General features: G+C 35.3%; 128 protein-coding genes (2 of these 128 cut by a window edge). 81 read left to right on the top strand and 47 right to left on the bottom strand.

Annotation, left to right across the window (positions count from 1 at the left end; all coding sequences use genetic code 11):
- The 25 genes from secY to rpsL form a co-directional block, all read right to left on the bottom strand.
- Positions 1-90, bottom strand: the 5' portion of a protein-coding gene (secY, locus tag ACJJVI_RS01245; protein WP_036580349.1) for a preprotein translocase subunit SecY. It extends 1248 nt beyond the left edge of the window; 90 of the gene's 1338 nt are visible here — the first part of the coding sequence; its start codon is at positions 88-90; its stop codon lies beyond the left edge, outside the window.
- 9 nt (positions 91-99) lie between these two features.
- Positions 100-552: a 50S ribosomal protein L15 gene (gene rplO / locus ACJJVI_RS01240; RefSeq protein WP_036580347.1), complete on the bottom strand. Its 453-nt coding sequence runs from the start codon at positions 550-552 to the stop codon at positions 100-102.
- An 11-nt stretch (positions 553-563) separates the two neighbouring features.
- Complete coding sequence (gene rpmD / locus ACJJVI_RS01235) at positions 564-743, bottom strand: 50S ribosomal protein L30 (RefSeq protein ID WP_036580343.1); 180 nt, start codon at positions 741-743, stop codon at positions 564-566.
- 10 nt (positions 744-753) lie between these two features.
- Positions 754-1278: a 30S ribosomal protein S5 gene (gene rpsE, locus ACJJVI_RS01230; protein ID WP_006795799.1), complete on the bottom strand. Its 525-nt coding sequence runs from the start codon at positions 1276-1278 to the stop codon at positions 754-756.
- A gap of 17 nt (positions 1279-1295) precedes the next feature.
- Entirely contained in the window at positions 1296-1643 is a 348-nt protein-coding gene (gene rplR / locus ACJJVI_RS01225; RefSeq protein WP_036580341.1) for a 50S ribosomal protein L18, read from the bottom strand.
- A gap of 14 nt (positions 1644-1657) precedes the next feature.
- Positions 1658-2200, bottom strand: coding sequence for a 50S ribosomal protein L6 (rplF, locus tag ACJJVI_RS01220; RefSeq protein ID WP_036580339.1), 543 nt, complete (start codon positions 2198-2200; stop codon positions 1658-1660).
- 10 nt (positions 2201-2210) lie between these two features.
- Positions 2211-2609: a 30S ribosomal protein S8 gene (gene rpsH, locus ACJJVI_RS01215; RefSeq protein ID WP_036580336.1), complete on the bottom strand. Its 399-nt coding sequence runs from the start codon at positions 2607-2609 to the stop codon at positions 2211-2213.
- 19 nt (positions 2610-2628) lie between these two features.
- Positions 2629-2898: a 30S ribosomal protein S14 gene (rpsN, locus tag ACJJVI_RS01210; RefSeq protein ID WP_036580333.1), complete on the bottom strand. Its 270-nt coding sequence runs from the start codon at positions 2896-2898 to the stop codon at positions 2629-2631.
- A 4-nt stretch (positions 2899-2902) separates the two neighbouring features.
- Positions 2903-3454, bottom strand: coding sequence for a 50S ribosomal protein L5 (rplE, locus tag ACJJVI_RS01205; protein ID WP_006795803.1), 552 nt, complete (start codon positions 3452-3454; stop codon positions 2903-2905).
- A gap of 2 nt (positions 3455-3456) precedes the next feature.
- Positions 3457-3768 carry a 50S ribosomal protein L24 gene (gene rplX, locus ACJJVI_RS01200; RefSeq protein WP_036580331.1) on the bottom strand — a complete coding sequence of 104 codons (312 nt, stop codon included), beginning with the start codon at positions 3766-3768 and terminating at the stop codon, positions 3457-3459.
- A 9-nt stretch (positions 3769-3777) separates the two neighbouring features.
- The gene (rplN, locus tag ACJJVI_RS01195) at positions 3778-4146 is read right to left on the bottom strand and encodes a 50S ribosomal protein L14 (RefSeq protein ID WP_006795805.1); all 369 of its coding nucleotides are present in this window, start codon (positions 4144-4146) and stop codon (positions 3778-3780) included.
- The gene (rpsQ, locus tag ACJJVI_RS01190; protein ID WP_036580329.1) at positions 4146-4403 is read right to left on the bottom strand and encodes a 30S ribosomal protein S17; all 258 of its coding nucleotides are present in this window, start codon (positions 4401-4403) and stop codon (positions 4146-4148) included. The genes rplN and rpsQ overlap by 1 nt, the downstream gene beginning before the upstream one ends.
- A 9-nt stretch (positions 4404-4412) precedes the next feature.
- Positions 4413-4595, bottom strand: coding sequence for a 50S ribosomal protein L29 (gene rpmC / locus ACJJVI_RS01185; RefSeq protein ID WP_036580326.1), 183 nt, complete (start codon positions 4593-4595; stop codon positions 4413-4415).
- A gap of 6 nt (positions 4596-4601) precedes the next feature.
- Positions 4602-5024 (bottom strand): 50S ribosomal protein L16, encoded by a 423-nt coding sequence (gene rplP, locus ACJJVI_RS01180; RefSeq protein WP_006795806.1) that lies wholly within the window; start codon positions 5022-5024, stop codon positions 4602-4604.
- Positions 5025-5033: 9 nt separating this feature from the next.
- Positions 5034-5756, bottom strand: a complete 723-nt coding sequence (gene rpsC, locus ACJJVI_RS01175; protein ID WP_006795807.1) for a 30S ribosomal protein S3 — start codon at positions 5754-5756, stop codon at positions 5034-5036.
- 8 nt (positions 5757-5764) lie between these two features.
- On the bottom strand, positions 5765-6175 hold the full coding sequence (rplV, locus tag ACJJVI_RS01170) for a 50S ribosomal protein L22 (protein WP_036580323.1): 411 nt from the start codon (positions 6173-6175) through the stop codon (positions 5765-5767).
- A gap of 8 nt (positions 6176-6183) precedes the next feature.
- A complete protein-coding gene (gene rpsS / locus ACJJVI_RS01165; protein WP_036580320.1) occupies positions 6184-6462 on the bottom strand; it encodes a 30S ribosomal protein S19 in 279 nt (92 codons plus the stop codon).
- A 2-nt stretch (positions 6463-6464) separates the two neighbouring features.
- Positions 6465-7289, bottom strand: a complete 825-nt coding sequence (gene rplB / locus ACJJVI_RS01160; RefSeq protein WP_405349851.1) for a 50S ribosomal protein L2 — start codon at positions 7287-7289, stop codon at positions 6465-6467.
- A gap of 16 nt (positions 7290-7305) precedes the next feature.
- On the bottom strand, positions 7306-7596 hold the full coding sequence (gene rplW / locus ACJJVI_RS01155; protein WP_036580315.1) for a 50S ribosomal protein L23: 291 nt from the start codon (positions 7594-7596) through the stop codon (positions 7306-7308).
- 3 nt (positions 7597-7599) lie between these two features.
- The gene (gene rplD / locus ACJJVI_RS01150; RefSeq protein ID WP_036580313.1) at positions 7600-8229 is read right to left on the bottom strand and encodes a 50S ribosomal protein L4; all 630 of its coding nucleotides are present in this window, start codon (positions 8227-8229) and stop codon (positions 7600-7602) included.
- Positions 8229-8846, bottom strand: coding sequence for a 50S ribosomal protein L3 (rplC, locus tag ACJJVI_RS01145; RefSeq protein WP_042247915.1), 618 nt, complete (start codon positions 8844-8846; stop codon positions 8229-8231). Before rplC ends, rplD begins: the two co-directional genes overlap by 1 nt.
- Positions 8847-8921: 75 nt before the next feature.
- Positions 8922-9227, bottom strand: a complete 306-nt coding sequence (gene rpsJ / locus ACJJVI_RS01140; RefSeq protein WP_006795812.1) for a 30S ribosomal protein S10 — start codon at positions 9225-9227, stop codon at positions 8922-8924.
- Positions 9228-9237: 10 nt separating this feature from the next.
- Positions 9238-11379: an elongation factor G gene (gene fusA, locus ACJJVI_RS01135; protein WP_036580308.1), complete on the bottom strand. Its 2142-nt coding sequence runs from the start codon at positions 11377-11379 to the stop codon at positions 9238-9240.
- Positions 11380-11385: 6 nt separating this feature from the next.
- Positions 11386-11862 (bottom strand): 30S ribosomal protein S7, encoded by a 477-nt coding sequence (gene rpsG, locus ACJJVI_RS01130; RefSeq protein ID WP_006795814.1) that lies wholly within the window; start codon positions 11860-11862, stop codon positions 11386-11388.
- 64 nt (positions 11863-11926) lie between these two features.
- The gene (gene rpsL, locus ACJJVI_RS01125; protein ID WP_006795815.1) at positions 11927-12301 is read right to left on the bottom strand and encodes a 30S ribosomal protein S12; all 375 of its coding nucleotides are present in this window, start codon (positions 12299-12301) and stop codon (positions 11927-11929) included.
- 173 nt (positions 12302-12474) lie between these two features.
- On the opposite strand from rpsL, the gene ACJJVI_RS01120 reads away from it, so the two are divergent.
- The 5 genes from ACJJVI_RS01120 (at position 12475) to rlmB (ending at position 20368) form a co-directional block, all read left to right on the top strand.
- Positions 12475-14139: a ShlB/FhaC/HecB family hemolysin secretion/activation protein gene (locus tag ACJJVI_RS01120; RefSeq protein ID WP_405349847.1), complete on the top strand. Its 1665-nt coding sequence runs from the start codon at positions 12475-12477 to the stop codon at positions 14137-14139.
- A gap of 116 nt (positions 14140-14255) precedes the next feature.
- Entirely contained in the window at positions 14256-17204 is a 2949-nt protein-coding gene (locus ACJJVI_RS01115) for a TonB-dependent receptor (RefSeq protein WP_348021477.1), read from the top strand.
- Between the two features lie 12 nt (positions 17205-17216).
- Positions 17217-18674 carry a RagB/SusD family nutrient uptake outer membrane protein gene (locus ACJJVI_RS01110; RefSeq protein WP_348021476.1) on the top strand — a complete coding sequence of 486 codons (1458 nt, stop codon included), beginning with the start codon at positions 17217-17219 and terminating at the stop codon, positions 18672-18674.
- A gap of 17 nt (positions 18675-18691) precedes the next feature.
- On the top strand, positions 18692-19555 hold the full coding sequence (locus ACJJVI_RS01105; RefSeq protein ID WP_042247896.1) for a hypothetical protein: 864 nt from the start codon (positions 18692-18694) through the stop codon (positions 19553-19555).
- A gap of 78 nt (positions 19556-19633) precedes the next feature.
- A complete protein-coding gene (rlmB, locus tag ACJJVI_RS01100) occupies positions 19634-20368 on the top strand; it encodes a 23S rRNA (guanosine(2251)-2'-O)-methyltransferase RlmB (RefSeq protein ID WP_036580296.1) in 735 nt (244 codons plus the stop codon).
- A gap of 8 nt (positions 20369-20376) precedes the next feature.
- On the opposite strand, the gene ACJJVI_RS01095 is transcribed toward rlmB, so the two are convergent.
- Entirely contained in the window at positions 20377-21051 is a 675-nt protein-coding gene (locus tag ACJJVI_RS01095) for a rhomboid family intramembrane serine protease (RefSeq protein WP_042247890.1), read from the bottom strand.
- 114 nt (positions 21052-21165) lie between these two features.
- Between ACJJVI_RS01095 and ACJJVI_RS01090 the strand changes: the two genes are divergently transcribed.
- Complete coding sequence (locus tag ACJJVI_RS01090) at positions 21166-22461, top strand: replication-associated recombination protein A (protein ID WP_348021473.1); 1296 nt, start codon at positions 21166-21168, stop codon at positions 22459-22461.
- On the opposite strand, the gene ACJJVI_RS01085 is transcribed toward ACJJVI_RS01090, so the two are convergent.
- From ACJJVI_RS01085 to ACJJVI_RS01055, 7 genes are all read right to left on the bottom strand, one after another.
- The gene (locus ACJJVI_RS01085; RefSeq protein WP_042270819.1) at positions 22440-23132 is read right to left on the bottom strand and encodes a YjjG family noncanonical pyrimidine nucleotidase; all 693 of its coding nucleotides are present in this window, start codon (positions 23130-23132) and stop codon (positions 22440-22442) included. The two genes, ACJJVI_RS01090 and ACJJVI_RS01085, sit on opposite strands and share 22 nt — an antisense overlap.
- Positions 23125-24438, bottom strand: a complete 1314-nt coding sequence (locus ACJJVI_RS01080; protein ID WP_405349841.1) for a DUF7033 domain-containing protein — start codon at positions 24436-24438, stop codon at positions 23125-23127. The genes ACJJVI_RS01085 and ACJJVI_RS01080 overlap by 8 nt, the downstream gene beginning before the upstream one ends.
- Positions 24438-25136: a DNA repair protein RadC gene (gene radC / locus ACJJVI_RS01075; protein ID WP_405349838.1), complete on the bottom strand. Its 699-nt coding sequence runs from the start codon at positions 25134-25136 to the stop codon at positions 24438-24440. Before radC ends, ACJJVI_RS01080 begins: the two co-directional genes overlap by 1 nt.
- Before the next feature lie 16 nt (positions 25137-25152).
- Positions 25153-25914 carry a peroxide stress protein YaaA gene (gene yaaA / locus ACJJVI_RS01070; protein WP_036580284.1) on the bottom strand — a complete coding sequence of 254 codons (762 nt, stop codon included), beginning with the start codon at positions 25912-25914 and terminating at the stop codon, positions 25153-25155.
- 142 nt (positions 25915-26056) lie between these two features.
- A complete protein-coding gene (locus ACJJVI_RS01065) occupies positions 26057-27106 on the bottom strand; it encodes an RluA family pseudouridine synthase (protein ID WP_405349836.1) in 1050 nt (349 codons plus the stop codon).
- Positions 27090-27695, bottom strand: coding sequence for a PASTA domain-containing protein (locus ACJJVI_RS01060; protein ID WP_042247874.1), 606 nt, complete (start codon positions 27693-27695; stop codon positions 27090-27092). Before ACJJVI_RS01060 ends, ACJJVI_RS01065 begins: the two co-directional genes overlap by 17 nt.
- Positions 27696-27699: 4 nt before the next feature.
- Positions 27700-28302 carry an N-acetylmuramoyl-L-alanine amidase gene (locus tag ACJJVI_RS01055; RefSeq protein ID WP_405349833.1) on the bottom strand — a complete coding sequence of 201 codons (603 nt, stop codon included), beginning with the start codon at positions 28300-28302 and terminating at the stop codon, positions 27700-27702.
- A 93-nt stretch (positions 28303-28395) separates the two neighbouring features.
- Between ACJJVI_RS01055 and ACJJVI_RS01050 the strand changes: the two genes are divergently transcribed.
- From ACJJVI_RS01050 to ACJJVI_RS01035, 4 genes are read left to right on the top strand one after another with little or no spacing between them, the layout of a single operon-like run.
- Entirely contained in the window at positions 28396-29376 is a 981-nt protein-coding gene (locus tag ACJJVI_RS01050) for a D-alanine--D-alanine ligase (RefSeq protein WP_348021466.1), read from the top strand.
- On the top strand, positions 29373-29825 hold the full coding sequence (coaD, locus tag ACJJVI_RS01045; protein ID WP_036580273.1) for a pantetheine-phosphate adenylyltransferase: 453 nt from the start codon (positions 29373-29375) through the stop codon (positions 29823-29825). The genes ACJJVI_RS01050 and coaD overlap by 4 nt, the downstream gene beginning before the upstream one ends.
- Positions 29822-31576 (top strand): M14 family metallopeptidase, encoded by a 1755-nt coding sequence (locus ACJJVI_RS01040; RefSeq protein ID WP_405349830.1) that lies wholly within the window; start codon positions 29822-29824, stop codon positions 31574-31576. Before coaD ends, ACJJVI_RS01040 begins: the two co-directional genes overlap by 4 nt.
- The gene (locus ACJJVI_RS01035; RefSeq protein WP_405349828.1) at positions 31569-32369 is read left to right on the top strand and encodes a hypothetical protein; all 801 of its coding nucleotides are present in this window, start codon (positions 31569-31571) and stop codon (positions 32367-32369) included. The genes ACJJVI_RS01040 and ACJJVI_RS01035 overlap by 8 nt, the downstream gene beginning before the upstream one ends.
- Here ACJJVI_RS01035 and ACJJVI_RS01030 read toward each other — a convergent pair.
- Positions 32349-32960, bottom strand: coding sequence for an NUDIX hydrolase (locus ACJJVI_RS01030; protein WP_405349826.1), 612 nt, complete (start codon positions 32958-32960; stop codon positions 32349-32351). The two genes, ACJJVI_RS01035 and ACJJVI_RS01030, sit on opposite strands and share 21 nt — an antisense overlap.
- Positions 32961-32967: 7 nt before the next feature.
- Here ACJJVI_RS01030 and pyrE point away from each other — a divergent pair, with 7 nt between their 5' ends.
- Together pyrE and ACJJVI_RS01020 are read left to right on the top strand one after the other, a co-directional pair.
- Positions 32968-33612: an orotate phosphoribosyltransferase gene (pyrE, locus tag ACJJVI_RS01025; RefSeq protein WP_036580265.1), complete on the top strand. Its 645-nt coding sequence runs from the start codon at positions 32968-32970 to the stop codon at positions 33610-33612.
- 6 nt (positions 33613-33618) lie between these two features.
- Entirely contained in the window at positions 33619-34005 is a 387-nt protein-coding gene (locus tag ACJJVI_RS01020; RefSeq protein WP_042295445.1) for a hypothetical protein, read from the top strand.
- Here the strand turns inward: ACJJVI_RS01020 and ACJJVI_RS01015 are convergent.
- Positions 34002-34709, bottom strand: a complete 708-nt coding sequence (locus ACJJVI_RS01015) for a biotin--[acetyl-CoA-carboxylase] ligase (RefSeq protein WP_405349821.1) — start codon at positions 34707-34709, stop codon at positions 34002-34004. The genes ACJJVI_RS01020 and ACJJVI_RS01015 overlap by 4 nt on opposite strands.
- Positions 34710-34793: 84 nt before the next feature.
- Here ACJJVI_RS01015 and rsfS point away from each other — a divergent pair, with 84 nt between their 5' ends.
- The 6 genes from rsfS (at position 34794) to ACJJVI_RS00985 (ending at position 39633) form a co-directional block, all read left to right on the top strand.
- Positions 34794-35165 carry a ribosome silencing factor gene (gene rsfS, locus ACJJVI_RS01010; protein ID WP_036580258.1) on the top strand — a complete coding sequence of 124 codons (372 nt, stop codon included), beginning with the start codon at positions 34794-34796 and terminating at the stop codon, positions 35163-35165.
- Between the two features lie 20 nt (positions 35166-35185).
- Complete coding sequence (ftsH, locus tag ACJJVI_RS01005; protein ID WP_036580255.1) at positions 35186-37207, top strand: ATP-dependent zinc metalloprotease FtsH; 2022 nt, start codon at positions 35186-35188, stop codon at positions 37205-37207.
- A 64-nt stretch (positions 37208-37271) separates the two neighbouring features.
- Positions 37272-37889, top strand: coding sequence for an LUD domain-containing protein (locus ACJJVI_RS01000; RefSeq protein ID WP_405349818.1), 618 nt, complete (start codon positions 37272-37274; stop codon positions 37887-37889).
- A gap of 1 nt (position 37890) precedes the next feature.
- Positions 37891-38715, top strand: a complete 825-nt coding sequence (locus ACJJVI_RS00995) for a phosphatidate cytidylyltransferase (RefSeq protein ID WP_042270795.1) — start codon at positions 37891-37893, stop codon at positions 38713-38715.
- Positions 38705-39355, top strand: a complete 651-nt coding sequence (locus ACJJVI_RS00990) for a phosphatidylserine decarboxylase family protein (RefSeq protein WP_042247850.1) — start codon at positions 38705-38707, stop codon at positions 39353-39355. Before ACJJVI_RS00995 ends, ACJJVI_RS00990 begins: the two co-directional genes overlap by 11 nt.
- Complete coding sequence (locus tag ACJJVI_RS00985; RefSeq protein ID WP_036580245.1) at positions 39355-39633, top strand: acyl-CoA-binding protein; 279 nt, start codon at positions 39355-39357, stop codon at positions 39631-39633. The genes ACJJVI_RS00990 and ACJJVI_RS00985 overlap by 1 nt, the downstream gene beginning before the upstream one ends.
- Positions 39634-39895: 262 nt before the next feature.
- Here the strand turns inward: ACJJVI_RS00985 and ACJJVI_RS00980 are convergent, their stop codons facing one another.
- Positions 39896-42529, bottom strand: coding sequence for a valine--tRNA ligase (locus ACJJVI_RS00980; RefSeq protein WP_405349814.1), 2634 nt, complete (start codon positions 42527-42529; stop codon positions 39896-39898).
- A gap of 119 nt (positions 42530-42648) precedes the next feature.
- Between ACJJVI_RS00980 and ACJJVI_RS00975 the strand changes: the two genes are divergently transcribed.
- On the top strand, positions 42649-43080 hold the full coding sequence (locus tag ACJJVI_RS00975) for a DUF1573 domain-containing protein (protein WP_036580238.1): 432 nt from the start codon (positions 42649-42651) through the stop codon (positions 43078-43080).
- 2 nt (positions 43081-43082) lie between these two features.
- Here ACJJVI_RS00975 and ACJJVI_RS00970 read toward each other — a convergent pair whose 3' ends face one another.
- Entirely contained in the window at positions 43083-44435 is a 1353-nt protein-coding gene (locus tag ACJJVI_RS00970) for an aspartyl protease family protein (RefSeq protein ID WP_348021460.1), read from the bottom strand.
- A gap of 80 nt (positions 44436-44515) precedes the next feature.
- Between ACJJVI_RS00970 and ACJJVI_RS00965 the strand changes: the two genes are divergently transcribed.
- From ACJJVI_RS00965 to ACJJVI_RS00930, 8 genes are all read left to right on the top strand, one after another.
- Entirely contained in the window at positions 44516-45706 is a 1191-nt protein-coding gene (locus tag ACJJVI_RS00965) for a pyridoxal phosphate-dependent aminotransferase (protein ID WP_405349809.1), read from the top strand.
- A complete protein-coding gene (gene murB, locus ACJJVI_RS00960) occupies positions 45706-46734 on the top strand; it encodes a UDP-N-acetylmuramate dehydrogenase (RefSeq protein ID WP_348021513.1) in 1029 nt (342 codons plus the stop codon). Before ACJJVI_RS00965 ends, murB begins: the two co-directional genes overlap by 1 nt.
- Before the next feature lie 33 nt (positions 46735-46767).
- Positions 46768-46971, top strand: coding sequence for a hypothetical protein (locus ACJJVI_RS00955; RefSeq protein ID WP_036580230.1), 204 nt, complete (start codon positions 46768-46770; stop codon positions 46969-46971).
- 7 nt (positions 46972-46978) lie between these two features.
- Positions 46979-48085, top strand: a complete 1107-nt coding sequence (locus ACJJVI_RS00950) for a glycosyltransferase (RefSeq protein ID WP_405349806.1) — start codon at positions 46979-46981, stop codon at positions 48083-48085.
- A 65-nt stretch (positions 48086-48150) separates the two neighbouring features.
- A complete protein-coding gene (lipA, locus tag ACJJVI_RS00945) occupies positions 48151-49026 on the top strand; it encodes a lipoyl synthase (protein WP_036580226.1) in 876 nt (291 codons plus the stop codon).
- Positions 49027-49100: 74 nt separating this feature from the next.
- Positions 49101-49538 carry a hypothetical protein gene (locus ACJJVI_RS00940; protein WP_036580223.1) on the top strand — a complete coding sequence of 146 codons (438 nt, stop codon included), beginning with the start codon at positions 49101-49103 and terminating at the stop codon, positions 49536-49538.
- Positions 49532-50518 (top strand): type I glyceraldehyde-3-phosphate dehydrogenase, encoded by a 987-nt coding sequence (gene gap / locus ACJJVI_RS00935; protein WP_348021456.1) that lies wholly within the window; start codon positions 49532-49534, stop codon positions 50516-50518. The genes ACJJVI_RS00940 and gap overlap by 7 nt, the downstream gene beginning before the upstream one ends.
- Before the next feature lie 239 nt (positions 50519-50757).
- The gene (locus tag ACJJVI_RS00930) at positions 50758-53016 is read left to right on the top strand and encodes an ATP-binding protein (protein WP_405349802.1); all 2259 of its coding nucleotides are present in this window, start codon (positions 50758-50760) and stop codon (positions 53014-53016) included.
- On the opposite strand, the gene lpxK is transcribed toward ACJJVI_RS00930, so the two are convergent.
- A complete protein-coding gene (lpxK, locus tag ACJJVI_RS00925) occupies positions 53011-53979 on the bottom strand; it encodes a tetraacyldisaccharide 4'-kinase (RefSeq protein WP_405349800.1) in 969 nt (322 codons plus the stop codon). The two genes, ACJJVI_RS00930 and lpxK, sit on opposite strands and share 6 nt — an antisense overlap.
- Positions 53980-54026: 47 nt before the next feature.
- On the opposite strand from lpxK, the gene ACJJVI_RS00920 reads away from it, so the two are divergent.
- The 22 genes from ACJJVI_RS00920 (at position 54027) to ACJJVI_RS00815 (ending at position 75371) form a co-directional block, all read left to right on the top strand.
- The gene (locus ACJJVI_RS00920) at positions 54027-55118 is read left to right on the top strand and encodes a Nif3-like dinuclear metal center hexameric protein (protein ID WP_405349798.1); all 1092 of its coding nucleotides are present in this window, start codon (positions 54027-54029) and stop codon (positions 55116-55118) included.
- 4 nt (positions 55119-55122) lie between these two features.
- On the top strand, positions 55123-55902 hold the full coding sequence (locus ACJJVI_RS00915) for a zinc ribbon domain-containing protein (protein WP_036580212.1): 780 nt from the start codon (positions 55123-55125) through the stop codon (positions 55900-55902).
- A 119-nt stretch (positions 55903-56021) separates the two neighbouring features.
- Positions 56022-56660, top strand: coding sequence for a peptide-methionine (S)-S-oxide reductase MsrA (msrA, locus tag ACJJVI_RS00910; RefSeq protein ID WP_405349795.1), 639 nt, complete (start codon positions 56022-56024; stop codon positions 56658-56660).
- 206 nt (positions 56661-56866) lie between these two features.
- Positions 56867-58531, top strand: coding sequence for an asparagine synthase B (gene asnB / locus ACJJVI_RS00905; protein WP_042295457.1), 1665 nt, complete (start codon positions 56867-56869; stop codon positions 58529-58531).
- Between the two features lie 187 nt (positions 58532-58718).
- On the top strand, positions 58719-60131 hold the full coding sequence (locus ACJJVI_RS00900; RefSeq protein WP_405349792.1) for an anthranilate synthase component I family protein: 1413 nt from the start codon (positions 58719-58721) through the stop codon (positions 60129-60131).
- The gene (locus ACJJVI_RS00895; RefSeq protein WP_405349789.1) at positions 60128-60604 is read left to right on the top strand and encodes a hypothetical protein; all 477 of its coding nucleotides are present in this window, start codon (positions 60128-60130) and stop codon (positions 60602-60604) included. The genes ACJJVI_RS00900 and ACJJVI_RS00895 overlap by 4 nt, the downstream gene beginning before the upstream one ends.
- A complete protein-coding gene (locus ACJJVI_RS00890; protein ID WP_405349786.1) occupies positions 60604-61170 on the top strand; it encodes an anthranilate synthase component II in 567 nt (188 codons plus the stop codon). The genes ACJJVI_RS00895 and ACJJVI_RS00890 overlap by 1 nt, the downstream gene beginning before the upstream one ends.
- Before the next feature lies 1 nt (position 61171).
- Positions 61172-62167, top strand: coding sequence for an anthranilate phosphoribosyltransferase (trpD, locus tag ACJJVI_RS00885; protein WP_405349784.1), 996 nt, complete (start codon positions 61172-61174; stop codon positions 62165-62167).
- Between the two features lie 47 nt (positions 62168-62214).
- On the top strand, positions 62215-63018 hold the full coding sequence (trpC, locus tag ACJJVI_RS00880; RefSeq protein ID WP_405349782.1) for an indole-3-glycerol phosphate synthase TrpC: 804 nt from the start codon (positions 62215-62217) through the stop codon (positions 63016-63018).
- A gap of 17 nt (positions 63019-63035) precedes the next feature.
- A complete protein-coding gene (locus ACJJVI_RS00875; protein ID WP_405349780.1) occupies positions 63036-63653 on the top strand; it encodes a phosphoribosylanthranilate isomerase in 618 nt (205 codons plus the stop codon).
- Complete coding sequence (gene trpB, locus ACJJVI_RS00870) at positions 63650-64819, top strand: tryptophan synthase subunit beta (RefSeq protein ID WP_405349778.1); 1170 nt, start codon at positions 63650-63652, stop codon at positions 64817-64819. The genes ACJJVI_RS00875 and trpB overlap by 4 nt, the downstream gene beginning before the upstream one ends.
- Positions 64820-64878: 59 nt before the next feature.
- On the top strand, positions 64879-65643 hold the full coding sequence (gene trpA, locus ACJJVI_RS00865) for a tryptophan synthase subunit alpha (RefSeq protein WP_036580187.1): 765 nt from the start codon (positions 64879-64881) through the stop codon (positions 65641-65643).
- Between the two features lie 295 nt (positions 65644-65938).
- The gene (gene hisG / locus ACJJVI_RS00860) at positions 65939-66805 is read left to right on the top strand and encodes an ATP phosphoribosyltransferase (RefSeq protein ID WP_348021446.1); all 867 of its coding nucleotides are present in this window, start codon (positions 65939-65941) and stop codon (positions 66803-66805) included.
- Positions 66805-68100 carry a histidinol dehydrogenase gene (hisD, locus tag ACJJVI_RS00855; protein ID WP_042295466.1) on the top strand — a complete coding sequence of 432 codons (1296 nt, stop codon included), beginning with the start codon at positions 66805-66807 and terminating at the stop codon, positions 68098-68100. Before hisG ends, hisD begins: the two co-directional genes overlap by 1 nt.
- Positions 68101-68135: 35 nt before the next feature.
- Positions 68136-69293 (top strand): pyridoxal phosphate-dependent aminotransferase, encoded by a 1158-nt coding sequence (locus ACJJVI_RS00850; RefSeq protein ID WP_405349775.1) that lies wholly within the window; start codon positions 68136-68138, stop codon positions 69291-69293.
- A 118-nt stretch (positions 69294-69411) separates the two neighbouring features.
- Positions 69412-70521, top strand: a complete 1110-nt coding sequence (gene hisB / locus ACJJVI_RS00845; protein ID WP_042295468.1) for a bifunctional histidinol-phosphatase/imidazoleglycerol-phosphate dehydratase HisB — start codon at positions 69412-69414, stop codon at positions 70519-70521.
- Positions 70518-71114 (top strand): imidazole glycerol phosphate synthase subunit HisH, encoded by a 597-nt coding sequence (gene hisH / locus ACJJVI_RS00840; protein WP_405349773.1) that lies wholly within the window; start codon positions 70518-70520, stop codon positions 71112-71114. Before hisB ends, hisH begins: the two co-directional genes overlap by 4 nt.
- Position 71115: 1 nt before the next feature.
- Complete coding sequence (gene hisA, locus ACJJVI_RS00835) at positions 71116-71829, top strand: 1-(5-phosphoribosyl)-5-[(5-phosphoribosylamino)methylideneamino]imidazole-4-carboxamide isomerase (RefSeq protein ID WP_036580174.1); 714 nt, start codon at positions 71116-71118, stop codon at positions 71827-71829.
- A 7-nt stretch (positions 71830-71836) separates the two neighbouring features.
- Positions 71837-72355, top strand: coding sequence for a GNAT family N-acetyltransferase (locus tag ACJJVI_RS00830; RefSeq protein WP_405349770.1), 519 nt, complete (start codon positions 71837-71839; stop codon positions 72353-72355).
- 139 nt (positions 72356-72494) lie between these two features.
- Positions 72495-73337 carry an imidazole glycerol phosphate synthase subunit HisF gene (gene hisF, locus ACJJVI_RS00825; protein ID WP_405349934.1) on the top strand — a complete coding sequence of 281 codons (843 nt, stop codon included), beginning with the start codon at positions 72495-72497 and terminating at the stop codon, positions 73335-73337.
- A gap of 114 nt (positions 73338-73451) precedes the next feature.
- Complete coding sequence (gene hisIE / locus ACJJVI_RS00820) at positions 73452-74099, top strand: bifunctional phosphoribosyl-AMP cyclohydrolase/phosphoribosyl-ATP diphosphatase HisIE (protein ID WP_405349768.1); 648 nt, start codon at positions 73452-73454, stop codon at positions 74097-74099.
- A 156-nt stretch (positions 74100-74255) separates the two neighbouring features.
- Positions 74256-75371: an alkene reductase gene (locus ACJJVI_RS00815; RefSeq protein WP_405349767.1), complete on the top strand. Its 1116-nt coding sequence runs from the start codon at positions 74256-74258 to the stop codon at positions 75369-75371.
- Here the strand turns inward: ACJJVI_RS00815 and ACJJVI_RS00810 are convergent.
- Positions 75361-75924, bottom strand: a complete 564-nt coding sequence (locus ACJJVI_RS00810; protein ID WP_036580166.1) for a TetR/AcrR family transcriptional regulator — start codon at positions 75922-75924, stop codon at positions 75361-75363. The two genes, ACJJVI_RS00815 and ACJJVI_RS00810, sit on opposite strands and share 11 nt — an antisense overlap.
- Positions 75925-76031: 107 nt before the next feature.
- On the opposite strand from ACJJVI_RS00810, the gene ACJJVI_RS00805 reads away from it, so the two are divergent.
- Positions 76032-77684 (top strand): aromatic amino acid hydroxylase, encoded by a 1653-nt coding sequence (locus ACJJVI_RS00805; RefSeq protein WP_405349765.1) that lies wholly within the window; start codon positions 76032-76034, stop codon positions 77682-77684.
- On the opposite strand, the gene ACJJVI_RS00800 is transcribed toward ACJJVI_RS00805, so the two are convergent.
- Positions 77685-78338, bottom strand: coding sequence for a histidine kinase (locus tag ACJJVI_RS00800; RefSeq protein ID WP_405349763.1), 654 nt, complete (start codon positions 78336-78338; stop codon positions 77685-77687).
- A 121-nt stretch (positions 78339-78459) separates the two neighbouring features.
- On the opposite strand from ACJJVI_RS00800, the gene ACJJVI_RS00795 reads away from it, so the two are divergent.
- The 3 genes from ACJJVI_RS00795 (at position 78460) to ACJJVI_RS00785 (ending at position 80447) form a co-directional block, all read left to right on the top strand.
- Complete coding sequence (locus tag ACJJVI_RS00795; RefSeq protein WP_042248054.1) at positions 78460-78762, top strand: rhodanese-like domain-containing protein; 303 nt, start codon at positions 78460-78462, stop codon at positions 78760-78762.
- A 34-nt stretch (positions 78763-78796) separates the two neighbouring features.
- The gene (locus tag ACJJVI_RS00790) at positions 78797-79627 is read left to right on the top strand and encodes an AraC family transcriptional regulator (RefSeq protein WP_036580158.1); all 831 of its coding nucleotides are present in this window, start codon (positions 78797-78799) and stop codon (positions 79625-79627) included.
- Positions 79628-79769: 142 nt separating this feature from the next.
- Positions 79770-80447, top strand: coding sequence for a hypothetical protein (locus ACJJVI_RS00785; protein ID WP_405349760.1), 678 nt, complete (start codon positions 79770-79772; stop codon positions 80445-80447).
- A gap of 85 nt (positions 80448-80532) precedes the next feature.
- Here ACJJVI_RS00785 and ACJJVI_RS00780 read toward each other — a convergent pair whose 3' ends face one another.
- On the bottom strand, positions 80533-81072 hold the full coding sequence (locus ACJJVI_RS00780; RefSeq protein WP_036580156.1) for a carboxymuconolactone decarboxylase family protein: 540 nt from the start codon (positions 81070-81072) through the stop codon (positions 80533-80535).
- Between the two features lie 234 nt (positions 81073-81306).
- On the opposite strand from ACJJVI_RS00780, the gene ACJJVI_RS00775 reads away from it, so the two are divergent.
- From ACJJVI_RS00775 to ACJJVI_RS00735, 9 genes are all read left to right on the top strand, one after another.
- Entirely contained in the window at positions 81307-82593 is a 1287-nt protein-coding gene (locus ACJJVI_RS00775) for an APC family permease (RefSeq protein WP_405349757.1), read from the top strand.
- Positions 82594-82649: 56 nt separating this feature from the next.
- A complete protein-coding gene (locus tag ACJJVI_RS00770; RefSeq protein ID WP_405349755.1) occupies positions 82650-85778 on the top strand; it encodes a WD40/YVTN/BNR-like repeat-containing protein in 3129 nt (1042 codons plus the stop codon).
- Positions 85778-86242: a hypothetical protein gene (locus ACJJVI_RS00765; RefSeq protein WP_405349752.1), complete on the top strand. Its 465-nt coding sequence runs from the start codon at positions 85778-85780 to the stop codon at positions 86240-86242. The genes ACJJVI_RS00770 and ACJJVI_RS00765 overlap by 1 nt, the downstream gene beginning before the upstream one ends.
- Positions 86243-86342: 100 nt before the next feature.
- Positions 86343-87176 (top strand): universal stress protein, encoded by an 834-nt coding sequence (locus tag ACJJVI_RS00760; RefSeq protein WP_405349749.1) that lies wholly within the window; start codon positions 86343-86345, stop codon positions 87174-87176.
- Between the two features lie 73 nt (positions 87177-87249).
- Positions 87250-88548, top strand: coding sequence for an acetyl-CoA hydrolase/transferase family protein (locus tag ACJJVI_RS00755; protein ID WP_405349747.1), 1299 nt, complete (start codon positions 87250-87252; stop codon positions 88546-88548).
- Between the two features lie 102 nt (positions 88549-88650).
- A complete protein-coding gene (locus ACJJVI_RS00750) occupies positions 88651-89052 on the top strand; it encodes a DUF983 domain-containing protein (protein ID WP_036580148.1) in 402 nt (133 codons plus the stop codon).
- Positions 89036-89662: a Crp/Fnr family transcriptional regulator gene (locus tag ACJJVI_RS00745; RefSeq protein ID WP_036580146.1), complete on the top strand. Its 627-nt coding sequence runs from the start codon at positions 89036-89038 to the stop codon at positions 89660-89662. The genes ACJJVI_RS00750 and ACJJVI_RS00745 overlap by 17 nt, the downstream gene beginning before the upstream one ends.
- A gap of 59 nt (positions 89663-89721) precedes the next feature.
- Positions 89722-90522 (top strand): sulfite exporter TauE/SafE family protein, encoded by an 801-nt coding sequence (locus ACJJVI_RS00740; RefSeq protein WP_405349744.1) that lies wholly within the window; start codon positions 89722-89724, stop codon positions 90520-90522.
- A 59-nt stretch (positions 90523-90581) separates the two neighbouring features.
- Entirely contained in the window at positions 90582-91988 is a 1407-nt protein-coding gene (locus tag ACJJVI_RS00735) for a rhodanese-like domain-containing protein (RefSeq protein ID WP_405349743.1), read from the top strand.
- A gap of 55 nt (positions 91989-92043) precedes the next feature.
- Here the strand turns inward: ACJJVI_RS00735 and ACJJVI_RS00730 are convergent, their stop codons facing one another.
- Positions 92044-92631: a class I SAM-dependent methyltransferase gene (locus ACJJVI_RS00730; protein ID WP_405349741.1), complete on the bottom strand. Its 588-nt coding sequence runs from the start codon at positions 92629-92631 to the stop codon at positions 92044-92046.
- A 118-nt stretch (positions 92632-92749) separates the two neighbouring features.
- On the opposite strand from ACJJVI_RS00730, the gene ACJJVI_RS00725 reads away from it, so the two are divergent.
- The 11 genes from ACJJVI_RS00725 to ACJJVI_RS00675 all read left to right on the top strand — a co-directional run bounded on the left by ACJJVI_RS00725 (position 92750) and on the right by ACJJVI_RS00675 (position 100344).
- A complete protein-coding gene (locus tag ACJJVI_RS00725; RefSeq protein ID WP_042247792.1) occupies positions 92750-93097 on the top strand; it encodes a rhodanese-like domain-containing protein in 348 nt (115 codons plus the stop codon).
- 125 nt (positions 93098-93222) lie between these two features.
- Complete coding sequence (locus tag ACJJVI_RS00720) at positions 93223-93489, top strand: heavy-metal-associated domain-containing protein (RefSeq protein WP_042248051.1); 267 nt, start codon at positions 93223-93225, stop codon at positions 93487-93489.
- Positions 93489-93749 (top strand): DUF202 domain-containing protein, encoded by a 261-nt coding sequence (locus tag ACJJVI_RS00715; RefSeq protein ID WP_042247789.1) that lies wholly within the window; start codon positions 93489-93491, stop codon positions 93747-93749. Before ACJJVI_RS00720 ends, ACJJVI_RS00715 begins: the two co-directional genes overlap by 1 nt.
- The gene (locus tag ACJJVI_RS00710; protein WP_052403523.1) at positions 93749-94114 is read left to right on the top strand and encodes a cupin domain-containing protein; all 366 of its coding nucleotides are present in this window, start codon (positions 93749-93751) and stop codon (positions 94112-94114) included. Before ACJJVI_RS00715 ends, ACJJVI_RS00710 begins: the two co-directional genes overlap by 1 nt.
- 6 nt (positions 94115-94120) lie before the next feature.
- On the top strand, positions 94121-95128 hold the full coding sequence (locus tag ACJJVI_RS00705) for a DUF3365 domain-containing protein (protein WP_405349738.1): 1008 nt from the start codon (positions 94121-94123) through the stop codon (positions 95126-95128).
- A 193-nt stretch (positions 95129-95321) separates the two neighbouring features.
- Positions 95322-96584: an FAD-dependent oxidoreductase gene (locus ACJJVI_RS00700; RefSeq protein WP_405349737.1), complete on the top strand. Its 1263-nt coding sequence runs from the start codon at positions 95322-95324 to the stop codon at positions 96582-96584.
- Positions 96585-96631: 47 nt separating this feature from the next.
- Positions 96632-97102, top strand: a complete 471-nt coding sequence (locus ACJJVI_RS00695; protein WP_036580128.1) for an isoprenylcysteine carboxylmethyltransferase family protein — start codon at positions 96632-96634, stop codon at positions 97100-97102.
- 90 nt (positions 97103-97192) lie between these two features.
- Complete coding sequence (locus tag ACJJVI_RS00690; RefSeq protein ID WP_405349734.1) at positions 97193-97858, top strand: peroxiredoxin; 666 nt, start codon at positions 97193-97195, stop codon at positions 97856-97858.
- 63 nt (positions 97859-97921) lie between these two features.
- A complete protein-coding gene (locus ACJJVI_RS00685; RefSeq protein WP_405349732.1) occupies positions 97922-99250 on the top strand; it encodes an MBL fold metallo-hydrolase in 1329 nt (442 codons plus the stop codon).
- Positions 99251-99256: 6 nt separating this feature from the next.
- On the top strand, positions 99257-99730 hold the full coding sequence (locus ACJJVI_RS00680) for a Dps family protein (RefSeq protein WP_036580121.1): 474 nt from the start codon (positions 99257-99259) through the stop codon (positions 99728-99730).
- Positions 99731-99738: 8 nt separating this feature from the next.
- A complete protein-coding gene (locus ACJJVI_RS00675) occupies positions 99739-100344 on the top strand; it encodes a bifunctional 2-polyprenyl-6-hydroxyphenol methylase/3-demethylubiquinol 3-O-methyltransferase UbiG (protein ID WP_042270728.1) in 606 nt (201 codons plus the stop codon).
- A 46-nt stretch (positions 100345-100390) separates the two neighbouring features.
- Here ACJJVI_RS00675 and ACJJVI_RS00670 read toward each other — a convergent pair whose 3' ends face one another.
- From ACJJVI_RS00670 to ACJJVI_RS00660, 3 genes are all read right to left on the bottom strand, one after another.
- Entirely contained in the window at positions 100391-100858 is a 468-nt protein-coding gene (locus ACJJVI_RS00670; RefSeq protein WP_053234102.1) for a tyrosine-protein phosphatase, read from the bottom strand.
- A gap of 86 nt (positions 100859-100944) precedes the next feature.
- Entirely contained in the window at positions 100945-103047 is a 2103-nt protein-coding gene (locus ACJJVI_RS00665; RefSeq protein ID WP_405349729.1) for a TonB-dependent receptor domain-containing protein, read from the bottom strand.
- Between the two features lie 89 nt (positions 103048-103136).
- Positions 103137-103505, bottom strand: coding sequence for a hypothetical protein (locus tag ACJJVI_RS00660; protein ID WP_405349727.1), 369 nt, complete (start codon positions 103503-103505; stop codon positions 103137-103139).
- A 177-nt stretch (positions 103506-103682) separates the two neighbouring features.
- Here ACJJVI_RS00660 and ACJJVI_RS00655 point away from each other — a divergent pair, with 177 nt between their 5' ends.
- The 8 genes from ACJJVI_RS00655 (at position 103683) to ACJJVI_RS00620 (ending at position 113955) form a co-directional block, all read left to right on the top strand.
- The gene (locus tag ACJJVI_RS00655) at positions 103683-105038 is read left to right on the top strand and encodes a cytochrome ubiquinol oxidase subunit I (RefSeq protein WP_405349725.1); all 1356 of its coding nucleotides are present in this window, start codon (positions 103683-103685) and stop codon (positions 105036-105038) included.
- Between the two features lie 10 nt (positions 105039-105048).
- Positions 105049-106086, top strand: a complete 1038-nt coding sequence (gene cydB / locus ACJJVI_RS00650; protein ID WP_405349723.1) for a cytochrome d ubiquinol oxidase subunit II — start codon at positions 105049-105051, stop codon at positions 106084-106086.
- A 155-nt stretch (positions 106087-106241) separates the two neighbouring features.
- Positions 106242-107699, top strand: coding sequence for an NAD(P)/FAD-dependent oxidoreductase (locus ACJJVI_RS00645; RefSeq protein ID WP_405349721.1), 1458 nt, complete (start codon positions 106242-106244; stop codon positions 107697-107699).
- A 12-nt stretch (positions 107700-107711) separates the two neighbouring features.
- Positions 107712-107849: a hypothetical protein gene (locus ACJJVI_RS00640; RefSeq protein ID WP_170061696.1), complete on the top strand. Its 138-nt coding sequence runs from the start codon at positions 107712-107714 to the stop codon at positions 107847-107849.
- Between the two features lie 126 nt (positions 107850-107975).
- Positions 107976-109286: a TolC family protein gene (locus ACJJVI_RS00635; protein WP_042270717.1), complete on the top strand. Its 1311-nt coding sequence runs from the start codon at positions 107976-107978 to the stop codon at positions 109284-109286.
- Positions 109287-109337: 51 nt separating this feature from the next.
- The gene (locus ACJJVI_RS00630; protein ID WP_042270715.1) at positions 109338-110414 is read left to right on the top strand and encodes an efflux RND transporter periplasmic adaptor subunit; all 1077 of its coding nucleotides are present in this window, start codon (positions 109338-109340) and stop codon (positions 110412-110414) included.
- Between the two features lie 121 nt (positions 110415-110535).
- Positions 110536-113730: an efflux RND transporter permease subunit gene (locus ACJJVI_RS00625; RefSeq protein ID WP_405349717.1), complete on the top strand. Its 3195-nt coding sequence runs from the start codon at positions 110536-110538 to the stop codon at positions 113728-113730.
- Between the two features lie 12 nt (positions 113731-113742).
- A complete protein-coding gene (locus ACJJVI_RS00620) occupies positions 113743-113955 on the top strand; it encodes a DUF2892 domain-containing protein (RefSeq protein ID WP_036580099.1) in 213 nt (70 codons plus the stop codon).
- Positions 113956-113986: 31 nt separating this feature from the next.
- Here ACJJVI_RS00620 and ACJJVI_RS00615 read toward each other — a convergent pair whose 3' ends face one another.
- Both ACJJVI_RS00615 and ACJJVI_RS00610 read right to left on the bottom strand, forming a co-directional pair.
- Positions 113987-114676, bottom strand: a complete 690-nt coding sequence (locus ACJJVI_RS00615; RefSeq protein WP_042295489.1) for a VIT family protein — start codon at positions 114674-114676, stop codon at positions 113987-113989.
- Between the two features lie 5 nt (positions 114677-114681).
- Positions 114682-115343 carry the 3' portion of an efflux RND transporter periplasmic adaptor subunit gene (locus tag ACJJVI_RS00610; RefSeq protein ID WP_042270713.1) on the bottom strand. 502 nt of this gene lie beyond the right edge of the window, so only the last 662 of its 1164 coding nucleotides appear in the window; its start codon lies beyond the right edge, outside the window — the gene reads right to left on this strand; the stop codon is at positions 114682-114684.

The following is a 115343-nucleotide window of genomic DNA, read 5'->3' as shown; positions in this document are numbered from 1 at the left end:
GTAAACAAGAAGCAAACTGAAAGTCATAATAATACGATCTTTCAGTTCATCAATTTTCCAAATATTTTTTAATGTTTCTATAAATTTCATCGATTAAGATTATAAGGTTTGTGCTTGACCACCAGCTTTTTCAATGGCAGCCTTTGCAGTTGCAGTAAACTTATGAGCACTTATGTTAATAGTAGCTTTCAATTCACCACGACCTAATATCTTAACTAAATCATTTTTATCGACAAGACGCTCCTCTATTAAATTCTCAATAGTAATTACATCACTCAAACGTCCTTCATCTACATAAGCTTGCAAAACATCTATATTGACACCTGCATACTCTTTACGATTGATATTTGTAAAACCAAACTTAGGAACACGTCTTTGTAAAGGCATCTGACCACCCTCAAAACCGATTTTCTTAGAATAACCAGAACGAGATTTAGCCCCTTTGTGACCACGTGTAGCTGTACCACCTTTACCAGAACCCTGACCACGACCAATGATCTTGGCAGATTTTTTAACTGAACCTGCAGCAGGTTTAAGATTATTTAAACTCATTTATTTTCTTTTTAAGCCTTCTCAACAGAGACTAAATGTTCAACTTTAGCAATCATTCCCTGAATAACAGGAGTATCATCATGCTCTACAACCTGATTCATTTTACGTAAACCCAACGCTTCCAGAGTACGTTTTTGTCTTAACGGTCTTTTAATTGCGCTACGCACTTTTTTTATTTTTAACTTTGCCATTATCGTATGATTAACCGTTAAATACTTTATCTAAAGAAACACCTCTTTGTTTCGCCACTGTATGAGCATTACGCAATTGCAACAGAGCATCGAAGGTAGCTTTTACAACATTGTGAGGATTTGAAGAACCTTGATTCTTAGAAAGAACATCATGTACACCCACAGCCTCAAGAACTGCACGAATAGCACCACCGGCAATTACTCCAGTACCTGTTGCAGCAGGAATTAATAAAACTCTTGCTCCACCAAATTTACCCTTTTGCTCATGTGGTATTGAACCTTTAACGAGAGGAATTCTTACCAAGTTTTTCTTAGCATCCTCAACAGCCTTAGAAATAGCCTCAGAAACCTCTTTAGACTTACCTAAACCATGACCTACTACTCCACTTTCATCACCAACAACGACAATCGCTGAAAATCCAAAAGCACGTCCACCTTTTGTTACCTTAGTAACACGTTGAACACCCACTAAACGATCCTTAAGATCAAGCCCACTAGGTTTTACTAATTCTACGTTTTTATATTTTTGGTACATTACTGTAATGTTTGTAATTAAAATTTAAGACCAGCTTCTCTAGCCCCATTAGCCAAAGACAATACGCGACCGTGATAAAGATAACCTCCACGATCAAACGATACCGTTTCAACACCAGCAGCTTTAGCCTTCTCTGCTACAGCCTTTCCTACCTCATTTGCTATAGAAATTTTTTCGCCATTTGACTTTAAATCTCTTGATGAAGCTGACGCTATAGTTACTCCATCTACGTCATTGATAACTTGAGCATAAATCTCTTTATTACTACGGTACACCGATAAACGAGGACGTTCAGCTGTTCCCGAAATATTCTTACGAATTCTTCTGCGGATTTTATTTCTTCTTTCAGACTTTGAAAATGCCATAATATACTTATCTATTATGCTGATTTACCAGCTTTTCTTCTTAATTGTTCACCCACAAATTTAACACCTTTTCCTTTATAAGGCTCAGGTTTTCTGAAAGATCTTATTTTTGCTGCTACTTGACCAACTAACTGCTTGTCAAAAGAAGATAATTTAATCTTCGGGTTCTTACCTTTCTCAGAAATTGTTTCTACCGTTACTTCCTTAGCTATATCCAACACAATATTGTGTGAATAACCTAAAGCTAGATCCAAGACCTGTCCTTGATTAGATGCTCTATAACCAACACCGACGAGTTCAAGCTCTTTAGACCAACCTTCAGAAACACCAGCAATCATATTAAAAACTAAAGACCTATATAATCCATGCTTAGCCTTATGATCTTTGGAATCAGAAGGACGAGTTACTAAAACCTCATCTCCTTCTACCTTAATGGCAACATCCGAGTAAACCTGAGTAAGCTTACCTAACTTACCTTCTACATTTATAACTCCGTTGTCAACCTTTACGGTAACACCAGCTGGAATTGCTACGGGATTATTTCCTATTCTAGACATATCTAATTATTTAATATACGTAACAAAGAACCTCACCACCTACATTCTCCGTACGGGCTTGTTTATCTGTCATTACACCTTTACTAGTTGAAACAATGGCAACACCTAAGCCATTAAGAATTCTAGGTAACTCACCTGCACCAGCATATTTACGTAAACCAGGCTTACTTAACCTTTGGATATCCTTTATAACTGACTCCTTGGTTTCTCTATCATATTTCAAAGCTATCTTAATGTTATCCTGAGCTGAATGCTCTTCAAACTTATAACTTAGAATATAACCTTGATCAAATAAAATCTTAGTAATTTCCTTTTTTAACTTAGAAGCAGGAACATCAACAACACGGTGATTAGCACGTACTGCGTTTCTAATTCTAGTTAAATAATCTGCGATTGGATCTGTATTCATAATGCTATATTTAAGCTAATTACCAACTAGCTTTTTTAACTCCTGGGATTAAACCTTGATTTGCCATCTCTCTAAAAAGAACACGGGAAATACCGAACTGTCTCATATACCCTTTTGGCCTACCAGTAAGCTTACATCTATTGTGTTGTCTTACAGGAGAAGCATTTTTAGGTAACTTCTGAAGAGCTTCATAATCTCCAGCTTCCTTTAAAGCTTTGCGCTTGTCAGCGTACTTTGCAATTAGTGCCTCACGTTTGCGCTCACGCGCTTTCATTGATTCTTTTGCCATTGTATTAATCCTTTTTGAAAGGTAAACCAAGCTCACCAAGAAGAGACTTTGCCTCTTTATCAGTTTGCGCACTAGTAACGAATGTAATATCCATACCAGAGATTTTATTAACCTTATCTATATTTATTTCTGGAAAGATGATTTGCTCAGTAATTCCTAAATTATAATTTCCTCTACCGTCAAAACCACTAGCTTTGATACCTTGAAAATCTCTAACACGCGGTAATGCAACCGTAACTAAACGATCTAGAAATTCGTACATACGCTCACCCCTCAACGTCACCTTAACACCTATAGGCATACCTTTACGTAACTTAAAGGAAGCAACATCTTTCTTAGAAAGCGTAGCAACAGCTTTTTGACCAGTAATTGTTGTCAACTCATCAAGAGCATAATCAATCAATTTTTTATCGGCAACTGCAGCACCAACACCACGGCTTAATACTATCTTTTGCAACTTAGGAATCTCCATTACATTATTGTAACCGAATTCCTCTTTTAAAGAAGCAGCAACGCGCTCCTTATATTCTGTCTTGAGTCTAGGAATATATGCCATGACTAAATTAAATCGTTTGTTGTTTTAGCAAATCGAACCTTCTTATCACCTTCCATACGATAACCAACACGAGTTGTTTTACCATTATTGTCAATCAATGACAAATTAGAAATCTGCATTGGAGCTTCAATTTCTTTAATCCCACCCTGTGGATTGGTAGCGCTTGGCTTCTCATGCTTTGAGACCATATTCACACCTTCCACGATGGCTTTATTTTTGTCTTTAAAAATACGAGTAATAACACCTTCAGAACCTTTATGTTCTCCAGCAAGTACACGTACTTTATCTCCTGTTTTAATTTTTACCTTTACCATGATTGTAAATTATAATACTTCTGGAGCTAATGAAACTATTTTCATAAATTGCTTATCACGCAATTCTCTCGCAACCGGCCCAAATACACGAGTACCTCTCATTTCCGAGTTAGGATTCAATAACACACAAGCATTATCGTCAAATCGTATATAAGATCCATCTGGTCGACGCACCTCTTTTTTAGTTCTTACTACTACTGCGGTAGAAACAGCACCTTTTTTGATATTACCATTAGGTGTAGCTTCTTTAACAGAAACAACAATTTTATCTCCTACTGACGCATACCTTCTTTTAGTACCACCTAACACCCTAATACAAAGCACTTCTTTTGCTCCCGTATTATCAGCCACCTTAAGTCTTGATTCTTGTTGTAACATTACTTAGCTCTTTCTATAATTTCTACTAATCTCCAATTCTTAGATTTACTAAGAGGTCGAGTCTCCATGATACGTACCGTATCACCTTCATTACACTCATTTTTTTCATCATGAGCAACGTATTTCTTAGTCTTTAAAACGAACTTTCCATACATAGGGTGCTTTCTCTTCTTAACTTCCGCAACAACGATACTTTTATCCATCTTGTTACTTCTTACAACACCAATACGTTCTTTTCTTAAATTTCTAGTTTCCATAATGTTCGTCTACTGATTATTTATAGCCGTTTTAAGTCGAGCGATAGTTCTACGCAAATCCTTAATTTGAGAAGGATTATCTAGTGGGGACACTATATGCGTTCTCGTAAGATCTGCATAAACCTTCTGTGATTCTGCTAACTTATCACTAAGTTCAGCAGCAGAATAACCTTTTACCTCTGATTGTTTCATAACTACTTATTGTTCTTGAAAATCGCGAGCGACTATAAATTTTGTTTTAACTGGTAACTTTTGCGCCGCTAACCTTAGAGCCTCCTTTGCTGTTTCAAGTGGAACACCTGAAATTTCAAATAAAATTCTACCTGGCTTAACTACAGCAGCCCAATATTCTACCGCACCTTTTCCTTTACCCATACGAACCTCTAAAGGCTTCTTAGTTATAGGCTTATCTGGAAATATTTTGATCCATAAAGAACCTTCTCTCTTCATGTAGCGAGTCGCAGCAATACGCGCAGCCTCAATTTGACGAGAATTAATAAATTCTGAATCTAATGATTTGATACCAAACGTACCATACGCTAGCTGATTACCGCGTCCGGAATTACCCTTCATGCGACCCTTCTGCTGTTTTCTAAACTTTGTCTTTCTAGGTTGTAACATCTCTAGCTATTATTTTCTGCGACGACGATTTCCACCTCTGTTCCCAGAGCCGCCATCTGATTTACTTTGTTTCTTCGATAAACCTACTAACGGAGATAACTCACGCTTTCCATAAACCTCACCTTTCATAATCCACACCTTAACACCTAAGCGACCATAAGTCGTATGAGCCTCAACTAAAGCATAGTCTATATCAGCACGGAATGTAGATAAAGGAATTCTACCATCTTTGTAAGATTCAGAACGAGCCATTTCAGCACCATTCAACCTACCAGAGATTTGTATTTTAATACCTTCAGCATTCATACGCATTGCAGCAGCGATAGCCATCTTTATTGCACGTCTATATGAAATTCTATTCTCAATTTGGCGAGCTACACTTGCTCCTACCAAAAAGGCATCAAGTTCAGGACGTTTAATTTCGTGAATATTAATCTGCACATCTTTACCAGTAATCTTCTTAAGCTCTTCCTTAAGACGATCCACCTCTTGACCACCTTTACCTATAATAATACCAGGTCTAGCAGTAGTTATTGTTACAGTTACAAGTTTCAAAGTACGCTCTATAATAACTCTTGAAACACTAGCTTTAGATAAACGAGCATGAATATACTTACGTATTTTATCATCCTCTGCAAGCTTGTCACCATAATCATTACCACCGTACCAGTTAGATTCCCATCCTCTGATGATACCTAAACGATTTCCTATCGGATTAGTTTTTTGTCCCATATCCTTTTTTAGTTAACCTCTGTATTATTAGTTTGACCTAACACAACAGTAACGTGATTCGATCTTTTTCTTATTCTATGTGCTCTACCTTGAGGCGCTGGACGCAACCTTTTCAACATAGACCCACCATCAACTCTTATCTCTTTAATAAAAAGACCAGCTTCAGCAACATCAGAATCTTCATTCTTCGCTTGCCAATTAGCTATAGCAGACAAAACTAATTTATCAAGTCTACGAGCAGCTTCTTTAGATGAAAACTTTAAAATATTTAAAGAATCCTCAACCTTTTTACCTCTGATAATGTCTGCCACTAACCTCATTTTACGAGGACTAGTAGGACAGTTGTTAAGCTTAGCAAATGCGACGCTCTTTCTCTCTTCCTTAAGCCTTTCAGCCATTTGTTTTTTACGAACTCCCATAGCTTAGATTACTTTTTTCCTTTGTTCTTAGCTCCTGCATGACCTCTAAAAGATCTTGTTGGAGAGAATTCACCTAACTTGTGACCAACCATATTCTCTGTAACATAAACAGGAATAAATTGCTTCCCATTATGAACACCAATAGTTTGCCCGACAAAATCAGGAGTAATCATTGATGCACGAGACCAAGTTTTAATAACAGTCTTTTTTCCGGACTCAACATTTTGAGCCACCTTAGTTTCCAACTTATGGAATACATAAGGTCCTTTTTTTAATGAACGAGCCATAATTATTTCTTTCTACGTTCTAAAATATATTGAGTACTAGCTTTATTCTTGTCACGAGTACGATAACCCTTAGCAGGTATACCGTTACGAGAACGTGGATGACCACCTGAAGACTTACCTTCACCACCACCCATAGGGTGATCGACAGGATTCATAACAACAGGACGTGTTCGAGGCCTTCTACCTAACCATCGTGATCTACCAGCCTTACCACTAACCACCAATTGGTGATCGCTATTTGAAACAGCGCCAATTGTAGCTAAACACTCTTGCAAAACTAATCTTGTCTCACCAGAAGGCATTTTAACAGTTGCATACTTACCATCCCTTGCCATTAACTGAGCAAATGAACCAGCACTACGAGCAATAACAGCTCCCTGACCAGGATGCAACTCGATACAACTAATAATACTACCCAAAGGAATACTCGATAATTTCATAGCATTACCAACCTCAGGAGACACAGAGTTACCAGAAACTATATTCTGACCAACTTGCAAACCATTCTGAGCTATAACATAACGCTTTTCTCCATCTTGATAATTCACTAAAGCAATAAAAGCAGTCCTATTCGGATCATACTCTATAGACGCGATTGTAGCAGGCACTCCTTGCTTATCTCTTTTAAAGTCTATAATACGGTAGCGCCTCTTATGACCACCACCTTTGTAACGCATAGTCATACGACCACTAGCATTACGACCACCTGAACGTTTTTTCGGAGCGAGTAAACTCTTTTCCGGCTTATCAGTCGTTATGGCATCATAGCCATTAACAACTCTAAATCGCTGTCCAGGAGTAACAGGTTTTAATTTTCTAACTGACATCTTTTGTCTGTATTATTTATATATTACTATAAAGGTCGATGGTATCTCCATCTTGCAATTGTACAAAAGCTTTTTTACTAGCTTTAGTTTTACCAATTTGCATCCCTGATTTTGTAAACTTTGTTTTACGCTCAACACGTACATTCATAGTTCTTACCTTAGTAACAGTAACACCATATGTAGCCTCAACCGCATTTTTAATTTGAATCTTATTAGCGTTAGGCATAACCTCAAACCCATAACGATTCAATAACTCACTATCACTAGTAGCTTTTTCTGTAATGATTGGTTTTATTAAGATATTCATAACCTATTTGCTTAAAGTTTCCTCGATTCCTTCTAATGAGCTCTCCAACACTACAACACTATTAGCATGTAAAATTTTGTAAGTGTTTAATTCTGAGTTAGTTACCACTTCAGAACCCTTGAAATTTCGAGAAGACAAATATACATTATTATTTGAACCACCCAACACAAAAAGAGATTTTTTATTATCTAATCCTAAAGACTTCAAAACATCTATAAAATTCTTAGTTTTTGGAGCCTCAAAATTAAAGTCTTCAACGATATGCAAATTACCTTCAGCCATCTTCTGACTCAAAACAGATTTACGAGCTAATCGCTTCTGACCTTTATTTAATTTAAAAGAATAATCTCTAGGAACAGGACCGAACATACGTCCACCACCTCTAAAAACACCTGACTTTATAGATCCAGCTCTTGCTGTACCAGTTCCTTTTTGCTTCTTAATCTTACGGGTACTACCAGTAATTTCAGCACGTTGCTTAGCCTTGTGAGTTCCTTGACGCTGATTTGCTAGATATTGCTTAACATCTAAATAAATCGCGTGATCATTAGGCTCAATTGCGAAAATGCTATCAGATAATTCAACCTGACGTCCAGTTTCTTTTCCTTTAATGTCTATAACTGATACCTTCATTACTTCTGTAAGATTACATAAGCATTCTTATGTCCAGGTACACATCCTTTAACCACTAAAAGATTTTTTTCCGGAACTACTTTAAGAACTCTTAAATTTTCAACTTTAACTTTTGTATTACCCATCTGTCCAGCCATGCGCATTCCTTTAAATACACGAGCAGGATAAGACGCCGCACCAATAGATCCTGGTGCACGTAAACGGTTATGCTGACCATGAGTGGCTTGACCAACTCCAGCAAATCCATGGCGTTTTACAACACCTTGGAAACCTTTACCCTTCGATGTTCCTGATACATCTATAAACTCACCTTCAGTGAATATATCAACAGAGATTGCATCTCCTAATTTGTAAACCTCATCAAAACCTTGAAATTCTACAACTTTTCTCTTGACACCAGTTCCCGCTTTCTTAAAGTGACCTTGAGCCGCTTTAGATGCGTTTTTGTCTGATTTGTCATCGAAACCAAGTTGAAGGGCAGCATAGCCGTCCACTTCTTCAGTTCTGACTTGGGTAACAACGCAAGGACCTGCCTCTATGATCGTACATGGCATATTCTTACCATTCTCATCATAAATGCTAGTCATTCCGATTTTTCTTCCTATTAACCCAGACATAATTATTATTTATTATATTAATGTTATTCATTAAATCACGCTTTCGCGAAAGCGTGATTTAATAAAACTTTTTTATTACACTTTAATCTCAACTTCAACACCACTTGGTAACTCCAACTTCATTAAAGCATCAATAGTTTTGCTAGATGAACTATAAATATCTAACAACCTCTTGTAAGAGCTTAATTGGAATTGTTCACGTGATTTTTTATTAACGTGAGGAGACCTTAATACTGTAAAGATTTTCTTGTGAGTTGGTAATGGAATTGGACCAGTTACCACAGCACCTGTACTCTTTACTGTTTTAACGATTTTTTCAGCAGACTTATCTACCAGCATGTAATCGTAAGACTTTAACTTTATTCTGATTTTTTGACTCATCTTTTGAAAATTAGTTTGTTGCACCTTTAGCTGCTGCGATTACTTCTTCACTAATGTTAGAAGGAGTTTCAGCATAGTGTGAAAATTCCATTGTTGATGTTGCACGACCTGATGAAAGAGTACGTAATGTAGTTACATAACCAAACATTTCAGATAACGGCACTTCAGCCTTCACAACCTTTGCACCTGCACGATCACCCATATCATTAACCTGTCCACGACGACGGTTTAAGTCACCTACAATATCACCCATATTTTCTTCAGGAGTAATAACTTCAAGTTTCATAATAGGCTCAAGTATAACAGCTCCAGCAGATTTTGCAGAGGCTTTATAACCCATTCTAGCAGCTAATTCAAAGGAAAGAGCATCAGAATCTACTGGGTGAAAAGAACCATCCGTAAGAGTAACACGCATACTATCCATCTCAAAACCTGCAAGAGGTCCTGCCTTCATAGCCTCACGGAAACCTTTCTCAATAGCAGGGATAAATTCCTTAGGAACGTTACCACCTTTAATCTTATTAATAAATTGTAACCCTTCTTCTACTTTACCTTCTTCATTTTCTTCAGCAGGCTCGATAGTAAAAACAATATCACCAAATTTACCACGACCACCAGATTGCTTCTTATAAGTCTCTCTGTGATCTGCAGCTCTTGTAATAGCTTCCTTATATTCAACTTGTGGCGCTCCTTGATTAAGCTCAACCTTAAACTCGCGACGCATACGATCAACGATAATATCTAAGTGCAACTCACCCATCCCAGAAATAATTGTTTGACCAGAAGCCTCATCAGTTCTCACTTGGAATGTTGGATCTTCCTCCGCTAGTTTAGCTAACGCCATACCCATCTTATCAACATCTGCCTTAGTTTTAGGCTCAACCGCAATACCAATTACCGGATCAGGGAAGTCCATAGATTCCAAAACAATAGGATGCTTCTCATCCGACATTGTATCACCAGTTTTAATATCTTTAAAACCTACTGCGGCACCGATATCACCTGCCTCAATAAAGTCAATAGCGTTCTGTTTATTAGAGTGCATCTGATAAATACGAGAGATACGCTCTTTTTTACCTGAACGATTATTCAAGATATAAGATCCAGCATCTAAACGACCAGAATATGCACGGAAGAAAGCTAAACGACCAACAAAAGGATCAGTAGCAATCTTAAATGCTAATGCAGCAAATGGCTCTTTTACATCAGGTTTACGTAATTCTTCTTTTTCAGTATCTGGATTGATTCCTTTGATACCTTCTTTATCCGTAGGAGAAGGCAAATAACGACAAACAGCATCTAATAAAAACTGAACACCTTTATTTTTGAATGCAGAACCACAAATCATAGGGATGATAGACATATCCATCACAGCAGCACGAAGAGCAGCATGCACTTCATCCTCAGTAATAGAGTCCTCATCTTCCATGAATTTCTCTAATAAATTCTCATCGTAAGCAGCAACCTCTTCAATAAGAAGTGCACGATATTTCTTAGCCTCTGCCTTCATATCCTCAGGGATATCAATCACATCAAATGTTGACCCTTGAGTATTATCATGCCATACAATAGCACGGTTTTTAACTAAATCTACGATACCTTTAAAATCCGCCTCATCTCCAATATTTAAAACAATCGGCACAGCGTTTGATTTCAACATATCCTTTACTTGCTGACATACAGCAAGAAAATTAGAACCTTGACGATCCATTTTATTCACGAAACCAATACGTGGAACTTTATAATTATCAGCAAGTCTCCAATTAGTTTCTGATTGAGGCTCTACACCATCAACAGCACTAAATAAGAATACTAAACCATCAAGAACACGTAAAGACCTATTTACTTCTACAGTAAAGTCAACGTGACCAGGAGTGTCTATAATATTAAAATGATAATCTTTAGTTTCTGGTAGCGGCTTTGCATTTTCTAAAGGAAACTTCCAAGTACAAGTAGTAGCAGCAGATGTGATAGTAATACCACGCTCTTGCTCCTGCTCCATCCAATCCATAGTCGCAGCACCATCATGAACCTCACCGATTTTGTGAGAAACTCCAGTGTAATAAAGAATACGTTCCGTAGTAGTAGTTTTTCCTGCATCAATATGAGCAGCAATACCTATATTTCTTGTGTATTTTAAATCTCTAGCCATTATTTCTTAGAATCTAAAGTGAGAGAATGCCTTGTTTGCCTCGGCCATCTTGTGAGTATCTGTCTTCTTCTTAACAGCAGCACCTTCTTCTTTTGAAGCAGCTAGGATTTCAGAAGCTAATTTTTGAGAAAAACTTTTCTCATTACGCTTACGTGAATAACCTATCAACCACTTCATAGCAGTAGATATCTTTCTGTCTGGACGAATCTGCATTGGAATTTGAAAAGTAGCTCCACCAACACGGCGACTACGTACTTCAACATGAGGCATTACATTTGATAATGCATCTTTCCATAATTCAAGCGCGGTTTTCTCGTCGTCTTGTTTTTTCTCTTCTACAATGTCAATAGCATCATAAAAAAGTTTAAAAGCTGTTGACTTCTTTCCGTGTAACATCATCATGTTCACAAAACGGGTCACTAGCTGGTCGTTAAAACGTGGATCCGGAAGGATAGGACGTTTCTTGGCCTGTCTTTTTCTCATTTCTTCTCTTTGAGTTGTTAATTAAAGCTCACAAACTGAGTATAGCTTGTTAACTTAAAAAATTTTACTTCTTAGGGCGTTTTGCACCATACTTAGATCTACGTTGTGTACGGCCTGCAACACCTGCTGTGTCCAGTGCACCGCGCACTATATGATATCTAACTCCTGGCAAATCTTTTACCCTTCCACCTCTAACCAATACTATCGAGTGCTCTTGTAGATTGTGTCCTTCTCCTGGGATGTAAGCATTCACTTCCTTACCATTGGTAAGTCTAACCCTTGCCACCTTTCTCATTGCTGAGTTAGGCTTCTTAGGTGTAGTTGTGTAAACACGAGTACATACTCCACGACGTTGAGGACAAGAATCTAAAGCAGCCGATTTACTCTTCTTGGTTATTTTGGCTCTTCCTTTACGTACTAATTGTGAAATCGTTGGCATATTGTTTTACGCTAATAAATTAATCCCCTATTTTAGGGTCGGCAAAGGTATAAATAAAATTGAGTTATTCAAACCTCAGTTTCAAGTTTTTACAATATCTTTTTCCTAACAGACAAGAAACTCACATTTAAAGACGTTATTTTACCATATCGTTATCTATAAAACCTGTTTTTTTGAATAAGAAAATCGTCCTTATTATTTATCTACTATCTTTCTGTAATAGCACTGCACAAACATTGCTATTGAAATACAAGGCAAGCCAAACCAGCGAACAAATAATCTTAGACAGCATTTCCAAAAATAAATCTTTCCCAAATTTTAAAGCTTTAAAAAAATATAACGACAGCTTAATCAACCAACTTAATCAAAAAGGCTATGTAAACCTACTACCCCAGCCTCTTCAAAAAACAGATGAATTTAAGTACCAACAAAAAATAGAACTCAATAAAAGAGTTAAGACAATCGAAATTATCGCAAATCCTTTAAACAAAGAAATAGATAGTTTAGTTGAGGTAATGCTTTCGCGAAAGCGTGGTGAAAATTTTTACAACTTTGAAGAAGTCGAAGAGAAACTAAAAGAACTACATCGTTTTATTTCTAATAATGGATTCTCATTTCTAAAGATTCAAGCAAATGAATTTGAAACAAAAGAAGAAGATACTATCACCCTTAATATAAATCTATCAATTAATAAAAAAAGAAAAATAGATAAAATAATAATTAAGGGTTATGATCAATTCCCTGAGAAATACATAAGAAAAATTACAAATCAGAATCTAGTATTCAATCAAAGCAATATTGTTAAAGTTAAGTCAGCATTTAAGCAGATACCTTTTACCACAATAGTCAAAGAACCTGAAATACTTTTCAAAAAAGACTCAACGTTCGTATATATTTATTTAAAGAAAAAAAACAGTAATTCAGCAGATGGATTAATAGGGTTTAATAATTCTGATAACGGTAAATTAGAACTCAATGGATATATCGATTTAACATTATACAATAACCTAAACAACGGTGAAAAATTAACAATTCTATACAGAGGTGATAATGATGACCAAACCAGATTAGATATTAACACGGAGTTCCCATATATACTAAAATCAAATTTAGGGATAACTGCTGGACTAAATTTACTTAGAAGAGATAGCACCTACCAAAACACAACGATCACTACAGGGCTTTTTTATGCATTAACACCACAAATGAATATCGGATTATCTTATAATAAAAAGAACTCGACAGTACAAGAAATCAACATCACAAACAACAATAGCAAAAGTGACAATCTCGTTTTAAACTTAAACCATCAAAAACCTGCGAAAGAGGATATTTTTTTGAGCGATATCTTAGCAGAAATTCAGATTAGTATCGGTAATCGAACAATAGAGTCTAATACAAACAGACAAACACTTATCACTTCAACTATTCACAAAAACTTATACATAGATAAAAAGCAAAGTATTCATCTAGAAAATCACATTAAATTTTTAGGAAGCAATAATATCTTATTTAACGAACTCTTTCAAGTCGGTGGCTCTAATAGCATAAGAGGATTTAATCAAAACAGTATAGATACTTCTTCTTTTCTCTCACTGAACACAGAGTACAGACACAGAATAAGTAGCGGAATTTACCTACACAGCATCTTGGATTACGCTATTTTCGAGGATTACACTACCAATAAAACGCAAAATATATATGGAATTGGATTTGGTGCTGCAATTTTAACACAGTCAGGAATTTTAAAATTAAGTATCGCGAATGGCACTTTCTCTGGAGCTAACATGGACTTTTCCAGCACAGTAGCACATTTAAACATGCAAATAATATTTTAGAATGTTACCTAAATGTTAACTATCACTTAAATAATTGCATAATTTGATAGGATAAAAGTTGTTTTATTAACTATTATTTGTGACTTTTGGCTTTGGCTAATTCAAATAAATCAAAAATGAAAACAAAATTAAATGGAATTTTAACGCTGTTCTTAGCGTTAGTTGTGCAATTTGCTATTGCACAAACAGTGACTGGTAAGGTTACTGATGCAACAGGTGAAGCTGTCCTAGGGGCGACCGTACTTGTGAAAGGTAGTTCAAACGCTACTACTACAGATTTTGATGGAAATTATTCTATCAATGCGACTAGCGGCCAAGTGCTGGTATACTCATTTGCCGGTTACACACCGCAAGAGATTACTGTCGGAAACAACAATGTTATCAACGTTGTTATGGAAGAGTCACTTGATGTTGTTATTGTAACTGCTTATGGTACTACAACTAAGCCTAAGCTACAATCTGCAATATCTACAGTTAGCTCTGAAGATCTTCAAAATGTGCCAATAGCATCATTTGAACAAATTCTTCAAGGAAGAGCACCTGGTCTATTAATTAACTCTGGTTCAGGACAACCTGGTACTGCTGCTAAGGTTAGAATTCGTGGAACTGTTTCTATTAACGGTGCAAATGATCCATTATACATCGTTGATGGAGTACAAATTGACGGAGGTGCATTTGCTTCTTTAAACGCCAATGATTTTGAAAATGTAAGTATCCTTAAAGATGCACAGGCAACTGCCTTATATGGTTCTCGTGGTGCTGCTGGGGTTATCGTAATTACCACTAAAAGGGGTAAATTAAATTCGCCAACAAGATTTTCTTACAGCTCTCAATTTGGTTTCTCTGAAGTTAGTGATTTAAAAATTGATATGTTAGATGCAACTGGCTACCTAGAATTAGGTAGAATCCTTGGAAATAACAACTTTACAGATGAGCAAATTGCTGCTGAAGTTGCTGCTAATGGAATGGATTGGTCTGAACCATTTTATAGAACAGGAACAACACTTACTCAAAACATGAGTATGTCTGGTGGTAGTGAAAAAACATCATTTTTTGCCTCTGTTGGTTATTATGAACAAGAAGGTGTAATACTTACTTCTGATTTGCAACGTTTTACAACAAGATTAAATCTTGATCATCAAGCAAACGATAATCTTAAAATTGGTTTAGGTACGACGATTGGTTTCTCTAAAAGAAATTTTGTACCACAAGAAGGTGCGGTTAACTTAAGAAATCCTGCTATTTATGCATATTTAGGTAATCCATTACAACGTCTAAGAGATGACAATGGAAACCTATTAACCGGTACAGGGAATAATGCTGCAAATTATTATGAATTATTGACTACTGGTATACAAAGACAAGAAGAAGTTAAGATGCAAATTCAAGGAAACTTGGCATATGAACTTAATGATAATTGGGGTATTGATTACCGCTTAGGTCTTGACTTTGAGGATGACTTCTCCCAAGGAGGTTCAGCACCTGACTCTTTTATCGGTGGAACAGAAACTCCTGGTGGAGCTGGATTTTACAGAGAAGATACTAATCGTGATTTATTCTTAACATCTACTGCATCTTTAAGATATGGAAAAACATTTAATGAAAAGCATACTGTGACTGGATCTATAGGAACAGAATACGTTAAAAACTTTTTCAGAAGTCAAGGATTCACTGGTTATGGACTTGAGCCTAGTTTATTTGGTTTTGCCGGAGCTATAACTGCTGGTACACCTGATAACGAGCTTATACCTGCAACTAGAGGTGGTAACTTAATAACAGGGCTATTCTCTGTGTTTGGAACTGCAACTTATGACTATGAAGGAAAGTATGGTGCACAAGTTTCATTGAGAAATGATAAATCATCTAGGTTTACTGAAGCTAATAACAGTGCTACATTCTATGCCGTATCTGGACGTTGGAATATTAATCGTGAAGACTTCATGAAAGATGTAAATTGGGTTGACAACTTAAAGTTAAGAGCTTCTTATGGTTCTGCTGGTAACGAACGTTCTATAGGTCAAACACAAGGTATTCAACAATTAGGTACTGGAACTTCTTATTCTGGTACTCGTCCATTGTTCCAAGGTGGTATTGCTAATGAATCTTTGACATGGGAATCTACAAATCAATTGAACGTTGGTTTAGATTTTGATTTATTTGATAGTAGATTAGGTGGTAGTATTGATGTTTATAATAAGAAAACTGAAGACTTATTTATCAACTTTACATTACCTGCTTATTTTGGAGATACTTCTGTTCAAGTTAATGGTGGTAACTTAGTTAATAAGGGTGTTGAACTTGCGCTACAATATGATCTAGTTCGTCCAGACTCTTCAAATCCTGATGGATTTAGTATGACGTTAAACGGAAATATTGCATACAACAAGAATGAAATTACAGATCTAGGAGATCAAGTAAATCAATTTGAGCAAGGAACTTCTATTATACGTGTAGGTGAAGCTATAGGATCTCACTATATAGTAGAATGGGCTGGTGTAAACCCTTCAAATGGTGAACCACTTTATCGTGATTTAGATGGTAACATTACTAATGTATACTCTGCATCTAATAATAAAACAGGATTTGGTCAATCTGAACCACTATATACTGGTGGATTTGGATTTGATATGAGCTACAAAGGTTTCACTTTCTCTAATCTTTGGGTATTCTCAAAAGATTTCTCTCGTTTCAACAACCAGACTTTCTTTGTTGAAAATCCAAATTTCTATGGATTCAACCAGTCAACTGAAATGTTACAAATTTGGCAAAACCCAGGAGATATCACAGATATACAAGGTGCTGCTTTTGAAAGAGAATTCTCTTCTAAGGATATTGAAGATGCATCATTCTTACGTTTAAGAAATGTAACTTTAGCATATAATTTTAATGAAAATGTAATTAATAAGATTGGTTTCATTGAAGGTATTAGAATTTATGCTCAAGGAGTTAACTTACTTACATTCACAGAATGGACCGGATTTGACCCAGAAGACAACAATAATATTGCTCAATTCGAGTACCCTACGCCAAGACAATATACTTTTGGTATAGATGTAAACTTTTAAAAAAAAGAAATGATGAAAAAACTTAAATATTTATTAATAGGTCTTGTGGCTGTCGCAGTTTCATGCGAGAATGCCTATGACTTTGATCGTGACTTCATTATTGAAGCCGATGGAGCAATTACTAATTTAGATGATGCTGAAAGACTTCTTGTAGGTTCTTACGAAGTAGTACCATCTGCTAGTCCAATACAGTTTAACGCTTATGCCGGAGACAACCTAAAATTAGGAAACGGTAATCGTGGACAAGGTATCCAGGAACACACATGGCAGTTAGATTCAACAGATGGATTACCTGGTACATTATGGAACAGTGCCTACAATGTTATTGATCAAGTTAACAGATTAATTGTTGACATTGAAAGAGTTGCGTTACCTAGTGAAGATGATCGTAAAAATCAATTATTAGCTGAGGCCTATGCTCTTCGTGGTTGGATGCACTTTGAATTATTTAGAGCATTTACGCCTGAGTATGATAACCCAAGTTCACCATCTGCTATAGTGGTAGACCAAGTGATTATTTTTGACCAGAATAATGTAACTTATTTAGGTAGAAATACTGCTGGTGAAATGTTAACTCAAATCAATGCAGATTTTGCGTTAGCTGAGAGTTTAATTGACCCAACAGCTGATAATAAATATAGAATCACTCTAGCGGCTATCGATGCTTTCCAAGCAAGAGTTGGATTATACGAGAACACTACTGCTAGTTTAACAGCAGCAGTTGCTAATGCTACAGCGGCAATTAATGCTGTGCCAATTAGCGGTCAAGCTGAATATGATTCTCTTTTTAGAACAGATGATTTAACAGGAGAAGCAATCTTTTCAATTGAAAAAGATACCAATGATGGCGCTATAGGTACTTTATTTACAGATACAAATAATGATATCTTTTTTGAAGTGTCGGATGATTTAGTATTTGGTACAGGTGGTATTTTAGCATCCAGTAATGCTGATGTAAGATTTCCTTTACTATTAGATTTTGAAACTGACATTACTGATCCTGCTGTTTCAGGAAATGATTTCCCAGTTGGTAAATACGTTGGTAGATCAAGAGCTAACCAAGCATTACATGACCACAAAATATTGAGAACATCTGAGATGTTTTTGATTCGTGCTGAAGCTAATGCAAAATTAGACGGTAACGACACTGATGGTGACGCAGCTGCTGATATCGCACTTATTCGTGCTGCACGCGGATCTGCAATCGGAACTCCTGCTTACGCAGATTTAAATGAAGCTTTATTAGATATTGCAAGAGAGAGAAGATTAGAATTAGCTTATGAAGGTCATAGAGTTTATGACTTGAAAAGAACTAACACTGATATCGTAAGAGATCCTGCAGATTGTGCAGCTTTATCTACGCCTTGTAATTTAGCAATATCATCTGGACGTTTTACGTTACCAATTCCACAAACTGAGATTGACGCCAATAATGCTATTCAGGAAAGTGATCAAAACCCTGGGTACTAATTCAAAATAAAATAATGATGAAAAATATAAAAATATTAGGTCTTGCTGCCTTGGCAATTTTTGCAGTAAGCTGTGAAGAAGAGAGATCAGATAACTACTTTAATGGTGGTGAAACTGCAATACAATTCAACAATAGCGCAAGTAACCCTTTAGCTGTTGCTCCAGATGTTACTTTGGATTTTGAAGTAAAAGTTGGTATATCTGAAACTGCTGATGTCGATAGAACAGTTAATATATCTGTTGATCCATCTAGTACATATACTGACTATACATTAGGTAATGTTGTTATACCAGCTGGATCTTATGAAGGAACAGCTATATTAACAACTAATCCTGAGATGAACTTCTCTGGACCAGAAACATTAGTATTAAACCTCGATGGAGTAGAGGGAACTTATCCTGATGGAGAGCCTATTCAATTTACAAATAGAACTCAGCAATTATCGTTTTCTACATTTGCGTTTTGTCCATTTGATGATGGAGTGACTTTCACTGGTGATTACGTTATCAATCACTTAAACACAAATGCATTCGGTATCCCTACTTTTGGTGCTATGAAAGCTGTTGAATTAAGAGTTGGTGCTAACCCATCAATTAGAACATTTGCTGCACCATGGGGTCCAGACTTAGGTGATTTTTCAACGATAACATGGGAAATGGCTTTAATCTGTGACGAAGTAGTATGGACTGACGGTCAAGACGCATTAGTAGGATGTGCTGCAACACCTGCAAACATTGAATTAGGATCACCTGATGCTTTTGCTGGTAACGGCTCATTTGACGGAAGTGACGATGCTACATTCATTGCAAATTTCACTGATGATTCTTTAGGAGATTGTGGACCACCTACACAGGTTTCAATTCAATTAGTAAAGCAATAATTCTTAATCAAGAGAATTAAATTTTCAAAACGCCTCAACCATTGGTTGGGGCGTTTTTTATTTACATACATTTGTAACATGGAAAAGACTACATACATTTACGGTTTAAGAGCGATTATAGAAGCCATCGAAAGTGGACAAAACTTAGGTAAAATCTATTTATTACGTGAAGCTGAAGGTGTTTTAATGGGACAACTTAAAACACTTGTTAACAAGCATAAAATCACTAACTCATTTGTACCTGTAGAAAAACTAGATAAAATATCCAGCTATGGAAATCACCAAGGTGCTGTAGCCTCTATTTCTCCGGTAGATTTTGCCTCATTAGAAGATATACTAGAAAAACGTAATGTTGAATCCAAAGAAATATACCTATTACTAGATGGTGTAACGGATGTACGTAATTTTGGTGCTATTATTAGAACCGCAGAGTGTACTGGTGTTAGCGCTATTATTATAGGAGAAAGCGGATCTGCTCCGATTAATCCAGCAACAATTAAAACAAGTGCTGGAGCTGTTTTTAATATTCCTATTTGTAAAGTAGCACATATAAAGGATGCGGTATTCCTAATGAAGGCTTATGGAATAACAACGATAGGTGCAACTGAAAAATCAGCTAAAGTAATCTATGATGTCGATCTTAACCATTCAATAGCACTAGTTATGGGAAGTGAAGACCGTGGTATTAACCCTTCAACATTAAAGGTAATTGATGAACCAATTAAACTACCTATGAAAGGTGATATTGCATCACTCAATGTATCTGTTGCCTGCGGAGCTATACTATATGAAATTGTAAGACAGCAAGGATAAGGTAACTCCTATTCTTCCTCTTCTAATTCAAAAAAATTACCATCCTCATCAAATTGACGCATGAAAGGATCGTCGCTGGCATTGAAGTCTGCGGTTTCCCATTGATATTTCTTTTTTTCAGGCAACTTATTTTTAGTAATAATGGCAAGTAGTAAACCTACTACTCCACCACTTAAATGACCTTCCCAAGAAATGCCTGTTTTTAATGGTAAAACATACCAAACCATGCTACCGTAAAAAAAAGCAACTACAAAACTTAAGGCAAGCATTCTATAATGCTTTGTGAATACTCCTTTAAAAAACAAAAAGCTGGCTAATAAATAAATCAAACTACTCGCACCAATATGATATGATGGCCTACCGATTACCCATGTCATAATACCACTGAAGAATAAGCCTAACAATAATACCTTCAAACTTATATTTCTGTAAAAATAGCATAGTCCTGTAATCAATACCAATGACGGTACAGTATTACTCCATAAATGCCCAAGATCTGCATGAATAAATGGACTAAAAACAACTCCTTTTAATCCACTCAATTTGCCAGGTCTTATACCTAAATCTGTAAAATTGAAATTGTATTTAACTTCAATAGTATAGATGAACCATATTGCAATGGTGAATACTAAAGCCGGCAATACCGTATAAATGTCAAACTTAAAATATTGATAATCTTTCACTATAATTGGATATCAAGAACATGACCAAATACGAATGTGGAAAAAGTGTCATGACATTATAGTTTTAGGATTTAAATTATAATAAATAAATATAGCTATACCTATCTTCGTAATATGCATAACTCACCTCTTGCCGAACGTATAAGACCTCAGAACCTAGATGATTATTTAAGCCAAAGTCATCTTATAGGGGAAAAAGGTACTTTGAGACAACATATTATTAACGGTACTATACCTTCATTGATTTTATGGGGACCACCAGGAACAGGTAAAACAACACTGGCTAACATAATCGCACAAGAAAGCAAACGACCGTTTTACACTCTCAGCGCAATAAATAGCGGTGTAAAGGATGTCAGAGAGGTAATTGATAAAGCCAAAAGTGCAGGTGGCTTATTTACCGCAAAAAATCCAATACTCTTTATAGATGAGATCCATCGTTTTAGCAAGTCACAACAAGATTCTTTACTGGCAGCTGTAGAGAAAGGTTGGGTCACACTAATAGGCGCAACAACTGAGAACCCGAGTTTTGAAGTTATACCTGCCTTATTATCCAGATGTCAGGTTTATGTATTAGACGCTTTCGCGAAAGCAGACCTCGAGCAATTATTGTACAGAGCCTTGAAGGTAGATGAATTATTAAGTAAAAAAGAAATTACGATTAAAGAAACGGAGGCATTACTCCGCATCAGTGGTGGCGATGCGAGAAAGCTTCTCAATATTTTTGAGTTAGTAATTAATAGTCAACCATCTGGACCTATTGTAATTAATAATGAATTAGTATTTGGACAAGTACAATCTAATCCGGCGCGATACGATAAGACTGGTGAACAACATTATGATATTATTAGTGCTTTTATAAAATCCATAAGAGGTAGTGACCCTAACGCATCAGTTTATTGGCTAGCTAGAATGATTGAAGGTGGTGAAGATTTAAAATTTATAGCTCGTCGTATGCTTATCCTCGCTAGTGAAGATATAGGAAATGCAAACCCGACTGCTTTAATCATGGCTAATAATACTTTTCAAGCAGTTTCAACCATAGGATATCCTGAATCTAGAATCATTTTAAGCCAGTGTGCTATTTACCTAGCGACCTCAATAAAAAGCAACGCTTCTTATCTAGCAATAGGACAAGCACAACAAATTGTAAAGCAAACAGGCGACCTACCTGTTCCATTAGGACTAAGAAATGCGCCGACTAAGTTAATGAAAGAACTAGGATATGGTCAAGAATATAAATACGCTCATGATCATCCAGGTAATTTTGCACAATTCGACTTCTTACCTACTGAAATAAGTGGAATGAAAATTTTTGAACCTGGAAGTAATCCTAGAGAACAGGCTCAAAGAGAATTTTTACAAAAACGCTGGAAAGATCATTATGATTACAAGCCTAGTAAAGGCTGAATTGACAATAAATCATGAACGACAATTTCATTTTTTGGAATTGGTTGATTTGTTGTATGAAACCATATAGTCTTGATACCAACTTGTTGTGCACCTAAAATATCTGCCGCATAACTATCTCCTATCATGAGACTGTTCTCAATGCTTGCTCCTGCCCTTTCTATCGCCTGATGAAATATTTGAGGAGCTGGTTTTTTGTATCCAGCAGCCTCTGCCGTTAACACAATATTGAAATAATCATTTAATCCTGCTTTATCAATCTTATTTTGCTGAACACCATTAAATCCATTAGTTATCAAATGCATTTCAAATTTACCTTTAAGACTATTTAAAAGATCTATACAACCTGGAAAAAGGTGATTATTATTAGGTAAGTATTGAATATATAAATCTGCAAAAAGATCAATTTGCTTATCCTCTAAGGGATAATTACAAGCATCAAAAGCAGTTTTTAATCGCTGATAACGTAACTCTTCTTTAGTTATCAAATTTTCTCTAAATTTTCTCCAAAAATCTAAATTTAGAGGTTCATAAACTTTTATGAATGCATCTAAATCAAGCTTAACATCATGCTCTTGAAAAATCTGTTGGTATGCTAACTTACTATTTAAATCAAAATCCCATAATGTATGGTCGAGATCAAAAAAGATGTGCTTTATATTTTTAAACATGATATGCTAATAGTTTTTTAATAATTGTATAAATATGTGATCGTTTTTTCAAGTCAAATTGATCATTGTCAAAGATGATTATAAAATTACCAGTTGCAACATCTGCATATCTTAATAGTTTATCTATAATTGCTTGTTGTCCATTAAGCATGAAATGTTCTATACTCCTATAATGTATGGCATACGGGTATACACGTAATGGTGTTTGAACCTCATAATCTAGGTCATAAAAATAAAATGAGTGACTTGTACTAGCTCTATAGCCAGGTATATTAGTATAACCCATACTATAATCTTCAATAGTATCCATATCTACCAACTGCTTATAATGTCCAGGCATGGAAATTTTAGAAAATGCAGTCATTGTTTTAGAAAGCGGTCTGTTAGTGATACTTTCATAACGTTCAGCCTCTTTTGCAATTTTATCCTCTCCGTTTGCAAATGAAAATCTCAAACCTATTTCTACATAGTCAGCGATATGCTTGATAAGCTCTTGATAGGTTTTAGATCGATATGACACACCATTATCAATATAATTATAATCACCTAAGTGAAATAAATACAAAATACGTCTATTGTATTTTAAATTTTTAGGTAGTTGTGCAATGCTTTCTCTATAAATCCTAAGGACTATATCATATACATTATATGGGTCCTTAACAAGCCTTAAATGAACTCCTATTTGTCTAAGAAACTTTCGTACTTGCAGTTTACTTAGACTTTCATAAAGAGAATGGAAAACAGGCACAATTGCCCTATTTTTATATTGAAATATACTAGCTGTTTCAATGGCGGTAATAATTTGTGTATCACGCCTACGCGGAAGCGTAATATCAAATCGCTTTTCCAGTTCTTCACCTAATTTCATAATCCACAAATCTAATAATGGTATATCTAAGAAGTGGTGTTGTGCAGCTATACTTGCAGAGGCAGTAAAACGACCTAAATCATCTTTTACTTGAGGTAAATATTCTTCATATCTCGTTAGCAAATAAAAACTAGCAGAAAAAATATCAAATGGTAAATCACTACGGTCTGGAGCTTTAAAAAAAATAGGTAATTCTTCCCATTGATGCACTTCAATCTCATGATCATCAATACCTACTTCATTTAAGAGACCGTAAGACCATATAAAAAATTCATCTCCAAGAGATTTTTTACCATAAGATAATTTAGGACCTTCATATGCAATAAATTCACTGAGATTAGAGGTGAATTCAAATGGAATCTCTAGTAATCTTTTAAAGATGTGCTTAAATATATATTGTTTACGAGGTGATAATTTATTAATAAAGATTAATACCATTACATTAGATTATGATCTGCAAAACTGTAAAAGTTATCGCTCGTTATTATGAGGTGATCCAGCACTTTAACGTCCATAAGTTTACCTGCTTCTATTAACTTTTGGGTTAACCTTTTATCATCTGCACTAGGCATCAATTTACCACTAGGATGATTGTGTGCTAGGATCATAGCTACGGCTGCTTCTTCAACTGCTTTTTGAAAAACGATACGTGTGTCTACCATTGTACCGGTAAAACCACCTTTACTTATTTGATGTTTTGCTAAAACTTTATGGCTGTTGTTGAGATATACTATCCAAAATTCTTCATGTGGCAAATCACCTATAATGGGTAATAACACTTTAAAGGCATCGTCACTGCATGTAATCACAGGCCTAGTCGCAGGCAATTCACTAGCGCGACGCTTGCCTAATTCCATAGCAGCAGCAATTGTTATCGCCTTTGCCTCTCCTATCCCTTTAAATTTCATTAATTCTTTAATACTTAGTTTTCCTAATTTGTCTAAAGAGTTACCGGCATGATTAAGTATTAATCTGCTTAATTCAACAGCACTCATTTCCCTATTACCACTACCTATAAGAATAGCTATAAGTTCTGTATCTGACAATGCAGAACTACCGTTAAGAGATAATTTTTCACGTGGCCTGTCGTTTTCTGACCAGTCCTTGATAGAAAACGATGTTGATTCTTGAGTCATGCTATAAATATAGCGCTTACCTTATAAATACTGGTTCATTTTCATTTACAGTATCTTTTTCAGAATAACGGTAATCATCTTTCTGAAAAGACAAAACATCTTGTAAACTACTGGATTGAGTCTCAATAAGGAAACGTGCCATGGAACCACGAGCTTTTTTTGCAAAAAAGGAGATCACTTTAAGTTTACCATTTTTATAATCTTTGAACACTGGACTTATTAACTGGCCATTTAAAGATTTTTTATCTATTACTTTAAAATATTCATTACTCGCTAGATTTACAACAACTTCATCCTGTTGAATTTCCTTATTAAGAGATGGAGTCACTATATCTTTCCAGAAAGCGTAAAGGTTTCTATCATTTTCTACAGGAAGTTTAGTTCCCATCTCCAGTCGATATGGCTGCAGCAAATCGAGCGGTCTTAGATATCCATATAATCCCGATAATATGCGCACCATAGATTGCATATCATCTATACGATTAACTTTTAAAGTATAAGCATCTAACCCAGTATAAACATCACCTGCAAAAGCATACACGGCAGGTCTGCTATTATCAGTAGTAAATTCTTTATCAAATTCTTGATTACGGTTATAATTTAAATCTGCTAGCGATTCTGAAATATGCATTAATTTACCTAGTTCATTTTTAGATATATTCCTTAAAACCTTATTTAGTTTCAAGGCCTCTTTTATAAAAATAGGCTGCGTATAATTATCTATTGGTAATTCTGTTTTATAATCAAGGGTTTTTGCTGGCGATAGTAAAATTTTCATGGCGCTTAAATTTAAGACTCAAAAATAAGAGTAGAAATTTCTTTTATCACATAAAGGCTAGTTAACTTTTCAATACAATAATTGATAATCCTTATCTAATAAAAAAGTCCAAATGATATAATTATATCATTTGGACTTTCTTTTAAGCATCCTTAGAGTTAGCAGCATATACGCGCCATTTCTCTATACAGTTCATCATGTCATCTGGTATATCACAATTAAAACTCATCCACTTTTTGGTTACTGGATGTTCAAAGCCTAATGTTTTTGCATGCAGAGCCTGACGCGGTAATACCTTCATACAGTTATCTACAAACTGTTTATACTTGGTAAAGCTAGTCCCTTTTAAAATCTTATCTCCGCCATAGCGTTCATCATTAAATAAAGTATGTCCTATATGTTTCATATGAACACGTATTTGATGTGTTCTACCTGTTTCTAATTTACACGAAATCATTGTCACATATCCTAATCCTTCGATGACACTCCAATGTGTTACCGCAGGTTTACCTTTATAAGCTTCTTCACCAGACCACACATAGTTTTGCAATCTATTTTTAGGATGTCTACCTATATTGCCTTCCACGGTTCCACTTTGTTCATCAAAATCTCCCCATACTATCGCAACATATTCTCGTTCACTAGTCTTTGCAGCAAACTGAGCACTTAAATAAGACATGGCATGTTCTGTTTTTGCAACTACAAGCAAACCACTAGTGTCCTTATCAATACGATGCACTAAACCTGGACGATTACTACTATTATTAGGCAAATTCTCAAAATGGTGTATTAATGCATTTATAAGTGTTCCTGAATAATTTCCATGACCAGGATGCACAACCATACCTGCAGGCTTATTAACAACAACTAATACATCGTCTTCATAAACAATATCTAGAGGAATATCTTCTGCAACTAATAAGTTTTCATGAGGCGGATGCTTAAATAATACGCGGATATGATCACCAGCCTTAACTTTATAATTAGATTTTACAACTACATCATTTACTCTTACAGATCCGTCTTTAATACTTTGCTGTATCTTACTACGTGTAGCATTTTCAATAAAATTCATTAAATATTTATCTACTCGTAATGGCTCTTGTCCATCACTTGCAGTAAACTGATGATGCTCGTATAAATCATCATCGTGAGCATCGTCCAGCTCATCTGTATTAGTTACCTGTGGCATCTTCTGTTGTATCTTGAGCAGCTGGCTCTTCTCTGTTAAGTAATGATTTATCTCCTAATACAAGATCGATGACAGATGTCTTCATTAATGATTTTCCTGGCTCGATTTTGTCACCTTTATATCGTAATTCTAACACCATATCTGTAGCGATGTGCGGTCTATATGAGATATTACCTATTTTAAAACCTAGTGCTTTTAAGGTAGGTTCCGCTTGTCTTCTAGTCCTATTAATGAGATTAGGAATTTTAACCTCACCATAACCTGATGGGTTTAACTTTATATAAATCTGTCTATTCTCCTTTACAAATTTTCCTGCAGCAGGATCTTGTTCTATCACACTACGCGGTGGATATTCTGGATTATAACTAGAACTGTCAATCAACTTACGTCTTAGATCTAATTCTTCAAGTTGTTCATCCACTTCAACAAGTGACAATTTTGCAAGATTAGGAACTTGAATTTTCTGACCATGATTCGTATAAGAACTTAACCAAAATAAGTAAACAAAGCATAAAGCCACTACTAAAACGATGGCTAGTAATAAATGCTTTAAGAAAGTTTTTGTAAAAAGAAATTTGATAAAACTCATGTAATTAATTCAAATCGTTTAAAAATGCAGTAAAATTTATGCTAACTCGTTTAGAACCGTTTGATTGTAAGTAATAACGATCTCTTGCTGCATTCATATTTCCTATTTCCAATATAAAAGCAGCTGAATTAACCTTTTCTAATAACGCCATACCATTTACTTCAGTACGTATTGTAGAAAAATAAGCGTCTTTAGTGAGATGGGTGATTAAAGAACTAGCATGCTCTTTACTTTTTTCAAACTCCAAGTTTTTATCGTTTAGTATAATAGCAGCCTGCCTAGGTCCATTATCTGAAAAACCCATATGTATAGATATAACTAAATCCGGCTTTAATGCATTTATCTGATCGGCACGTTCTTCTATTGTCAAATGTTCTCCTGTTGGATTGTGATAAATAACATTTAAATCACCTGTTAATTCTCCAGTAATTTCAGCTACTAATGCAGCTAAAATCTCATACTCACTTTCATCTTCCACTATGGCTCCTCTATCTACAGCATCATGACCACGATCAATTACGACTGTAAAAGGTTTTAAATCTTCACAATTAGCTTTTACCGTTATACTAAAAGCACTTATCAGTATAAAAAGAAGATATTTTTTCATCTTAAATATTTGTTCAAATATAATCATTGAAAACATACTTAGAACCAGTTCTTTTTTAACTTTGTTGTTCATGCTTTTGCGAAAAGTTATTCTATGAAAAACATTGCGGTATTAATGGGCGGCTATTCCAGTGAATGGCAAATCTCTATGAAAAGTGGCGCTGTAATTACAGAACACCTAGACCGAGATCTTTACAATGTATTTTCCATCGTTATTCTAGAAGAAGCTTGGTATTATGTAGATAAAGAAAAGAACCGCTGCATAGTAGATAAAAACGATTTCAGTATTACAGTTAATGACAAACACATCACGTTTGACTGTATTTACAATACCATACATGGAACACCAGGTGAAGATGGTAAAATACAAGCATACCTTGAATTGTTACATATACCACAAACTTCTTGTGACTCATACCAAAGCGCGATTACCTTTAATAAAAGAGACTGTATAGCAGTATTAAAGCCATGGGGAATTTATACTGGCAAACACATTTACCTCAATAAAGGAGCTGATTATAATGCGGTGGATATTTCAAAAAGATTAGGATTACCATACTTTGTGAAAGCTAATCGCAGCGGTAGTAGCTTTGGTGTATCAAAAGTATATAAAACCAATGAGCTAGAAAAAGCACTTGAAGTGGCCTTTGCAGTAGATAATGAAGTCATATTAGAATCGTTTTTAGACGGCATAGAAGTATCTGTAGGTGTGTATCAAATAGATGACGAGGTTATCGCGTTACCACCTACAGAAATAGTAAGTGAAAATGACTTCTTTGATTATGAAGCAAAGTACCAAGGTAAGTCACAAGAAATAACACCAGCCAGAATATCACTAGAACTTACATTGGCTGTACAGGAACAAAGTAAAAGAATTTATAGTGTACTTAAATGTAAAGGTATAGCTCGAGCAGACTTTATTTTTCACGATGGCACACCGCATTTTATAGAAATAAATACCAATCCAGGAATGAGTACCGAAAGTATTATTCCGCAACAGATAAGAGCCACAGATAAAACGCTCCAACAAGTATTTACAGACGTAATAGAAAACACCATAAAACATCACTCATGAAAAGAGCCGTATTTCCAGGAAGTTTTGACCCGATAACGCTAGGACACTATGATATCATCGAGCGCGGTTTGGGCTTATTTGATGAAATCATTATTGCCATAGGTGTTAATGCCGATAAAAAATATATGTTCTCACTAGAGCAACGTAAAAAATTCATAGAAAAAGCATTTATCAATCAACCAAAAATTAAAGTTATGACCTACTCTGGACTGACTATTGATTTTTGTAAAAAAAATGATGCTAGCTTTATTTTACGCGGTTTACGTAATCCAGGTGATTTTGAATTTGAAAAGGCAATTGCACATACTAATCGTAAACTATCAGAAATAGAAACCGTTTTTCTATTGACTAGCTCTGGTAAATCTTACATATCATCATCAATCGTTAGAGATGTAATCAGAAATAATGGAGATTACACTAGTCTTGTACCAGATACCGTAAAGCTATGAGACTAATTACTTATCTATTCTTAATAACCATAATCATATCGTGTCAGCAGTCTGATAAACAAATTGCCGAAGAGATAAAAGACTGGCAAACACCATTTGAAAAAGGTAATGGAAATCAAACAGCCACTTATCAAGAGGTTATTTCATTTTATGAAAACTTAGCTACTACCTATTCTACCATTGAAATGGAAGAGATAGGAATCACTGACAGTGGTCTACCATTGCACCTCATTAGTTTTTCAAAAAGTAATATCAACTGGAGCTCTGTAAATGAAAACAAAATTAAAATCCTTGTTAATAATGGTATTCATCCAGGTGAAAGTGATGGTATAGACGCTACCATGATGTTAATGAGGGATTTGGCAACTGGTAAACTAGATGCTCCAGAAAATCTTATATTTTCTGCGATTGCCATATATAATGTAGGTGGCTCTTTAAATCGCAACAGCCATACTAGGACTAATCAAAACGGACCAGAAGCATATGGATTTAGAGGTAACGCCAGAAATTATGACCTCAATAGAGATTTCATAAAAGCAGACAGTCGTAACGCTCAATCGTTTTATCAAATCTATCATAAAGTAAATCCAGATATATTTATAGACAATCATGTAAGTAATGGTGCAGACTATCAATACACTTTAACGCATCTATTTACACAACACGATAAATTAGGTAAGGCAGCAGGTAATTACCTCTACAGCGACTTACAAAAAGAACTAGAGCAACGCATGCTTAAAAGTAATCATGCTATGACTCCATATGTAAATGTTTATGGTGTATCACCAGAAAATGGATTTTCTCAATTTATGGATCATCCTCGTTATAGCACTGGATACACTACCCTATGGAACACCTTAGGCTTTATGATAGAAACACATATGCTTAAGCCTTATAAAGATAGAGTTCTAGGAACACAAGTAATAATGGAAGAGACGATTGCCCTAGGCTCTCAAAATATAGAAGCGATAAAAACAGCTAGAGCTTCATCTTTTAAAGAATTTAACAATGCTAGCTTCTATACTATCAACCATGTTGTAGATAAGACCAAAGCAGACACATTACTTTTTAAAGGTTATAAAGCGTTGCGCAATATCAGTGAATTAACTGGACAGCAACTCCTCACCTATGACCGCAACCAGCCTTTTGAGAAAAACACACCATACTATAATCATTATATTGCTGTAGACTCAATAAAAGTACCAGAATTCTATGTTATCCCACAAGGTCAGTGGGAAATCATTGAATTAATGCGCATGAATAACATTCAGATGGAAGTTTTCCCTGCAGACAGCACCATGACCGTTTCACAGTATCGTATAAAAGACTACGACACATCTAGTAGCGCATATGAAGGTCATTATCCACATTCTAATGTTGTGGTAAGCAGTAAAGATATAGAATTACGCTTTCGCGAAAGCGATATCATCATCCCTACTGCTCAACCAGGAATAAGATATATCATAGAAACCCTAGAACCACAAGGTCAAGATTCCTTTTTTAAATGGAATTTTTTTGATACTATTTTACAGCAAAAAGAGGGCTTCTCGACCTACGTATTTGAAAGCACTGCAAAAGAATTACTTTCAACTAATCCAGAGCTTAAAAAGGAGTTTGATTCTATTAAAAAGTCAAATGATAAATTTGCTCAAAGTAATTATGCACAATTGAAATGGCTGCATGATAGATCACCTAATTATGAAAAAGCCCATTTAACTTACCCAATCTATAAAGTACATTACAATGATTAAAAATATTATTATTCTTATAGCAGCATGCGCATTTATTTCTTGTAAAAACGACAAAGAAATTATCTCTTTAAATGTAGAAGAAACTGTAAAAACAACTCGTCTTGTAGATGATTTTGAATGTAACAATATCCCTTATGTTTTTCAGATTCCTTTTTATGAAGGTGACACAGAAACCAAAAAGAGACTTAATAAAGAAATCAAAAATCTTATTACTCGAGATTTTATAGACGTGACCTACAATAAAGATGCAGACCTTGAAGAAATATGGAGCATTTTTATGTCTCATCGTGAACAAAAAATATGCAGTGGCGATATGAGCGGTATTACTAATATTAACATTGAACACACCACTCAAACAGACGCATTAATAAGCTATGAAATCACTTACACCAGAAATGGGCTACAAAAAAGACTAATCAATTCATTTAAAAAGCCAGAACTTATCATCATAACAACGTCTGACCTTACAAAAGATCAAAAAGAAGATGATGTGAGGACTATTTTTGACATTAATCTACAACAGTCTGTAGCCAATCTAGCACTAGATGTAAAAATTGATGATCAAGCAGAGTTCAGAAACTACGTCGAAAACAAAGTATTTAATTTCGAGAAATCAGAATTTGAAAACGCTACAATTGGAATTAAAGAATTAGGTGTAGATTCTTTAATGTTACAGTTAACTAAACATATAGAGCTACCTAAAACCTTTTCTTATTTAAATCCAGATGTAAAAGTAGAAATTAGAGCTAAAGAAATGGAATATTACCTAGACCTATCTCCTCTTAAAATTTAAAGTTTGATCTGGAAATAATTCTTTTATATTACTATAAGAAGATTCCAGTGCTTTTTCTGCCTCACTTTTATCTAGCCATGTAGCTATATCAATACCTTCCTCTGCTTGAGGCTCTAATGGACCAGAATAGTTAGTTTCTAGAAGATACCAATGGGTAAGTTTAAGTTTTAATGCAGACTTCCTATTAAATACATGATAGGTGCGACCTAATTTTTTAATCATTTTTAGTTTTCTTGCACCTGTCTCTTCTTCTATTTCTCTTTTGGCAGTTTTCCGCATTCCCTCAAATCGATTCGACTTACCTTTAGGAAGGTCCCATTTACCGTTACGGTGAATGAATAGAAACTTATTTTCTTTATTCATAACGAGTCCACCACCAGCTTTGACTAGTGGTAACTTTTTATGAAGTCTCTTTAAAAGCTTCTTTTCATTTTTTGAATATAGCAATACTTTTTTGAGTTTGCCTTTTTCAATTTTCTTAATGATTTTGAGCAAGTCAACATCTTTAAGAGAAAAAACTTCATAGTCGGGATATTCATCCCTATTTGATGTCACGATAATTGCGACGTCTTTCACAAAAACTTTATACATTTGCGCCATGGTTATAAATAAGGATATCGCAATTAAAACGGCTGAATTATTATTGCAAATTAAAGCAATAAAATTGCAACCACAAGAACCTTTTACTTGGGCTAGCGGCTGGAGATCACCAATTTATTGTGACAACCGCGTAACACTTTCATACCCAACGATTCGCAATTTTTTAAGAGAACAACTCGCTAATCAAATTGAGGAATTATATGGTAAGCCAGATGTTATTGCAGGTGTAGCAACAGGTGCTATAGGCATAGGTATGTTAGTCGCAGACTATTTAAATCTTCCGTTTATTTACGTAAGGCCAGAGGCAAAAAAGCACGGTCGTCAAAATCAAATTGAAGGTCATCTAGAAGAAGGTCAATCTGTAGTCGTCATTGAAGATTTAATAAGCACTGGTAAAAGTAGTCTTAATGCAGTTAATGCCTTAAAAGAAGGCGGCGCAAATGTAAAAGGTATGTTGGCACTGTTTTCGTACGGCTTTGAATTTGCACAAGAAAATTTTGAACAATATAACTTGAACTTACATACATTAAGTGATTATAATCACTTAATACTACAAGCTCAAAATACAGGACACTTCTCTGAGCAAGAAATCGAATTATTAAAAAGCTGGAGAAAAGATCCTAGCGCCTGGACAGGTAAATAAAACATTATGAATTTAGAAAGCCGTACGGTACAAACACAAAAAACACCGCAAGAGTTATTTGAATTTTTAACCCAAGTTGAAAATTACAAGCAATTAATGCCAGACGATACAAAATTTGAAACACATGGAGATGACAAATTTTTATTCGGTCTTAAAGGTATGCCAGAAATCAAACTAGGTCTTCAAGAATCCATACCCTTTACAAATGTCACATTAGGTTCCACTAGTGATAAACTTGCATTTACATTGAGTTGTGACATAGAACAGGTTGCAAATGGTTCTCAAGCGCAATTAATCTTTAATGGTGATTTTAATGCTATGATGGCTATGATGATTAAAGGTCCTATTAAAAAATTCTTAGAACAACTTGCTAGCGGATTAGAGAAACTTTAATAGTTCCATTGCACTTGTTTTAAATCATAAGCGGTGATTTGCCCATCTTTTTGAAGGAGCAATTCACCGTTTTCTGTTACTCCATGTACGGTAGCGACCACATCCTGATTATTAATACTAAAATTCATTTCCTGACGATACTTAAATAAAAATTTAAGATACTTTTCAATGGTTTGTGTTCCATTTTTAAGAGCGTAGTCTAAATGAAAAAGAAACTGTAATAAAAGCTCTTCGAGTTTAAAATTTTTACCGGTAAGATTTTTTAAAGATATTGCTCGTGGTAAATTTTCAAATTCTTCTTGATTTACATTAAGTCCAATACCTACAATAGAATGAATCCATTGACCTTTTTGATACGTATTTTCAATTAGAATACCAGCGAGCTTCATCTGAACTGACAGGATGTCGTTAGGCCATTTTATTTTGGCTTGTACATTTAAATCTGATTTAAGCCATTCAATCATAGCAACAGACACGATTTGGTTCAGTTTAAACGGTGTTAACCCAGATAGATTATCTGAGACTAAAACGCTGAATGTCAAATTTCTACCATCTTCAGTATGCCATACCGAACCTCGATTACCACGACCTTGTGACTGTGACAAACTATAAATAGCAGTTAGATGCTGTGTTTCGCTTTCGCGTAAGCGTGCTTTTAATTCATCATTTGTTGATGTAGTGGCATGTAATTTGACTATTTGCAAGTGACTATTTATCTATAGATTAAGTTTTATTTTGTAAAACTGCTGGTAAAAAAAGAATAAATTTGTCGTAACAAAAAATATTTGATGACTAAAGAAAAAGTTTCTACTGATGCGTTAATCGCTCAAATGATTGCTGGAATAGAAGATGTGAAAGGTAATGACATCACAATCATGGATTTAAGAGAGATTGAAAATACCGTTACAAGCTATTTTATAATCTGTAATGGTAACTCTAACACTCAAGTAAACGCAATCGTTAACTCCATACAAAGAAAAGTAAGTAAAGAATTGCAAGAAAACCCATGGCATGTTGAAGGTTCTTCACAGGCAGAATGGGTACTTATGGATTATGTTGATGTTGTTGTACATGTTTTCCAAAAACATGTAAGAGAATATTATGACCTAGAAGGTTTATGGGGAGATGCTAAAACTACAATGGTAGAAAGTACTTACTAATAACAAGATTATACAAGCTAATGTCTGAACAAAATAAATCAAATCAAAAACCTGGAAATAGCAAACCTATTTTACCAGGAGGCGGAAAACCTAAATTTAGTGTATGGTGGATTGCGGTACCTATAGTACTTGCATTTCTAGCTTACTCATTGATAAGCGACGCTGTCAACTCTCCAAAAGAAACTAACAAATCCGAATTCTTTTCTTATTTAGAAGACGGAGATGTAAAGGAAGTTATCGTATGGAATGGCAGGTATGCAGAAGTATTTCTTACCAAAGAAGCCCTAAGTAACGAGACAAAGCATAAAGATGCTTTGAAGCCTAGCGCAATGAATCAAGGTAAGGTACCTCAATATAAATTTGAATTTGGTGATTTAGAAATTTTTCAGCCACAGCTAGAAGAAGCCGTTCAGAATAGTAATCTAGAAACAAAAGTTTTATATAAAACTCAAGACAACACGTTCATGAATGCTATATGGAGCTTCTTACCTATTATTCTTTTAATAGGAGTATGGATCTTCATCATGCGACGTATGAGTGGTGGTGGCGCTGGTGGTGGCGGTGGCCAGATTTTTAATATTGGAAAATCTAAAGCTAAGCTCTTTGACCAGAAAACTGATGTGAAGACTACCTTTAAAGATGTGGCTGGTCTAGAAGGTGCGAAAGAAGAAATACAAGAAATTGTTGACTTTTTGAAAAACCCAGAAAAATACACCTCATTAGGTGGTAAAATACCTAAAGGAGCATTATTGATAGGTTCTCCAGGTACTGGTAAGACATTGCTAGCAAAAGCGGTTGCCGGTGAGGCAAAGGTTCCTTTCTTCTCATTAAGTGGATCTGATTTTGTAGAAATGTTTGTAGGTGTCGGTGCTAGTCGTGTTAGAGATTTATTTAAACAAGCAAAAGAAAAATCTCCTTCGATCATATTTATTGATGAGATAGACGCTATAGGACGAGCAAGAGGGAAATCTAATTTCTCTGGATCTAACGACGAACGTGAAAATACTCTTAACCAACTTCTTACTGAAATGGATGGTTTTGGCACTAATACAAACGTGATCGTATTAGCAGCAACTAATCGTGCAGACATTTTAGATAAGGCATTAATGCGCGCTGGTCGTTTTGACAGACAGATCTATGTTGACCTACCTGACGTGAATGAACGTGAAGAAATTTTTGAAGTTCACTTAAGACCTCTTAAAAAGGTTGATAATGAGTTAGACACTTCATTCCTTGCAAAACAAACGCCTGGTTTCTCTGGTGCTGATATTGCAAATGTTTGTAATGAAGCTGCTCTTATAGCTGCAAGAAAAGGTAAAAAAGCAGTTGATAAACAAGATTTTTTAGACGCAGTAGACCGTATCGTAGGTGGACTAGAAAAGAAGAACAAACTTATCACACCGTCAGAGAAAAAGACGATTGCCTATCACGAAGCTGGTCACGCAACGGTAAGTTGGATGACTGAGCATGCTGCTCCTTTAATAAAAGTTACAATTGTACCGCGTGGTCAATCACTAGGTGCTGCTTGGTATTTACCAGAAGAAAGACAGATTGTACGTCCGGAACAAATGCTGGATGAAATGTGTGCGACAATGGGTGGACGTGCTGCAGAGAAGGTTATTTTTAATAATATATCTACTGGTGCTTTAAGCGATCTAGAAAAGGTCACTAAACAAGCTCGTGCTATGGTGACCATATATGGTCTAAATGAAAAGGTTGGTAATATTACCTATTACGATTCTAGTGGTCAACAAGAATACAGCATGTCTAAACCGTATAGTGAAGAAACAGCTGTCATAATTGATCAAGAGATCTCTAAAATCATTGAAGCTCAGTATCAAAGAGCCATTCAAATTCTTGAAGAAAATAAGGATAAGTTAACTCAACTAGCAGAAGTACTGCTTGAAAAGGAAGTTATTTTTAAAGATGATTTAGAAAACATTTTTGGAAAACGACCATTTATTAAGGAGGAAGCAGTTGCTTTAAAGTCATCGACAAGGACAATTGCGTCGACATCTAATTCAAAGGAGGAAGAAGAATAGTTTGTAACTACTGTAATTAGTAAGTATATTTACCTAGTCCCTAATATTAACGCGTCTAACATAGATGAGTATTTTTAAAAAACTCTTCAAAAAATCTTCTGATTCTGAGTCTTCTCAGAACAAGGATGCTGGGCGCTCTAAATACATGCCAGAGGAAAAACTTCCATTGGATGAAAGGTTTATACATAACTTTACTTCTCAAGGCGGTAGGTTTCTCTATTCTCTAGATGAGTCTGAAGTGCAAGCTAATTTTGAAGATGTTCTTGTAGAACACGATTTCTTTGAAACTAATGTACTTTGTACTGATTTGAATTTAAGAAATCGTTTTAATGGATTCAACCTACGTTTTTCTGATCTACATGAAGATTGTAGTTTTTTCTTGACCACTTGTGAGTATATTATTTCGGATAATGGGGCAATTTTATTTTCTTCTAATCAATTAAAAGAAAAGAAACCGGTTGATTTTCCAGAGACAATGATCGTGCTGGCTACAGCAAGTCAGATTGTTGAATCCATCGGTGAAGGATTGAGAGGTATAAAACATCGCAGCGGATCCAACATCCCCACTAATATCACAACACTTAAAAACTTTGAAGAACCTAAGGTTCAAGAGAAAAAAGATCTTATGAACTATGGTGTCCCTAACAAACGTGTCTACCTCATATTATTAGAAGATTTATAAGATGCGTGAATTATTAGTACGTTCCGTTTCAGGAATCATGTATGTTTCATTAGTAGTTTTAAGCGCCTTATATTCTAGGGATGTTTTTATTCTGCTATTTTGTGTTTTTGCATTTATTTGTCTGATCGAATTAATGCCAATGATACGGTTAAAACAGTTATTGATTTATCCAATGCTACCTATCAGCTATATTTTGCTAGTCTGGTATGATTGGCCTGCCATTTATCAACCCTATTACAACTATGCAATCTATAGCTTATTAGGCGCAACACTACTGGTAAACGTTTATCTAATTAGGGATTTAGTTTTATTAAATAGAATACCCTTATTTAATACAAAAAAACATATTATAGCGCTACTTTATTTAATAGGCAGTAGCTTATTTCTAGCTTTAATACCAGATGTTGTAGAAGAATACAAACCTGAATTACTGATAGGTATTTTTAGCATCATATGGGTTAATGATAGCTTTGCCTACATCACTGGAAAGAACTTTGGTAAACACAAATTATTAGAACGTATTTCTCCAAAAAAGACTATTGAAGGGTTTTTAGGTGGATTAGCAATGGCACTTCTCGCCGGAGTTGCTCTACACTATTATGTTGGAGTTTATGGTTTATGGCAATGGATTGTACTAGCTTTCATCGTAGCTTTCTTTGGGACTATAGGTGATTTAATTCAGTCTAAGATCAAAAGACAAGCTGCAGTTAAAGATAGCGGAAGTATAATGCCTGGCCATGGAGGTATCTTTGATAGGATGGACAGTATTATATTTGCAGCACCATTTGCTTATTTATTTTTCACAATACTCAACTATGTTTCATAAAGAAGGAACCATTTCTATATTAATCGGAATAGCCGTTGCTGGTATGCTTACCGCAATAGCAACACAAATCGATATGCCTAACTGGCTTTCCTACACGTTAATTGCCCTAGGATTAGTTTTTTTAATTATCATCTTACAGTTCTTTAGAAATCCAAAGAGAGCGACAATACTAGATGACAAGACTATAGTATCTCCTGTAGATGGAAAAGTTGTAGTCATAGAAAAGGTTCCAGAAAATGAATATTTTAAAGGTGAACGTTTAATGATATCTGTCTTCATGTCACCCATTAATGTCCATGTCACAAGGTATCCAATAGGCGGTAAAGTGAGTTATAGCAAATATCATCCAGGAAAATATCTAGTAGCCTGGCATCCTAAAGCTAGTGAAGAAAATGAACGTACAACCGTTGTCGTTGATCACAAGAACGGTAAACAAGTAATGCATCGTCAAATAGCAGGTGCTCTAGCAAAACGTATCGTTAATTATGCTGTTGAAAATAATGACGTTGCACAAGGAAGTGAAAGCGGCTTCATCAAATTTGGCTCAAGGGTAGACGTTTATCTACCGATAGATACTCCTGTAAATGTAGAATTGAATCAAAAAGTAAAAGGTGGTATTACCGTGTTAGCGCAATTTTAATGACTAAGGAAGAACTCAATAAAAAGTTTCAAGCTGCATTTGAAAAAGCTAGTCAAGAAGAACAATCATTAGTTCCTCTTGAACTTCAATTGCATTTGTATGCTTATTATAAAAGAGCTATTGATGAACCTTATGTTAATAATCGCAGTTTTGAAACTAATGATTTGCGTAGCGCATTTAAAATGAATGCTATTATACAAGTTCAACAAATCACCAAAGAAGAAGCTAAAGAGAGATACATAAAAATCATTGAGGATTTATATCCTAAACCGTGGTAAGCTTCTAGACATCCTTATTTTTCTTTTCAATTGGCTTCAAAAGATATCTCATAAGCCAAATAGTTCCTTTTACCAGACCGATAAGAATTAACACAGCAAATATTAAAATCACCAACGGATGCTCTATAAATGACTCCTTACCTGAAATTAATATTATCGGAAATTTGAGTTGTATCATATTTACTTAAAAGTCTAAATATAAAAAACGACCTTTATTAATTAAAGGTCGTTTTCAAATATTATTAAAGTAGGATAACCTTACCTATCCCTTCAAAGCTTTCATACTAGCCTCTATTGTTTCAATTTTTGCAAGTGTATCAGCTTCTTTTTGTTTTTCTTTATCAACTATCTCAACGGCAGCATTATTAACAAACCTTTCGTTTCCTAGCTTTTTTTGAACACCAATTAAAAACCCTTGAGCTCTCTTAAGCTCTCCAGACAGTTTTTCAATTTCTGCAGCGACATCTATATTTCCTTCTAACGGTATGAAATACTCATTAGACTTCACACGATAACTAGCCGCACCACTTACTTGTTCTTCAACTAGATCTATTTGAGAAACGTTACCCATTTTCATAATAAGACTGTCATATGCACCTGACAACTCCTCATTATTAATGGCGTTCAAGGTAATCTCATTCTTAAAGCTTATTTGCTTTTCCTTACGTACAGTTCTTATTCCAGAAATCACATCTTGAACCAGTTCAAAATCATTTAATAATGATTGATCTATCGTACCAGCAACTGGCCAAGTGTTAATACACAAAGCATCTTTTACATCTCTAGCGGCAATCGATTGCCATAACTCTTCGGTAATAAAAGGAGTAAATGGATGCATTAACCTCAAATTATCTTCAAAAAGTGCAATTACCTCAAAAAGTGTTTTAGGATCTATAGGTTTTTGATATTCTGGTTTTATAATTTCAAGTAACCAACCACAAAAGTCATCATATATTAACTTATAGCTCGTCATGAGCACATCGCTTATTCTATATTTAGAATAGTGGTCCTCGACCTCATTTAAGACTTGAGCAAATCTCGATTTATACCAGTTTAAACCTTGTAGAGCATGTGCTGGTTGAGATAGTGTTTCATCAACTTCCCATCCATCAATTAATCGATAAGCATTCCACATTTTATTTACAAAGCCCTTACCTTGCTGGCATAGGTCTTCATCAAACATAATATCATTTCCTGCAGCAGCACTCAATAAAAGTCCTACTCTAACACCATCTGCTCCATAATTCTCTATTAACCCTAGAGCATCTGGAGAATTACCGAGAGATTTCGACATTTTACGACGTTGTTTATCACGTACTAATCCCGTTAGATATACTTTGTCAAATGGTTTCTCATCTCTTAATTCATATCCAGCAACTATCATACGTGCAACCCAAAAGAATAAAATATCTGGGCCTGTCACTAAATCTCTAGTAGGATAATAGTAATTGATCTCTTCGTTTTCTGGCTCAAGCACACCATTAAACACACTTATAGGCCATAACCAACTAGAGAACCATGTATCGAGAACATCATTTTCCTGACGTAAATCTGATGCTTGCAGGTTGTCATTATTAGTTCGCTTTCGCGAAAGCGTAATCGCATCTTCAATACAGGTAGCAACTACAAAATCTTCCTTACCATCACCATAGAAATAAGCTGGTATACGTTGTCCCCACATTAATTGACGTGAAATATTCCAATCGCGTACATTTTCCATCCAGTGAAAATAAGTACTCTTAAATTTTGCTGGTAATAATTCTACTATATCCTCACGCACTGCTTTAATTGCAGGCTGGGCAAGGTCTTCCATTTTTAAAAACCATTGATCACTCAATCGTGGCTCAATTACAGCTCCAGTACGCTCACTAGTTCCTACTTTATGAACATGGTTTTCTTTATTAATTAAGAAGCCTTTTTCCTCGAGCTCATTGGATATTTCTTTACGCACAAGAAATCGATCTTTACCTGCATAATGCAATCCATAACTATTTAAAGTCGCGTCTGCATTGAATATATCAATTACTTCTAATTTATGCGTCTCTCCTATCTTCTTATCGTTTTCATCATGTGCAGGAGTAATCTTTAGTGCTCCTGTTCCAAACTCCATATCGACATATTCATCTGCGATTACAGGAATCTCACGATTTACAATAGGTACGATAACTGTTTTACCTACTAGATCTGTATATCGATCATCATCTGGATGTACGCAGATTGCTGTGTCTCCTAGGATAGTCTCGGGACGTGTGGTTGCAATTGAAATAAAATCATTGCTTCCTTTAATCTGATATTTTAAATGGTATAAGTGACCATTACGTTCTTCATAAATCACCTCTTCATCACTAAGAGTAGTCTGTGCCTCTGGATCCCAATTGACCATACGGAAACCACGATAAATCATACCCTTATTGTATAAGTCTACAAAGACCTTGATTACAGAAGCTGACATGTCATCATCGAGCGTAAATTTAGTACGAGACCAATCACAACTGGCTCCTAATTTTTTAAGTTGCTCCAGAATAATACCACCGTACTCATCTGTCCAGTCCCAAGCATGTGCAAGAAACTCTTCTCTACTCAAGTCATTTTTATCAATGCCTTGCTCTTTAAGTTTCTTAACAACTTTTGCCTCTGTAGCTATCGATGCATGGTCTGTACCGGGCACCCAACATGCATTGTAACCTTTTAAACGTGCCCTTCTTATAAGAACATCTTGAATTGTATTATTAAGCATATGACCCATGTGCAGTACACCTGTAACATTAGGTGGTGGAATGACAATCGTATAACTTTCACGCTCGTCTGGAACTGATTTAAAAAAATCATTCTCCATCCAGTACTGATACCACTTATCTTCTGTGGTTTTTGAATCATATTTTGCTGCTAAGGACATTTTTGGCTTAGTTTTTGAAATTTCATCGACAAAAGTACTATTTACTTAAATTATACACATCATTAACAGAGGCTTTAAGTAGTAATAATTACTTTTATTCACGATAAAGAAATACGAAAATGAAAAATATCTTCCTTTTATTAATAGCAATCGGTTTTGGGCAATTCATAAATGCACAAGATGAATCTACTCTTGACAAAACAACTACAGTAAAATTTGTTGAAACAACAATAGACTATGGTAAAATAGAAAAAGGTAGTAATGGTGTGCGTACTTTTACCTTTACTAATACTGGTGAACACCCTTTAAAAATCTATAATATCTATTCAGCATGTAATTGTGATATCGTAGCTCAACCAGAAGAACCTATAGCTCCTGGAGAAAAAGGTGAAATTAAAGTAAAATATGACACTGAAAAAGTAGGGCCAATCGTTAAAACTATTACAGCAAATACAAATACAAAAGAGAAACTTATTCCTTTAAACTTAGTTGGTGAAGTATTACCTGCAAGTACAGACAATAATGACGAAGAAGAGAAAATGAAGATGTAAAATCATTCTATTAGGGGAATTAATTTAAATTTAAATTTTAAAGTTGATTCTCCTCTTTTTACGGTTAGTTTTAAATTGCTATATGGGTTAGTATAGAATTTCTTATTAATAGATTGTAAAGTCATATTTCTGCTTTTAGTTGAGTTGACTTTTAATATTAAATCTCCTTTTCTGATGCCCGCAATTTCAGCAAGTGAATTACTCCTAACTTCAGATACGATAACATTGGGGGAAAATTCATAAATTAATTTAGTTGTATTAGAAACTGATTGGTTTTCTTTTCCATCATTTCGATAAAAGCTTTTTGCCCAAAAACCCTTCTCTCTGGTAACTACTAAACTCATGCCTTCAACTTTTAATTGAATACCTGCCATATTATAATAAAAGCCATCATTAAAATTAGAATTTGGACTTAAAGAAATTAGTTGGTTTTCAAAGTCAAAAATAACATCAAAGCGTCTCAGGATTTCACCGCCAATAGAACCATTGCTATTGTTAGTTACATTTTTATTTGCCCTCATCCCTAATGATTTTTTATAATCTGGAAATGAAACCGTTGGTCTTTCCATTTTAAATCCAGATATTGAGAGTTGATCTAACTTTGACCTGCGACCATAAATCTCACCGGTTAATGTATATCCTAAATAATCATTGAAACCTGACCTAGGATAACTAAAGTTTAAAGAATCAATTTCATGTAGCCATAATGAGTCGCTACTTCCAGTATCAATAAGAACATCAGTTATTAGAACACTATTATTGTTAGCAATTTCACCATTGATATACGGCTTTCCCTTTATTAATTTGATTGGCTCAAATTTTGCCTTTCTAACATCCCTAGGTAATTTGAATTTTCGATTGAACACGTATATGTTTTGTGAGACGTAATCAATCTTAATTATATATTTTTTAAAAAAGTCTGTCCCCAAAATTCCATTAACGTTCATTCCTAATCGCTCAACAAAATAAGAGTTTGATTGCTTCATAACTACTATTTCGGCACTTGAATCAATCAATCCACGTCCTATAGTGATGATATTATTGTCACTGAAATAGGCCTCCACAAAATCAACATTATTTTTTTTACCTGAATATCTAACAATCTTTTCTTTTTTAATGTTCAAGGTATCAATTCCTTTAAAATCAAAAACAACTGTTCTTGTAGATCCGGTATCCACAATAAAATTAAGTAGTACACCATTTACTTGAACAGGCACAATAATTAAATTAGACGCCAGTTCAAAAGGTATAATTTCTTTTTTTACATCATTATTTAAAATAAATCCTAAGTTTTCTTGCGCATTAATATTGTAACCAAAGAATACTAGAAACAGAACAATCAAATAATTTTTCATAAAACATAAATATAAGGAAATCATAATCGTTTTTATATAGACCTTAGTCGTATTACATTTGCAAAACAAAATAGAAATACATGCCAGCAATATCCCACAAAGGTGCCAAAATGCCATCTTCACCGGTTAGAAAACTAGTTCCGTTTGCAGAAGCAGCAAAAAAAAGAGGAATACATATCTATCCTCTGAACATAGGTCAACCAGATATAAAAACACCTAATCAAGCTATACAAGCGGTAAAAGACACTGACATGGAAATTCTAGCATATAGTCATAGTGCTGGAAACGAGTCGTATCGTACAAAATTAGTTACTCATTACAATAAAATAAAAATGGGATTAACTATAGATGACGTGATTGTATCTACAGGTGGTAGTGAAGCACTGTTGTTCACTATGGGTAGCATATGCGATTACGGAGATGAGGTAATCATACCAGAACCCTTTTATGCAAACTATAATGGTTTTGCAACAGCAAGTGGTGTTACAGTAAAACCTATATCTACTAAAATTGAAAATAATTTCGCATTACCTTCTATAAGTGATTTTGAAAAACTTATTACCGATAATACTAAAGCAATTCTAATTTGTAATCCTGGTAACCCAACTGGTTACTTATACACCCAAGATGAGATGAATCAACTAGCAGCGCTAGTAAAAAAACATGATTTATTCTTAGTGGCTGACGAAGTCTATCGAGAGTTTGCATATGATGGTCGTGAGCATCTGTCAGTAATGAATATACCAGGTTTAGAAAAACATGCCATAATGATTGATTCTGTATCTAAAAGATATAGTATGTGTGGTGCTCGTATAGGATGTATGGTTTCTAAAAATAAAGAGGTCATGGCTACAGCTATGAAATTTGCTCAAGCTAGATTAAGTCCTCCAACATTTGCTCAAATTGCTGCCGAAGCCGCTCTAGATACTCCACAAGCCTACTTTAACGAGGTTATAGGAGAATATATTGAGCGTAGAGATATCCTTATAGCAGGCCTTAAAAACATACCAGGTGTAGAAGTTGCAAATCCAGGTGGTGCATTTTATTGTGTTGCACAATTACCTGTAGATGATACAGATGCATTTGCCCAATGGATGCTAGAATCTTTTCAATTAGATAATGAAACTATAATGGTAGCTCCTGCAGCTGGTTTTTATAGCACTCCTGGTGTAGGTAAAAATCAAATCAGAATCGCTTACGTTCTTGAAAAAGAATCTTTAATAAAAGCAGTTCAAATCTTAGCAGAAGCTCTTAAAGCATATAACGCGTGATTGAAATAAGATCACACTTCTCTATTAAGGAGTACAACACCTTTGGGATATCTGCTTTTGCAAAAGCATATACATCTGTATCTACTATAAAGCAACTTAGAGAAGTGCTTGCTTATTATTACAATGAGGAAGTATTTCTTTTAGGTGGCGGTAGTAATATGTTACTACTTAATGATATTGAAAGACCTGTCGTTCATGTAAATCTTAAAGGAATAGATTTATTGAAACAAGATAATGAACATGTGTTTGTACAAGCAATGGCAGGAGAAAACTGGCATGAATTTGTCATTTTTTGCATTGAAAATAATTGGGCTGGAATTGAGAACATGGCTCTCATACCTGGTAATGTAGGCACCTCTCCTATTCAAAATATAGGTGCATATGGAGTGGAGTTAAAGGATACTTTTGTTTCATGCACCGTTATGAATATTAAAACTGGTGATGTAAAAACACTCCATTTAGAAGATTGTAAATTTGGTTACAGAGAATCCATCTTTAAGAATGAAGCTTTAGGCAAATATGTAATAACGTCCGTAACTTTTAAGCTTACAGATATCACAAAAACAAATGATTACCAGCTCAAAACTAGTTATGGTGCAATCCTAAACGAATTAGAGAACCTACAAATAGAGCCATCCATACAATCTGTTGCACAAGCTGTAATTAATATAAGGAGCAGCAAATTACCTGACCCAAAAGTGATAGGTAATAGCGGTAGTTTTTTCAAAAATCCTATTATTGAAAAAAGTTATTATGAAGACCTTATAAGAATGCATCCATCTATACCGCATTACCCAGTAAATGAAAAGCAAGTAAAAGTACCTGCTGGCTGGCTTATAGATCAATGTGGTTTTAAAGGTCAACGACGTGGTGATGCTGGTGTACATGATAAACAAGCGTTAGTTCTAGTAAACCATGGTAATGCTAGCGGACAAGAAATAATTGCCCTTGCAAAAGAAATCCAATCGATGGTTCAAAACAGATATGGAATCACTATTGAAACTGAAGTGAATTTAATTCAGAATTAAGAATACATCACTTATTATTCTTAAATTTGCACTATGGAATTACTCTTTATTACTATAGGTATATTAGCTCTTGCAGTTGCAGGAATAGCTATCAAGATATGGGCAAAAAAAGACGGGAAATTTGCAGGTACTTGTGCTAGTCAAAGCCCATTTCTTAATAAGGATGGTGAAGCTTGCGGTATGTGCGGTAAATTACCCGAAGAGCAAGATTGTAAAAACCCATCTTTAGAATCTTAATTAAAAGATGGAAATAGGCATAGCGTTTATAGTCCTGGCGGGATTTGTGCTTATTAATATAATATATTATTTCTTTTTGGCTCGAGTTGGTTTTTATAAATCATCTCTAAATAATACATCTCAAGATGCAGTATCTGTTGTTGTATGTTCAAAAAATGAACAAGAGAACCTCAAAACACTAGTTCCCTTACTACTACAGCAAACTCATCCTAACTTTGAAATCATATTAATCAATGACGCTTCTATTGATGACACATTAGAGGTTATAGAGCATTTTCAAGATCTGGATGCCAGAGTTAAAAAGGTAGATGTTGTTAATAACGAAAGTTTTTGGGGAAATAAAAAATACGCACTTACTCTAGGCATCAAAAAGGCCATTAACGAAAATCTAATCTTTATAGATGCAGATTGCAAACCGGCAAGTAATAACTGGTTAAAAACTATGGCCAGCGGCTTTACTAATCATAAAAGTATTGTATTAGGTTACGGTGGTTATGAGAAAAAAAAGTATTCAATTCTTAATGCTCTAATTAGATATGAAACTGGCATAACTGCCATACAGTATATGAGTTATGCATTGCACGGGAATCCATATATGGGAGTAGGTCGCAATCTAGCTTACACCTCAAAGCAATTCTATGACGTCAGCGGTTTCATAGATCACATGAAGGTACTAGGTGGTGATGACGATCTTTTTGTAAATCAAGCAGCTACTAAGGATAATACTTCAGTAATTATCGAACCCGACGCATTTACAGTAAGCACTCCCAAAAACACATGGACTAAATGGTGGACTCAAAAACGCCGCCATATCAATACTGCTTCTCATTATAAAGGCAAACATAAATTCTTATTAGGACTTTATTTTCTCTCTCAGTTTGGCTTCTTTATAGCTTCAATAGTAGGCTTCATATTTGGAATCAATTGGTTGTATATCCTAGGATTAGTGATTTTAAGATACACCATTGTCTGGTTAGTTGTGGGGAAAGGTCTATCTCGCTTTCGCGAAAGCGATATTATACCATTTATACCCTTTTTAGAAATACTTCTAGTCTTTACGCAACTAGGACTTTTCTTCACCAACGTAGGAAAACCACCAAAACGCTGGAAATAGTCAGTTTGACAGATTTTTAACGACTACAATACTTCTCACAAAAGCTTTATACCTAAATTTGTAGTATGAATACAGTAAAAGAATCCATCGCGCCACCTGCAAAAGGGAAACCTAAATGGTTACGCGTTAAGCTTCCTGTAGGGAAGAAATATAAAGAATTACGTGGCCTGGTTGATAAATATGATTTACATACCATATGTACTTCGGGTAGTTGCCCTAACATGGGTGAATGCTGGACTGAAGGTACTGCCACTTTTATGATATTAGGTAATACGTGTACAAGATCATGTGGATTTTGTGGTGTTAAAACAGGTCGCCCAGATGATATTGATTGGGCAGAACCAGAGAAAGTTGCACGATCTATTAAATTAATGGGTATTAAACACGCTGTTGTAACCAGTGTAGATCGTGACGATTTAAAAGACATGGGTTCTATTATATGGAAAGAAACCGTGGCTGCTATACGCCGCATGAATCCAGAAACAACTCTAGAAACATTAATACCAGATTTTCAAGGTAATAAGCGCAACATAGATCGTATTGTAGAGGCTAATCCAGAGGTAGTTTCTCATAACATGGAAACGGTACGTCGTTTAACTCGCGAGGTACGTATCCAAGCAAAATATGACACCAGTCTAGAAGTACTACGCTATTTAAAAGAGCAAGGTATTAATAGAACAAAATCTGGTATTATGCTGGGTCTAGGTGAACGTGAAGAAGAAGTGATTCAAGTAATGAAAGATTTGCGCGATAATAATGTAGATGTAGTGACTATAGGTCAGTATCTACAACCTTCTAAAAAACACCTGCCAGTAAAAGAGTTTATAACACCAGAGCAATTTAAGAAATATGAAACGATAGGCTTAGAGATGGGCTTCCGCCATGTGGAAAGTGGTGCTCTAGTGAGAAGTTCTTATAAAGCTCATAAACACATTTTATAATTTTTTGCCTTTAAGCATCAAAATACGTAACTTAATCTACTCCACTTACACTAATATATCAAAGTATATTGATAATGAGAATAGAAGAAGCACAACAAACTATAAACTCTTATCGAGTATTAACCACTGATCGCAAGTCTTTAAAATTACTTGATAAATGGAATGAACTTCTTATCGAAGTTAAGAATCTGGATCTAAATCAAAATGAATTAGATATTCTTAATAAAGAACTTGAAGTACAGTTGTGTCGTATAAGCGATTCTAATATCGAAAGAAAAGTAGTAAAAGAGAGTTTGAAATCTACACTTCTTTTTATGCAAAACATGCTAAGAATTAAAGACTCTTATCAATACACAACTATAGGATGTTTTGCAGGATTATTAATTCCATTAATATCTAACATAAGTATCATATTCGGTTTTTTGATAGGCATGGTAATAGGATTTATTTTAGATAATTATTTGAACAACACACAACGTAACATCAAGACCAATTTGCACGATACATGGTAAAGATTAAAGTAGCTATTAATGGATTTGGTCGCATCGGTCGTACATTTTTGAGAACCGTTCTAAATGACGATCATATAGAAGTTGTTGCTATAAACGATTTAGCTTCTAATCGTATCATGTCACACCTGTTGAAATATGACTCTATTCATGGAACTTTATCACATGATGTAACTTATACAGAGGACTCAATAGTTATCAACGATAAATCGATATTATTTACACATCATAAAAATTTAGAAGACCTTAACTGGACAGGTGTTGATGTCGTGATAGAATCTACAGGTAAATTTAAAACGCTAGCGCAATTACAAAAGCATCGTGATGCTGGTGCAAAAAAAGTGATTTTAAGTGCGCCACCAGTAGATGATGATATAAAAACAGTCGTATTAGGTGTTAATGACCATATAATAAATGAAGATGATGTCATATTATCTAATGCTAGTTGTACAACTAACAATGCAGCTCCTTTTATTAAAGTTTTAGACGAGTTATGTGGAGTTGAACAAGCATATATCACCACGGTACATAGTTACACTTCTGACCAAAGCCTGCATGACCAACCGCATAATGATTTAAGACGCGCCAGAGCTGCTGGACAATCCATAGTTCCTACTACTACCGGAGCAGCAAAAGCACTTACTAAAATATTCCCTCATCTTAGTGAAGTGATAGGTGGCTGTGGTATACGAGTACCAGTTCCTAATGGCAGCCTTACAGACATGACTATTAATGTAAAAAGAGACACAAGTATCGATGAAGTTAATGCTGCCTTTCTCGCTTTCGCAGAAGCAAATCCTAACACCTTTTCTTACACTGACGTACCTTTAGTTTCCATTGATATTTCTGGCAGCCCTTACTCGTGTATATTTGACTCTCAAATGACTTCTGTAATAGGAAAACTTATTAAAGTAATAGGCTGGTATGATAATGAGAGCGGTTATAGTAATCGATTAAAAGATTTGGTTATCAAAATTAGCTAACCAAATAAAACAGGTTTTTTAAATAATTCAGACCTAAAAATCCCGTTGTACCGTGGTTTTTATTACCTATGTTAACAGGTCACGCTTCAGATCATTAAAAACATCGACGAAATACACTCTTAAGTAGCTAAATTGACAGGTTTTAAGGCTTTTAACGAGCGTAATTCTATATTTGTGTGTTTACTAATAAGTACTTTATCTCTCCAATTAATAAAATACTACTATTATTCGCCCTTTTATTGGGTGGACTATGCCTCGCTCAAAGCGATGATGACGCCTCGTTATCTATTAACAGTCAACAGATTGCAGTAGAAGCGATGCTCGAAAAAGCACGTTTAGCTCTTCAAAAGACAGACTATGAAAAAGCTCAGGATATTGTTTCTAGTGCCATAGAAATAGCAAAAGACTCTTCATTATTTGCCAGTACTCAATTAGTCCAGGCAGAGTATTTTTTAATTTGTAATCAATTAGATCTTGCAGAGCTTAAGTTATCAGACATTGAACAACTTATTCCTGAAAAATCCGACAGCCAAATAAGGTTATACTTGCTGAAATCTAATCTTTTCATTAAAAATAAAAAGTTTGTTGATGCCGATCAAACTCTTAATAGTGCTAAGATTTTAATACAAAATTCTTCAAATCAAGAGTTGAGAGCTCTACAATTGTTTTTAAGAGCTCAGCTCAATCTTGAAACTAAAAATTTATATGAGACCGTAAATGGTTTCAGGAATGTAATACCGTTACTGCAAAAACAACAATTACACTTCTATGAATCACAAGCGACACTTGGATTAGCTAAAGCCTATTTTGAAAAACAAGAACTAGATGAGGCAAATGCCGCAACTAATGAAGCCCTTAGAATCAGTAAAAATTATGGCTTCATAACGACTGAACTAGAAACCTACAGCCTTAAATCCTCAATTGCTCGTGCACAAGGTGACTATCAAAAAGGTCTAGAGTATATGGATCGTTATATTGAACTTAAGGAATCTATAGACAAAAACGGTGATAGCGGCAATGCACTAGCTATAAGAAATAAAGAGAATGAAAATTTAAAAGTTGAACTTGCAAAAAAGCAAAAAGACCTAGATAGACACGATTATACAAATATTTTATTTTTTGTTTTACTGACATTGCTTTCTTTATTAACAATGTCGCTTTTTAAGAACAATAAGTTCAGGTTGCGAGCAAATAAAACATTGGTAGTTAAAAACAAATCATTGATTGAAGAGCGTGATAGAGCACAAGATGCTGCAAAAATTAAAGCAGACTTTCTATCAACCATCACCCATGAACTTAGAACACCTATGTACGCCGTTACAGGTTTAACTCACCTATTATTAGAGAACACACCTAGATCTGATCAGAAAGAACACTTAGAGACCTTACAATCGTCTGGTGAGTACTTGTTATCCTTAATTGACAACATACTTAACTTCAATAAACTTGAAGCTAATAAGGTAGAATTAGAATCTATCCCTTTTAGTCTTAAAAAACGTATTCAAGACCTTACCACGTCATTAGAAAGTCAATCTAGAGACCGCAATAATCAACTTCAATTAGAATTTGATGATGCAATACCTAGTCGCATTAATGGTGATCCAGTAAAAATCACTCAGATATTAATTAATCTTATAGGTAACGCCATAAAATTCACTCAAAACGGGAATATTTGGATTAGAGCAAATCGAGTAAAGCAAGTTGATGATCGTTGTCTTATCAGATTTGAAGTTGAAGATAACGGTAAAGGAATATCCGAGGAGAAGCAAGTTGCCATCTTTGAAAACTTTGCACAGGAAGAATCTAGCACAACAAGAGAATATGGTGGTACTGGGCTAGGATTAGCTATCGTAAAAAATCTAGTTGAATTAATGCAAAGCGACATCAAATTAGATAGTAAATTAGGACGCGGTAGTATCTTTTCATTTGATATATGGTTTGATTTACCAGACTCTAATAAATTTTATGATGACTATCAACCTGTAAAATCAATCTCAAAACCAAAGAATACATCTGATAAAGAAGTAGTTTTCCCGTCTGAGCCTTCTGAGATAGTCGCACCAGTTAAGACCACTTCCATAAATGAAGTTTTAAGTGAAAAGCCTCTCGCTCCTGGAGAACACTTAGAAAAAAGAATCCTAGTAGTAGAAGATAATAAAATTAACCAGATGATTACTCGTAAAATTCTTGAAGGCAAGAATTTTAACTGCGATGTCGCAAATCATGGTGCAGAGGCATTACAAAAGGTACAAGAGACGGAATATGACCTGATTTTAATGGATATACATATGCCTGTAATGGACGGTAAAAAAGCAACTACTGAGATACGTAAACTCAATAGAGAAATCCCTATTATAGCCTTAACTGCTGTCACTTTAAATGATTCAGAGAAAGAACTGTATCAAATAGGTTTTGATGACATAATCCCTAAGCCGTTTAAAATGGATGAGTTTTTTGAAAAAATTCAAAAAGCATTTACTAATTATCAAGTACTATAAACTGGGCTCTTCTCCTAAAAACCTTATCTTCATAGGTAAATAATATACTTTTGGCAGGTCCCATGGCGACAGTCTAGTATAATCTTTCTCGGTCGTAATAACGACATCTTGGGCAGCAATGATGTCAATTTCGCTTTCGCGAAAGCGGTGATGATCACCATATTCTAGATGCTCAACTTCAAATTGTTTCTTTAAGAAATTTATGAAAGGTGCTGGTTTTGCTATACCGGTAACCGCCGTAATCTTATCAAACTTTAACTCATCTAACAAAATAGATCTATTAGATTGAGATACCCTTTTTTCATATTCAATAGTAGAAAAATAAACCTTCTGATTCTTCAAAGGTTTAAGCTGTTGTATCATAGAATCCATTTCTGCTTGAGAAAGATTTTCTGGACACTTAGTAACAACGATCGTGTGAGCACGGTTAGCTCCTTTTCTAGATTCTCTTAAATTGCCTGCTGGCAATAAATAATCATTTGAATAAAGCCTGTCATAACTAGTGAGTAAAATATAATGACTAGCCTTCACATATCTATGTTGAAAAGCATCATCTAACAAAATAATATCTATAGAGTGATTTTTTAATAACTCTCTAATACCATCTACTCTTTTCTCACAAACTGCACTTATGATGGCATCATTATACTTTAATTTAATTTGCAATGGCTCATCACCTACTTGAGCGGCTGTATGATGATTTTCTATTTCAATGTAACCTTTAGTCTCACGTCCATAACCACGACTTAGAACTGCAATTCGATTTCCTTTATAATGTTCTATCAACCATTCTATCATAGGAGTCTTACCAGTTCCTCCAGTACTCAAATTGCCTACTGCTATCACTGGTATATCAAAAGTTTCTTGAGTAAGACAACCATTGTCAAATGCCAAGTTACGAGCTCGAGTGATACCATCATATAGTATTGAAAACGGAAATAATAAATTTCTTAACGATTGCATGTTTCAAAAGTAGGTTAATTTTATCTTTAGCTTTTTAAATCGTATTCATGAAAATCCAAGAAGTCCTTTCCTATATTGAACAATTAGCTCCAAGACATTATGCTGAAGATTTTGATAACACAGGTCTATTGACTGGCGATTCTAATACAGAAATAAAAGGTGTTTTAGTAACCTTAGATTGTCTAGAAAATGTTGTCGATGAAGCTATATCTAAAAATTGTAATTTAATAGTGGCCTTCCACCCTATTATTTTTAGTGGACTTAAAAACTTAAAACCAGATAATTATGTCAAAAGAGCGGTTGTTAAAGCCATAAAAAACGACATTGCTATCTATGCTACACATACGGCTCTGGATAACTCAAAATACGGTGTTAGCTACCGTATGGCAGAAGAATTAGGATTAAAAAACATTAAGACATTAATCCCGCAGAGAGGCATTATCAAAAAATTAGTTACCTATATACCAAAGAGTCATTTTGAAATGGTTAAAGAAGAACTTTTTAAAGTAGGCGCTGGTAAACTAGGCAACTATGAAGAGTCTAGTTTTAGCATAAATGGAACAGGCACTTTCTTAGGTAATGAAAAAAGTAACCCAATGATTGGAGAAAAAGGAAAACGCTCTACAATTGAAGAAACTATGTTGTCTGTGACATTCTTACCACATTTAGAGTCTATCGTCCTTAAAACCCTATTTAAAAGTCATCCTTATGAAGAAGTTGCTTATGAAATATCGACATTAAACAATCAATATGACCATATAGGAATGGGTGCAATAGGTGAATTTAAAGAAGAGATGAGTGCTAATCAATTTTTGAACAAGACAAAAAACACTTTCTATTCAGGAGTTGTAAGGCATACCAATTCAAAAAATAAAAAAATAAAAAAAGTAGCATTACTAGGTGGTTCCGGAGCTTTTGGAATTAAAAACGCTATACAATCCGGCGCAGATGCGTACATAACGGCAGATTTAAAATATCACGACTTTTTTCAAGGTGAGTCCATTCTATTATGCGATGTGGGACATTATGAAAGTGAACAGTTTACAAAAAACCTTTTACACGAATATCTTAGCAAAAAATTTAGTAATTTTGCAATCCTTTGTGCAGATGCGCAAACAAACCCTGTAAACTATTATTAAACAGATGGCAAAAAAGACGGAAGCTACTGTAGAAGATAAGCTTAGAGAGCTTTACAATCTACAATTAATCGACTCCAGAATAGATGAGATTCGCAATGTGCGCGGTGAATTACCTCTTGAGGTAAAAGATCTAGAAGATGAGGTGGAAGGATTAAACACACGTGTGGTTAAGCTTAGCGCTAAACTTGAAGAGCTTAACGAATCTATCAAGGATAAGAAAAATAGAATTGAAGAATCTAAATCTCTTATCAAAAAGTATACAGAACAACAAAAGAATGTACGTAACAATCGTGAATTCAACTCTCTTTCTAAAGAAATTGAATTTCAAGAACTAGAAATGGAACTTGCAGAAAAACACATTCGTGAATTTAAAGCTCAAATCGAGCAACAAAATGAAGTTGTGAATGCTAGTAAAGATCGTATGTCACAACGTGCAGAACATCTTAAGCATAAAAAAGCTGAGTTAGAAGAAATTCTAAAAGAGACTGAAAAAGAAGAGCAAGCTCTTATGAAAATGTCTCAAGATCACGCAACTACAGTTGAAGCTAGATTAATTAAGGCTTATACTCGTATAAGAACTAGTGTACGTAACGGTCTTGCTGTTGTACCTATCGAACGTGGTGCCTCTGGTGGTTCTTACTTCACAATTCCACCACAAGTGCAGGTTGAGATTGCAAGTCGTAAAAAAATCATTACAGATGAACATTCAGGACGTATTTTAGTAGATGCTGCTCTTGCTGAAGAGCAGGTTGAGGCAATGGAAAAAGTATTTGCTAAACTATAGTCACTTATCATAACGTATAGAAATCCCTTATCTAATGATAGATAAGGGATTTTTTATTTAACGAGTTTTTAATACAACTATTTTCTTCAAAAAGTATTTTTACTTGAAACAAGTAAATCATGAAACTGATAAGTACCATAATATTAATATTTATTGCCTCAACCTGTAATACACCAGTTGAAAAAAAGGCAAAACAAAAAGAAATTTCACCCGTAGAAGTAAGCGCTCAGAACGGATTAGAAAGAGCATACTTTGCTAGTGGTTGTTTCTGGTGTGTAGAAGAAATATATGAAAGCGTTCAAGGTGTCCAAGAAGCTATCTCTGGATATAGCGGTGGCAACACTGAAAATCCTACTTATAGAAACCATGCAGATCATGCTGAAGCAAATGAAATAATTTACGATCCAGAAACTGTAAGTTTTAATACTTTAGTAGATGTTTATTTTGCCTCACAAAATATAGAGCAAGTAAATGGTCAAGGTCCAGATATAGGTGAATCCTATCGAAGTATTGTTTTCTATCAGAATAATGAGCAAAAGAAAATTATAGAAGACAAAATTACTGCCCTAACTAACGAAGGCTATAAAGTAGCTGCTGAAGTAAAAGCTTTTCAAAAATTCTGGATTGCTGAAGAATACCATCAGGACTATGCAAAACTGCATCCTAATCAAGGCTATATACAAGGTGTATCAATTCCAAGGTGGAGAAAATTTGCCTCCAAAATGCCAGATGTTATTAAATCTTCAGTTAGACATTAAGACCTATTACAAATCCTACGCAAGTATTAATTGTAACAGAAATTTGTTTGCTAAAAGATTTTTTTTACATTTACAGTGTTATGATAAAAAATAATAATATCAGATTTAATAATAATTCTTTACTCACGTAAGGTAGTATCTGGTATTTTAAAAAATTCAAAAGGTCTACTTCACAGTAGACCTTTTTTCATTTAAACAATTTAGTTATGTGCGGAATAGTAGGGATGTTTCAGCTGAAAAAAGACAGCCAAGACCAACGAGAAAAAATCTTAGAATTATCAAAAAAATTAAGACATCGAGGACCGGACTGGTCAGGTATTTATTGTGGTAGTAATGCAATACTTGCTCATGAACGATTAACCATTGTAGATCCACAATCAGGTGGTCAACCGTTATATAGTCCAGATGGTAAAGTAGTACTTGCCGTAAATGGAGAAATATACAACCATCAAAAAATACGTGACCATTATAAAGATTCTTATGAATTCAAAACTAAAAGTGACTGCGAGGTCATATTAGCTCTTTATCAAGATAAAGGTATAGACTTTATGGATGAGCTTACCGGTATGTATGGTTTTGCTCTTTATGATAGTGAAAAAGACGTTTTCCTATGCGCAAGAGACCATCAAGGAATCATTCCTCTCTATCATGGTACAGATGAATTAGGGCAGTTTTATGTCGCTAGTGAACTTAAAGCTTTAGAAGGCACTTGTAATCAAATCAGCCCATTTCCGCCAGGACACTACTATTATAGTAAAGATGGCAGCTTTACAAAATGGTATGATCGCGAGTGGAAAAGTTATGATTCAGTAAAAGAAAATAAAAGCTCTGTCGCTGAACTTAAGAAAGCAATGGAAGATTCTGTTCATAGACATTTAATGAGCGATGTACCATATGGTGTGTTACTTTCTGGTGGATTAGATAGTTCTATTGTAAGTGCTGTTGCAAAAAAATATGCCGCAAAGCGTATAGAATCAGGTGATAACAAAGAGGCCTGGTGGCCTCAATTACATTCCTTTGCCATAGGTTTAGAAGGAAGTCCTGATCTAGCAGCAGCACAAGAAGTTGCAGACCATATAGGTACCGTGCATCACAGTGTCAATTTCACAATTCAAGAAGGTCTAGACGCAATAAAAGACGTAGTTTATTTTCTAGAAACCTATGATGTTACTACCATTAGAGCATCCACACCTATGTATCTTCTTGCACGAGTTATTAAATCTATGGGAATTAAAATGGTTCTATCTGGTGAAGGTAGTGATGAGATTTTCGGAGGTTACTTATATTTTCACAAAGCACCTAGTGCAGAAGAATTTCATAAAGAAACCGTGCGTAAACTAGATACACTACATCTATATGATAACCTAAGAGCAAATAAATCCCTTGCAGCATGGGGAATTGAAGGTCGCGTTCCGTTTTTAGATAAAGAATTTATGGATGTAGCTATGAGACTCAACCCTAAAGATAAAATGTGTGGAAATGGAAAAATGGAAAAACACATTTTAAGAGAAGCGTTTGAAGATGATCTACCTAAAAGTGTCGCTTGGAGACAAAAGGAACAATTCAGCGATGGCGTTGGATACAGCTGGATCGATACCTTAAAAGAAGTCGTAGAAGATGTGGTGACTGATGAAATGATGGAGGCAGCTCCTTTTAAATTTAAAATCAATCCGCCGCAAAATAAAGAAGAGTATTACTATCGTAGTATTTTTAGTGAACACTTCCCTAGCGATACTGCCGCAAACTGTGTACCTTCTTTAAAATCTGTAGCCTGCTCGACACCTGTTGCATTAGAATGGGATGAAGCTTTTAAAAACATGAATGACCCATCAGGTCGAGCAGTTAGTGGTATACATGATGAAGGTTATTAAAAAAATGTTAGATACTTGTAGGTTTGAAAATGCCTACTTACATTTACAACTTCTATGAGAAACACAAATCATACTTGGTGGTGGAATGATACAGCTCAACAGCCGTAAAGTCACCCGTATGTTTATATAACAAAAAGGTCTGCTTAACGGCAGACCTTTTTTATTTTATCCATTTTTAGAACTTATAATGCAAAAACATAAAGCAAAAACTACACAAGAATCCATATTAGCAGATATGCTTACACCTGTAGCTATATATATGCGATTACGTGATAAATATCCAGGCAGTATATTACTAGAAAGTAATGAGTATGGTGAACGTAGTAATAGTTATTCATTTATTTGTTGTAATCCTATAGCACAGTTTTCAGTTACAAACACAAACATTGAAAGTCAGTATCCAGATGGTTCAAGCGAGCAATCTTCTTTCAATTCAAGTTATGATCTTGCTGCTGGACTTACGCAATTTAAAAACTCCTTCTCACATACAGATTCTGATTTTCCATTTCCTAATCATGGGCTTTTTGGATATTTAGGCTATGATGCTGTTCAATTATTTGAGTCTTTAGAATTTCGCTTTCGCGAAAGCGAGAAGAACATACCTCTTGCTCATTATCAAGTTTTTCAAAATGTAATGGTTTTTGATCACTACCATAATCAACTTCATGTTTTTGAACACTTATATGATGGAAAAAAACCTAAAATAAATGAATTACTAAGCGTCATTAAACATAAAGATGTCGCTCAATATAGTTTTAATACAACTGATAATGAAACATCAGAGATGAGTGATGATGATTTTAAAAAGCTAGTTGAAAAAGGGAAAGAACATTGCCGTCGTGGTGATGTTTTTCAAATAGTTTTATCTCGCAAATTCTCTCAAGATTTTCAAGGTGATGATTTTAATGTTTATCGTGAATTAAGAGCAATCAATCCTAGTCCTTACTTATTTTATTTTGACTATGGTAATTTTAGAATATTCGGTTCTTCACCAGAGGCGCAATTAATTATCAAAGAAAATCACGCCAGTATACAGCCTATTGCTGGAACCTATAAAAGAACTGGAAATGACAGTGCAGACTTAAAAGCTGCCGAAGACTTAAAGAAGGATCCTAAAGAAACTGCTGAACATGTGATGCTAGTAGACCTAGCTCGTAACGATTTGAGTAGACATGCTAGAAATGTCGCGGTGACTGACTATCAAAATATACATTTTTACTCTCACGTGATTCATATGGTTAGTAAAGTGACTGGATTAATTAATGAAGAGGATAAAATACAGCTTATAGGGGACACTTTTCCTGCTGGAACTTTAAGTGGAGCACCTAAATATAAAGCCATGCAACTTATTGATACATATGAAAACTCTAGTCGTAGTTTCTATGGTGGTGCTATAGGGTACTTAGGATTTAACGGTGATTTTAATCACGCCATTATCATACGTAGTATATTATCACAAGGCAAAACTCTTAACTTTAGAGCCGGCGCAGGCGTTGTTGTACATAGTAACATAGATGACGAGACACAAGAAGTATATAACAAAACTAATGCCTTAAGAAAGGCCATAAATCAAGCAACTCAAAACCATTCAACAAAATGAAAATAAATATTCAACTACTTATCTTATTTACTTTAATGATAACCGGATGCTCTACTAATCCTGTAATGTTAGATGTAAAACCTACAGAGGATATGACAAAACTAAAAACCGGAAATCTTACTGACTTTGAAATCATTAAGAATGACGATATTAAATATCTTACACCTACAGAGATTTTTAACTCTATCTCCGTTAGCTATAGAATCGGTGAGACATTGGGATTTAAAAATGATTTTTATATCAAAACGATGCTTAAAAATTTCACCACTAAAGATGGATACAGAACGGAACTTGTGCTACGCAGTTATGACAGTAAAGACAAATTATCAGATCAGCTTGTGCTCGCTAGAACAGATAATGACACTATTTTTTCAGGTAAAGTTTTTAAAGATCTTACTATCCAAAAAATGGTTAATGATGTAGAAACAAATTACACCATAGATTCAAAAGGTAAATTTCAAATTATTAAATAATGAAAAGTATTCTTCTTATAGATAATTACGACTCCTTTACCTTCAATCTGGTTCATTATTTAGAGGATTTAAATGTAAAAGTAAAGGTAGTTCGCAACGATAAAATTACACCTGAAGAGTGTGTCAATTACGATGCTGTCGTTCTATCTCCTGGCCCAGGAATTCCTAGTGAAGCTGGCAATTTGTTACCTATCATTGATTTTTTGAAAGATAAAAGACCACTTTTAGGTATTTGTTTAGGTCATCAGGCCATTACTGAAGTTTTTGGTGGAGAGATTATAAATCTAGATAAAGTATATCACGGTATCTCTACTAACATGACACATAACGGTAATGAGATATTTAATCATATCGAGACTAATTTTGATGCAGGGCGATACCATTCTTGGGCTGCACAAAATAGCAGTTTTCCAGATGTTCTAGAAATAACCGCAACTGATGAAAACGGTCAAATCATGGCTCTTAAACATAAAGAACTACCTATTTACGGATTACAATTTCACCCAGAAAGCATTATGACTCCGCAAGGAAAACAAATGCTTAAAAACTTCATAGACACTTTGTAGTATGAAAGAGATTCTAAACGAATTATTTAATCATGGGACACTTTCGCGAAAGCGTGCTTATGATATCCTAACTGCCATAACTAGCGGAACTGTAAACGATGCGCAAATTGCAGCATTCCTAACTGTTTATGGCATGCGCAGTATCACTGTAGAAGAACTGGCAGGTTTTAGAGATGCTATGTTAGAACAAGCAAACCTTATTGACCTAACAGAATTTAATCCGATAGATTTATGTGGTACTGGTGGTGATGGAAAAGACACTTTTAACATCAGTACCCTAGCTAGTTTTGTAACTGCTGGTGCAGGTGTACCTGTTGCAAAACATGGTAATTATGGAGTGAGCTCAGTAAGTGGTTCTTCAAATGTTATGGAACATCTAGGATTTGTATTTACAAATGATCATTATATTCTTAGAAAACAAATAACTGAGGCTAACATTACTTTCTTACACGCACCGCTGTTTCATCCGGCGATGAAGGCTGTTGCACCTATTAGGAAACAATTAGGTGTAAAAACCTTCTTTAACATGTTAGGCCCATTAGTAAATCCAGCAAAACCTAAATTACAAAGCGTAGGTGTTTTTAATTTACAACTAGCCCGTAATTATGAATATCTTTTTCAATCAGAAACAGATAAAAAATATGCGATACTACATGCACATGAAGGATATGATGAAGTAAGTCTTACAGGAAAAGTGCGTGTCGCTGAAAATAATGGAGTGAGCGATCTATCGGCTAGTGATTTTAATATGAAACCTTTAAAACAATCAGATATTTATGGTGGTGATACTGTAGAAGATGCTGCATTGATTTTTATGAAAGTACTTGAAAATAAAGCGACCGATGCACAAAAGAATGTAGTTATAGCTAATGCCGCAACTGCTATATCCGTGGCTCAAGATATAAATCTTGAAAATGCAGTTTTTGCTGCGAGAGCATCTTTAGAAACTGGTAAAGCCCTAGAAAGTTTTCAAAAACTTATGGAGCTTAAAGCTTAATACAATGATCAATTCATAATTCAAACAAGAGTACAATTTCAGGTATAATGGAAGATATCCTAAAGAAAATAACTAATCAAACTGCTCAAGATCTAAAAGCTAGAAAGCAGGTTACCTCTCTTTCTGACCTAAGAGAGATGCCTCATTATTCTAGAGAAACGCTATCCTTAAACGATAGTTTGAAGAAAGGCAGCGGTATTATTGCCGAGCATAAAAGACAAAGCCCTAGTAAAGGCTCGTTTCAATGTCCTGCAAGTCTAACAGAAGTAGTAAAAGGATATGAAAATGCCGGTGCAAGCGCAATTAGCTGTTTGACTGACGAGCCATTTTTTGGTGGTACGTTAGACGATTTACTAGAAGCAAGATCACAAGTTAATATACCTATCCTGCGCAAGGATTTCATGATTGACTTATATCAAATTCATGAAGCCAAAGCCTATGGAGCAGACGCTATTCTACTAATCGCAGCGTGTTTAAATAACGAAGAATTAAAAACCATGTCCCTAGAGGCTATAAATCTAGGTCTTGAAATTCTTTTTGAAGTTCATGATTTAGAAGAATTGAATCGCATTAAAGAGGTAAGCACTTCTTTGAATACGTCTAAGTTTGTGATAGGAGTTAATAATCGTGATTTAAAAAGGTTTAAAACTGATATTCAGAATAGTAAGGATCTTTTACCACATTTTCCAGAAAATGTTCTTGCTATATCAGAGAGCGGTATCTCAGATCCTGACATAGTAAAAGAACTTAAAACATTAGGCTTTGAAGGTTTCTTAATAGGAGAAAACTTCATGAAAACCGACCTACCAGGAGCAAGCTGCGAGCAATTTATAAAAGCCATAAAGTCATGATGATTAAAGTGTGCGGTATGCGCGATATAGAAAACATTAACCAGTTACAAGAACTGGATATTGATTTCATGGGAATTATACGTTACTCAAAGTCTAAGCGATTTGTAGACGATTCTCAAAAAGAAAATATCGCCCAACAAACCATGAATAAAGGTACCGTAGGCGTGTATGTAAATGAATCCCTTGAAAACATTTTAAAGGATATCATTCCATTGCAACTGGACGTTATTCAATTACATGGTGATGAGGATTCCGCTTTCGCGAAAGCGTTACTAGAAATAGATATTAAGATATTTAAAGCATTTCAAATCTCCGATGACTTTGATTTCAATAGTTTAAAAGAATGGGAAGAGCTAGCAGCACAATATGTGGGCAAACTTTTCTTTTTATTTGACACAGCTACTCCGAATTATGGTGGTAGTGGTAAGAAATTTAACTGGTCGGTTCTCGACTCTTATAAAGGAGAAGTTCCTTTTTTATTAAGTGGTGGCATTTCAAAAGATGATGTCGCAATAGTAAAAGAATTTAAACACAATATGTTTTTAGGTATTGATCTTAATTCAAAATTTGAAACTGAACCTGGCGTTAAAAACATAGAAGAAATAAAAACATTCATAGAAAAATTAAGAAAATGAGCTATCAAGTAAATGAACAAGGGTTTTATGGAGAATTCGGTGGTGCATTCATTCCAGAATTGCTCTATCCTAATATTGAAGAACTACAAGAGAATTATCTAGCAATAGAAAAATCACCAGAATTTCAAGAAGAGTTTCATCAATTGCTTAAAGATTATGTAGGTCGCCCTACTCCACTATTTTTAGCTAAGCGGCTTTCTGAAAAATATGGAGCTCAAATCTGGTTAAAGAGAGAAGATCTTTGTCATACCGGTGCTCATAAAGTAAATAACACCATCGGTCAGATTTTACTTGCCGAGAAACTAGGCAAAAAAAGAATCATTGCAGAAACTGGTGCTGGACAACATGGTGTAGCAACAGCAACCGTATGTGCATTAAAAGGCCTGGAATGCATCGTTTACATGGGCGAGAAAGATATAGAACGTCAAGCGCCTAATGTTGCCCGCATGAAAATGTTGGGTGCAACGGTTAGACCTGCAACTAGCGGTTCTAAAACTTTAAAAGACGCTACTAATGAGGCAATGCGCGACTGGATCAATAATCCAGAAGACACTCATTACATCATAGGCTCAGTAGTTGGACCACATCCTTATCCAGATATGGTAGCAAGATATCAATCTGTGATTTCTCAAGAGATTAAGAAGCAAATGGATGGTTTACCAGATTATGTCATTGCTTGTGTAGGTGGCGGTTCTAATGCAATGGGCGCTTTTTATCACTTTTTAGATGATAAAGAAGTAAAATTAATAGGTGTAGAAGCGGCTGGTTTAGGTGTAGATACCGATAAGACTGCGGCCACATTAACTCTAGGAACTCCAGGTGTTTTACACGCAAGTCGTTCTATAATGATGCAAGATAAAGATGGACAGGTTGTAGAACCTCATAGTATTTCAGCAGGACTAGACTATCCTGGAATCGGACCAGCACATGCTTGGTTAAAAGTATCAGATCGAGCACAGTATATGGCTGTTACAGATGCTGCTGCACTAGAAGCAGCTGTAGAGGTAAGTAGACTAGAAGGAATCATTCCGGCACTAGAAACTGCTCATGCTTTCTCTGTCTTAAAAGACTTAGACTTAAAACCTACTGATCGTGTTGTAATCAATCTATCTGGTCGCGGTGATAAAGACATGAATACGTACATGGAAGAGTTGAACCTACTATAGAAACAAAGTCATACTTACTATGCAGTGCGCAAGCCATGCGCTGAAAACTGATTATAACAATGAAAAATAAACTCACAGAACTACTTAAACACAAGCCTCAAAACTTGTTGAACATATTCTTTACCGCTGGATATCCACAACTAGAAGACACCACTACTCTACTCACAGCTTTAGAAAATGCCAAAGTTGATTTAGTAGAAATAGGGATTCCATTTAGTGATCCATTGGCAGATGGTCCTACTATTCAAGAAAGCAGCAAAATTGCTTTAGAGAATGGTATGTCTATTGAAAAACTATTTTCTCAATTAGAAAATCATACGCCTAAAGTTCCAGTTTTATTGATGGGATATTTGAATCCTGTGATGCAATATGGATTAGAGAAATTTTGTAAAAAATGTCAAGAGGTAGGAGTGGACGGATTAATTGTTCCTGACTTACCTATGTATATTTATCAGACAGAATTTAAAGAAGTCTTTGAGAAATATAACATCAGTAACATATTCTTAGTAACTCCTCAAACTTCAGAAAAACGTATCAGAGAAATCGACGATAACTCTAACGGTTTTATTTATGCAGTTAGCTCGGCTAGTACTACAGGATCTAAAGCAGATTTCTCTGCAGCAGCAGATTATTTAGGTAAACTTAAAGACATGAAATTAAAAACACCTATTCTAACTGGCTTCAATATTAAAAATCAACAGAACTTTAAAGATGCTTGTAAGTATGTGGATGGCGCGATTATAGGTAGTGAATTCATTAGACAAATAACTGATGTAGATGACATTGCCAAAGCTACCGCAAACTTTGTAGCAAGTATTAAATAATACTGGAAAGAAAGACTAAACAAAGGAGTACATACTTTTAAATTAAAGTTAAATCCTATTAATAAAGTAGGATTAATTTTCATCATTCGATTTTCGGACTTATGTTTGCATTGTAATGAAAACACAAAACGTACATCATCACCATCTTTTTACTTACCGTCAGGCGAGCTAAAAGTGTATTGATGTAACTCAAACATATTTTAAAAACCGTCTGTTTCAGGCGGTTTTTTTTGTTTTAAAAAGTTTGAAATAAAAAACAGTTTGTAAGCAGCTTAAACAACATTCTCAAAATAGAATGGCAACAAAAATTATGATCAGAATAGCAGTACAAAAATCAGGAAGACTATCAGATAAATCTTTGCAACTCTTAAAGGATTGCGGTATCAAATTTGACAATGGTGGTCGTAAATTATCTACTCAAGCAAAAAATTTCCCTATGGAAATTCTTTTTTTAAGAGATGACGATATACCTCAATATGTTGCAAATGGTGTTGCAGACCTTGGAATTTTAGGACTTAATGAGGTAGAAGAAAAAGATCAAGAAGTAGACGTGATCAAGCAACTAGGTTTTGCAGGCTGTCGTTTAAGTCTTGCCGTTCAAAAAGATGTGGACTATCCAGGTCTAGAATGGTTCAATGGCAAAAAAGTAGCCAGTAGTTATACCACTATCGTTAAAAAGTTCTTCGCAGATAAAGGGATTAATGCAACGACAGAAGAAATAGGTGGATCTGTGGAGATTGCTCCAGGAATAGGCCTTGCAGAAGGTATTTGCGACATCGTTTCTACAGGATCAACTCTAATTATGAATGGTCTTAAGGAAGTGGAAACAGTAATGTATAGTGAAGCTGTTTTAATCTCTAATCCTAACTTAAGCATAGAGAAAAAAGAAATACTTGACAAGCTAACGTTCAGAATAGACGCCGTACAGAATGCACAAAAAAGCAAATACATCTTATTAAACGCACCTAATGATAAGATAGAAGAAATATCTGCCTTATTACCTGGAATGAAAAGCCCAACGGTTTTACCATTAGCTGAAGAAGGATGGTCCAGCTTACACTCTGTTATTGAGGAGAATGATTTCTGGAATGTCATCGACCAATTAAAAGATGCTGGTGCACAAGGCATTTTAGTATCTCCAATAGAAAAATTGATTGCATAATGAAAATCATTTCTAACCCAGATTATTCTCAACAACAAGAGTTGTTAGAACGTCCTCAACAAGAACGTGCTAATGTAGAAACTGCAGTAACAGATATCATACAGCTGGTTAAAGAAAATGGTGATCAGGCCTTATTTGCCTTTGCAGAAAAATTTGATAAGGCAAAATTAGGCACTCTTAGAGTTACAGAAAAAGAAATAGAACAAGCGTCAACACTTGTTTCACCAGAATTAAAAGTAGCGATACAAACTGCTTATCAAAACATTTATAAATTTCACGAGGCTTGTTACACTCAGGATTATCCTGTTATAGAAACCATGCCTGGCATGACCTGCTGGAGAAAATCCTTACCTATTCAAAAAGTAGGTTTATATATTCCTGGTGGCTCTGCTCCTCTTTTTTCTACGGTGTTAATGCTCGCTATTCCAGCAAAGATCGCTGGTAATAAACGTGTGGTTCTTTGTAGTCCAACAGACGCCAATGGAAACATCAATCCGGCTGTTTTATATACAGCAAGTCTTTGCGGAGTTACAGAGATCTATAAAGCTGGTGGCGCACAAGCGATTGCTGCCATGACTTATGGAACAGAAAGTATTCCTGCGGTTGATAAGATCTTCGGACCTGGAAATGCATTTGTAACACGTGCCAAAGAACTAGCACAACAACAAGGTGTTGCCATTGACATGCCTGCTGGACCATCAGAGGTTTTAGTTATTGCAGATCAAGAAGCAAACCCAGTATTTGTAGCAGCAGATTTACTAGCTCAAGCTGAACATGGACCAGATTCTCAAGTTATTCTATTAACTGATTCTATTACTCTAGCCGAAGCTGTAAATGAACAATTAAGGATTCAATTAAGTACGCTTTCGCGAAAGCAAACAGCAGAAAAAGCTATTGAAAATAGTAAAACTATCGTTCTAGATAGCATAGAAGAATGCATCAAATGGTCGGACGCATATGCACCAGAACACTTGATCATAAATACAGAAAAAGCTGGTGATGTAGCCGATCAAATTCAAGTTGCTGGATCTATTTTTATAGGTTCTTACACTTGCGAGAGTTTAGGTGATTATGCTAGTGGTACTAACCACACCTTACCTACCTATGGATATGCGCGTAATTATAGCGGCGTGTCAGTAGATAGTTTTGTAAACAAAGTGACCTATCAAAAAGCAACACCACAAGGTTTAAAAAACCTAGGACCAGCCGTTGAAATTATGGCTACTGCCGAAGGTCTCGATGCGCACAAAAATGCGGTGAGTGTACGATTAAAAGAAATTGAGAATTATAATTAAGCGATTCCGCCTTAAAGCGGAATGACAGAATAACAATGGAATTTAACTTAGAAAACATAGTCCGTAAGAACATCTGGAATTTGAAGCCTTATTCTAGTGCGCGCAGCGAATTTGATTTGTACGGTAGCGATAAAAACGAGCTGACTTTACTAGACGCAAATGAAAATCCTAAGGGAGATTTAAACCGTTATCCAGATCCATTACAGTCTTCGATAAAAGAAGAACTCGCAAAACAAAAAGACATTTCACCAAATCAAATTTTTGTAGGTAATGGTAGTGATGAGGCTATTGATTTGCTATATCGCATTTTCTGTGAACCAGGAAAAGACACGGTAATTACTTGTCCGCCTACTTATGGAATGTATGAAGTTAGCGCAGCGATTAATGATGTAGAGGTGTTGAAGATTCCTTTGAATGAGCGCTATGAATTGGATTTAGAACAGATCCTGAAACAAGTTCAGGATGACAACTCGATTAAGATTTTATGGATTTGCTCTCCTAATAACCCTACTGGAAATGTACTGCTCAAAGCCGATTTAAAACACGACTGGCAAGCACAAAATTATACTCGTGGTGGTATGATGGATATGCCATTTGCTCCAGAGTTTGAAGCTGAAATGCTAGAAAACCAAAGACAATTAGATCGCTTGTTCGGTAGTTTTAATGGAATTATCGTTGTAGATGAGGCTTATCAAGATTTTACAGAGAACATGAGTTTCATAAAACGACTAGAAGATTATCCTAATCTTGTGGTGTTACAAACCATGTCTAAGGCTCATGGTATGGCTGGTGCTCGAGTAGGATTTGCCTTTTCTTCTCCAGAAATCATTGAATTATTCAATAGAACAAAGCCACCGTATAACGTAAATGAATTGTCTCAAAAAGCAGTTCTAGAGGCTTTACAAAACGAAGAAAAAACAAAAATTGAAATAAAAGAAATCATCAATAATAAAGATTTTCTTGTGGAGCATTTAAACAGTTTTAACTTTATAAAAGAAGTATATCCTAGTGAGGCAAATTTTGTTCTTGCCAAAGTAGAAAATGCTACGCAAGTTTATAATTACCTACGTGATAAAGGTATTATTATACGTAATCGCAGCAGTCAGATTGAAGATACGTTACGATTTACGGTTGGGACGATGATGGAATGTAAAGCGGTAATTACTGCGTTGCGAGAAATTAAAGAGAATTAGATTAATTAAAACCGAAGCCGTTCTTCAATAGTTTAAAAATTATAAAAGAGTCATCGTTGATGGCATTTAATCAAATAAAGTCGATTGCGGAAAGAGGTTTCCGCCTTCGCGGAAATACATGAAAAAAGTATTATTTATAGATCGCGATGGTACCATCGTAAAAGAGCCACCAGTAGATTATCAACTGGATAGTTATGAAAAGTTAGAGTTCTTGCCTATGGCGATTACTCAGCTGCATCGCATCGCTCGTGAGCTAGATTATGAGTTGGTTATGGTGACTAACCAAGATGGATTAGGAACAGATAGTTTTCCTGAAGATACCTTCTGGCCTGTGCATAATTTAATGATGAATGTGCTAGAAAATGAAGGGATTAACTTCAGTGAGGTTTTAATCGATCGTTCTTTTCCTGAGCAAAATGCATCTACTCGTAAACCACAAACTGGACTACTGACTCATTATATAAAAGGTAATTACGACCTTGAGAATAGTTTTGTAATCGGTGATCGCAATAGCGATATGCAACTGGCTAAGAATTTAGGCTGTAAAGGAATACAGCTACCTAGTATTACTGATGATAGTGAATTTGAAGACGAACTAGTAGTTCTTAAAACGGATTCTTGGAAAGAGATTTTTGAATTTTTAAAAGGACAACCTCGCAAGGTCACGGTAAGCCGTAAAACAAATGAAACCGATATCAACATCGTTTTAAACCTTGATGGATCTGGAAACGGAAAAATTGACACAGGTTTAAAGTTCTATGATCACATGCTAGAGCAGTTGCAACGTCACGGTTCATTAGATTTAGATATTAAGGTAAATGGCGATCTTGAAATAGATGAACATCACACTATTGAAGACACGGCGATTGCTTTGGGTGACGCTTTCGCGAAAGCGTTATCCTCAAAAAAAGGAATCAATAGATATGGCTTCTTGCTACCTATGGACGACTCGCTAGCACAAGTAGGAATAGACTTCGGTGGTAGACCATGGATCGTTTGGGAAGCAGAATTTAAACGTGAATATGTGGGCGATATGCCTACAGAATTGTTCTTTCACTTCTTTAAATCATTCAGCGATGCGGCAAAATGCAACCTGAACATGAAAGTGGAAGGCGATAACGAGCACCACAAAATAGAAAGTTTATTTAAAGCGTTTGCAAAAGCGATAAAAATGGCTGTGAAACAAACTGGTGATGGTAAATTACCGAGTACAAAAGGAACTTTATGATTGCCATTGTAAAATATAACGCAGGTAATATAGGAAGCGTCACTAACGCGCTCAATAGACTAGGAATAGAGAATAAAGTAACTGACGATCCTGAAGAATTAAAGGCGGCAGACAAAGTTATTTTCCCTGGCGTAGGAGAAGCTGGAACCGCGATGAACTATTTGCGTGAACGTGGATTAGATCAAGTCATAAAAGAATTGAAACAGCCAGTACTAGGAATATGCTTAGGAATGCAACTCATGTGCAGTCACAGTGAAGAAGGTTATACTGAATGTCTAAGGATTTTTCACACTACGGTAAAGAAATTCCCGGCTACTGCAGGAATGAAGGTACCTCACATGGGATGGAATAGTTTAAATACTGAAGTTGTTGATCAACAATCTTCCATCTTGCAAGGCTTACAACCAGCAGCAGATGTATATTATGTACACTCGTACTATGCTGAAGTTTGTGAAAACACAGTTGCGGCTTGTGATTATATTTTGCCTTTCAGTAGTGTCTTGCAAAAAGACAATTTTTATGCAACACAGTTTCATCCTGAGAAAAGTGCTGGAATAGGTGAGCAAATATTAAAAAACTTTATAGAATTATAGTATGCGTATTATACCAGCAATAGATATTATAGACGGTAAATGTGTACGTCTATCACAAGGCGATTACAACCAAAAAACGGTTTATAATGAAGACCCATTAGAAGTAGCCAAAGAGTTTGAAGCAAATGGAATAAAACACTTGCATTTGGTTGATCTAGATGGAGCAAAAAGTAGTCACGTCGTGAACTGGAAAGTGCTCGAGCGCATCGCTGGACAGACTGGTTTGCAGGTTGATTTTGGCGGTGGGGTGAAGACTGACGAAGACATAAAGGTAGTATTTGAAAGTGGTGCAAAACAAGTTACCGGTGGTAGTATTGCCGTGAAAGATGCTACAACTTTTGAAGGTTGGATTTCTAGATATGGTACTGATAAAATCATCCTAGGAGCAGATGCTAAAGATGGAATGATCGCAACACACGGCTGGCTAGAAAGTAGCGAGTTAGAAGTGGTAGAATTCATCAAAGAGTGGAATAAAAAAGGAATCGAGTATGTGATTTGTACCGATATTGCAAAAGACGGTATGCTTGCTGGAACTAGTAATGAGTTGTATAAGGAAATCCTTAACACAGCACCAGTTAAATTAATAGCTAGTGGTGGCGTTGCTGTCGTAGAAGATTTATATCGCTTGCGCGAAATGAATTGCGAAGGAGCCATAGTAGGAAAAGCATTCTATGAAGGTAGAATTACATTTAAGGAATTGAGAGAATTTGTATAGCGAACGATTGACATATCAGCTTTTAAAAGCAAGTGATTTAAACGAATTGCATGAATTGAATTTAATACCAGAGGTAGATCAATTCAATACTATGGGAATCCCTGATAGTATTCAAGTAACTAAAGATTTACTAGATGCAAAAATCAAGGATCATCAACAAGAAAATATTAGTAAACTCACCTACTCTATTCGGTTAACAGATAGTAGTGAATTTATAGGTGTCGCCGGTATTTTATTCGGTCAGCCTAAGTATAAAAAAGCAGAGCTTTGGATGAAGTTTAATCCTAAGTTTTGGAATCAAGGTTATGCTACTGAATCAATAACGCGATTATTAAGATCTTGTTTTATTGAGCACCAACTCCATAGAGTTGAAGCCGGATGTGCCGTTGAAAACCATGCTTCAAAGAAAGTCCTCGAAAAATGCGGATTTATTGTTGAAGGAATTCAAAGAAAGAACTTGCCTTTAAAAACCGGATGGAGCGATAACTACGAGTTTGGGATATTGGAAGAAGAATGGAATAAATAATTTCTGTGAAAACAGGTATCTGGCTGGATGATGAACTGGCTTTTAAAGTAAATACAAATCGATTCCGCTATGCAGCGGAATGACAAATAAATCAGTCGAAGGTGTCGGAATCACAGAGTTTCAGCCTTCGCGAGAAAATATGAGTTTAAAAAAAAGAATTATACCATGCCTTGATATTAAGGATGGACGTACTGTAAAAGGAATCAACTTTGTTGGATTGCGAGATGCTGGTGATCCTGTAGAACTTGCAAAGCAATATGCTGCTCAAGGAGCTGATGAACTATGTTTTCTAGACATTACCGCAACAATAGAAAAACGTGACACTTTAGTACCGCTAGTTCGTGAAATCGCTGCTGTTTTAAATATTCCATTTACTGTAGGTGGCGGAATTAACGACGTAACTCTTGCCAAAGAAATCATCAAAGCTGGCGCAGATAAAATTGCTATTAATAGTGCAGCGGTAAAGCGACCAGAATTAATCAGTGAGCTCGCTGCAGAGTTAGGTAGTCAGTGTGTTGTAGTTGCGGTGGATACGAAGCATTCTCACGAAAGTAGGAATCTAGCTGATTCCAAAAACAAGCCTGACGAATCAACACCTACAGATTTCCGCCTGCGCGGAAATAAAGTCTATGTAGCTGGTGGACGTGTAGAGACCAAATTAGAAACTATTTCTTGGTGTCAAGAAATTGAAAGATTGGGTGCCGGAGAAATCTTGCTTACCAGTATGGATCATGATGGTACAAAAAATGGTTTTGCTCTAGAACTTACCGATGCCATTTCTAGAAAATTGAGTATTCCTATCATTGCATCTGGTGGTGGAGGAACAAGTGCTCATTTTGCAGACTTATTCAAAGACACAGAAGCGAGTGCAGGACTAGCGGCAAGTATTTTCCATTTTGGAGAATTACCAGTTCCTGAGTTGAAAAAACAATTGGCTGCGGCTGGAGTTGATGTGAGAATTCCTGCGAACGCAGGAATCTAATTGGTTAGTGACTGGCATTACGGTTAAAATTAAAGATTTCCGCCTGCGCGGAAAATAAAAGCGAAACCGTCTTACGACGGCTTGAAAACAAAATAAAAGCATAGCGGTGGGGAAATGAAGATTTCCGCCTTCGCGGAAATTATAGATATGAAACTAGACTGGAATAAAGGAGAAAACGGATTATTGCCTGTAATTGTACAAGACGCTACTAACAAAGAAGTGTTGATGTTAGGCTATATGAATGAGGAGGCTTTTGAAAAAACTAAAGTAGAAAACAGAGTGACTTTTTACTCACGTAGTAAACAACGACTTTGGACCAAAGGAGAATCTTCCAATAATTTTCTAGATGTGGTAGCTATAAAAATCGATTGTGATCAAGATACCATTCTTATTAAAGCAAATGCACATGGACCTACGTGTCATACCGGTACGGTGAGTTGTTTTAATAGTGGTGATGAATCTAGCTTTCGCGAAAGTGATAACAGCTTTACTATTAATGATTTAGAAAAGATCATCCACCAGCGTATCGATGATAAAGTAGAAGGTTCTTACACCTATTCACTAATCCAAAAAGGAATTAATAAAGTAGCTCAAAAAGTAGGTGAAGAAGCAGTCGAAACAGTGATCGATGCCATTAATGGCAAAGAAGAAGACTTTATATATGAAGCTGGTGATTTGATGTATCACTACTTAGTTTTATTAAAAGCCAAAGGACTATCTCTAGCACATATTGAGAAAGAACTTGCTAAAAGACATAAATAAAGAGAACGAGATTTATTTATAAATGACAAAAGCGGTTGTATCAAATTTGATGATACAATCGCTTTTTTTAATACTCCAAAACTTTAAAAAAACTCTAATTAACGCGCTCTTAACCGTATTTACTTGTACGTACAATATATTTACTTAAAAACAGATATGAGCACGACACAACCCATTTTAAAACCTATTACTATAGGAGCTGTAGAATTGAAAAATAGAGTGGTTATGGCACCTATGACTAGATGTAGAGCCACTAACGAGCATCAAGCACCAGATGAAAAACATGTCGATTACTATACGCAACGTGCTGGCGCTGGATTAATAATTACAGAAGGTAGTGAGGTTTCAGAAAAAGCGAGAGGTTATCCTTTTGTAGCGGGAATTTTTAACGATGCTCAAGTAGAAGGCTGGAAAAAAGTAGTGGATAGTGTGCATGAAGCTGATGGTAAAATTTTCTTGCAATTATGGCACGTAGGACGTACATCATTACCGGATTACCATGATGGGCAACTGCCATGGGCACCTAGTGCTGTTAATCCAGAAACAGAACTACGCAATCAGTACGGTGAAAAAAAGCAGACCGCAACACCTCACGCAATGACGATGGAAGAGATTGCACAAACGGTTAAAGAATTTGGCGATGCAGCAGCAAATGCTAAAAAAGCTGGATTTGATGGAGTTGAAATCCATAGTTCTAACGGTTATTTAATCCACCAGTTTTTCAATAATCAATCTAACATACGTACAGATGAATATGGCGGTAGTAATGAAAATAAAGCTAGATTTTTCTTTGAAGTTCTAGAGGCAGTTGCACAATCCTTTCCAACAAATAGAATAGGTTGTCGATTGAACCCTTCGTTAAATGGCGTTTTCGGTATTGAAGGAACTCCAGATACCATTCCATTTTTTGATTATTTAATTAATAGATTAAATGAATACGACCTGGCTTATTTACACCTTTCAGAGCCATTTACAGATGTAAGTGATATTGAGTTCTTAGAAAGTAATATTGCAAAGCATTATCGCCCAATTTATAATGGGAACTTAATGATCAACAATCAATTTGATCGTGAAACTGGTAATAAGGTAATTGAAGAAGGTCATGCAGACCTAGTAGCTTATGGAAAGCTATTTATCTCAAATCCAGATCTTTCACATCGTTTTAATTTAAAGGCTGAAACGGCAGACTGGAATATGGAAACCTTTTATACACAAGGACGTGAAGGATATACAGACTACCCTACTCTAGAAGAAGAAAAGGCTAAGAACTAATCCCTGTCAATAATATTTGAGGCAACTCTTTTTTAAGGTCGGCTACTTCGGTAGTCGACTTTTTTGGTATCCATAAGTATATGGATCTTAATGTGCTTAGAAGATTAAAAAGCATGGTCTCCACGTTCAATGATTTAAACTCACCAGCTTTTATACCACTCTGTAAAATGTTTTTAAAGTCTAATTCATAGTCTTTACGCAACTTGATATATTCCTGATACGGCGCTCCTTCTAGGTGCATCCAGTCGGTATTCAATACAGCAAGTGCATCTGTATATTCTAGTGCTATTTTTATGTGAAGGATAATGAGTTGTTCCGCTTTCGCGAAAGCGGACTTATCATTCTCTTCTACCATATCCATACCCGTTGTAAACTCATGAGCTACTGCCAGAATAAGTGTGGCGAGAATCTCTTGTTTACCAGATATATGATTATATAAACTCGCAGCTTTCATGTCCATGGCAGCAGCAAGATCCCGCATCGTTACGGCACTGTAACCACGTTCCTTGAATAGTTGTGCTGCTGTTTTAAGAATTTGTTTTTTGCGAGTCATAAGCTGCAAATATAATAGATGATGGCTATCATAAAATTGATTAAAATTCTATTTACGATAATTGAAATAATTTGTTTTAGACTAGCTTTGAACTTTACCCTACGATAATGCTAGAGAATATAGAAATTAATCCACTCTTAGAGAGATTACCGCCACACTTGAAACAGTTTATAAAGCCACAGAACTATGAGCTTTATACTTATCAAGATCAGGCAGTATGGCGTCATGTCATGAGAAAAAATGTAGATTTTTTAAGTAAAGTTGCACATGGATCCTATCTAGATGGTTTAAAAAAAACTGGTATTTCTATAGATAACATTCCATCAATGTATGGAATGAATCGCATTCTTAAAGAAATAGGCTGGGCTGCTGTGGCTGTTGACGGATTTATTCCGCCAGCTGCGTTTATGGAGTTTCAGGCATATAAAATTTTAGTAATTGCTGCCGATATTAGAAAATTGGATAATATCGAATATACGCCAGCTCCAGATATTATACATGAAGCTGCAGGGCACGCGCCTATTATAGCCAGTCCAGATTATGCAGAATATTTAAGACGTTTTGGAGAGATAGGTAGCAAGGCGATTTCTAGCGCACACGATCATGAGATGTATGAAGCCGTTCGCAAAATCTCCATCCTTAAAGAAACACGTAGCGAAAAACAAAATCCAGAACTAGACAAAGAAATCGCAGCTGCCGAGGCAAATATAGAGCGTCTTCAAAACAAAGATGTAGAACCTAGTGAAATGTCTTTAATTAGAAATTTACACTGGTGGACGGTAGAATACGGTCTGGTAGGTATGCTAGACAATCCAAAACTATATGGTGCCGGATTATTATCTAGTTTAGGTGAAAGTAAAAGCTGTCTAGAACCTGTGGTAGAAAAAAGACTGTATACTATTGATGCGGCTTATCAAGATTTTGATATCACGCGCAAGCAACCTCATCTTTATGTAACACCTAATTTTGCGACATTGAGCGAGGTATTAGAAGAATTTGCAAACACTATGGCAGTGCGTAAAGGCGGACATAGAGGTTTACAGAAATTAATTAATTCAAAATCTCTAGGGACAATAGAATTAAGTACTGGATTACAAATAAGTGGTCACTTCACCCGTATGATAACTAACGATGACAACGAGGTAGTTTTCTTTGAAACCACTGGTGAAAGTGCACTCGCTTATCGTGAAAAAGAACTAATAGGTCATGGAAGAAGCACTCACAAAAACGGCTTTTTAAGTCCGCTCGGGAAACTTAAAGGTATCAATCTAGCTATTGAGGATATGGGACCACGTGATTTACAAGCTTATAATTTTTATGATAATGAACGTATCGAGTTTACTTATGAAAGCGGTATTAAGGTAGAAGGATTAAACGTTACTGGACAACGTAATTTAAATGGTAAGTTAATGTTGATACAGTTTACAGATTGTACGGTGACATATAAAGATGAAATTCTTTTCTCGCCAGAGAATGGAATGCTTAACCTAGCAGTAGGTAAAGAAATAGTAAGTGCTTATGCAGGTCCCGCAGATTATTACAGTTTTGACCTTGTGTTTCATGAAAGTGATACTAAAACAATAAAACCGGTTTTCTCAAAAAGAGAGATTACCATTCAAGGTTTATACGAGAAAGTACGCAATTATAGAGAAGAAGATAAAATCAACAAACCTTTACTTGAGAAATTAAAATCTCAAGTTGAAAATGAATATCCTGAACAATGGTTGCTTGTTGAGGAGATTGATGAGTTAATAGGTTAATTAAAAATTATCGATAGGTATCTGAACATTAACTACAGTGCCATTTCCTATAGTACTTGTTAGTTTTAAATCTCCTTTTAAGTCACTAGTTGCTTTTAAAATAGTTTTTATACCATTACCATCATGAATTTCTATGCGATTATATCCTACCCCATTATCATGTGTGATAAGATGTAATCTTTCATCCTCAATAGACGCAATGCTAAAAATGAAATTTGCATTTGAATATAGGGCTGCATTATGTAGCCCTTCATTTATTATAGTTAATAGCATCAATGATTCTTGAGGTTCAAAACTTAACATTTCCTTTTCAAGAAAATTAATTTTAAACGTAGATGTAGTCTCTAGATTTTTTGAGTAATGGTTTTGTATTTGTTTTGTGGCTAATTCGATATCTTTTAAAGTATAGAGATTCTTACTAGCAGCAAATTGATAAATTAAAGCAACAGTCTCATCTTTAATTTTAGTTTTTTCTGGTAGCTTCTGGTTTAGTTGTTGCAAAATTTTATCACGTTGGTTTTGTAATCTAGATATTCGTTTACGTTTACTATCCAGTGATTTATTTTGTTGTTTTCTATCTATCTCAGATAAATAATAAATAACAATTAAACCTACTAGAATACCAATACTGATTAATCCCAAAAATTCTTCCATGATTCTAAAGTAAGTATAAAAATTATATCAAATAATAACGCTGTTGCGAAAAAATATTAAAAATCAATTTACTACTTTGCAGGTAAGTAATTCAAAAAGAAACGTCTTAAGAAAGAAAAACATGTTCGGATTATTTAAGAGTAAGAAGAAAGAAATTATCAAAAAATATCTAGAGGAAGGCGCACAATTACTAGACGTGCGCACTGCCTCTGAATTTAATAGCAACCATATAAAAGGTTCTAAAAACATACCTGTGCAAGTAATTGATCAAAACATGAAAAGCCTTGACAAAGAAAAGCCTGTTATTGTGTATTGTGCTATGGGCGGACGTAGTAATATGGCAGCAAGCAAATTGAAAGCTAATGGTTTTAAAGTCATAAACGCAGGCGGTATAGGTACTATGAGAAAACATTTAAAACCGTGATACTTTAGTTATATATTCTTCCTACTTTTAAATCATGAAATTAGATCACCATAGCATAAAAGATAACGGAAGGTTTACAATTACAAGCTTTCAATGTGGACCGTCATTACAACTACTTCAAGAAAAAGGGCTTTACAAAATTGTCTGGTGTACAGATGGTGAAGAACGATTAGTAGTTGATGGGTATGATGTGGTTCTTAAAAAGAATCAGGTTCTATTTTGCACACCTGTTAACATAGTAGACATTCCTAAGGATAATTATGGTCTAATTGCATTTGTATTCAACAGAGAATTTTATTGTATCCAACACAATGATCCAGAAGTTTCTTGTATGGGAATGCTTTTCTATGGATCTTCAAACGCTCCTATCATTAATCTATCTATAAAAGAGCAAGCCAGTTTTAACGCTATGTTAGTTTTATTTCAAGAAGAATTTGAAACAAGAGATCATATTCAAGGTGAAATGTTGCGCACACTTTTAAAAAGGATGTTGATCACCTCTACTCGATTAATTAAACAAGATAGTAATCAAGCTAGCCTATCTGTTAAACAAGTAGACTTAATTAGAAAATTTAATATACTCGTAGAGCAACATTATAAAGTAAAACATCAAGTATCAGACTATGCAGATTTACTCTTTAAATCTCCTAAAACCCTATCTAATTTTTTTAAAAAACATGATGTAAAATCACCTTTAAAAATAATTAATGAGCGTATCGCTGCCGAAGCTAAAAGATTATTACTCTACTCAGACAAAAGTGCTGAAGAAATAGCTTATGAATTAGGATATAAAGAACCTAGTCACTTTTCAAAATTCTTTAAAACACAAGTAGGTATGAGTCCGTTAGCCTATAGAAAGAAGTAATCATAAAGTCTGTTCATTAATAAAAAAATGATTATCGATTGAAGGCAGGAATTCATCGAGTCAACTGCTGCTTAAATAGAATACTTGTTTTCAGTTATAGTTGTGGCATCTAATATTGTCACAATTAATAACTTAATGTAACATGAAAATTTTAAAAATTCTTTTATTAGCGTTAGCAATCACTGCAATTAGTTGTGATGGTAATGATGATATGCAAAATCCATCTGGAACCCCACTTAATGGTTTCACAGTAGTTCAAAACAATGGCACCAGCACTTTTTATGAAACTACTAACATGTATATTGAAATCGATGATGATAATGATGATGCTTTCCCACTAGCACCAGATTATTATTCTTTTTACTTTTTAAATGGAAGATTGATAGATAGAGATCAACATACCGTTGTAGGTGGAGATGAAATCTTATTATCTACCAATACAACAAATTTTGCGGGTCTAAAAGTAGATGTTGCTACTCATCCAGATTTACAAACAGGTATTCCACCAACCGCAAACAACACTTATGTAGCAAGTACTAACGACAGTAATATCATTCATGATTTCCAAGTAAATTCACTAGTACCAGCGTACTTCTTTACTATAGACGGGACCTCTTACGAATTTGGAAATGGAGATGCTAGCGTCGGTACTTTACATGAGCCGGCAACTTTAGGCCATACGGTTACCATAAACACCATTAACATAGACAGCACAAATCCTTCTAACAGCACTATCGATGTTGATTATACATTTGTAAATACATCTGGCGAATTCATTTCTGGTCATTATGAAGGAAGTTTAGGCTTCATTGAAGATTAAATAAAAAAACAGGCCTATCTTCTATAAGATAGACCTGTTTCAACCAACCAACTATGAAAAACTAACTCTTTATTTACTTATCTAATTAAGCTCCTAATGGCTCTACCGCAGGAAAGTCTACAGGGACTTGAGTGGTATTATGTAAATAGTTTGAGATGGTTTTATCACCTACTAAAACTATAGTATCTACTAGATTTTCTTGAGTATAACCTGCTGCTAGAAAAGAATCTACTACAGCTTTATCTGCTCTACCTCTATTCTCTGTAATGTTTTTTGCTAGACCTGCAAGAGCATTATAACTAGTCTGAAAAGATGCTTTACCAGCTCTTAATTCTAGAGTTTGTTCTTGAGTAAAACCATTCATTTGTGCTATCGCAGTATGTGCTGCAAGACAGTAATCACATCCATTAACCTCACTTACTGCAAGATTTACCACTTCTTTTTCTTTATTATTTAAAGAGGTTTTAGCACCAGATAAAGAAAGGTAATTATTTAATGCGTTATTTGATAATGCATAGGTTGCATATAAATTAGGAACAAAGCCTAATTGCTTTTCTAGGTTATCAAAGATTCCTTGATTCACTTCGTTTACTTCACTTCTCTGTGGTACATTAAATGTTGCCATGATATTATATAATTAAAATTATTATTATTTTATTATCCCTTAGGACGATACAAAGATGCGACCGTAAATAGCCTCTAAAAATGTGTGCCTTTCCCTAGTACTGTTCTATTATTCCCTTAACTATTATTAAAGCAATTAAAATCTATATCAAACGGACTTTTTCTATTTGTATATTGGTAGCTTCTATCAAGTAGAAGTGCTTTTCTTATTTTTAAAACTTTAAGTAACATTTTAATGAGCGATAAACAAATAGATCTTAAAGGCGCCATAGCTATAGGTATTGGTGGTATGGTAGGCGGTGGAATCTTTGCCGTACTAGGTCTAGCTATATCACTAGCTAAAGGTGCCACGCCTGTAGCATTTCTTATCGCAGGTATCATAGCCATATTCACAGCCTATAGTTATTCTAAATTATCTCTAGCCTATCCAGACACCGGTGGTACAGTACGTTTTATTAACGAAGGTTTTGGTAAAGGAGTTATAAGCGGCGGACTTAACAACCTGCTCTGGATAAGTTACATCATCATGCTGGCGCTTTACGCTAGTGCATTTGGCTCTTATGCGCCCAATTTAATTACCATCACAGGTGACACCAGTATAGACACCCATATATCTATAAGTGCTGTAGTGATTATCGCCACTATAATTAATTATGCTAGTGCAAAGCTGGTAAGCGCAATAGAAAGTTATGCGGTAATCATAAAGCTTATCATATTGCTTGGTTTTATAGCAGTAGGTATATACGGTATGAATTCCAGTGTAAATCTAGAACAACTAGACCCTTCTAATTGGGAAGGCACGTTTCAAATCATCACTGGTGGTATGGTCATTTTTGTTGCCTATGAAGGTTTTGAACTCATTGCAAATGCCGTATCGGACTTAAAAGATCCAGAAAAGAACATTCCTAGAGCTTATATGATTTCGGTACTTTTTGTAGTAGCTCTATATATAACCATCGCAATTATTACCGTAGGATCCTTGCCCTTTGATCAAATTAAAGAAGCTAAGGATTATGTGTTATCCGAGGTAGCAAAACCTACTTTAGGACAGGCTGGATTTACCATCATGACTATTGCAGCCTTGATTTCTACGTTTTCAGCTATAAACGCAACACTTTACGGCGGTGCTCGTGTAAGTTATAAAGTAGCAGAAGATGATGAGTTGCCACATGAACTCACCTTTAAATTCTGGAATCACCCTATTGGGCTTTTAATTATAGCAGTGGCTACTTTACTTCTTGCTAATCTTGCACCACTAGAAAGCATATCAACCTCTGGTAGTGCTGGTTTCTTATTATTATTTGCTGTAGTAAATTATATCGCTTTTAAACAACATAAAAAACTAGGTGCAAATAAAATAATAACGCTATTAGGTACCGTTTTATGCGTGGTAGCATTTGTCATGCTTATTATCCAACAATCACAAGGCAGTTTATCTGGTGTTATTATTATTGCTTCTATAATAGCAGCTTGTTTTATAATGGAATACTGGTATAAAAGAACAGAAAAACCAACTTCTTAAACTACCAACTTGTAGATATCAATTCTCAGCTTATATTTAAGGTAAATTTTCCTACCATGAATAAGTTGTACTATATCCTATTTGTATTTGTCGTTCTCGCTTTCGCGAAAGCGGAATCACAACAATTACCAGAACCACCAGAAGAACAGAAGTTCTATGAATCGCAGGAATTTAGACTCTTGGGACCATTCCGTGGTGGACGTAGTGCTGCGGTTACCGGAGTTCCCGGAAAACCTAATCTTTTCTATTTCGGTAGTACAGGTGGTGGTGTTTGGAAGACTTTAGATGGTGGACGTACCTGGAGCAATATCTCTGATGGATTTTTTGGCGGTTCTATAGGTGCCGTAACTGTTGCGCCTAGCGATCATAACGTAATTTATGTAGGTGGTGGCGAGAAAACGGTGCGTGGTAATGTTTCCAGCGGCTATGGAATATGGAAAACAGAAGATGCCGGTAAAACATGGACTGAGGCTGGATTACCTAAAAGCCGTCACGTACCTAGAATAGTTATAGATCCTAACGATCATAATACCGTTTATGCCGCCGTATTAGGTAATATCTATAAGCCTACTGCAGACCGTGGCGTTTATAAAAGTACCGATGGTGGTAAAACATGGAGTAAAAAACTATTTACTAATGATCTAGCCGGTGCGGTAGATTTAATCATAGACCCTAGTAATCCACGTGTATTGTATGCAAGCACCTGGAGATTACAACGTACACCATACAGTCTATCTAGTGGTGGCGATGGTAGTGCTATATGGAAAAGTACTGATTATGGAGAAACGTGGAAAGAGATCTCAAAAAATGAAGGTTTTGCAAAAGGAACTTTAGGAATTATGGGAATTACCGTCTCACCTGTAGATTCCGACAGATTATATGCCATCGTAGAAAATAAAGATCAAGGCGGATTGTACCGCAGTGATGATGCAGGTTTAACATGGAAAAAGACAAACAGTGATCGCAGTTTAAGACAACGTGCCTGGTATTATACACGTATTTATGCAGACACAAAAGATGTCGATAAAGTTTATGTTGTTAATGTCAACTATCATAAAAGTACCGATGGTGGTAAAAACTTTTCTAGCGCGAGAGCACCACATGGTGATCATCACGATTTATGGATCGCACCAGAAGACTCTGACCGTATGATTATGGGTGATGACGGTGGCGCACAAATCACTTATGATGGTGGCGAGACATGGAGTACGTATCACAATCAGCCTACAGCACAATATTATCGTGTGACTACAGATAACTCTTTTCCTTATAGAATCTATGTAGCACAACAAGATAATGGGACGATAAGATTACCTCATCGCACCACTGGACGTAGCATTACAGATAACGATTGGGAAGGAACTGCAGGTGGCGAGAGTGCGCATATTGCTGTAGACCCTAAAGACAACGACATAGTTTATGGAGGTAGTTATGGTGGTTATTTAACTCGTTATAATCACAAGACTAAATCACAAAGAGCGATTAATGTATGGCCAGATAACCCTATGGGACATGGTGCCGAAGGAATGAAATACCGCTTTCAGTGGAATTTTCCTATTCTGTTCTCTCAACATGAGCCTAATAAACTATATGCTTTCTCTAACAACGTACACGTCACTACTAATGAAGGTCAGAGCTGGGAAACTATCTCACCTGATCTAACTAGAAACGATCCAACAAAACTAGTTTCTAGCGGTGGACCGATTACTCAAGATAATACAAGTGTAGAGTATTACTGTACCATTTTTGCCGCAGCAGAATCTCCTTTAAACGCTGGCGAGTTATGGATAGGTAGCGACGATGGACTCATACACCTTTCTAAAGATGGTGGTAAAAACTGGAGTAATATTACACCTAAGGGATTACCAGAATGGGCACAAATTAACAGCATAGAACCTAGCCGTTATGACGCGGCTACTTGTTATGTCGCTGCTACACGTTATAAATTAGGCGATTTTACACCTTACTTATATAGAACTACAGATTATGGTAAATCATGGAAAAAAATAACAAATGGCATCCCATCAGAGCATTTTTCTAGAGTCGTAAGAGAAGATGATCAAGTACAAGGAATGCTGTATGCAGGAACAGAAACTGGTTTATACATTTCTACCGACGATGGAAAATCATGGAAATCATTCCAGATGAATTTACCCATCGTACCAGTTACAGATCTAGCTGTAAAGGATAACAATCTAATTATCGCGACACAAGGTAGAAGTTTATGGATACATGATGATCTAGGATTAGTGAGAGAAGCTTTTTCTAGTTCGCTTGCGCGAAAGCAAGACGAAAACAAACTTTTTAAACCTAAAACCTCTTACCGCATGGCAGGAAATGGTCGTGCAGGTTCACTTACCGCAGGAGCAAATCATCCCGCAGGAGTACAAGTGCATTTTTATATTCCGACGTTGAAAGAAAAAGATAGTGTATCACTTTCTTTTTATGACTCTAAAAACGAGTTGATTAAATCCTATGCTAACTATGATAAAAAGAACAAATTAAAAGTAAAAGAAGGTGCCAACTCTTTCAATTGGAATACGGTTTATGATGGAGCAGAAAAACTACCAGGTATGATTTTATGGTGGGCAAATATGTCTGGACCTAAGGCCGTACCTGGATCTTATAAAGTAGAATTATCAGTAAATGGTAAAAAGGAATCACAACCAATTACTATTATATCTGCTCCTAATAGCGAGGCTAGCGATGAAGACATGCTGGCGCAATTTAATTATGTAAATGAAGTAAACGCTACTGTAGACAAAGCTCACAAATCAATTAAAAACATACGTGCATTCAATAAAAAACTAAGTGCTTTTGAAGCGTTGTATGGCGACAGAGAAGAACTAGGTGTTAAAGATATGATTGCAATGTCTAAGGACATGAAAAAGAAATTTAGCGAGGTAGAAAAAGCACTTTATCAAACTAAAAATCGAAGTGGTCAAGATCCTTTAAATTTCCCTATAAGACTAACTAATAAACTGGCTCATTTAAATAGTCTGGCACAAATAGGTGACTTTGCTCCTACTTCACAAAGTATAGAAGTTAAAGATGAATTAACTGCTGAGATTGAAAAGCAACTGGCTATTTTTGACCAAGTTTTACAATCTGATATTAAAAAATTCAACGAGCAGTTTAACGCATTGAATTTAGAGTATCTCGTGATTGAGAAAGAGAAAAAATAATGGAGGAATTAAGCGGTTATTGGGAAGGTTATTTTATCTATGGATTAGGATTTGATCTTCCTTTCTTTGGAGAAAGAGTCAGGCTATTTACTGAAATGGAATTTAAAGACGGCATTATAACCGGACATCAGACTGAAGAAAAAGGACCTTTTTCAACTGGCAGAACAGTAAATTTTACTGGGTTTTGGGAAAAAGACTTAGTATCATTTACAGTTCAGTATACCAACAACGATGTCATATTAGAAGATGGGTTTAGCACTGAAGAAATAGGCCATGTATTTGAGATTACTTATAATGGCACATTCAACCCAAAGAAAAAAGCTATAAACGGTCTATGGTTTATGGAAAACGAGCTAGATTCTCATCTTGATCTAGAGATACCACCTGCAGAAGGTTTATGGGTATTGAAAAAAGTAAAGAAACCAGTAAGTGATTTTGATTACTCATTACTAGGTTTATCATAGACTTGATAACACAATAATTTTTAAAAGCTGATGGTTGTCATATTTTAGAGTTGGATAGGTGATTAATTTTGGCATTGTTAAACCAATTAACCTATTAACAATGAAAACCATTCTAATACCCATCGACTTTTCAAAAACCAGTCATAAAGCTCTAGAAGTAGGTGCTACTATAGCAAAACGTATCAAAGCAAAGCTGGTATTGATACATATGGCAGGTCTTGAAGAAGGCCTTAATGATAAGAATAATAGTTTTGAACAAGCTATCTTCTACAGTAAGTATATCGGTGGTAAGTTTGAAGAACTTATTAAAAAGCCTTATTTAAAAGATGTCCTTGTAGAACCTATTTTACAAAAGCATTTAGATTTTGAAAGCATTAATGATTTAGCAAAGGAAATCGACGCCGCTCTAATTATTATGGGATCTCATGGTAGTAAAGGCCTGACTGAAATTATTAAAGGAAGTAATACAGAAAAAGTAGTTCGTTATTCTGAAACACCAGTACTGGTCGTGAAAAATAATGAAATCAACTTTGCCCCAGAGCGTTTATTATATGTGAGTGATTTCAATACTGAAACGATAAAAGCCTATCATAGAATGGTAGAAATAGCTACCATGTTTAATGCACGTATCGAGTTCTTATACGTAAATCTACCTGGCAAACAATTTAAAAGCACTAATGAAATGGATGAAACCTTACTTACCTTTTTTAAAGAAGTTAAGCATCCAGATCCTGTTAAAGCCATAAGCACGGTAAATCGTTATGCAGATTACACTGTTGAACAAGGTGTAATGAACTTTGCTTCCTTATCCGGTACAGATATTATAGCAATTCCTACACATGGTCGCACTGGGATATCGCATTTGTTGCAAGGCAGCATTAGTGAAGACATCGCAAATCATGCTGTGATGCCTGTGCTTACTGTTAAAATGTAGATATACGCTTTCGCGAAAGCGTATTAAATACAATCCATAAACATTATAAGATATTTCTCGTTTTACGACTACCATGACTATGGGACTAAACATTATTACACCAGCAGAAGCTGTAAAAAATATTTCATCAGGTCAACGCTTATTTTTTCAAGGAGCCGCTATGACACCTAATCTTTTAATTGATGCATTATGTCATCGATATAAAGAATTAAATGATGTTGAAATTATACAAGTTCATACAGAAGGTAATGCCTTATATACTCAATCGCCCTATCGCGATAGTTTTAACATAAACAGTTGCTTTGTGGGCGGCAATGTACGCGGAGCTGTAAATGGTGGAAATGGAGATTATATTCCGATTTTCTTAAGTGAGATACACTTACTTTTTAGAAGAAATATTTTACCTATTGATGTAGCTTTCATACAGGTCTCGCCGCCTGATGTACATGGATATTGTTCCTTAGGCACATCAGTAGACATTACTTTACCTGCGGTACAAACTGCAAAAACGGTCATTGCGCAAATCAATCCTAATGTGCCACGCACCCATGGTGACGGTATTATTCATGTAAGAGATATAGACTTTGCTGTTGAAGGAGAACACCATTTAAGTATTTCTAATTCGGCTATTATATCTGACATTGAGGCGCGCATCGGAGCAAATGTAGCTAACCTAATTGAAGATGGAGCTACCCTGCAAATGGGAATAGGAAATATCCCTAATGCGGTGCTAAACAACCTAGGCAATCACAAACGATTAGGAATCCATACTGAAATGTTTTCTGATGGAATTTTACCACTGGTAGAGAGTGGTGTAATCACGGGTGAAGAAAAAGAAGTGAAAACTGGGAAAATAGTAACTTGTTTTGCAGTAGGGTCTCAAAAGTTATATGATTTTGTAAATGATAATCCATTAGTTCATTTTAAAGAAGCTGCTTATACTAATGACACTGCAATAATTAGACGTAATCCAAAAGTGACAGCTATTAACAGTGCAATTGAAATTGATCTTACAGGACAAGTTTGTGCCGACACGATAGGTAATAGACAGTATAGTGGTGTAGGTGGACAAATGGACTTTATAAGAGGCGCTTCACTCTCACAAGGTGGCAAACCTATTTTTGCCATGACTGCAGCTACTGCAAAAGGGATTTCTAAAATAACACCATACTTAAAACAAGGTGCTGGTGTCACAACAACGAGAGCCCACGTCCATTATGTAGTTACAGAATATGGTGTTGCTGATCTCTTTGGTAAAAACCTAAAACAACGAGCAAAGGCTTTAATTGAAATTGCACACCCCAATTTTAGAGAAGAATTAAATCGTGAAGCCTTTGAACGATTCGGAAGTAGATTTCTTAAACAAAGCTAATTAGTCTTGTTTTTGTACTGAAATTATGATACGCAATTCAGTATCTATGTAACCTATGTTACACATAAAAGAGGCTGCAATAAGTAGCTTTGAAATAAAAAGATGTTTAAGAAATCTATTATATACAGTATCCTTTTTCTGAAGTGTCCTCAATGTCGTCAAGGAAATTTTCTAGAAGCAAATCCTTATCAGATTTCTAAAATGAATAAGGTAAAAGAAAGATGTCCTAAATGTGAATTAAAATACAGTATCGAACCTAGTTTTTATACTGGTGCAATGTACGTTAGTTATGGAGTAGGAATTGCTTTTGCTGTTGCTACGTACGTAATTTTATTATTTTTAGGAGTTGCAGATAATCCTTTAACTATCTTTATAGCGATAGTTGCTGTACTCGCCCTAACGTTCCCCTACATAGGTGCAGTTTCTAAAGCTATATGGGCACATCTTTTTTTTAAGTACAATCCTATGATTGCAAAACAAGTCAAAAATGATACAAGAGCTTAAAGAATATTATGGTTCACAATTTGAGCTAGCACTTATAGAAGACATCAATAGCGTGGCAACTTTTATGGAAGTTCCTGCTGGACAAGATTTAATAAAGCCTGGTCAGTACATTAAATCCATGCCACTTTTACTTTCTGGAAGCATTAAAATTATGCGTCCCGATGCTGATGGCAATGAGTTATTACTCTACCATCTAGAAAGAGGTAACACTTGTGCCATGACTATGACTTGCTGTGTAGGAAATACTAAAAGTGAGATTCATGCTGTAACCGAGACACCAGTTAAGCTGTTGATGATACCTGTTACAAAAATGGAAGAATGGTCTTCTAAATATAAGACCTGGCGCAATTTTGTCTTTACCAGTTATCATACACGTATGATGGAGCTCTTAGAAAGTGTAGATAATATTGCTTTTAATAATATGGATGAGCGCTTAGAGAATTACTTGAACGATAAAATTAAAATTCTTAATAGTAAACATATCTATACTACTCATAAAGAAATTGCTGCAGATTTACACACCAGCAGAGTTGTCATCTCCCGACTACTTAAAAAAATGGAAAATATTAATAAGATAAAACTACACCGCAGTTTTATTGAAGTCGTGTAACATCTGTTACAAACATGCGATGACGCTCCTTCTATATTTGAGTTCTAAATATTTATAGAATGGAAATAATAGAAATATTAGGATTTATAGGAGCGCTTTTAATAGGTCTTGTGCTAGGGCTTATAGGTGGTGGTGGTTCCATTCTTACAGTTCCCATTCTGGTATATGCCCTTACATTAAATCCTGTTCTAGCCACTGCATATTCTCTTTTTGTAGTAGGTGCAACATCATTAGTAGGTGCTATCAAAAATATGATGAAAGGTATGGTAGACTTCAAGACGGCTATCATTTTTGCTATTCCAGCATTCATAGCGGTATACCTAACTAGAGCTTATTTAATACCTGCGATACCAGATGAATTATTTACTGTAAGCGGAATTGTTATAACTAAAAATCTGGCAATCATGTTATTTTTTGCTGTTATAATGCTGTTAGCATCAATTTCTATGATACGTAATAATCGTAAAGAAAGTGATGAAGATAGCGTCATAACCTACAACTATCCACTTATTATTGTAGAAGGTTTAGTAGTCGGTACCATTACCGGAATAGTAGGCGCTGGTGGCGGATTTTTAATCATTCCTGCTTTAGTGCTACTCGCAAAACTACCTATGAAAAAAGCAGTAGCCACTTCCCTATTTATTATTGCTATAAAATCTTTGATAGGCTTTTTAGGTGATGTAAAAAACCTAGAGATAGATTGGTCCTTTTTATTACCCTTTACCGCACTTTCCATTATTGGAATATTCTTAGGCATCTGGCTCAATAAATTTATAGACGGTAAAAAACTAAAAAAAGCATTTGGTTGGTTTGTCCTAGTTATGGGTATATATATCATTTACAAAGAGCTCGTTATGTGACTTATGTTACCATTTTAAATGATCAGAACTTTTAATTTTAAATCAGAAATAAAATCATTATGAAAGTAGAACAAATTTATACGGGATGCATAGCTCACGCTGCATATTACATAGAAAGCAATGGTGAAGCTGCGGTATTTGATCCTCTAAGAGAGGTGAATCCATATATTGAAAGAGCAGAAAAAGATAATGCACAGATTAAATATGTTTTTGAAACTCATTTTCATGCCGATTTTGTGAGCGGTCACCTAGACCTACGTGAACGGACTGGAGCTCAAATTGTTTTTGGACCTACGGCACAACCTGGCTATAACGCTTTGATTGCAAAAGACGAACAGGTTTTTGAGTTAGGTGATTATAAAATAAAAGTAATCCATACTCCTGGTCACACTATGGAAAGTACGACCTATTTATTAATTGATCAAGATGGTAAAGAACACGGTATTATCACAGGAGACACTTTATTTATCGGAGATGTAGGACGTCCAGATCTAGCTCAGCATGTTGTAGAAGATCTTACAGAAGACAAACTAGCTGGTTACTTGTACGATTCGCTGCGTAACAAAATTTTACCGTTAAGTGATGATTTAATTGTTTACCCTAATCATGGCGCTGGATCAGCATGTGGTAAAATGATGAGTAAGGAAACTACAGATACTTTAGGGAACCAGAAGAAAACCAATTATGCATTGCAGGAAATGAGCAAAGAAGAGTTTAAAAAAGCACTTCTTACTGGTCTCACACCACCACCAGGTTATTTCCCTCAAAATGTAATGATGAATATTAAAGGTTATGAAAGTTTAGACACCGTTATGGATAGGGCTACAAAAGCTCTTTCTCCAGCAGCGTTTGAAGCTGCAGCAAATGAAACTGGAGCAATCATCCTAGATGTAAGATCTCAAGAAGAATTTGCAAACGGTCATATCCCTAGATCCATATTTGTAGGTTTAGATGGTAATTTTGCACAATGGGTAGGATCGCTAATTGCAGATGTCAAACAACCATTACTACTTATTACAACAAAAGGTCGAGAAAAAGAAACACTAACAAGACTTTCCCGAGTAGGCTTTGACCAAACAATTGGCTATTTAAAAGGCGGATTTGAAGCATGGAAGCAAGCCGCTATGGAATATGATAAAGTTACCTCAATAACGGTAAAACAATTTGAAGAAGAGCAAAATGAGCGTCATCTACCTGTTTTTGATGTACGTAAAGAAAGTGAGTTTTTATCAGAGCACGTCGTAGACGCTCACAACACTCCACTAGATTACATTAATGATCACCTAGCATCATTTCCAGGAAATACTTTTTTCATTCACTGCGCTGGTGGTTATAGAAGCATGATTGCAGCATCGATATTAAAAAGTCGAGGTATACATAATTTAATAAATGTAGAAGGAGGATTTAACGCTATTAAAGAAACTGATATCGCGGTTACTAATTATGTCTGTCCATCGACACTTTAGTAAGATATCAAATTATGGTTAGTTGGTTGAAAGCGGCAAGAAATTGTCGCTTTTTTTATTTGGATAGAACTAAAGTTGTCATGGCTCGTTCATCTTGCACATTAGTCGTTTTTACCGGTTCTAATAATTCTAATTGAAATTCTGAAAGCAATAAAGCAATACGTTCTCTGGTTAAATAATAAGTACCTTTTTGTCCATTATCTTTAAATTGTACTACTGGAGCATTACCGTCTAGCCCGATGTTTGAGGCCATTCTAATTAATAGAGTGCCATCAGGTTTTAATACTCTTATCAACTCTTGAAACATGACTGTAAACTGCTTTTCACTTTTTGCAAAATGCAATACAGCACAACATATAACGTGGTCAAAACTACTATCCTTATACGGTAGTTCATCCAGATTTGAATTTATAAAATTAGCTTTACTTTTTGGGTATTTCGCTTTCGCGAAAGCGAGAAAATCAGAGTCTACATCATTACCATAGATCGCAAAATCATTGTCATAGAACCATTTTAAATTTCTTCCTTTACCACAACCTGCATCTAAAATAGATTGTTGTGGTTGATAACGATTCTTTAAAATCTGGTCAATAATATAAATATCAATACCACCTAGCAGGTCATTTGTTTGCTCAAAATTCATAAGTATAAATTTAATAATCTAACATTTGTAATTATAATGAATTAGTGTAACAAAGGTCACTTTTAAATAGCTTAAGGCGTGGTATTTTTATTTTGAAAAATTATATAAAAATATTATCATGTCATTTTTAAGCAGCCTTTTTGGCACAAAATCATCGTCTGATCAAATAAAGAAATTATCTCCTGCAGATTTTAAGCAGGCTATTAAAAGTATTAACAAGACAAAACAATTAGTAGATGTAAGAACACCTAGCGAATTTAAGAGTGGTCACATTAAAGGCGCCGTTAATATTGACTTTTTTAACACGTCTAAATTTATGGATGCGTTACAAAAATATGATAAAGAAAAGGCAATCTATTTATACTGTCGTTCTGGTAATCGCAGTGGCAATGCCGCTAGAAAACTTGAAAATATAGGTTTTAAAGAAATTTATGATTTACAAGGTGGTTTTATGAACTGGAGATAAATAATACTACTTACAGATATGAATAGCATTATTAATTATCGCATCTTAAATAGTCGTATTCTGTAACATAGGTTACCTACTATAATCTTATAAAATCTTAACTTACTTGTTTAAATAAAAGCATTATGAAAACTTCAATTATAGTACAAAATTTAAAATGTGGCGGTTGCGCAAATACGATTACTTCTAAGATTACAGCGCTAGACAACATAACTGATGTCATCGTTGACACAGAAACCTCAACAGTATCATTCAATGCAGCATCAGCTAATGATGCTCTTTTTGCAAAGGAAAAATTAAAATCAATCGGCTATCCATCAATAGAAGAAAATAATAACACTTTTACTAAAGCAAAGTCGATTATGAGTTGCGCAACAGGTAAAATCAGGTAATGGAAAAACTCAAATTATCGCTCACCGATAGACTTGCTATAGAAAGAACTAGGCTAGCAAACGAGCGTACGTTTTTGGCCTATTTTAGATCTGCCGTTGTTTTTTCCAGTTCAGGTCTTGCCATTATAAAACTGCAAATACTGGAAGAAATTGAGTGGATAGGATATGCACTAGTGATAATAGGTCCTGTTTTATTTCTAGTTGGGTTGTTTAGATTTCTTTACGTAAAACGCAGTATTAATAAAAACACCGTTATCTAATGAAAACTACCACAGTATTTTTTCTCTTAGCACTATCAATCATTAGTTGTAAAAAGAAAACTATTGATAACGATACAAACGTAAATAATCTAGCTGCAATGGTTAATTATGGTGATACAATCACAAATGAAGTTGTATTTGAAAGTCATTATAAAATGATTGTTTTTGCATTGAAAAAAGGGCAAAACCTCAAACCACACAGCGCTCCAATGGATGCACCATTACTTATGCTAGAAGGTAGCGCAACCATCATTATAGGTAGTGAAAAAACCAGGCTCAGTGCAGGAGATATTATAACATTGCCTAAAGAAATCGATCACGGTGTTAACTCACTTACAGATTGTAAATTTTTATTACTTAAATAAAATTAAATGAAATTAACACTTTCCTATATTTCTATTTTTCTACTAGTTGCAACACTCACGAGCTGCAATAATTCAAAAAAGTCAGATTACGCCACTCAAAATGATATTGAGAAACAAACGATTTACACAGCGAGTAATCATCCCGGTAAAAAACTCCTAGAAAATCAATGTTACCTATGCCATAATCCTAATGCAAATATTGAAGGACGTATCGCTCCACCAATGGTCGCTGTTAAGTCGCATTACCTGAATGATGATATTTCACAAAAAGAATTTGCAGACGCTATTTGGAATTTTGTAGAAAAGCCGACAGAAAAAAAATCTAAAATGAGAGGTGCCGTAAGACGATTTAACCTGATGCCTTATCAAGTATTTAAGGAAGAAGACATAAGACTTATCGCTGATTACATGTATGAATTTAAAATCGATGAACCAGAGTGGTTCAAAAAACATATAGAAGAAGAAAGTAAAGGCAAGGTAAAATACCGCAATGATGGTGCAAAATTAAACGACACTTTAATCAGTAATTATCATACACCTGAAGAGAAAGGTCTACAATATGCCTTAAGCACAAAAAAAGAATTGGGTAAAAATTTAATGGGAACCATTCAAAAAGAAGGAACTAAAGAGGCTGTGACATTTTGTAATGTAAAAGCCTATCCTATTACAGATAGCATGGCAATAGCTCAAAACGCAAGAATCAAGAGAGTTAGTGATCGTCCTCGCAATATTAATAATCAAGCCAATAAAAAAGAGTTAGCAATTATTGAAGAATTCAAAAAGTCAATAGCTAGTAATAAAGATTACAAACCGATAACAGAATTAATTGACGGCGTGAATCATTTTTATTATCCTATTACCACAAACTCCATGTGTTTGCAATGTCATGGTGAACCTAATAAAGATATCAATGCAGATGTTTATGCTACCATATCACAATTATACCCAACCGACAAGGCAGTTGGTTACGATGTCAATCAGGTTAGAGGTATATGGAGTATTACATTCAAATAATTAATTACCGCTTTAAAAAACCTTTCCCTTTTTATTTAAAAAAAGAGCAGATCAATAAATCTGCTCTTTTCTATTTAGATACAATTCGACCAGCTATTAAGCGGTCATTGATACTAAAACAATCTTAAGTAACAATAGTTACAAAACTGACATTTTGTAAATCCTACATTTAAAGACACCAATAACTAACAATATGTCAACACATTATCAAGTACTCATTATAGGCGGTGGAACCGCAGGTATCATGACCGCTACGCAACTCTTGAAAAAAGATAAGTCCATCAGTATTGCAATTATAGAACCTGCTGACAAGCATTATTACCAACCTGCGTGGACACTTGTAGGTGCTGGAGCATATGACTTCAAAAAGACAGGACGTCCTATGTCCAGTCTTATACCATCTGGTGTAAACTGGATTAAGGATTATGCAACTGCTTTTAATACAGATCATCATACGGTAGAAACTAAAACATCTGGTAATATCAAATATGACTATTTAGTTGTAGCTCCAGGATTAGTAATGGCACCAGAGATGATTGAAGGGCTTCCTGAAGCTTTAGAAAAAGGTGTCGCCTGTAGTAACTATACAGATCCTGAACATACATGGAATTGTATTAAAAATTTTAAAGGCGGTAATGCCCTATTTACTCAACCTGTAACACCTATAAAATGTGGTGGTGCTCCTCAGAAAATAGCATATCTAGCAGCTGATTATTTTAAAAAAAACAATCTATCTAGTAAGTCTAATGTCATTTTTGCAACTCCAGGCAGCGTCATTTTTGGTGTTAAACCTATACGCGAGACTTTAATGAAAGTGATCGGTAGGTATGGAATGCATTTTAAACCATATTATGCTCCTATCAAAATTGATGCAGATAATAAAATTGCTTACTTCAAACATACCGCACCAGAAGAAAACATGTGTGTAATTAATGAGGATAATGAATTAGGTGAAACCGCTACCGGTGATGAGATCATAAAGATTCCATTTGAATTGCTCCATATTGCACCACCACAAACTGCACCTAAATTCATACGTGAATCCAGCTTGGTTAACGATGCAGGATGGCTAGATGTAAATCATCATTCACTACAGCATAATTCTCATGCAAATATTTTTGGTTTAGGTGATGTAGCTGCTTTGCCTACTGCAAAAACTGGTGCTGCTATTAGAAAACAAGTTCCTGTAGTTGTGGATAATATTATTAAGTTAATGACGACACAAAAGAAAGGTGATTTAAGTTATAATGGTTATTCCTCTTGCCCACTAGTTACAGGATATGGTAAAATGACGCTGGCAGAGTTTGATTATGAAGGAAACTTTACACCAGATCCTAAGTTAAAACGTATGCTTGTCTTTAATAGTGCCAAAGAACACTGGAGATTATGGATGCTTAAGAAATTTGGCCTGCCATACCTATACTGGAATAAAATGATGAAAGGTCAAGACGTTTAATTAGAACAAAAGAGGTTACGATAAGTGACCTCTTTTTAATTTATATTATGAAAAACCTTAGCTATAAAGATTACTTGCTTGTAGTTCTTCAAGGTGTTTTGTTTGTTATGTATATAATAGACCTAGAGATACTACACATAAAACTATTAAGTATTATAACCATCATAGGTTTACTCATTGCCATTGCAGGGATTTTAATTTTCCTATTGGCCATTTTACAGTTAAGCAAGAATCTTTCACCTTTCCCTACTCCTAGAAGTGACTCTTCACTTATTAAAAATGGATTATATAGATACGTTAGACATCCTATTTACACAGGTATCTTAATGACGTTTTATGGATACGCTTTTTATTCTGACTCGATATATAAGATATTGATAGCTTCACTTCTATTGATTTTATTTTATGTAAAATCAAGATATGAGGAAAGTAAACTGAAACAAAAATTCCCGAGTTATTCAACATACGCACTAATAACTGGTAGATTTCTACCAAAGTTATTAGTTAAAAATAGTTAAATAACTCGTTGTGTAACATGGGTTACCGTACCAACTCTAATGATAGCTTAAATTTATCATACGAAACAAAAACAATAAATTAATACTATTATGGAAAATTTAAATGTAGTACCAGAACAAATAATTTCTATGCCTAGAATAGGCGATACAGCACCAGATTTTGAAGCGGTTACAACCAAAGGAAACATCAAAATGTCTGATTTTGCAAAAGACAAATGGATTGTTATGTTTTCTCATCCAGCAGATTTCACTCCAGTTTGTACGACTGAAATGAGCGGATTTGCTCAAAGAAAAGCAGAGTTTGATGCGCTTAATACAGAATTACTAGGGTTAAGTATCGATAGCATTCACGCACACTTAGGTTGGGTTCAAAATGTAAGAGAAAACACAGGTGTTTACTTTGACTTCCCGATCATAGCAGACATAGATATGAAGGTGTCAAAACTTTATGGAATGCTACAACCCAATGAAAGTGAAACGGCTGCAGTTAGAGCAGTATTCTTCATTGATCCTTCAAAAAAAATAAGACTTATCATGTATTATCCACTTAACGTTGGTCGTAACATGGATGAAATTTTAAGAGCCCTAGATGCGTTACAAATGTCAGATAAGCATAAATTGGCAATGCCATTAGACTGGAAAAGAGGTGATCAAGCGATCTGTCCACCACCTAAGTCATTAGATGCATTAAATGAAAGACTAGCAGATGATTCTGTTGAAAAAATCACTTGGTATCTTGCAAAAAAAGATATTTAAATCAAATAAATAAGGGCTTTATTTATCTTTAATAAAGCCCTTAAATAAATTAAAAATACAGCTATGAACATTAAACAATTTGAATACAAACCGTTAGCACATTACTCCTATGCGATAGTTAGTAATGGCGAGATGGCGATTGTTGATCCAGAACGTGATCCTAGTCAGTATTACGCTTTCGCGAAAGCGAACAACGCTACCATCAAAGCAGTCATAGAAACACATCCACATGCAGATTTTGTAAGCTCACATCTCGAACTATATAAAGAAACAGGTGCTACCATTTATAACAGTGAAAAATTAGGTGCAGACTATCCGCATCAATCATTTGACGATGGTGATCAAATTACCATAGGTCATATTACCCTTAAAGCAATCAACTCGCCAGGACACTCACCAGACAGTATTACAATCGTTGCCACAAATGGTGATGATACAGCTTTGTTTACAGGTGACACTTTATTTATAGGCGATGTAGGTCGTCCAGATTTGCGTGAAAAAGCCGGTAATATGCAAGCAAAACGTGAAGAGCTTGCGGGAATGATGTATGATACCGTAACTACTAAGTTTACTGATTTACCAGATGATGCTGTAGTTTATCCAGCACACGGTGCAGGATCGCTATGTGGTAAGAATTTAAGCGATGCAGCTAGTAGTACCTTAGGAGATGAGCGACGTAATAATTGGGCTTTTAAAACGCAGTCTAAAGAAGAATTTATGTCAACCATACTGGATGGTCAACCTTTTATACCATCTTATTTTGGGTATGATGTTGATATTAATAAATCAGGTGCAGACAGTTTAGAACCTTCCATAACTGAAATACCGTTTGAAGAAAATGGTAGCGCCACAGGACTTATAGTAGATATGCGAGATGAAGCAGCTTTTAAAAAAGGGCATCTCAAAGGTAGCTTTAATATTCAGGCTGTTTCTGAAAATGCTAAATTTGAAACTTGGCTAGGTTCCATCGTTACTCCAGAAGATACCTTTACTCTTGTGATCGACACTGAAGAGAACAAGGACACTATGTTGCATCGAGTGGCAAAAATCGGATATGAAAAATTACTTACTAAAGTAATCACACTTGCTCAAGAAAATCTAGAACAAACACCTTCACTAGATCTAGCCGATTTCAAGGAGAATCCAGATAATTACACTATAGTAGATATACGTAATACCAGCGAGGTGGAAGAAGAAAAGTTTTTTGAAAATGCCTTATCTCATCCATTAAATGAATTGAGAGATACAGCAAGCGAGATCCCTACCGATAAACCTATCGTAGTACATTGCGCAGGTGGTTATCGCAGCGCTGCAGGAAGTAGCATTTTACAGAAAAAACTAGCAAGTGCCACCGTGTATGATTTAAGTGATGAAATAGAACAATTTAAATAATAGATTATGAAAAACATGAACAACATAGGATTAGACATTAAAGCATCCCAAAACACAGCAGTTGAGCTTAATGATCTTCTTGCAAACTATCAATTATTCTACATGAACCTAAGAGGTTTTCACTGGAATATAAAAGGGAAAAAATTCTTTGAACTACATCTTAAATTTGAAGAACTTTATAACGATGCCTTAATCAAGGTTGATGAAATTGCAGAGCGTGTTTTAACCTTAAGCGCTACACCTTTGCATACTTTTAATGCATACCTAGATGCGTCAGAGATAAAATCTGCAGAAAACGTGACAGATGGTGAAGTAGCTATCAATGGTATCTTAGAATCGTTAAAGATTCTTTTAAGCAAAGAGAGAGCTATATTATCTATTGCCGGCGATGCAAACGATGAAGGAACGGTCGCTCTGATGAGTGATTATATCGTGCAACAAGAGAAACTTGTATGGATGCTGTCTGCTTACCAAGACTAATATAATTTATGAAACAATACCCAGCAGACTTTTGGAATGAACGCTATGCCGAAAAAGAATATGTCTATGGCACAGAACCCAATGTGTTTTTCAAAGAACAACTAGACCAGTTAGTGGCAGGAAACGTACTTCTTCCTGCCGAAGGTGAAGGCCGTAATTCGGTGTATGCGGCTTTGCAAGGTTGGGATGTTGTTGCTTTTGACATAAGTACAAGTGGTAAGGTAAAAGCGATGCAGTTGTCAGCAGCGCAAAAGGTTGTAGTAGATTATCAAGTTACTAGCGTGCTTGACTTTAAAACTGATATCAAATTTGATACAATAGGATTGTGTTATACCCATTTTCCTGTAGAAATAAGAAAAGATGCATTTCAACATCTCTTAAAATTTTTAAAGCCTAATGGGACAGTTATTTTTGAAGCTTTCGCGAAAGCGCAATTAGGAAAACCTTCAGGTGGCCCAAAAAACTTTGGGATGTTGTTTTCTATTGAAGAAATCAAAGACGAATTTCCAGAATTAGAGTTTAAGTTATTAGAAGAAAAAACTATCGAATTGTCAGAAGGAAATTATCATAAAGGTAAAGCCGAAGTCATAAGGTTTATCGGTATTAAAAAATAAAAAAAGCCCTTCTTATCTGAAGGGCTTTTTTACGTTCTGACTTAACTCATTCTAATCCTAATTCTTGTTTTATAGCAATAGTGTCTAAATTCTCTAAGAGACCTATCAAGTGTGGATACCATTTTTCATGATAGCCGTATTCTTTCTGTCTAAACTCTGCAATAGCTTTTTCTTTAGACCAATTCTCAAACACCATACGATAAGCTGCTACTACTACACCTGTTCTATCTGAGCCATGCCAGCAATGAATCAATAATGGTTTAGGAGCTTCAATAATAGCTTTTAAAGCCGTAATGATATCTGATTCCTTAATCTTTTTAGTCTGTAATGGTAAGTGTATTAATTTTAAATCAGTACCTCTAGCTTTGGTAGAGTCATTTCTCAAGCGTCGAAAACTAATGATCGTTTCAATTCCTGCAAGTTCAAGTTCTTTAAAACCCTTTTTATTAGGTTGTTCAGATCGGAATACAGAGTCATTAATCTTATATAGGTTTTTAAAAGACTTAGAATTCAAAATTAAACTATCCGAAATTTGCGCATGAGCTGACGAAAAAAGTATTAAACACGCCAATGATATTATCAAGTTTATATTCATCTTATTTAAAATTGATAATTCGCAAACACAGAGAAGTTTCTTCCTGGATCATTGATAGGCACACGACCGAAATCGGCTTGATTTGTAAATGAAAAGTTTAAATGATTATTATAAGTTGCATCAAAAATATTCAACACAGCAACACCTAGTTGTACATTTTTATAAGGTTTTACTCCTAATCTTAAATCCAAGGTTTCATATCCCGCCGTTTCTATTTCTCTAAAACTAGTGGAGATTTCATCTTGTTTTGACGTGATGGTATAATCAAGATTTGCCCAGAATTTTTCTTTTTCAAAACCTAATCCTAGTCTTGTAATAAAAGGTGGTGTTAAAGGTAAAGACTCATCGAGGTCATTATTTCTTGTATACACATAAGAAAACGCTGTGTTGAAATTAAAATAGTTAGCAAATTCTACACTTGCTTCAGCCTCAAAACCTGTTTTGTAGGCATCATCTATATTGATAAATCGCTTGACCTCTTGAGGTTGTGCCGTAGGGTTAAATTTTCTATCTAGCGTAGGGTCCACCACAGGAACGATGTAGTTTTCATAAATAGAATAATATCCAGAAATACTGTATCTCAAGGCATCGATTCCTTTTTCAAAAGTTCTTTTCCCTTTAAAACCTATCTCAAACTGATTATTCACCTCAGCATCCAGATTAGGATTTCCTACGTATTCAAAAGGATCTTGACCTACTGAAAAATGATTGATATAACGCTCTATCATATTTGCAGATCGCACACCACGACCATAAGCAACTTCCAGCGTGTTGTTTCCTGAAAGTTTGTGCTTTACAGAAACGGTACCCGACACATTGTGCTCTTCTCGTTGTCCTAGGTCTGTGTATAAAGCTTGAAAATCTGCCTCTGGATCTTGTATGTCTGATACTACAAGGTCATAACGGACACCAGCCGTTAGCATGGTTTTATTAGAAAACGCATATTTATTTTCAGCAAAAAGGCCGTAGTCATTCACATAAGAATCTTGCCAAACCTTATCTTGAAACACCATAGGTTCTGGTAAAAGATCGCCCATCATATTGCGTTTTACCGTACGTGTTCTACCGCCATCTCTGGCAATAAGTAAGGCATCAAGACCACCATATAAAATCCACTTCTCTGTAGGTTTCATCTTAAACTCTATCTTTCCACCAGCAGTTGTCGCATCTATGGTAGAGATGGCTTCAGTCATCATAAAAGATGGTCTTCTATTGTTAGACATGATATGATCTACATAGGAATAATAAGCTTTGGCATTAATCTCTTCAATAAAATCATTCACCTTAGAAATTTTATAGTCTATGGACAGTATCGAGCTATTATCCTCATCGGTATCCATAGGTAATCCAGCATGCAATACATCTCTTCCATGAGACTGTCTCCAGTGTGCCTGAATTCTTTGATTATCTTTAATATTATAACCTAATCGCAAGCCATAATCCAGACTTTTGAAAGAACTAGGAATTTCAGTTCCATCACCATCTTCATAGTTTCCAAAGTCACGATAACCGGCATTTGCCGTGATATCATATCTATCTGTGATTTGGTGTAGTTTCAAGGAAGAGACTAGCGCATTTCCATTAGTCTCATAACCACTGCTTACACTACCCTGAAAACCGTTACCTAGATGTATAGGCTTTTCTGTAACTAAGTTAATAATCCCGCCAAAGGTCGCTCCATATCTAACAGTATAAGGTCCTTTGATGACTTCTATACGTTCAATATCTTCTGGAACAACATGTGTAGTAATCGGATCCATACGATTAGGGCAAGCGTGCATCGCTTTAGTTCCACCATCAAATTGAATGTTCAACTGTTCATATTGTGAGGCTCTAAAAGATGGATCGATAGCATAGTTTCCACGCTTAATGAGTGAAAATCCATTAAAATCTCTGAACAGATCTGCAACATTTTTAGGCTGTACTACTTTTTTAACTAAATCTGTTCTTACCGTTGTGAGTACTGGATCTGTAGCTCCTTGACCAGTGACGATAACAGTATTTAAAGCTACCGGTTTAGTAACTGTAGTGTCTTGCACTTTTTCTGTTGTCTCTTGTGCAAATAAAGACATAGGTATTAATGCGCATATTAGCGCTAATTGTTTCATTTTCATAATAGTATTTTCATAAAATCGCACCATAAAGGTGTTGAACGACTATTTTAAAATAGCGTTCGATAAGTTAATCTCGAAGTGTATTATGAAAATCGTGGCGGATGAAATATACCGTCAATATTAGAATCTGTTATAGTGTATTGATAAAAGAAAAAGCAATTGTGTTCCTGATCAACTGTAGTTAAAATTGCAAAACTTATTTCTTCTAGATAGTAGATTTGCTCTTCCCAGTTAATTAAAGGTAATGAGGCGTCTTTATCACTAGAACCTTCGGCCATCATCTTACTTAAATAACATTTTCCATCACAGTTTAATGTAGGCTTATCTTTATTCTCACACAACCTTTCTACAAAGCTATCCAGATCTACTATGTACCAGCTATACATAATAGTAGTACGCAAGCTATTGCTTAAAAGTACAATCGATAATAAAGCGGCAACCCATAACTTCATATGACAAAATTATCAATAGGTCTTTTAAAGTTAGGTGACAAATGTCACATAAAGCAAAGGTTTTGTAAAGATGCTTTCGCGAAAGCGAGATTTTAAAAAATTAACGGTTTTAAGTGACTATTGTAACATAAGAAACTAACTCCAGGAACTATTTTTGTAAAACAAAATCATATAACAATGGATACAGAAATTCTAGCCCGTATACAGTTTGCTTTTACCATTGCCTTTCACTACATATATCCGCCTTTAAGTATAGGGATAGGATTAATTATGGCAATTATGGAAGGTTTATATCTCAAAACCGGTAATAAACAATATGAAGTTCTGACGCGTTTTTGGTTAAAAATATTTGCGATCACTTTTGGGATAGGTGTTGCGACTGGTATCATCATGGAATTTGAATTTGGTACTAATTGGTCAGTTTACTCTAGATATGTCGGAGATATTTTTGGAAGTGCACTTGCTGCCGAAGGTCTCTTTGCATTTGGTCTAGAGAGCACTTTTCTAGGAATTCTACTTTTTGGATGGAATCGAGTTTCTCCTAAAGTTCACTTTTTCTCAACTATAATGGTGTTCTTAGGTTCTATGTTCTCTGCGGTATGGATTGTTGTGGCAAATAGCTGGCAACAAACACCGGCCGGATACCATATCGTAGGTGAAGGATTTGATGCCAGAGCTGAAGTGACTGACTTCTGGGCTATGGTTTTTAACCCATCGAGTGTTGATAGAATCATTCACGTCTGGCAAGGTGCTTTTCTTGCTGGAACTTTTCTAGTTCTTAGTGTACACGCTTATTATTTATTAAAAGGGCGATATGTAGAAATATCAAAAAAAGCATTTAAAATTGCGCTAGCCGTTGCCACTATTTTTTCTTTAACACAATTGCTTTCTGGACACAGCTCTGCAGATGGCGTTGCCGTTAATCAACCGGCAAAACTAGCTGCGATGGAAGGTCATTATGAAAAATCTGCACCTGCAGATCTATACCTATTCGGTTGGGTAGATAATGACACGCAAGAAGTCACCGGTATCAAATTACCTGGCGGACTCTCATTCCTAGTACATCAAGATTTTGAAGAGCCTATCACAGGTTTAAATGCTTTTCCAGAAAATGAACGTCCTGGACAGGTAAATGCTGTTTTCCAGTTTTATCATATCATGATATCGATAGGCATGTTTTTAATAGGCTTAACATTATACGCATGCTATTTATGGTGGCGAGGTACTTTATTTGATAAAAAATGGCTGTTAAAGATATTTGCTTACTCAGTTCTTTTACCACAAATAGCAAATCAAGTAGGCTGGTTTGCGGCAGAGATGGGAAGACAACCATGGATAGTCTATGGTCATTTAAGAACTGATGAAGGATTCTCTCAAGAAGTATCATCTAATCAGATATTGTTCTCGTTAATTTTATTCTTAGTGGTTTACACAGTATTGTTTCTTTTATTTATTTATTCCGTAAATAAGAAGATAAAGCACGGCCCATATGACGAGGCAAAAAACCCAGATGAATTTTTGAAATACGTTTAAGACTAGCAATATGGAAACTTTTTTAGGTATAGATTACCCTACACTATGGTATTTAGTTGTTGGATTATTATTTTCAGGTTATGCAATTTTAGAAGGCTTTGATTATGGTGCTGGCGCTTGGCATTTATTTTTCAAAAAAGATTTGAGTAGACGTATCGCTATTAATGCCATAGGACCTTTATGGGATGCAAATCAAGTGTGGCTTATTATAGGTGGTGGCGCCTTATTTGCAGGGTTTCCTGTGATGTACGCTACCATGTTATCTGCTATGTACATTCCATTTATGCTGTTTTTATTATTGCTGGTTCTAAGATCATCTGCCATTAAATTTAGAAGTTCTGAAGAGATGAAATGGTGGCGCACCACTTGGGACATCATCTATTTTATATCTAATACATTAATCGCATTTTTATTAGGAGTCGTTTTAGGTAATGTTTTACAAGGTTTTGAAATAGGGGAAAACTATACTTATAAAGGAGGTATTTTCTTTGCTTTTCTAAGTCCTTATGCTATCATGGCTGGATTTACAACCTTATCATTATTTATGACCCAAGGTGCTATTTTCTTGCTTCTCAAAACAGAAGGCAGACTACACAGCAGATTAACTTTTTTACTTAAAAAAGGGATGATTTTCTTTATTACTAGTTTTGCAGTGACCTCGTTATACACACTGATATTCTTACCAGGTGTGACAGATCGATTTAAAGAACAACCATTATTTTTTGCACTTCCTATATTAGCATTTCTGGCAGTGGCAAATGTGCCTCGATTGGTCTCTAAGAAAAAATATTTTCAAGCATTGATCTTTTCATCTTTAACGATGGCCTTTTTATTAATGTTAGTAGCCTTTCAACTATATCCAGTATTATTACCATCAACGATAGATCCTGCTTTTAGCGTTACTATATACAACGCAGCATCTTCTCAAAAATCATTAGGAATCATGCTTACTATGGTAGTCGTAGGAGCTCCACTTCTTGCTGGATATCTTATCTTTTTATATAAAACATTTAATGGTAAAGTTCAATTAGACGATACCAGTTATTAGTCATAAAGTGTTATAATTACGCTTTCGCGAAAGCGAGATAAATCAACAAAAAACCACCCATTAAAGGTGGTTTTTTTGATTAATAATCAGTTGCGTAACACAGGTTACAGTATTCACATTACAAGGCGATTACCTTTGATACAAAGCCTTAAAAAATGTCAAAAATAGTCATACTAGGAGCAGGAATTTCTGGACACGTTGCGGCATCGCATTTACGTAGAAAACTGTCTAAAGAGCATGAAGTAGTCGTGGTCTCACCTAATAGTAATTATCAATGGATACCATCTAATATATGGGTAGGAATAGGAAGAATGAAATCTAAAGAAATCTTATTTCCGCTTGCACCATTATACCGCAAAAAAAACATCACTTTTTTACAAGCCAAAGCAGTCTCCTTTCATCCTGAAGGTGATATTAAAGAAGTTCAACCTTATGTATTATCTGAATATGTGGTAGGAGAAAAAAAAGGCACTCAAGAAAAAGTAACTTATGATTATTTAATAAATGCCACAGGTCCTAAACTTAACTTTGAAGCTACAGATGGATTAATTCCTGGGTCAAATAAAACTTATTCTGTTTGTACCTATGGTCATGCAGATCATGCGTGGCATGGATTAAATGAGCTGATTCAAGAAATGAAAAAGGGTAAAAAAGCAAAAATCCTGATAGGTACTGGACATGCTAAAGCCACTTGTCAAGGCGCTGCCTTTGAGTATATATTAAATGTAGAACAAGAATTGCGCAAGCATAAAGTGCGTGACATGGCAGAAGTTACCTGGATTTCAAACGAATATCAACTAGGTGATTTTGGTATGGATGGTATGTTACTATCCTATAACGGTATGACCATGAAGTCTAGTGAGATGGTAGAAATGATTTTTGAAGACCGTGATATTAAATGGATTCTAGGTGCTGGAGTTGATAAAATTGAAGATGGACTTGCGCATTATGAGAATCTAGATGGTGAACATAAAACCGAATCTTATGATTTTGCGATGCTTATCCCAGCCTTTTCAGGCCATGGTTTTAAGGCATTTGATAAAGATAATCAGGACATCACAAATAAACTTTTTAAAGGCTTTATGATTGTTGATGCAGACTATACATCAAAACCATATGAAGAATGGTCTGTGCAGGACTGGCCAGAGACTTATCAAAATCCTTCTTTTAAAAATATTTTTGCACCTGGTATTGCTTTTGCTCCACCACATGCCATCTCAAAACCGCGTAAAAGCAAAAACGGCACAGACATATCACCAGCACCACCACGTACTGGTATGCCATCTGGTATCACCGCAAAACTGGTAGCAGATAACATTATAGATTCCATAAAAAAAGGCAAAGAATCATTAGAGCATAAAGGTAGTTTAGGAAATATGGGTGCAGCCTGTATAGCATCTGCTGGATATGGTCTCACGCAAGGTAGTGGTGTAAGTATTACTACCTATCCTATTGTACCTGATTATCATAAATATCCTAAATCACAAGGTCGCCAACTAGGCAAGACCTTTGGAGAAATAGGACTTGCTGGTCACTGGCTCAAACTAGCATTACATTATGCATTTATTTACAAAGCAAAAATGAAACCTTTCTGGTGGTTAATTCCAGAATAAAAAATAGAACTCATGACAGAAAGAATATCAAAATCCCAAAGATTTAAGATGATGAATCCCATCATTCAGTTTTTTAAATTCATCTATCTCAGTATTAAAATTATGATTGTAGTAGCAGGTGGACATGGAGGAACACGTGAGGTAAAATAACGATCATCACAATTTATTGAAAGCCATTTATTAATAGGTGGCTTTTTAATTTAAATAAGGTTGAGTAACATAGGTTACTCTAGCAAGAAAAATAGCGAGTTAAATTTGCTTTACTAATCTCTTGTAATGAAGAAAATCTTATTATTTATAACCTTTAGCATTGCGATATTAACGCAAGCGACAGCACAGCAAACTACTCTAATTTCAAAAGAAGAAGTTGCTGAAAAAGTGGTTAAAAACAACAATTCTATAAAAATATCTGAGCAAGAATTTCTAGAAGCAAAAGCAGATTTTGATCAGACTAAAGCTGTTTTCTTGCCTAATATAACCGCAAGTCATACTGGTATTATCACCACTAATCCATTGATGGCTTTTGGTTCCAAATTAAATCAAGGAATCTTAACTTCAAACGACTTCAATCCAGATCTTCTTAATAATCCCGATCAGGTTCAAAACTTTGCAACCATTATAGAAGTGCAACAACCCTTAATCAATATTGATGGTTTGTACCAACGTAAAGCTGCAAGAGCCTCAATGGAAGCCGTTTTACTTAAAAAACAGCGTACAGAAGAATATCTATCCTTTGAAGTAGAAAACGCATACATGCAATTACAACTAGCTTACAAAGGGATTGCTGTATTAGAAAAAGTTCAAAAAGCAGCTCAAGAAAATTTAAAACTAGCCCAAAACAGATTAAAGCAAGGATACCTGCAACGTGCAGATGTTCTTAATGTAGAGGTAAGACTTACTGAAGTTCAAAACCAACTACAAACTGCGCGTAGTAACGTGCAAAATGCGTCAGATTATCTTTCTTATTTAATGGAGGACGATGGTTATACCATATACCAGCCTAGTGATAGCTTAACGATTAAAAACATCACTATAAAGGATAATAACTTTTCTGAAAACAGATCAGATATTAAAGCCATGCAACTTGCTACTACTGCTTATGAAGCAGCAAACAAGGCAGACAAGATGGCTTTTCTACCTAGACTTAATGCATTTGGATCCTATGAATTGTATGATGAAAATCTATTTCAAGCAAGTGCAAATGGATATGTGGTAGGTGCACAATTAAGCTGGGATCTTTTTAAAGGATCACAACGTATCGGTCAGGCTAAGAAAAGTAAAGCAACATTAGAGAAATCAAAATTACAATATGAGCAATATGTTTCTAAATCAAAATTAGAAATTAATAAAGCGCAGCGCATGGTTATAGACGCAGAGAACAAGTTGAAACTTGCGCAATTAGCTCTAGATCAGTCTAAAGAATCATTACGCATACGTACCAATAGATTTAAAGAAGGGCTTGAAAAAACATCGGACCTACTAAATGCCGAAACGCAATTTGCTCAAAAACAATTAGAATATTATCAAACGGTTTTTGAATTCAACTATGCACAGGCGTATATCAACTTTTTAACCAAGTCAGAATAACAAACCCATCTAATAAAAGAGCCTAAGCTTTTTATTTATAAAATATAAAGAATGAAAAAATCATATATCCTAATAACCGCAGTCTTTACCTTACTAATAATGAGTTGTGGTGAAAAAGAGTCTCAACCAGTGGTGGACAATTCTCCTGTAATTCCTGTAACGGTACAGGCAGTAATTGACAACAATAGCAGTCCTTTTCTTGCGGTAAGTGGTAAAGTGCAAGCCGCAAATAGCGCACAATTAAGTACACGCATGATGGGATTTGTAAATAATGTTCTAGTTAACGTAGGTGATCCAGTAAAAAAAGGTCAGTTGTTAGTGTCCATTAATAATGCAGATTTACAGGCAAAAAAAGGACAAGTAAACGCTAGTATTACCGAAGCTACTGCAGCATTTAATAACGCTCAAAAAGATTACAACAGATTCAAAAACCTGTTTGCAGATAATAGTGCGTCACAAAAAGAACTAGATGACATCACGGCAAATTTTAATATGGCCAAGGCTCGTCTAGAAGGTGCACAGCAAATGAAAAATGAAATTAATGCTCAGTTTGCATATTCTAATATAACCGCGCCTTTTAATGGTGTTATTACTAGCAAAAACATTACAAAAGGTGACATGGCAAATCCTGGACAGCCTTTACTTTCTATAGAAGCGCCTGGCGATTTTGAAGTAATGGCTATGGTACCTGAAACTGAGATCTCTCAAATTAAGAAAGAAACAGAAGTACAGGTAACGATATCTTCCATTCAACAAACATTAACTGGTAAGGTAAAAGAAGTAAGTACATCTGCACAACAAACTGGTGGTCAGTATCTAGTAAAAATAACGTTAGATAAAACAGATGTACCGGTTCTATCAGGCATGTTTGCCACTATTGCTTTCCCTATTGAAAGAAAAGCTGCAAATCAAAATGTTCTAATTCCGTCATCGGCACTTATTACAAAAGGTCAACTTACTGGTGTGTACACCATCAGCGAGAATAATACAGCCATGCTACGCTGGTTGCGATTAGGTAGAACTCTAGGTGATCAAGTAGAAATATTATCAGGACTTAATGCAGATGAAAAATACATTACCTCATCAAATGGTAAGCTATTTAACGGTGCAAAAGTGACTATACAATAATTCAATATTGCGTTAAGGATAGTAGTGAAAATCCTTTTTGTGGTTTTTTTCGCTTTCGCGAAAACTGCCTTCAAAAAGATTGTAACGGATAGCCTGTTAAAACGCCCAAAAAATATATCTAATGAAAGAAGGATTAGCTGGTAAAGTTGCCAAAGTCTTTATGAATTCAAAGCTGACTGTGCTCTTAATGATCGTCTTTATGGTCGTAGGAGTATACAGCTCATTTTTAATACCACGTGAGGAAGAACCACAGATCGATGTGCCTATGGCAGATATCTTTGTAGGTTATCCAGGTGCTAGCCCTACTGAGGTGGAATCTCGTGTTATTAAACCACTCGAGCAACTTATTTCTAACATTAAAGGTGTCGAGTACGTCTACTCTACTTCTATGAAGGAACAAGGAATGGTGATTGTGCAGTTTTATGTGGGCGAGGATATTGAACGCAGTTTTGTGAAACTCTATAACGAGATCAATAAACACATGGATCAAATGCCTGAAGGTGTGACCATGCCACTAGTAAAAACTCGTGCCATAGATGATGTCCCGATGCTAGGCCTAACTTTATGGAGTGAGAATTATAGCGATTATCAACTAGGACAGATGGCTCATGAATTAGAGGCCGAAATAAAGAAAATAAACGATGTCGCTATCACACATAAAATAGGTGGTAGAGAACGTCAACTAAGAATTGTTTTAGATAAGGATAAACTAGCCTCTAGTGGTTTAGATTTTATGCAAGTATCTCAAATGATTAAGGCTAATAACGCACAACTTAATGCTGGAAAATTTGATAAAAACGACACCGAGTTTATCGTTAACACTGGTGATTTTCTAGCCAGTACTACTGATGTTGAAAATCTTGTAGTTGGTGTGCAACAAAATCAACCTATTTATTTAAAACAAGTCGCTCAAATAATTGATGGACCAGAGGTACCTCAAAGTTATGTGAGTTTAGGCTTTGGTCAAGGAAGTGATAAAAAAACCGATTTCTTATCTGAATATCCAGCGGTAACTATATCTGTTGCAAAACGTAAAGGTGCAGATGCTATGAAAATTGCAGATGTCATTATTGCCAAAGTTGAACACCTGCGCAAGACTTTAATACCAGATGATGTGCAAGTAGAAATTACACGTAATTATGGCGAGACGGCATCTCATAAAGTTTCAGAATTATTATTGCACCTTATAGGTTCTATTATTGCTGTAACCTTTGTTGTAATGCTAGCGATGGGCTGGCGTGGTGGACTCGTTGTATTTCTTTCTGTACCGATCACGTTTGCATTAACTTTATTGAGTTATTACATGCTGGACTACACCTTAAACAGGATCACCTTATTTGCATTAGTGTTTGTAACCGGTATTGTAGTAGATGATTCCATTATTATAGCAGAGAATATGCACCGGCACTTTAAAATGAAGCGATTGCCTTTTAAAGATGCTGCCTTATATGCTATAAACGAAGTAGGGAACCCTACTATCCTAGCAACCTTTACGGTAATCGCATCTGTATTACCTATGGCTTTTGTATCTGGATTAATGGGACCATATATGGCACCTATGCCTATAGGAGCTTCCATTGCTATGATTTTATCTTTATTTGTAGCCTTAACCATTACTCCATACTTAGGTTATATATTCTTAAGAGAAAAAGATAAAAAAGGTAGCGTTGAAAAAACAGAAAAACCACTTGAAGAAACTCTTATTTATAGACTGTATAATAAATTTGAGCGTCCTTTAATGGAAAATCGTTTCAAACGATGGTTATTTCTAGGTGGTACTTTTTTGATTTTACTAGTTACCATGGGATTGTTTTTCACAAATTCTGTTGCGGTAAAAATGTTGCCATTTGACAATAAAAACGAGTTTCAAGTGGTCATAGATATGCCTGAAGGTACAACACTAGAACGCACTGGTGTGGTCGCTCAAGAAATATCTCAGTATTTATCTACTAGACCAGAAGTAGTCAATTATCAAAATTACATCGGGACATCTGCACCTATCACTTTTAATGGGTTAGTGCGTCATTATGATTTGCGTGGTGGTAGTAATATGGCTGACATACAAGTTAATCTAATTGATAAAGAACAACGTAGTGCACAAAGTCATGATATCGCTAGCTTATTGCGTCCTGATATTCAAAAAATCGCTGCGAAGTATAATGCTAATGTAAAACTAGTTGAAGTACCGCCAGGACCACCAGTACTTTCCACAATTGTTGCAGAAATTTATGGTCCAGATTATGAACAGCAAATTACTGTAGCAAATGAAGTGCAAAATATTTTAAAGAACACGGATGATGTAGTTGATATAGACTGGATGGTAGAAAACGACCAAACTGAATATCAATTTACTATCAACAAAGAAAAGGCAATGTTATATGGCGTGGCACCGCAACAAATAGCCTACACAATGCACCTAGCACTATCTGATAGACCAGTAACAAATCTATATGATGAAGATGCTGTACAGCAAATAGGTATCGTACTAGCACTAGATGAAAAAGAGAAGTCAACGATTCAAGACATTTCACAACTTAAAGTTGCTTCTAATCAGGGAACCATGGTACCTATCGCAGACTTAGTAGAGATCAGTGAGTCTATAAGTGCAAAAAGTATTTATCGTAAAAATCAAAAAAGAGTCGTTTACGTCATGGCAGATATGGCAGGAGAACTAGAAAGTCCTGCATATGCTATCCTAGGCATGGAAGAAAAATTAAAATCAATTCCTATGCCTGAAGGCTACAGTATTAGCGAAATGTATTTAGGCCAACCAGATTTTGAAGATGATTATACGGTAAAATGGGATGGCGAATGGCAAATAACATTAGAAGTATTTAGAGATCTGGGAATTGCATTTCTAGGAGCCATCATCTTAATCTACATATTAATTGTAGGATGGTTTCAAAATTTTAAAGCACCTATCGTTATGATGGTGGCCATACCGTTATCCCTAATCGGTATTATTTTAGGTCACTGGATTATGGGTGCTTTCTTTACCGCAACATCTTTTATAGGAATGATAGCCCTAGCCGGTATTATGGTTAGGAACTCTGTACTATTAATAGACTTCATCAATTTAAGAACTGCCGAAGGTGTGCCTCTTAAACAGGCTGCTATCGAAGCTGGTGCGGTACGTACCACTCCTATCTTGCTTACAGCAGGTACAGTTGTTATAGGCGCATTTGTCATACTATTTGACCCTATTTTTCAAGGGTTGGCAATATCATTAATGGGTGGAACTATTGTGTCTACTGTATTGACCCTACTGGTAGTACCATTAGTTTATTATATGATAGAAAAGAAAAATTATAAATAATAAAATCAAGCAATGTTAAATACATATTTTAGAGTAATCGTAGGTACCATGGTACTTTTAAGCGTGGTGTTAACCGTTTATGTAAACCCAAACTGGATGTGGTTTACGGTATTTATAGGTGTTAACCTTATACAGTCTGCATTTACAAAGTGGTGTTTACTAGAAACTATTCTAGTAAAATTAGGTGTTAAGAAAGAAGCAAAAGGTTGTGCTGTTAATCCATAACAGGATTTAAAGAATATGCGATAATAGATTTTTATAGATTCACTTCAAATAAATTCCCTATTAATGCTGTAATTCCCATGGCCAGTGTACCCCATAAAGTCACTCTAAAAATAGCTTTCAAAACACTAGAACCACCTGCACGCGCAGCAACAACACCTAACAAGATTAAAAACACTATAGCAAATACATACTGAACATATTCCATCAGATCAAGAGGTGACATATAAGCAACAACCACTGGCAAGAAACCACCGACTGTAAAAGCAATACCTGAGGACAAAGCTGCTTGTAAAGGTTTAGCTTCGGTCTGTTCTGATATCCCTAGTTCATCTCTTGCATGAGTTCCTAGGGCATCATGTGCTGTTAACTGCTTTGCGACTTCTATTGCTGTAGCTGGATTTAAACCTCTTTCTTCATAGATTTTAGCAAGCTCTACTAACTCTTGCTCTGGCATATCTATCAGCTCTTGTTTCTCGCGTTTTAGATCAGCTTGCTCTATATCTGTTTGAGAGCTAACAGAAACATATTCACCAGCAGCCATAGATAAAGCTCCTGCCACTAACCCAGCGACACCAGCAAGTAAAACTGGTTCTCTCGTAGTGCTCGCTGCGGCAACACCTATGATGATACTAGCCGTAGATAAAATCCCATCATTTGCTCCTAATACAGCAGCTCTCAACCACGCACTACGATTGATATAATGTTTTTCTTTATTATGCATAGTTTTTAATGATCGTGACTACCAGATTCTCCGACTAGATTAAAAGCACCTTTAATTAAAAAATTAGTTTCATCGTTGAATTTAGAATCGGTTACTATTTCAATATACTGATTTAATTGTTGACCTATTTCAACTTCAACTTGTGTAAAATAATAGCCTGCATTAGTAGTTTCATCTAGTATCAATACATAATTTTCATTGTCCATATTTGCAACAGCTGTTTCTGGTAACGCTTTCGCGGAAGCGGAATCAATCACAATTCCTGCCTCAACAAACATACCAGTTAGAAAATGTATTTCCTTTTCATTATTTATGTGTCCATGAACCTTTATAGTTCTATTATCTTCAATTGTGGTACCGATAAGATGAACGTCAGCAAGGAAAGTTTCATTTGATGACTCTGGGATTTTAAAATTAATCTTTTGTCCTTTTTGAAGTTTCAGAATATCTTTTTCAAAAACAGATAATTCTAGATGTAAGTGATCATTATCGATTATTTCTAGAATTGCTGTTGCAGGTGATACATAGGTACCTCTAGTTACATTAACTTTAGTAATACTTCCAGAGATAGGTGCATAAATATTAACTACAGATACAATCGTGCCTGCTTCTACATTAGAAGGAGATATATTTAACATTTGTAATTGCTTGCGCAATCCAGTGTATC

This window comes from Nonlabens sp. Asnod3-H03 (assembly GCF_045063665.1).
GTDB lineage: Bacteria > Bacteroidota > Bacteroidia > Flavobacteriales > Flavobacteriaceae > Nonlabens > Nonlabens ulvanivorans.
This window is presented reverse-complemented; position numbering and strand designations above follow the sequence as displayed.

What these genes read in the sequence shown, in the direction of transcription:
- rplO (WP_036580347.1), bottom strand. Translation starts at nt 552, where the DNA reads ATGAGTTTAAATAATCTTAAACCTGCTGCAGGTTCAGTTAAAAAATCT.
- rpmD (WP_036580343.1), bottom strand. Translation starts at nt 743, where the DNA reads ATGGCAAAGTTAAAAATAAAAAAAGTGCGTAGCGCAATTAAAAGACCG.
- rpsE (WP_006795799.1), bottom strand. Translation starts at nt 1,278, where the DNA reads ATGTACCAAAAATATAAAAACGTAGAATTAGTAAAACCTAGTGGGCTT.
- rplR (WP_036580341.1), bottom strand. Translation starts at nt 1,643, where the DNA reads ATGGCATTTTCAAAGTCTGAAAGAAGAAATAAAATCCGCAGAAGAATT.
- rplF (WP_036580339.1), bottom strand. Translation starts at nt 2,200, where the DNA reads ATGTCTAGAATAGGAAATAATCCCGTAGCAATTCCAGCTGGTGTTACC.
- rpsH (WP_036580336.1), bottom strand. Translation starts at nt 2,609, where the DNA reads ATGAATACAGATCCAATCGCAGATTATTTAACTAGAATTAGAAACGCA.
- rpsN (WP_036580333.1), bottom strand. Translation starts at nt 2,898, where the DNA reads ATGGCAAAAGAATCAATGAAAGCGCGTGAGCGCAAACGTGAGGCACTA.
- rplE (WP_006795803.1), bottom strand. Translation starts at nt 3,454, where the DNA reads ATGGCATATATTCCTAGACTCAAGACAGAATATAAGGAGCGCGTTGCT.
- rplX (WP_036580331.1), bottom strand. Translation starts at nt 3,768, where the DNA reads ATGGTAAAGGTAAAAATTAAAACAGGAGATAAAGTACGTGTACTTGCT.
- rplN (WP_006795805.1), bottom strand. Translation starts at nt 4,146, where the DNA reads ATGTTACAACAAGAATCAAGACTTAAGGTGGCTGATAATACGGGAGCA.
- rpsQ (WP_036580329.1), bottom strand. Translation starts at nt 4,403, where the DNA reads ATGGAAACTAGAAATTTAAGAAAAGAACGTATTGGTGTTGTAAGAAGT.
- rpmC (WP_036580326.1), bottom strand. Translation starts at nt 4,595, where the DNA reads ATGAAACAATCAGAGGTAAAAGGTTATTCTGCTGCTGAACTTAGTGAT.
- rplP (WP_006795806.1), bottom strand. Translation starts at nt 5,024, where the DNA reads ATGTTACAACCTAGAAAGACAAAGTTTAGAAAACAGCAGAAGGGTCGC.
- rpsC (WP_006795807.1), bottom strand. Translation starts at nt 5,756, where the DNA reads ATGGGACAAAAAACTAATCCGATAGGAAATCGTTTAGGTATCATCAGA.
- rplV (WP_036580323.1), bottom strand. Translation starts at nt 6,175, where the DNA reads ATGGGAGTTCGTAAAAAACAAATGGCTGAAAGGCTTAAGGAAGAGAGA.
- rpsS (WP_036580320.1), bottom strand. Translation starts at nt 6,462, where the DNA reads ATGGCTCGTTCATTAAAAAAAGGACCTTATGTATTCCATAAGTTGGAA.
- rplB (WP_405349851.1), bottom strand. Translation starts at nt 7,289, where the DNA reads ATGTCAGTTAGAAAATTAAAACCTGTTACTCCTGGACAGCGATTTAGA.
- rplW (WP_036580315.1), bottom strand. Translation starts at nt 7,596, where the DNA reads ATGAATATCTTAATAAAACCAATCATTACAGAAAAAGCTACTAGTGAT.
- rplD (WP_036580313.1), bottom strand. Translation starts at nt 8,229, where the DNA reads ATGAAGGTATCAGTTATAGACATTAAAGGAAAAGAAACTGGACGTCAG.
- rplC (WP_042247915.1), bottom strand. Translation starts at nt 8,846, where the DNA reads ATGTCTGGGTTAATAGGAAGAAAAATCGGAATGACTAGCATTTATGAT.
- rpsJ (WP_006795812.1), bottom strand. Translation starts at nt 9,227, where the DNA reads ATGAGTCAAAAAATCAGAATAAAGTTAAAGTCTTACGATTACATGCTG.
- fusA (WP_036580308.1), bottom strand. Translation starts at nt 11,379, where the DNA reads ATGGCTAGAGATTTAAAATACACAAGAAATATAGGTATTGCTGCTCAT.
- rpsG (WP_006795814.1), bottom strand. Translation starts at nt 11,862, where the DNA reads ATGAGAAAAAGACAGGCCAAGAAACGTCCTATCCTTCCGGATCCACGT.
- rpsL (WP_006795815.1), bottom strand. Translation starts at nt 12,301, where the DNA reads ATGCCAACGATTTCACAATTAGTACGTAAAGGAAGAGCCAAAATAACC.
- ACJJVI_RS01115 (WP_348021477.1), top strand. Translation starts at nt 14,256, where the DNA reads ATGAAAACAAAATTAAATGGAATTTTAACGCTGTTCTTAGCGTTAGTT.
- ACJJVI_RS01110 (WP_348021476.1), top strand. Translation starts at nt 17,217, where the DNA reads ATGAAAAAACTTAAATATTTATTAATAGGTCTTGTGGCTGTCGCAGTT.
- ACJJVI_RS01105 (WP_042247896.1), top strand. Translation starts at nt 18,692, where the DNA reads ATGAAAAATATAAAAATATTAGGTCTTGCTGCCTTGGCAATTTTTGCA.
- rlmB (WP_036580296.1), top strand. Translation starts at nt 19,634, where the DNA reads ATGGAAAAGACTACATACATTTACGGTTTAAGAGCGATTATAGAAGCC.
- ACJJVI_RS01090 (WP_348021473.1), top strand. Translation starts at nt 21,166, where the DNA reads ATGCATAACTCACCTCTTGCCGAACGTATAAGACCTCAGAACCTAGAT.
- ACJJVI_RS01085 (WP_042270819.1), bottom strand. Translation starts at nt 23,132, where the DNA reads ATGTTTAAAAATATAAAGCACATCTTTTTTGATCTCGACCATACATTA.
- ACJJVI_RS01080 (WP_405349841.1), bottom strand. Translation starts at nt 24,438, where the DNA reads ATGGTATTAATCTTTATTAATAAATTATCACCTCGTAAACAATATATA.
- radC (WP_405349838.1), bottom strand. Translation starts at nt 25,136, where the DNA reads ATGACTCAAGAATCAACATCGTTTTCTATCAAGGACTGGTCAGAAAAC.
- yaaA (WP_036580284.1), bottom strand. Translation starts at nt 25,914, where the DNA reads ATGAAAATTTTACTATCGCCAGCAAAAACCCTTGATTATAAAACAGAA.
- ACJJVI_RS01065 (WP_405349836.1), bottom strand. Translation starts at nt 27,106, where the DNA reads ATGCCACAGGTAACTAATACAGATGAGCTGGACGATGCTCACGATGAT.
- ACJJVI_RS01060 (WP_042247874.1), bottom strand. Translation starts at nt 27,695, where the DNA reads ATGAGTTTTATCAAATTTCTTTTTACAAAAACTTTCTTAAAGCATTTA.
- ACJJVI_RS01055 (WP_405349833.1), bottom strand. Translation starts at nt 28,302, where the DNA reads ATGAAAAAATATCTTCTTTTTATACTGATAAGTGCTTTTAGTATAACG.
- ACJJVI_RS01050 (WP_348021466.1), top strand. Translation starts at nt 28,396, where the DNA reads ATGAAAAACATTGCGGTATTAATGGGCGGCTATTCCAGTGAATGGCAA.
- coaD (WP_036580273.1), top strand. Translation starts at nt 29,373, where the DNA reads ATGAAAAGAGCCGTATTTCCAGGAAGTTTTGACCCGATAACGCTAGGA.
- ACJJVI_RS01040 (WP_405349830.1), top strand. Translation starts at nt 29,822, where the DNA reads ATGAGACTAATTACTTATCTATTCTTAATAACCATAATCATATCGTGT.
- ACJJVI_RS01035 (WP_405349828.1), top strand. Translation starts at nt 31,569, where the DNA reads ATGATTAAAAATATTATTATTCTTATAGCAGCATGCGCATTTATTTCT.
- ACJJVI_RS01030 (WP_405349826.1), bottom strand. Translation starts at nt 32,960, where the DNA reads ATGTATAAAGTTTTTGTGAAAGACGTCGCAATTATCGTGACATCAAAT.
- pyrE (WP_036580265.1), top strand. Translation starts at nt 32,968, where the DNA reads ATGGTTATAAATAAGGATATCGCAATTAAAACGGCTGAATTATTATTG.
- ACJJVI_RS01020 (WP_042295445.1), top strand. Translation starts at nt 33,619, where the DNA reads ATGAATTTAGAAAGCCGTACGGTACAAACACAAAAAACACCGCAAGAG.
- rsfS (WP_036580258.1), top strand. Translation starts at nt 34,794, where the DNA reads ATGACTAAAGAAAAAGTTTCTACTGATGCGTTAATCGCTCAAATGATT.
- ftsH (WP_036580255.1), top strand. Translation starts at nt 35,186, where the DNA reads ATGTCTGAACAAAATAAATCAAATCAAAAACCTGGAAATAGCAAACCT.
- ACJJVI_RS01000 (WP_405349818.1), top strand. Translation starts at nt 37,272, where the DNA reads ATGAGTATTTTTAAAAAACTCTTCAAAAAATCTTCTGATTCTGAGTCT.
- ACJJVI_RS00995 (WP_042270795.1), top strand. Translation starts at nt 37,891, where the DNA reads ATGCGTGAATTATTAGTACGTTCCGTTTCAGGAATCATGTATGTTTCA.
- ACJJVI_RS00990 (WP_042247850.1), top strand. Translation starts at nt 38,705, where the DNA reads ATGTTTCATAAAGAAGGAACCATTTCTATATTAATCGGAATAGCCGTT.
- ACJJVI_RS00985 (WP_036580245.1), top strand. Translation starts at nt 39,355, where the DNA reads ATGACTAAGGAAGAACTCAATAAAAAGTTTCAAGCTGCATTTGAAAAA.
- ACJJVI_RS00980 (WP_405349814.1), bottom strand. Translation starts at nt 42,529, where the DNA reads ATGTCCTTAGCAGCAAAATATGATTCAAAAACCACAGAAGATAAGTGG.
- ACJJVI_RS00975 (WP_036580238.1), top strand. Translation starts at nt 42,649, where the DNA reads ATGAAAAATATCTTCCTTTTATTAATAGCAATCGGTTTTGGGCAATTC.
- ACJJVI_RS00970 (WP_348021460.1), bottom strand. Translation starts at nt 44,435, where the DNA reads ATGAAAAATTATTTGATTGTTCTGTTTCTAGTATTCTTTGGTTACAAT.
- ACJJVI_RS00965 (WP_405349809.1), top strand. Translation starts at nt 44,516, where the DNA reads ATGCCAGCAATATCCCACAAAGGTGCCAAAATGCCATCTTCACCGGTT.
- ACJJVI_RS00955 (WP_036580230.1), top strand. Translation starts at nt 46,768, where the DNA reads ATGGAATTACTCTTTATTACTATAGGTATATTAGCTCTTGCAGTTGCA.
- ACJJVI_RS00950 (WP_405349806.1), top strand. Translation starts at nt 46,979, where the DNA reads ATGGAAATAGGCATAGCGTTTATAGTCCTGGCGGGATTTGTGCTTATT.
- lipA (WP_036580226.1), top strand. Translation starts at nt 48,151, where the DNA reads ATGAATACAGTAAAAGAATCCATCGCGCCACCTGCAAAAGGGAAACCT.
- ACJJVI_RS00940 (WP_036580223.1), top strand. Translation starts at nt 49,101, where the DNA reads ATGAGAATAGAAGAAGCACAACAAACTATAAACTCTTATCGAGTATTA.
- gap (WP_348021456.1), top strand. Translation starts at nt 49,532, where the DNA reads ATGGTAAAGATTAAAGTAGCTATTAATGGATTTGGTCGCATCGGTCGT.
- lpxK (WP_405349800.1), bottom strand. Translation starts at nt 53,979, where the DNA reads ATGCAATCGTTAAGAAATTTATTATTTCCGTTTTCAATACTATATGAT.
- ACJJVI_RS00920 (WP_405349798.1), top strand. Translation starts at nt 54,027, where the DNA reads ATGAAAATCCAAGAAGTCCTTTCCTATATTGAACAATTAGCTCCAAGA.
- ACJJVI_RS00915 (WP_036580212.1), top strand. Translation starts at nt 55,123, where the DNA reads ATGGCAAAAAAGACGGAAGCTACTGTAGAAGATAAGCTTAGAGAGCTT.
- msrA (WP_405349795.1), top strand. Translation starts at nt 56,022, where the DNA reads ATGAAACTGATAAGTACCATAATATTAATATTTATTGCCTCAACCTGT.
- asnB (WP_042295457.1), top strand. Translation starts at nt 56,867, where the DNA reads ATGTGCGGAATAGTAGGGATGTTTCAGCTGAAAAAAGACAGCCAAGAC.
- ACJJVI_RS00900 (WP_405349792.1), top strand. Translation starts at nt 58,719, where the DNA reads ATGCAAAAACATAAAGCAAAAACTACACAAGAATCCATATTAGCAGAT.
- ACJJVI_RS00895 (WP_405349789.1), top strand. Translation starts at nt 60,128, where the DNA reads ATGAAAATAAATATTCAACTACTTATCTTATTTACTTTAATGATAACC.
- ACJJVI_RS00890 (WP_405349786.1), top strand. Translation starts at nt 60,604, where the DNA reads ATGAAAAGTATTCTTCTTATAGATAATTACGACTCCTTTACCTTCAAT.
- trpD (WP_405349784.1), top strand. Translation starts at nt 61,172, where the DNA reads ATGAAAGAGATTCTAAACGAATTATTTAATCATGGGACACTTTCGCGA.
- trpC (WP_405349782.1), top strand. Translation starts at nt 62,215, where the DNA reads ATGGAAGATATCCTAAAGAAAATAACTAATCAAACTGCTCAAGATCTA.
- ACJJVI_RS00875 (WP_405349780.1), top strand. Translation starts at nt 63,036, where the DNA reads ATGCGCGATATAGAAAACATTAACCAGTTACAAGAACTGGATATTGAT.
- trpB (WP_405349778.1), top strand. Translation starts at nt 63,650, where the DNA reads ATGAGCTATCAAGTAAATGAACAAGGGTTTTATGGAGAATTCGGTGGT.
- trpA (WP_036580187.1), top strand. Translation starts at nt 64,879, where the DNA reads ATGAAAAATAAACTCACAGAACTACTTAAACACAAGCCTCAAAACTTG.
- hisG (WP_348021446.1), top strand. Translation starts at nt 65,939, where the DNA reads ATGGCAACAAAAATTATGATCAGAATAGCAGTACAAAAATCAGGAAGA.
- hisD (WP_042295466.1), top strand. Translation starts at nt 66,805, where the DNA reads ATGAAAATCATTTCTAACCCAGATTATTCTCAACAACAAGAGTTGTTA.
- ACJJVI_RS00850 (WP_405349775.1), top strand. Translation starts at nt 68,136, where the DNA reads ATGGAATTTAACTTAGAAAACATAGTCCGTAAGAACATCTGGAATTTG.
- hisB (WP_042295468.1), top strand. Translation starts at nt 69,412, where the DNA reads ATGAAAAAAGTATTATTTATAGATCGCGATGGTACCATCGTAAAAGAG.
- hisH (WP_405349773.1), top strand. Translation starts at nt 70,518, where the DNA reads ATGATTGCCATTGTAAAATATAACGCAGGTAATATAGGAAGCGTCACT.
- hisA (WP_036580174.1), top strand. Translation starts at nt 71,116, where the DNA reads ATGCGTATTATACCAGCAATAGATATTATAGACGGTAAATGTGTACGT.
- hisF (WP_405349934.1), top strand. Translation starts at nt 72,495, where the DNA reads ATGAGTTTAAAAAAAAGAATTATACCATGCCTTGATATTAAGGATGGA.
- hisIE (WP_405349768.1), top strand. Translation starts at nt 73,452, where the DNA reads ATGAAGATTTCCGCCTTCGCGGAAATTATAGATATGAAACTAGACTGG.
- ACJJVI_RS00815 (WP_405349767.1), top strand. Translation starts at nt 74,256, where the DNA reads ATGAGCACGACACAACCCATTTTAAAACCTATTACTATAGGAGCTGTA.
- ACJJVI_RS00810 (WP_036580166.1), bottom strand. Translation starts at nt 75,924, where the DNA reads ATGACTCGCAAAAAACAAATTCTTAAAACAGCAGCACAACTATTCAAG.
- ACJJVI_RS00805 (WP_405349765.1), top strand. Translation starts at nt 76,032, where the DNA reads ATGCTAGAGAATATAGAAATTAATCCACTCTTAGAGAGATTACCGCCA.
- ACJJVI_RS00800 (WP_405349763.1), bottom strand. Translation starts at nt 78,338, where the DNA reads ATGGAAGAATTTTTGGGATTAATCAGTATTGGTATTCTAGTAGGTTTA.
- ACJJVI_RS00795 (WP_042248054.1), top strand. Translation starts at nt 78,460, where the DNA reads ATGTTCGGATTATTTAAGAGTAAGAAGAAAGAAATTATCAAAAAATAT.
- ACJJVI_RS00790 (WP_036580158.1), top strand. Translation starts at nt 78,797, where the DNA reads ATGAAATTAGATCACCATAGCATAAAAGATAACGGAAGGTTTACAATT.
- ACJJVI_RS00785 (WP_405349760.1), top strand. Translation starts at nt 79,770, where the DNA reads ATGAAAATTTTAAAAATTCTTTTATTAGCGTTAGCAATCACTGCAATT.
- ACJJVI_RS00780 (WP_036580156.1), bottom strand. Translation starts at nt 81,072, where the DNA reads ATGGCAACATTTAATGTACCACAGAGAAGTGAAGTAAACGAAGTGAAT.
- ACJJVI_RS00775 (WP_405349757.1), top strand. Translation starts at nt 81,307, where the DNA reads ATGAGCGATAAACAAATAGATCTTAAAGGCGCCATAGCTATAGGTATT.
- ACJJVI_RS00770 (WP_405349755.1), top strand. Translation starts at nt 82,650, where the DNA reads ATGAATAAGTTGTACTATATCCTATTTGTATTTGTCGTTCTCGCTTTC.
- ACJJVI_RS00765 (WP_405349752.1), top strand. Translation starts at nt 85,778, where the DNA reads ATGGAGGAATTAAGCGGTTATTGGGAAGGTTATTTTATCTATGGATTA.
- ACJJVI_RS00760 (WP_405349749.1), top strand. Translation starts at nt 86,343, where the DNA reads ATGAAAACCATTCTAATACCCATCGACTTTTCAAAAACCAGTCATAAA.
- ACJJVI_RS00755 (WP_405349747.1), top strand. Translation starts at nt 87,250, where the DNA reads ATGACTATGGGACTAAACATTATTACACCAGCAGAAGCTGTAAAAAAT.
- ACJJVI_RS00750 (WP_036580148.1), top strand. Translation starts at nt 88,651, where the DNA reads ATGTTTAAGAAATCTATTATATACAGTATCCTTTTTCTGAAGTGTCCT.
- ACJJVI_RS00745 (WP_036580146.1), top strand. Translation starts at nt 89,036, where the DNA reads ATGATACAAGAGCTTAAAGAATATTATGGTTCACAATTTGAGCTAGCA.
- ACJJVI_RS00740 (WP_405349744.1), top strand. Translation starts at nt 89,722, where the DNA reads ATGGAAATAATAGAAATATTAGGATTTATAGGAGCGCTTTTAATAGGT.
- ACJJVI_RS00735 (WP_405349743.1), top strand. Translation starts at nt 90,582, where the DNA reads ATGAAAGTAGAACAAATTTATACGGGATGCATAGCTCACGCTGCATAT.
- ACJJVI_RS00730 (WP_405349741.1), bottom strand. Translation starts at nt 92,631, where the DNA reads ATGAATTTTGAGCAAACAAATGACCTGCTAGGTGGTATTGATATTTAT.
- ACJJVI_RS00725 (WP_042247792.1), top strand. Translation starts at nt 92,750, where the DNA reads ATGTCATTTTTAAGCAGCCTTTTTGGCACAAAATCATCGTCTGATCAA.
- ACJJVI_RS00720 (WP_042248051.1), top strand. Translation starts at nt 93,223, where the DNA reads ATGAAAACTTCAATTATAGTACAAAATTTAAAATGTGGCGGTTGCGCA.
- ACJJVI_RS00715 (WP_042247789.1), top strand. Translation starts at nt 93,489, where the DNA reads ATGGAAAAACTCAAATTATCGCTCACCGATAGACTTGCTATAGAAAGA.
- ACJJVI_RS00710 (WP_052403523.1), top strand. Translation starts at nt 93,749, where the DNA reads ATGAAAACTACCACAGTATTTTTTCTCTTAGCACTATCAATCATTAGT.
- ACJJVI_RS00705 (WP_405349738.1), top strand. Translation starts at nt 94,121, where the DNA reads ATGAAATTAACACTTTCCTATATTTCTATTTTTCTACTAGTTGCAACA.
- ACJJVI_RS00700 (WP_405349737.1), top strand. Translation starts at nt 95,322, where the DNA reads ATGTCAACACATTATCAAGTACTCATTATAGGCGGTGGAACCGCAGGT.
- ACJJVI_RS00695 (WP_036580128.1), top strand. Translation starts at nt 96,632, where the DNA reads ATGAAAAACCTTAGCTATAAAGATTACTTGCTTGTAGTTCTTCAAGGT.
- ACJJVI_RS00690 (WP_405349734.1), top strand. Translation starts at nt 97,193, where the DNA reads ATGGAAAATTTAAATGTAGTACCAGAACAAATAATTTCTATGCCTAGA.
- ACJJVI_RS00685 (WP_405349732.1), top strand. Translation starts at nt 97,922, where the DNA reads ATGAACATTAAACAATTTGAATACAAACCGTTAGCACATTACTCCTAT.
- ACJJVI_RS00680 (WP_036580121.1), top strand. Translation starts at nt 99,257, where the DNA reads ATGAAAAACATGAACAACATAGGATTAGACATTAAAGCATCCCAAAAC.
- ACJJVI_RS00675 (WP_042270728.1), top strand. Translation starts at nt 99,739, where the DNA reads ATGAAACAATACCCAGCAGACTTTTGGAATGAACGCTATGCCGAAAAA.
- ACJJVI_RS00665 (WP_405349729.1), bottom strand. Translation starts at nt 103,047, where the DNA reads ATGAAACAATTAGCGCTAATATGCGCATTAATACCTATGTCTTTATTT.
- ACJJVI_RS00660 (WP_405349727.1), bottom strand. Translation starts at nt 103,505, where the DNA reads ATGAAGTTATGGGTTGCCGCTTTATTATCGATTGTACTTTTAAGCAAT.
- ACJJVI_RS00655 (WP_405349725.1), top strand. Translation starts at nt 103,683, where the DNA reads ATGGATACAGAAATTCTAGCCCGTATACAGTTTGCTTTTACCATTGCC.
- cydB (WP_405349723.1), top strand. Translation starts at nt 105,049, where the DNA reads ATGGAAACTTTTTTAGGTATAGATTACCCTACACTATGGTATTTAGTT.
- ACJJVI_RS00645 (WP_405349721.1), top strand. Translation starts at nt 106,242, where the DNA reads ATGTCAAAAATAGTCATACTAGGAGCAGGAATTTCTGGACACGTTGCG.
- ACJJVI_RS00640 (WP_170061696.1), top strand. Translation starts at nt 107,712, where the DNA reads ATGACAGAAAGAATATCAAAATCCCAAAGATTTAAGATGATGAATCCC.
- ACJJVI_RS00635 (WP_042270717.1), top strand. Translation starts at nt 107,976, where the DNA reads ATGAAGAAAATCTTATTATTTATAACCTTTAGCATTGCGATATTAACG.
- ACJJVI_RS00630 (WP_042270715.1), top strand. Translation starts at nt 109,338, where the DNA reads ATGAAAAAATCATATATCCTAATAACCGCAGTCTTTACCTTACTAATA.
- ACJJVI_RS00625 (WP_405349717.1), top strand. Translation starts at nt 110,536, where the DNA reads ATGAAAGAAGGATTAGCTGGTAAAGTTGCCAAAGTCTTTATGAATTCA.
- ACJJVI_RS00620 (WP_036580099.1), top strand. Translation starts at nt 113,743, where the DNA reads ATGTTAAATACATATTTTAGAGTAATCGTAGGTACCATGGTACTTTTA.
- ACJJVI_RS00615 (WP_042295489.1), bottom strand. Translation starts at nt 114,676, where the DNA reads ATGCATAATAAAGAAAAACATTATATCAATCGTAGTGCGTGGTTGAGA.